General features: G+C 39.6%; 101 protein-coding genes, 4 tRNA genes and 3 pseudogenes. 35 read left to right on the top strand and 73 right to left on the bottom strand.

All coding sequences use genetic code 11. The annotated features are described in order from the left end of the window. Window positions 1-133: 133 nt before the first annotated feature. The 3 genes and pseudogenes from MKL51_RS03885 to MKL51_RS03875 all read right to left on the bottom strand — a co-directional run bounded on the left by MKL51_RS03885 (window position 134) and on the right by MKL51_RS03875 (window position 2970). Window positions 134-1220, bottom strand: a pseudogene (locus MKL51_RS03885) (DUF6670 family protein). A gap of 17 nt (window positions 1221-1237) precedes the next feature. Beyond that, window positions 1238-2071 carry a CDP-diacylglycerol--serine O-phosphatidyltransferase gene (gene pssA / locus MKL51_RS03880; RefSeq protein ID WP_002119541.1) on the bottom strand — a complete coding sequence of 278 codons (834 nt, stop codon included), beginning with the start codon at window positions 2069-2071 and terminating at the stop codon, window positions 1238-1240. A gap of 41 nt (window positions 2072-2112) precedes the next feature. Next, window positions 2113-2970 carry a 23S rRNA (adenine(2030)-N(6))-methyltransferase RlmJ gene (locus tag MKL51_RS03875; protein ID WP_002119552.1) on the bottom strand — a complete coding sequence of 286 codons (858 nt, stop codon included), beginning with the start codon at window positions 2968-2970 and terminating at the stop codon, window positions 2113-2115. Window positions 2971-3087: 117 nt separating this feature from the next. Between MKL51_RS03875 and MKL51_RS03870 the strand changes: the two genes are divergently transcribed. Further along, the gene (locus MKL51_RS03870; RefSeq protein WP_017481652.1) at window positions 3088-3693 is read left to right on the top strand and encodes a 2OG-Fe(II) oxygenase; all 606 of its coding nucleotides are present in this window, start codon (window positions 3088-3090) and stop codon (window positions 3691-3693) included. Between the two features lie 67 nt (window positions 3694-3760). Beyond that, entirely contained in the window at window positions 3761-4288 is a 528-nt protein-coding gene (locus tag MKL51_RS03865; RefSeq protein WP_017481653.1) for a hypothetical protein, read from the top strand. A gap of 62 nt (window positions 4289-4350) precedes the next feature. Here the strand turns inward: MKL51_RS03865 and MKL51_RS03860 are convergent, their stop codons facing one another. The 4 genes from MKL51_RS03860 to MKL51_RS03845 all read right to left on the bottom strand — a co-directional run bounded on the left by MKL51_RS03860 (window position 4351) and on the right by MKL51_RS03845 (window position 8629). Further along, window positions 4351-4596 carry a DUF2789 family protein gene (locus MKL51_RS03860; protein WP_002119522.1) on the bottom strand — a complete coding sequence of 82 codons (246 nt, stop codon included), beginning with the start codon at window positions 4594-4596 and terminating at the stop codon, window positions 4351-4353. 171 nt (window positions 4597-4767) lie between these two features. After that, window positions 4768-5754: a malate dehydrogenase gene (locus tag MKL51_RS03855; RefSeq protein WP_002119517.1), complete on the bottom strand. Its 987-nt coding sequence runs from the start codon at window positions 5752-5754 to the stop codon at window positions 4768-4770. Between the two features lie 211 nt (window positions 5755-5965). Next, on the bottom strand, window positions 5966-6628 hold the full coding sequence (locus MKL51_RS03850) for a ribonuclease T2 family protein (RefSeq protein WP_017481654.1): 663 nt from the start codon (window positions 6626-6628) through the stop codon (window positions 5966-5968). A gap of 57 nt (window positions 6629-6685) precedes the next feature. Beyond that, complete coding sequence (locus tag MKL51_RS03845) at window positions 6686-8629, bottom strand: lytic transglycosylase domain-containing protein (protein ID WP_017481655.1); 1944 nt, start codon at window positions 8627-8629, stop codon at window positions 6686-6688. A 285-nt stretch (window positions 8630-8914) separates the two neighbouring features. Here MKL51_RS03845 and miaB point away from each other — a divergent pair, with 285 nt between their 5' ends. The 3 genes from miaB to ybeY are packed head-to-tail and all read left to right on the top strand — an operon-like array spanning window position 8915 to window position 11978. Further along, window positions 8915-10366: a tRNA (N6-isopentenyl adenosine(37)-C2)-methylthiotransferase MiaB gene (gene miaB, locus MKL51_RS03840; protein ID WP_002119558.1), complete on the top strand. Its 1452-nt coding sequence runs from the start codon at window positions 8915-8917 to the stop codon at window positions 10364-10366. Between the two features lie 37 nt (window positions 10367-10403). Next, the gene (locus tag MKL51_RS03835) at window positions 10404-11492 is read left to right on the top strand and encodes a PhoH family protein (protein ID WP_002119513.1); all 1089 of its coding nucleotides are present in this window, start codon (window positions 10404-10406) and stop codon (window positions 11490-11492) included. A 9-nt stretch (window positions 11493-11501) separates the two neighbouring features. After that, a complete protein-coding gene (gene ybeY / locus MKL51_RS03830) occupies window positions 11502-11978 on the top strand; it encodes an rRNA maturation RNase YbeY (protein WP_017481656.1) in 477 nt (158 codons plus the stop codon). Window positions 11979-12029: 51 nt separating this feature from the next. On the opposite strand, the gene MKL51_RS03825 is transcribed toward ybeY, so the two are convergent. Further along, window positions 12030-12914: an energy transducer TonB gene (locus MKL51_RS03825; RefSeq protein WP_017481657.1), complete on the bottom strand. Its 885-nt coding sequence runs from the start codon at window positions 12912-12914 to the stop codon at window positions 12030-12032. A gap of 232 nt (window positions 12915-13146) precedes the next feature. Between MKL51_RS03825 and MKL51_RS03820 the strand changes: the two genes are divergently transcribed. The 3 genes from MKL51_RS03820 (at window position 13147) to MKL51_RS03810 (ending at window position 15338) form a co-directional block, all read left to right on the top strand. Further along, window positions 13147-13818 (top strand): hypothetical protein, encoded by a 672-nt coding sequence (locus MKL51_RS03820; protein ID WP_014207723.1) that lies wholly within the window; start codon window positions 13147-13149, stop codon window positions 13816-13818. 158 nt (window positions 13819-13976) lie between these two features. Beyond that, on the top strand, window positions 13977-14690 hold the full coding sequence (locus tag MKL51_RS03815; RefSeq protein WP_017481658.1) for a DUF3108 domain-containing protein: 714 nt from the start codon (window positions 13977-13979) through the stop codon (window positions 14688-14690). A 72-nt stretch (window positions 14691-14762) separates the two neighbouring features. After that, on the top strand, window positions 14763-15338 hold the full coding sequence (locus MKL51_RS03810; RefSeq protein ID WP_002119547.1) for a xanthine phosphoribosyltransferase: 576 nt from the start codon (window positions 14763-14765) through the stop codon (window positions 15336-15338). A gap of 51 nt (window positions 15339-15389) precedes the next feature. Here the strand turns inward: MKL51_RS03810 and wrbA are convergent, their stop codons facing one another. Next, complete coding sequence (gene wrbA / locus MKL51_RS03805; protein ID WP_005078299.1) at window positions 15390-15992, bottom strand: NAD(P)H:quinone oxidoreductase; 603 nt, start codon at window positions 15990-15992, stop codon at window positions 15390-15392. A gap of 360 nt (window positions 15993-16352) precedes the next feature. Between wrbA and MKL51_RS03800 the strand changes: the two genes are divergently transcribed. After that, entirely contained in the window at window positions 16353-17600 is a 1248-nt protein-coding gene (locus tag MKL51_RS03800; RefSeq protein WP_002119535.1) for a YihY family inner membrane protein, read from the top strand. Between the two features lie 103 nt (window positions 17601-17703). Here the strand turns inward: MKL51_RS03800 and MKL51_RS03795 are convergent, their stop codons facing one another. Continuing rightward, entirely contained in the window at window positions 17704-18345 is a 642-nt protein-coding gene (locus tag MKL51_RS03795) for a fumarylacetoacetate hydrolase family protein (RefSeq protein ID WP_017481659.1), read from the bottom strand. 39 nt (window positions 18346-18384) lie between these two features. Then, on the bottom strand, window positions 18385-18882 hold the full coding sequence (locus MKL51_RS03790) for a YcxB family protein (protein ID WP_005804627.1): 498 nt from the start codon (window positions 18880-18882) through the stop codon (window positions 18385-18387). Between the two features lie 223 nt (window positions 18883-19105). On the opposite strand from MKL51_RS03790, the gene MKL51_RS03785 reads away from it, so the two are divergent. Continuing rightward, a complete protein-coding gene (locus MKL51_RS03785) occupies window positions 19106-19798 on the top strand; it encodes a nitroreductase family protein (protein WP_017481660.1) in 693 nt (230 codons plus the stop codon). A 115-nt stretch (window positions 19799-19913) separates the two neighbouring features. On the opposite strand, the gene MKL51_RS03780 is transcribed toward MKL51_RS03785, so the two are convergent. Together MKL51_RS03780 and MKL51_RS03775 are read right to left on the bottom strand one after the other, a co-directional pair. Beyond that, a tRNA-Arg gene (locus tag MKL51_RS03780) sits at window positions 19914-19990 on the bottom strand. Between the two features lie 88 nt (window positions 19991-20078). Further along, on the bottom strand, window positions 20079-20198 hold the full coding sequence (locus MKL51_RS03775; RefSeq protein WP_228129605.1) for a hypothetical protein: 120 nt from the start codon (window positions 20196-20198) through the stop codon (window positions 20079-20081). Window positions 20199-20570: 372 nt separating this feature from the next. Here MKL51_RS03775 and MKL51_RS03770 point away from each other — a divergent pair, with 372 nt between their 5' ends. Continuing rightward, window positions 20571-22802 carry a beta strand repeat-containing protein gene (locus MKL51_RS03770; protein ID WP_032006493.1) on the top strand — a complete coding sequence of 744 codons (2232 nt, stop codon included), beginning with the start codon at window positions 20571-20573 and terminating at the stop codon, window positions 22800-22802. A gap of 64 nt (window positions 22803-22866) precedes the next feature. Here the strand turns inward: MKL51_RS03770 and MKL51_RS03765 are convergent, their stop codons facing one another. The 4 genes from MKL51_RS03765 to MKL51_RS03750 form a co-directional block, all read right to left on the bottom strand. Next, window positions 22867-23460, bottom strand: coding sequence for an HAD-IB family hydrolase (locus tag MKL51_RS03765; RefSeq protein ID WP_017481663.1), 594 nt, complete (start codon window positions 23458-23460; stop codon window positions 22867-22869). A 106-nt stretch (window positions 23461-23566) separates the two neighbouring features. Beyond that, window positions 23567-23643 (bottom strand) — tRNA-Arg (locus MKL51_RS03760). Between the two features lie 39 nt (window positions 23644-23682). Then, window positions 23683-23759, bottom strand: a tRNA-Arg gene (locus tag MKL51_RS03755). A 10-nt stretch (window positions 23760-23769) separates the two neighbouring features. Then, window positions 23770-23860: transfer RNA gene (locus MKL51_RS03750), tRNA-Ser, on the bottom strand. Between the two features lie 261 nt (window positions 23861-24121). Between MKL51_RS03750 and rnr the strand changes: the two genes are divergently transcribed. From rnr to MKL51_RS03730, 4 genes are all read left to right on the top strand, one after another. Continuing rightward, entirely contained in the window at window positions 24122-26539 is a 2418-nt protein-coding gene (gene rnr / locus MKL51_RS03745) for a ribonuclease R (protein ID WP_017481664.1), read from the top strand. A 135-nt stretch (window positions 26540-26674) separates the two neighbouring features. Next, window positions 26675-28729 (top strand): M3 family metallopeptidase, encoded by a 2055-nt coding sequence (locus MKL51_RS03740; protein ID WP_017481665.1) that lies wholly within the window; start codon window positions 26675-26677, stop codon window positions 28727-28729. Between the two features lie 40 nt (window positions 28730-28769). Beyond that, entirely contained in the window at window positions 28770-28979 is a 210-nt protein-coding gene (locus MKL51_RS03735; protein WP_005067296.1) for a YheV family putative zinc ribbon protein, read from the top strand. Window positions 28980-28990: 11 nt separating this feature from the next. Next, on the top strand, window positions 28991-29422 hold the full coding sequence (locus MKL51_RS03730; RefSeq protein WP_005067294.1) for a hypothetical protein: 432 nt from the start codon (window positions 28991-28993) through the stop codon (window positions 29420-29422). 164 nt (window positions 29423-29586) lie between these two features. Here MKL51_RS03730 and MKL51_RS03725 read toward each other — a convergent pair whose 3' ends face one another. The 5 genes from MKL51_RS03725 to MKL51_RS03705 all read right to left on the bottom strand — a co-directional run bounded on the left by MKL51_RS03725 (window position 29587) and on the right by MKL51_RS03705 (window position 35133). Next, window positions 29587-31782 carry a TRAP transporter large permease subunit gene (locus tag MKL51_RS03725; protein ID WP_005067292.1) on the bottom strand — a complete coding sequence of 732 codons (2196 nt, stop codon included), beginning with the start codon at window positions 31780-31782 and terminating at the stop codon, window positions 29587-29589. Between the two features lie 179 nt (window positions 31783-31961). Then, entirely contained in the window at window positions 31962-32537 is a 576-nt protein-coding gene (gene rrtA / locus MKL51_RS03720) for a rhombosortase (RefSeq protein ID WP_005067290.1), read from the bottom strand. A gap of 83 nt (window positions 32538-32620) precedes the next feature. Further along, window positions 32621-33709 carry a hypothetical protein gene (locus MKL51_RS03715; RefSeq protein ID WP_005067288.1) on the bottom strand — a complete coding sequence of 363 codons (1089 nt, stop codon included), beginning with the start codon at window positions 33707-33709 and terminating at the stop codon, window positions 32621-32623. A 770-nt stretch (window positions 33710-34479) separates the two neighbouring features. Next, window positions 34480-34869, bottom strand: a complete 390-nt coding sequence (locus tag MKL51_RS03710) for a hypothetical protein (protein ID WP_017481666.1) — start codon at window positions 34867-34869, stop codon at window positions 34480-34482. 6 nt (window positions 34870-34875) lie between these two features. Continuing rightward, entirely contained in the window at window positions 34876-35133 is a 258-nt protein-coding gene (locus tag MKL51_RS03705; RefSeq protein ID WP_002117064.1) for an FAD assembly factor SdhE, read from the bottom strand. A 188-nt stretch (window positions 35134-35321) separates the two neighbouring features. On the opposite strand from MKL51_RS03705, the gene MKL51_RS03700 reads away from it, so the two are divergent. Continuing rightward, the gene (locus MKL51_RS03700) at window positions 35322-36494 is read left to right on the top strand and encodes an acyl-CoA dehydrogenase family protein (protein WP_017481668.1); all 1173 of its coding nucleotides are present in this window, start codon (window positions 35322-35324) and stop codon (window positions 36492-36494) included. A 50-nt stretch (window positions 36495-36544) separates the two neighbouring features. Here MKL51_RS03700 and MKL51_RS03695 read toward each other — a convergent pair whose 3' ends face one another. The 30 genes and pseudogenes from MKL51_RS03695 to MKL51_RS03550 form a co-directional block, all read right to left on the bottom strand. Further along, window positions 36545-38035: a flavin-containing monooxygenase gene (locus MKL51_RS03695; RefSeq protein ID WP_002116796.1), complete on the bottom strand. Its 1491-nt coding sequence runs from the start codon at window positions 38033-38035 to the stop codon at window positions 36545-36547. 181 nt (window positions 38036-38216) lie between these two features. After that, complete coding sequence (gene rplQ, locus MKL51_RS03690; RefSeq protein ID WP_002049717.1) at window positions 38217-38594, bottom strand: 50S ribosomal protein L17; 378 nt, start codon at window positions 38592-38594, stop codon at window positions 38217-38219. 18 nt (window positions 38595-38612) lie between these two features. Then, window positions 38613-39620, bottom strand: coding sequence for a DNA-directed RNA polymerase subunit alpha (locus MKL51_RS03685; RefSeq protein WP_002116730.1), 1008 nt, complete (start codon window positions 39618-39620; stop codon window positions 38613-38615). 17 nt (window positions 39621-39637) lie between these two features. Then, window positions 39638-40264, bottom strand: coding sequence for a 30S ribosomal protein S4 (gene rpsD, locus MKL51_RS03680; RefSeq protein WP_000135204.1), 627 nt, complete (start codon window positions 40262-40264; stop codon window positions 39638-39640). Between the two features lie 12 nt (window positions 40265-40276). Beyond that, window positions 40277-40663, bottom strand: coding sequence for a 30S ribosomal protein S11 (gene rpsK / locus MKL51_RS03675; protein ID WP_001040166.1), 387 nt, complete (start codon window positions 40661-40663; stop codon window positions 40277-40279). Window positions 40664-40682: 19 nt separating this feature from the next. Continuing rightward, window positions 40683-41039 carry a 30S ribosomal protein S13 gene (gene rpsM, locus MKL51_RS03670; protein ID WP_000090815.1) on the bottom strand — a complete coding sequence of 119 codons (357 nt, stop codon included), beginning with the start codon at window positions 41037-41039 and terminating at the stop codon, window positions 40683-40685. Window positions 41040-41145: 106 nt separating this feature from the next. Beyond that, the gene (gene rpmJ / locus MKL51_RS03665; RefSeq protein WP_000867907.1) at window positions 41146-41262 is read right to left on the bottom strand and encodes a 50S ribosomal protein L36; all 117 of its coding nucleotides are present in this window, start codon (window positions 41260-41262) and stop codon (window positions 41146-41148) included. 20 nt (window positions 41263-41282) lie between these two features. Further along, window positions 41283-42602 (bottom strand): preprotein translocase subunit SecY, encoded by a 1320-nt coding sequence (gene secY / locus MKL51_RS03660; RefSeq protein WP_014207743.1) that lies wholly within the window; start codon window positions 42600-42602, stop codon window positions 41283-41285. A 45-nt stretch (window positions 42603-42647) separates the two neighbouring features. After that, complete coding sequence (gene rplO, locus MKL51_RS03655) at window positions 42648-43088, bottom strand: 50S ribosomal protein L15 (protein ID WP_002116985.1); 441 nt, start codon at window positions 43086-43088, stop codon at window positions 42648-42650. Between the two features lie 3 nt (window positions 43089-43091). Then, complete coding sequence (gene rpmD, locus MKL51_RS03650; protein WP_000849088.1) at window positions 43092-43268, bottom strand: 50S ribosomal protein L30; 177 nt, start codon at window positions 43266-43268, stop codon at window positions 43092-43094. Window positions 43269-43274: 6 nt separating this feature from the next. Next, window positions 43275-43772 carry a 30S ribosomal protein S5 gene (gene rpsE, locus MKL51_RS03645; protein WP_001141025.1) on the bottom strand — a complete coding sequence of 166 codons (498 nt, stop codon included), beginning with the start codon at window positions 43770-43772 and terminating at the stop codon, window positions 43275-43277. A 2-nt stretch (window positions 43773-43774) separates the two neighbouring features. Continuing rightward, entirely contained in the window at window positions 43775-44125 is a 351-nt protein-coding gene (gene rplR / locus MKL51_RS03640; RefSeq protein ID WP_002049741.1) for a 50S ribosomal protein L18, read from the bottom strand. Window positions 44126-44139: 14 nt separating this feature from the next. Further along, window positions 44140-44673, bottom strand: coding sequence for a 50S ribosomal protein L6 (rplF, locus tag MKL51_RS03635; RefSeq protein ID WP_002116801.1), 534 nt, complete (start codon window positions 44671-44673; stop codon window positions 44140-44142). A gap of 13 nt (window positions 44674-44686) precedes the next feature. Beyond that, window positions 44687-45082, bottom strand: coding sequence for a 30S ribosomal protein S8 (rpsH, locus tag MKL51_RS03630; RefSeq protein ID WP_002049732.1), 396 nt, complete (start codon window positions 45080-45082; stop codon window positions 44687-44689). An 11-nt stretch (window positions 45083-45093) separates the two neighbouring features. After that, a complete protein-coding gene (gene rpsN / locus MKL51_RS03625; RefSeq protein ID WP_002049689.1) occupies window positions 45094-45399 on the bottom strand; it encodes a 30S ribosomal protein S14 in 306 nt (101 codons plus the stop codon). Window positions 45400-45408: 9 nt separating this feature from the next. Then, window positions 45409-45945, bottom strand: a complete 537-nt coding sequence (gene rplE, locus MKL51_RS03620) for a 50S ribosomal protein L5 (protein ID WP_002116961.1) — start codon at window positions 45943-45945, stop codon at window positions 45409-45411. Window positions 45946-45960: 15 nt separating this feature from the next. Further along, the gene (rplX, locus tag MKL51_RS03615; RefSeq protein ID WP_002116820.1) at window positions 45961-46278 is read right to left on the bottom strand and encodes a 50S ribosomal protein L24; all 318 of its coding nucleotides are present in this window, start codon (window positions 46276-46278) and stop codon (window positions 45961-45963) included. A 9-nt stretch (window positions 46279-46287) separates the two neighbouring features. Continuing rightward, window positions 46288-46656, bottom strand: a complete 369-nt coding sequence (gene rplN / locus MKL51_RS03610) for a 50S ribosomal protein L14 (protein WP_001982634.1) — start codon at window positions 46654-46656, stop codon at window positions 46288-46290. Window positions 46657-46748: 92 nt separating this feature from the next. After that, window positions 46749-47006, bottom strand: a complete 258-nt coding sequence (rpsQ, locus tag MKL51_RS03605) for a 30S ribosomal protein S17 (protein ID WP_002116661.1) — start codon at window positions 47004-47006, stop codon at window positions 46749-46751. Beyond that, the gene (rpmC, locus tag MKL51_RS03600; RefSeq protein WP_000849928.1) at window positions 47003-47200 is read right to left on the bottom strand and encodes a 50S ribosomal protein L29; all 198 of its coding nucleotides are present in this window, start codon (window positions 47198-47200) and stop codon (window positions 47003-47005) included. The genes rpsQ and rpmC overlap by 4 nt, the downstream gene beginning before the upstream one ends. Continuing rightward, a complete protein-coding gene (rplP, locus tag MKL51_RS03595) occupies window positions 47200-47613 on the bottom strand; it encodes a 50S ribosomal protein L16 (RefSeq protein ID WP_002049688.1) in 414 nt (137 codons plus the stop codon). Before rplP ends, rpmC begins: the two co-directional genes overlap by 1 nt. Then, window positions 47553-48369: pseudogene (gene rpsC, locus MKL51_RS03590) on the bottom strand (30S ribosomal protein S3). Before rpsC ends, rplP begins: the two are co-directional and overlap by 61 nt. A gap of 1 nt (window position 48370) precedes the next feature. Continuing rightward, window positions 48371-48700 (bottom strand): 50S ribosomal protein L22, encoded by a 330-nt coding sequence (gene rplV, locus MKL51_RS03585; RefSeq protein ID WP_001982638.1) that lies wholly within the window; start codon window positions 48698-48700, stop codon window positions 48371-48373. 11 nt (window positions 48701-48711) lie between these two features. After that, complete coding sequence (rpsS, locus tag MKL51_RS03580) at window positions 48712-48987, bottom strand: 30S ribosomal protein S19 (RefSeq protein ID WP_001138119.1); 276 nt, start codon at window positions 48985-48987, stop codon at window positions 48712-48714. 13 nt (window positions 48988-49000) lie between these two features. Continuing rightward, window positions 49001-49825: a 50S ribosomal protein L2 gene (rplB, locus tag MKL51_RS03575; protein WP_002049686.1), complete on the bottom strand. Its 825-nt coding sequence runs from the start codon at window positions 49823-49825 to the stop codon at window positions 49001-49003. A gap of 11 nt (window positions 49826-49836) precedes the next feature. Next, window positions 49837-50157, bottom strand: coding sequence for a 50S ribosomal protein L23 (rplW, locus tag MKL51_RS03570; protein ID WP_002049693.1), 321 nt, complete (start codon window positions 50155-50157; stop codon window positions 49837-49839). Next, entirely contained in the window at window positions 50154-50756 is a 603-nt protein-coding gene (gene rplD / locus MKL51_RS03565; protein WP_002049755.1) for a 50S ribosomal protein L4, read from the bottom strand. The genes rplW and rplD overlap by 4 nt, the downstream gene beginning before the upstream one ends. A gap of 11 nt (window positions 50757-50767) precedes the next feature. Next, a complete protein-coding gene (rplC, locus tag MKL51_RS03560; RefSeq protein WP_014207747.1) occupies window positions 50768-51406 on the bottom strand; it encodes a 50S ribosomal protein L3 in 639 nt (212 codons plus the stop codon). A 58-nt stretch (window positions 51407-51464) separates the two neighbouring features. Further along, complete coding sequence (gene rpsJ, locus MKL51_RS03555) at window positions 51465-51776, bottom strand: 30S ribosomal protein S10 (protein WP_000070912.1); 312 nt, start codon at window positions 51774-51776, stop codon at window positions 51465-51467. Window positions 51777-52029: 253 nt separating this feature from the next. Beyond that, on the bottom strand, window positions 52030-52758 hold the full coding sequence (locus MKL51_RS03550) for a type 1 glutamine amidotransferase (protein ID WP_002116949.1): 729 nt from the start codon (window positions 52756-52758) through the stop codon (window positions 52030-52032). A 168-nt stretch (window positions 52759-52926) separates the two neighbouring features. Here MKL51_RS03550 and MKL51_RS03545 point away from each other — a divergent pair, with 168 nt between their 5' ends. The 7 genes and pseudogenes from MKL51_RS03545 to MKL51_RS03515 all read left to right on the top strand — a co-directional run bounded on the left by MKL51_RS03545 (window position 52927) and on the right by MKL51_RS03515 (window position 59093). Next, complete coding sequence (locus tag MKL51_RS03545) at window positions 52927-54117, top strand: PLP-dependent transferase (RefSeq protein ID WP_017481669.1); 1191 nt, start codon at window positions 52927-52929, stop codon at window positions 54115-54117. A 42-nt stretch (window positions 54118-54159) separates the two neighbouring features. Continuing rightward, window positions 54160-55707 (top strand): helicase HerA-like domain-containing protein, encoded by a 1548-nt coding sequence (locus tag MKL51_RS03540; protein ID WP_005804609.1) that lies wholly within the window; start codon window positions 54160-54162, stop codon window positions 55705-55707. Continuing rightward, a pseudogene (locus tag MKL51_RS03535) lies at window positions 55697-55849 on the top strand (hypothetical protein). Before MKL51_RS03540 ends, MKL51_RS03535 begins: the two are co-directional and overlap by 11 nt. 2 nt (window positions 55850-55851) lie before the next feature. Further along, complete coding sequence (locus tag MKL51_RS03530) at window positions 55852-56616, top strand: globin domain-containing protein (RefSeq protein WP_014207751.1); 765 nt, start codon at window positions 55852-55854, stop codon at window positions 56614-56616. A gap of 87 nt (window positions 56617-56703) precedes the next feature. Next, window positions 56704-57141 carry an RrF2 family transcriptional regulator gene (locus tag MKL51_RS03525; RefSeq protein ID WP_002116968.1) on the top strand — a complete coding sequence of 146 codons (438 nt, stop codon included), beginning with the start codon at window positions 56704-56706 and terminating at the stop codon, window positions 57139-57141. A 100-nt stretch (window positions 57142-57241) separates the two neighbouring features. After that, window positions 57242-58018, top strand: coding sequence for a ribosome biogenesis GTP-binding protein YihA/YsxC (gene yihA / locus MKL51_RS03520; protein ID WP_002116788.1), 777 nt, complete (start codon window positions 57242-57244; stop codon window positions 58016-58018). Window positions 58019-58142: 124 nt separating this feature from the next. Next, a complete protein-coding gene (locus MKL51_RS03515; protein ID WP_075384066.1) occupies window positions 58143-59093 on the top strand; it encodes a metal-dependent hydrolase in 951 nt (316 codons plus the stop codon). A gap of 45 nt (window positions 59094-59138) precedes the next feature. Here MKL51_RS03515 and MKL51_RS03510 read toward each other — a convergent pair whose 3' ends face one another. Both MKL51_RS03510 and MKL51_RS03505 read right to left on the bottom strand, forming a co-directional pair. Further along, window positions 59139-60404 carry a dicarboxylate/amino acid:cation symporter gene (locus MKL51_RS03510; protein WP_031945061.1) on the bottom strand — a complete coding sequence of 422 codons (1266 nt, stop codon included), beginning with the start codon at window positions 60402-60404 and terminating at the stop codon, window positions 59139-59141. 110 nt (window positions 60405-60514) lie between these two features. Continuing rightward, entirely contained in the window at window positions 60515-61387 is an 873-nt protein-coding gene (locus MKL51_RS03505) for an acyl-CoA thioesterase (protein ID WP_017481671.1), read from the bottom strand. Window positions 61388-61662: 275 nt separating this feature from the next. Between MKL51_RS03505 and plsB the strand changes: the two genes are divergently transcribed. Further along, window positions 61663-64236, top strand: coding sequence for a glycerol-3-phosphate 1-O-acyltransferase PlsB (gene plsB, locus MKL51_RS03500; RefSeq protein WP_005067259.1), 2574 nt, complete (start codon window positions 61663-61665; stop codon window positions 64234-64236). Window positions 64237-64282: 46 nt separating this feature from the next. On the opposite strand, the gene MKL51_RS03495 is transcribed toward plsB, so the two are convergent. Next, window positions 64283-65266 carry a putative solute-binding protein gene (locus MKL51_RS03495; RefSeq protein WP_025468463.1) on the bottom strand — a complete coding sequence of 328 codons (984 nt, stop codon included), beginning with the start codon at window positions 65264-65266 and terminating at the stop codon, window positions 64283-64285. Between the two features lie 79 nt (window positions 65267-65345). Next, complete coding sequence (locus MKL51_RS03490) at window positions 65346-66161, bottom strand: NAD-dependent epimerase/dehydratase family protein (RefSeq protein WP_017481674.1); 816 nt, start codon at window positions 66159-66161, stop codon at window positions 65346-65348. A gap of 20 nt (window positions 66162-66181) precedes the next feature. Here MKL51_RS03490 and recG point away from each other — a divergent pair, with 20 nt between their 5' ends. Together recG and MKL51_RS03480 are read left to right on the top strand one after the other, a co-directional pair. Beyond that, window positions 66182-68227: an ATP-dependent DNA helicase RecG gene (gene recG, locus MKL51_RS03485; RefSeq protein ID WP_017481675.1), complete on the top strand. Its 2046-nt coding sequence runs from the start codon at window positions 66182-66184 to the stop codon at window positions 68225-68227. After that, window positions 68220-68849: a ComF family protein gene (locus MKL51_RS03480; RefSeq protein WP_017481676.1), complete on the top strand. Its 630-nt coding sequence runs from the start codon at window positions 68220-68222 to the stop codon at window positions 68847-68849. Before recG ends, MKL51_RS03480 begins: the two co-directional genes overlap by 8 nt. A 1-nt stretch (window position 68850) precedes the next feature. Here the strand turns inward: MKL51_RS03480 and MKL51_RS03475 are convergent, their stop codons facing one another. Both MKL51_RS03475 and MKL51_RS03470 read right to left on the bottom strand, forming a co-directional pair. Beyond that, on the bottom strand, window positions 68851-69252 hold the full coding sequence (locus MKL51_RS03475; protein ID WP_002116701.1) for an NUDIX hydrolase: 402 nt from the start codon (window positions 69250-69252) through the stop codon (window positions 68851-68853). Window positions 69253-69266: 14 nt separating this feature from the next. Beyond that, window positions 69267-69848, bottom strand: a complete 582-nt coding sequence (locus MKL51_RS03470) for a TIGR00730 family Rossman fold protein (RefSeq protein WP_005804599.1) — start codon at window positions 69846-69848, stop codon at window positions 69267-69269. 158 nt (window positions 69849-70006) lie between these two features. Here MKL51_RS03470 and MKL51_RS03465 point away from each other — a divergent pair, with 158 nt between their 5' ends. Then, entirely contained in the window at window positions 70007-71020 is a 1014-nt protein-coding gene (locus MKL51_RS03465) for a magnesium and cobalt transport protein CorA (protein WP_002116978.1), read from the top strand. Window positions 71021-71092: 72 nt separating this feature from the next. Here MKL51_RS03465 and MKL51_RS03460 read toward each other — a convergent pair whose 3' ends face one another. The 9 genes from MKL51_RS03460 to dxs all read right to left on the bottom strand — a co-directional run bounded on the left by MKL51_RS03460 (window position 71093) and on the right by dxs (window position 79862). After that, window positions 71093-71380 (bottom strand): STAS domain-containing protein, encoded by a 288-nt coding sequence (locus tag MKL51_RS03460; RefSeq protein WP_005078357.1) that lies wholly within the window; start codon window positions 71378-71380, stop codon window positions 71093-71095. 11 nt (window positions 71381-71391) lie between these two features. Beyond that, on the bottom strand, window positions 71392-72033 hold the full coding sequence (locus tag MKL51_RS03455; protein ID WP_002116826.1) for an MlaC/ttg2D family ABC transporter substrate-binding protein: 642 nt from the start codon (window positions 72031-72033) through the stop codon (window positions 71392-71394). Between the two features lie 26 nt (window positions 72034-72059). Next, entirely contained in the window at window positions 72060-72740 is a 681-nt protein-coding gene (mlaD, locus tag MKL51_RS03450; RefSeq protein WP_005067241.1) for an outer membrane lipid asymmetry maintenance protein MlaD, read from the bottom strand. Beyond that, window positions 72740-73516, bottom strand: coding sequence for a lipid asymmetry maintenance ABC transporter permease subunit MlaE (gene mlaE / locus MKL51_RS03445; protein WP_002117010.1), 777 nt, complete (start codon window positions 73514-73516; stop codon window positions 72740-72742). The genes mlaD and mlaE overlap by 1 nt, the downstream gene beginning before the upstream one ends. Next, the gene (locus MKL51_RS03440) at window positions 73513-74331 is read right to left on the bottom strand and encodes an ABC transporter ATP-binding protein (RefSeq protein ID WP_002116999.1); all 819 of its coding nucleotides are present in this window, start codon (window positions 74329-74331) and stop codon (window positions 73513-73515) included. Before MKL51_RS03440 ends, mlaE begins: the two co-directional genes overlap by 4 nt. Before the next feature lie 90 nt (window positions 74332-74421). After that, the gene (locus MKL51_RS03435; RefSeq protein WP_025468464.1) at window positions 74422-74631 is read right to left on the bottom strand and encodes a hypothetical protein; all 210 of its coding nucleotides are present in this window, start codon (window positions 74629-74631) and stop codon (window positions 74422-74424) included. A 106-nt stretch (window positions 74632-74737) separates the two neighbouring features. Beyond that, on the bottom strand, window positions 74738-76600 hold the full coding sequence (locus MKL51_RS03430) for a DEAD/DEAH box helicase (protein ID WP_016143582.1): 1863 nt from the start codon (window positions 76598-76600) through the stop codon (window positions 74738-74740). 405 nt (window positions 76601-77005) lie between these two features. Continuing rightward, entirely contained in the window at window positions 77006-77836 is an 831-nt protein-coding gene (locus tag MKL51_RS03425; protein WP_002117045.1) for an inositol monophosphatase family protein, read from the bottom strand. A gap of 121 nt (window positions 77837-77957) precedes the next feature. Beyond that, window positions 77958-79862: a 1-deoxy-D-xylulose-5-phosphate synthase gene (gene dxs, locus MKL51_RS03420; protein ID WP_002117085.1), complete on the bottom strand. Its 1905-nt coding sequence runs from the start codon at window positions 79860-79862 to the stop codon at window positions 77958-77960. 303 nt (window positions 79863-80165) lie between these two features. Here dxs and ribA point away from each other — a divergent pair, with 303 nt between their 5' ends. The 3 genes from ribA to aroE all read left to right on the top strand — a co-directional run bounded on the left by ribA (window position 80166) and on the right by aroE (window position 82815). After that, the gene (ribA, locus tag MKL51_RS03415; RefSeq protein WP_002116908.1) at window positions 80166-80768 is read left to right on the top strand and encodes a GTP cyclohydrolase II; all 603 of its coding nucleotides are present in this window, start codon (window positions 80166-80168) and stop codon (window positions 80766-80768) included. A 128-nt stretch (window positions 80769-80896) separates the two neighbouring features. Next, a complete protein-coding gene (gene hemF, locus MKL51_RS03410) occupies window positions 80897-81847 on the top strand; it encodes an oxygen-dependent coproporphyrinogen oxidase (protein ID WP_017481679.1) in 951 nt (316 codons plus the stop codon). A 179-nt stretch (window positions 81848-82026) separates the two neighbouring features. Then, on the top strand, window positions 82027-82815 hold the full coding sequence (gene aroE / locus MKL51_RS03405; RefSeq protein ID WP_017481680.1) for a shikimate dehydrogenase: 789 nt from the start codon (window positions 82027-82029) through the stop codon (window positions 82813-82815). 47 nt (window positions 82816-82862) lie between these two features. On the opposite strand, the gene MKL51_RS03400 is transcribed toward aroE, so the two are convergent. Further along, window positions 82863-85202: a hypothetical protein gene (locus MKL51_RS03400; RefSeq protein ID WP_017481681.1), complete on the bottom strand. Its 2340-nt coding sequence runs from the start codon at window positions 85200-85202 to the stop codon at window positions 82863-82865. Window positions 85203-85459: 257 nt separating this feature from the next. Here MKL51_RS03400 and MKL51_RS03395 point away from each other — a divergent pair, with 257 nt between their 5' ends. After that, window positions 85460-87283: an acyl-CoA dehydrogenase C-terminal domain-containing protein gene (locus MKL51_RS03395; protein WP_002116803.1), complete on the top strand. Its 1824-nt coding sequence runs from the start codon at window positions 85460-85462 to the stop codon at window positions 87281-87283. Between the two features lie 69 nt (window positions 87284-87352). Here MKL51_RS03395 and MKL51_RS03390 read toward each other — a convergent pair whose 3' ends face one another. Then, window positions 87353-88000 (bottom strand): hypothetical protein, encoded by a 648-nt coding sequence (locus tag MKL51_RS03390; protein WP_081032081.1) that lies wholly within the window; start codon window positions 87998-88000, stop codon window positions 87353-87355. A gap of 248 nt (window positions 88001-88248) precedes the next feature. Here MKL51_RS03390 and MKL51_RS03385 point away from each other — a divergent pair, with 248 nt between their 5' ends. Continuing rightward, on the top strand, window positions 88249-88503 hold the full coding sequence (locus MKL51_RS03385; RefSeq protein ID WP_270904177.1) for a PspC domain-containing protein: 255 nt from the start codon (window positions 88249-88251) through the stop codon (window positions 88501-88503). A 63-nt stretch (window positions 88504-88566) separates the two neighbouring features. Here the strand turns inward: MKL51_RS03385 and MKL51_RS03380 are convergent, their stop codons facing one another. The 4 genes from MKL51_RS03380 to MKL51_RS03365 all read right to left on the bottom strand — a co-directional run bounded on the left by MKL51_RS03380 (window position 88567) and on the right by MKL51_RS03365 (window position 92388). After that, entirely contained in the window at window positions 88567-89667 is a 1101-nt protein-coding gene (locus tag MKL51_RS03380) for an HPP family protein (RefSeq protein ID WP_017481683.1), read from the bottom strand. Between the two features lie 132 nt (window positions 89668-89799). Then, window positions 89800-90597, bottom strand: coding sequence for a TIGR03915 family putative DNA repair protein (locus MKL51_RS03375; RefSeq protein ID WP_270904176.1), 798 nt, complete (start codon window positions 90595-90597; stop codon window positions 89800-89802). Window positions 90598-90599: 2 nt separating this feature from the next. Then, window positions 90600-91862 (bottom strand): putative DNA modification/repair radical SAM protein, encoded by a 1263-nt coding sequence (locus MKL51_RS03370; protein WP_014207773.1) that lies wholly within the window; start codon window positions 91860-91862, stop codon window positions 90600-90602. A gap of 109 nt (window positions 91863-91971) precedes the next feature. Beyond that, window positions 91972-92388, bottom strand: a complete 417-nt coding sequence (locus tag MKL51_RS03365) for a lysozyme inhibitor LprI family protein (protein WP_017481685.1) — start codon at window positions 92386-92388, stop codon at window positions 91972-91974. A gap of 29 nt (window positions 92389-92417) precedes the next feature. Between MKL51_RS03365 and MKL51_RS03360 the strand changes: the two genes are divergently transcribed. The 3 genes from MKL51_RS03360 (at window position 92418) to glyS (ending at window position 95979) form a co-directional block, all read left to right on the top strand. Further along, window positions 92418-92843, top strand: coding sequence for a hypothetical protein (locus MKL51_RS03360; RefSeq protein ID WP_017481686.1), 426 nt, complete (start codon window positions 92418-92420; stop codon window positions 92841-92843). 89 nt (window positions 92844-92932) lie between these two features. Beyond that, window positions 92933-93910: a glycine--tRNA ligase subunit alpha gene (gene glyQ / locus MKL51_RS03355; RefSeq protein WP_002044989.1), complete on the top strand. Its 978-nt coding sequence runs from the start codon at window positions 92933-92935 to the stop codon at window positions 93908-93910. Continuing rightward, window positions 93910-95979 carry a glycine--tRNA ligase subunit beta gene (gene glyS, locus MKL51_RS03350; RefSeq protein WP_017481687.1) on the top strand — a complete coding sequence of 690 codons (2070 nt, stop codon included), beginning with the start codon at window positions 93910-93912 and terminating at the stop codon, window positions 95977-95979. The genes glyQ and glyS overlap by 1 nt, the downstream gene beginning before the upstream one ends. Window positions 95980-96171 lie beyond the last annotated feature (192 nt).

Here is a 96171-nt window from a genome sequence, read left to right as displayed (position 1 = left end):
CAATCTAATCACAAGTAACTGTTTTTCAACAAGTTTCTATCTGCATCACCGCCGATGGATGTGCATTATAGACCATCTCATCCCCTTTGCAACCCCTTTTTTAATATTAGTACAACAACAGTTCGCTTTTTAATCAAAAATGATAAAAATAGTCATTTTTTATATAAACATGGTTGTAAAAGCATCAATTTATCTAAAATTTTCTCGTCCTGATTCTTTTCTTGCCATCTAAGTGGACGACAATCAATATATTCACAGTATCCACCCTCTCCTTGCAGACACTGTTCATTCCAGCTTAATTGATATTGAAAGCTTCCCACATATCCAGCCGCCAACCCAAACTTATAATCACCACGACTTTGTGCATAAAGTTCAAAAATTATTTTTCCATTTTTCTCACATTGCCAAGAAAACTCCCTAGGCAAGTACATCTCTTTACCATTCGGTGTTTTAACCTTTGGATAAACTCGGTGGATATGTAAATTTACGTCTTCTGTAAAACTTTCAACAGGCTTCCCAAATTCTTGAATATCTAATCTTGAACATAAGATGATATTCCACTGATTTCTTATTTGTAAGAATGTAAGCTGCGTCGTTTCATTTAAGTTTATAATTTGGCATGTATAGAAACATAAAGACAAGAACGGCAAATGCAAAGCTCGCGCGTGTTTAAATCGCCCCAACCCTTCAATTTGATATTTCTGTCCTTTATAAAAAATTTCACCTTCACATATACATAATGTTGACCAATAGTCAGAAACACCCCACTGCAAAGCAGAGGCATTAGATATATTTTCTGGAATCTGAATTTTAAGATCACACCCCATTTCTGGGTCTAATCGCTGAAGGCGAATCATAGGAATTTGCCATTGAATCAGGTCGGTTTTATCAAATTGATATAGCGCCGAATCAAACTGGCATTGGCGTCGAATAGAATATGTTTTTAAATGTCCCACACTATGTTGGCTATTACTTACAAGCACTGTTGCAGTGTCGATAGCTGAAGTTGTAATGCTGTGGGCGTTATAACACAGAGGAATACGTGGCTGTCCCACTAAACTAATGTAATTAAAATAACGAAGTGGGGTAGGTAAATTTGGAAGGATCAAGCCTTGATAAACAATTTTAAAAAAGCCACGAGAAGGTTGATAAACAACCCCCTCTTTAGCATTAGGGCCCAGCTGCTGTAATTGATTAATTTCATTTATCAACTTAGGCATACTGAACCTCTTCTATTTTATGTTTTTAGTGTTTCATTACTCTTGCGTGCAAATAAAGTCGTAACAAAACCAGATAGAGCATAGATAATTGAAACTGTCAAAATGCCCATTGGAATATTATAAGTGATTGCCGCAAAAATCAGTACTACTGGCAACATAACTACAAAAGGAACGCGTTTACGATCCATCTGCTTGAAAGAATAATATTTAATATTGGAAATCATGAGTAATCCCACAATTACCATAAGAACAGCATTAATAGTTTGAATCGCAATATCACGTAAATCAAAAATGAAAGGATAATCGCGAGCAACCCAGACGAGTGAAATAATAATAATAGCAGCGAGTGGACTTGCAATGCCGATAAAATAACGCTTATCAACAACGCCAATTTGCACATTAAAACGCGCTAGTCGGAAGGCTGCGCAGGCTGTATAAACAAAACAACAAGCCAAACCAATACGACCTAAATCATGCAAACTCCAGCTATACATCAGCATTGCTGGAGCCACACCAAAAGCTAACAAGTCTGAGAGAGAATCATATTGCTCGCCAAAAGCACTTTGTGCGCCAATTGCTCGAGCAACTCGACCATCTAAGCCATCCAATAGCGCTGCAATAAAAATGGCATAGATCGCTTGGTTAAAATCCCCATTCATACTCGCAATGATGGAATAGAAACCGGACAACAGAGCAGCGGTTGTAATTAAGTTAGGCCAAAGATAAATACCTCGGCGCTTCACTTTTTGTCCTTCCGGATTATCTTCTTCTTCAACCACTTCAAATGTAATCCCATCAAATGAATGTTCATTATGAGTTAAATCTTGCTCTGGTTTAGGCGCATTTGTCATTATTTTCTATTCCAAACATGTGCATTGATTTAAGTTAACTGTTACTCACCTACCAACCAGCGAACAGCAGCATGACCACCAGTTTCTTGCATGCGAAGATGCGGGAATAACCATTGTAGTGCTTGGTCTGCTTGCTCAGAGAACTGCCAAGGTGGGTTAATCACTAATAGACCACAACCATTTAGACCTACAGGGGTGTCATCTGGCCATACACAAATTTCACAAACTAACTGACGGCGGATGCCCGTTTTAAACATTTTCTTTTCAAAACGTTCAATCATCGCTCGGTCTTTGATTGGATACCAAACTGCAAAAACGCCTGTTGGCCATTTTTTATAAGCTTGTTGTAAAAGTTCAACTAATTGCGGAAAGTCTTTACGTTCTAATTCGTAAGGAGGGTCGATCATAACCAGACCGCGCTTTTCTTTTGGCGGAATTACGCCGAGCAAGCCCTCATATGCATCACGCTCATGTAAACCTGCACGTTTATCACGAATGTTATGACGTAATTGCTGAAATACATCGCGCTGCATTTCAAATATAGTCGCCTTGTCGATTTCACGCATGCCTTGCAGAGCGAACCAAGGAGAACCTGGATAGCTTCCCTTACCTTCTTCAGAACGCAATTGTTCGACTAACTTCAAATATTGTTGGATTGCTTCAGGTGCCTGACGCTTTTCCATTTCAGATAGTTGAACTAGACGATGAATGCCTGTGAGAAATTCTCCAGACTTTTGTGCAGGTGCCAGAGATAAATCATATTTGCCGGCCCCTCCATGCGTATCGATATAACGATAAGGTTTATCTTTAGCATTTAAACGGTTGAGAAGCTGTAGCAAAAGCACATGCTTCATAACATCTGCAAAGTTGCCCGCATGGAAATGGTGACGGTAATTCATGTTGACTTTAATTCCTCAATTCAACAAATAGTTTAACATGAAAAAAATATTCTTTCGTAAGGTTGTGATCATCTAAAATAGAGCTGCTTGATATTTTTACGATCTACTCGAGGTTATATGCGTTCTCACTCACTTCCTGATTCATGGAATTTGGATCAAATTTTAGATGATTTAAATGCGCATGGCTTTGCCATTATAAATCAAGCATATCCAGATCAATATCGCGCACAGGTTTCTCAAGAATGTAGCCATCATATGGATGAATTTAGAGAAGCAGGCATTCAAAACGGCGTTGTAAGCAATATTCGTAGCGACCATATTCTCTGGATTAATGACCGGCTCCCTATTGCTCAGCAACATATTGAAACCTTAACTTTATTTTCACAAAGTCTAAATCAAGCATTCTATTTAGGGATTAAAGAGGTTGAAGCTCATTTTGCTCGTTATAATTTGGGTGAATTTTATGCTTTACACCGAGACAATCCTCAACAAAAAAATGATCGTATTATCTCAACTGTCTATTATCTACATCCAGAATGGCAAGAAGATTGGGGGGGACAATTGCGACTACAAGATAAAAATGAGAAATGGCATATTGTTAATCCCAAACCCAATCGGCTAGTTATATTCCAAAGCGATTTACTACATGAAGTATTAATTTCAAAACAACAAAGACTCTCTATTACAGCTTGGCTTCGTAGTGGAAATTCTATTTGGGTTTAAAGGTTACTCTTTAAATTTGATAAATGAACCCGATATAAGAGCTATTGATTAAAAAAGGTGATGGCGTATGTCTATTGAAAGTAAAACAATTGTGAACCGAATTGGTGAAACAGACCAACTTTATTTGACTAAAAATACGCCTGAGCTTGCTTTAGAGCGTGCTGAGTTACGCATGCAACTTGTAGTATTAAGTCGTGTTCGCCAAGAACAACTTCATTTCTTACAAGAAGCTATTGTCTTGCTTGAACAAGCTCGTATGGAATATGAAGAAATGCCATTGAGCTTATACCTTAATTTGTCTCTACACTTAGCCAAAGCCTATATGCTTTATTTTGAACTCAATAAAGAAAAACGTTTTGCGCTGATTACTCAACAAATTTTGAAGCCATTAGCACATCATGAACATGCAGATATCTATTTCTTTCTGGCATATGCGTCAGCAGCACGACAAGAGTCAGCATTAACACGACATTGGTTAACTAAATATTTATCAACGTCTACATGTGATCTTGAATTGCTTCATGGCCAACCCGTATTTGACCTTGTACGTCATGAGCCATGGTATAAAGATAAATTAAAAGTAAAAACACATTAAACTTTTAATGTAATAAAGCCTGTTTTACATATTACTTGTAAAACAGGCTTTATTTTTTGAACTTATTTTTTCACACTGTCTTCATGCAGTTGTTCATTAAGCTCATCAATAACCACAATCCACTCATCATCTTTTTCCCAATGACTCTTCAAAAAATCGCTTTGACCTTTTGACCAAAAAGATGCTTCATGTAATTTTTGCTCGGCTGGCAATTGATGTGTTTTGATAAAGTTTTCAATACTTGCTTCATCAGAATCTAAACCCAACTGATCAAATAAAAGCTCTAAAGTCGGTTGCTGTTCAAACATTGTTATTCTCCTATAACTTCTTTTAAATCATCTATTAACTAATCTAACAATAAAACGTTTTTACTTGCATGATAGTGTCTATATTTTCTTGTTGCTTTTTGTGTTTGCTTTTTCAGTATTTAATAAAAAAGCACTCTAAAAGAGTGCTTTTTAACTCATCAAGCTGATGAATTATTTTACCATGTCAGCAATTGCTGCACGTTCTTCTTCAAGCTCGTTTAGAGTGAAGTTGATACGCTCACGGCTGAATTCATCGATTTCTAAACCTTGAACGATTTTGTATTCACCGTTTTCAGTTGTAACAGGGAAACCGAACATAACGCCTTCAGGAATACCATAAGAACCATCAGATGGAATACCCATAGTTACCCATTTGCCGTTTGTACCAAGCGCCCAGTCACGCATATGGTCAATTGCAGCGTTAGCAGCAGAAGCAGCAGAAGACAAACCACGCGCTTCGATGATCGCAGCACCACGTTTACCAACAGTTGGAAGGAATACGTCTTTGTTCCAAGCTGGATCGTTGATTTTGTCTTTTAAGCTTTCGCCATTTGCAGTTGCAAAACGGTAATCAGCATACATTGTTGGAGAGTGGTTGCCCCAAACTGTTAAGTTTTCGATATCAGCAACTGCAACACCAGCTTTTTGAGCAACTTGAGTCAACGCACGGTTGTGGTCAAGACGCAACATCGCTGTGAAGTTTTTCGCTGGAAGATCTGGAGCAGATTTCATTGCGATGTAAGCGTTAGTGTTTGCAGGGTTACCTACAACTAATACTTTAACGTTACGGCTAGCAACTTCGTTTAATGCTTGACCTTGGCCGATGAAAATTTCACCGTTAACTTTTAACAAGTCAGCACGTTCCATACCAGGACCACGTGGACGAGAACCTACCAATAATGCGTAGTCAGCATCTTTAAATGCAACTTTCGGATCATCAGTCCCGATCATGCCAGCCAATAAAGGGAAAGCACAGTCATCAAGTTCCATCATTACGCCTTTAAGCGCTTGTTGTGCTTTTTCAACTGGAACTTCAAGCAATTGTAAAATAACAGGTTGATCTTTACCTAACATTTCACCGCTTGCGATACGGAATAATAAGCTGTAACCAATTTGACCTGCAGCGCCAGTCACGGCAACACGAACGGGTTGCTTCATGTAATTGTCTCCAATGAGTGTCCTTAATCGGGCTAAATAGGAATTCCATCTAACCAAATCATCATAAACGGCAAAGATTGTACTCTAAAGATTTGGCAGATGCATGTAAAAGCCACTCGTTTTCACCAAAAGTCTGATAGAAAATACAAATTAATCTTTACAAATAGATTCAATGTATGGTGAGCATTTCCTTACGAAATGTCTGTAATCTTTAATAACTACCTTTAATCATGATTTCACCAGGGCAATTCGATACCACATGATTTGCACACTGTTTATATTGGCCCTTTACCGTGTAACAAACTTTCACTTCCGTTAAGACCACATCCGAACGTGATAATTGACAACTAAAACGGATACCATTTTGAGGTAAGCTCGGATTAAGACGTACAAACTGCTGTCTTAACGCAGATTGCTGCATTTCAACATTTGTTGAACTTGTGAGACTGGCCGGAATTTTTAAACGTTCAGCGAAATTAATAACCGTACGGAAATATTGGCTTGCATTCATAGGAACGCATCCACCTACACTTTTCCATAGCTGTACACGAGCATTATTATCAGGCATAACCCGAGCTACGACTTTGGCTTGCAATGGAGATAAGGTTGCAGAACTGTCTGTTGAGCAGTTACCTTGGTTTGTTTCCGGCATAAGGCCTGTAATTGTCAGTGAATATCCTTCAAGACATTTACGTTGTTTTTGTTTAGAGGGATCTAATGCACATGCGGCAGGTGTCATTTGCACATGCATAACATACCCCTGTAAATTAACAGGTTCGGCATATAAAACGGAACTCATCAATCCTACTCCCGCACAGATGAGCCACCATGCAAGTTGCAAAATTGAACGAAGTTCCAAATATCTATATTTCATTTAATTAAAACTTGAATATGCCAATTAAAAGAAGATCCATCATCAACCACCTTAAAGTTAAGGCGACGTACGCATTGGAATGACTTTCATACGCTGCGATAACGACTGGGCCCCTTGACCCAATATTACGCCGTAATGTGTTGCATTCGTCATAACGTGCTTGACATAGTCTCTGGTTTCTAACAATGGAATTGTCTCAGTATATTGGTCAGCCGAAATTGATTGATAGTCCGGCTGCCAACGTCTAGCCCGATTAGGCCCCGCATTATAACCTGCTGTCGCCAAAACAGGGTTATTGCTTAATTGTCCCTGAATCATCGACAAATAAAATGTTCCATATCGAATATTGGTATTCATTTCATTTAATGCAGCCGGATTATAAGTTTCACCCATTTGACGTGCAATCAACTTCGCTGTATCAGGCATAATTTGCATAAGACCGCCCGCCCCAACGTGAGAACGCGCAGAAGTAACAAACCGACTTTCTTGACGCATTAAACCATAAGCCCATGCGGGGTCAATTCCTGCATTGTAACTATGGCTTACGACATTAGTCTTATGAGGAGTCACATAGCGATAAGTATCATTATGCTTATTTGTTGTACGATCTGCTGCATAAATTGCACGATCATACCAGCCCATGTCATGAGCACGCTTTGCCGCAGCTAAAAGTAAACCATCATCGTGCTGAAGATACGCTTGACGAACTGCCCAATTCCACTCTCGATTCGTATAAGTTGGATTTGCATTAATACGTCTTAAAGTAAAAGCACGATTAAAGTGAATATTCTGATCTAAACGTCTTAAATCACTTGCTGTCGGCTGATCATCATAAGGTTGATGGTTATAACGTTCACCTAAGCGATCTTTTGCTAAAAGGTTATGATAGTCATCACCAGCCTGAGCTAGTTTTCTATAAATTTGTTGTGCTGTTGCTTTAGAAGCACTATCACCACGCTGCTCTGACGCACGAGCAAGCCAATATTGCCAGCGATCTTCTTGCTTTTGGGTTACCGTCATACTATCAATAGCGCGAATTAAACTTTCCCACGCCCCAAAACGAATCGCCTGACGCGCATAAATTTCGGCTTCTTCTGGACTTAATGGATAACCATAACTTGCATCAAAATATTGAAGAACTTCACGATTAAAATTATTTTTCATTACCGTGGTGCCACCAATATAGGCTACCGTACGATATAAATATTTTTGAACATTTTGTGGCGTACCTTGGGCAACACGCTGCACATTTGAAAAAGCATTACTTAAGTCATTATTAGCTAAACGCCCTAACGCGAAAATTAAATAAGCATAATCTGCATCATTTGTTTTAGGCGCACTCCATAAATAATTGAGTGGGTTGGCCTGAATTTGGTTAAGCTGAGCCAAAGACAAATTCAAACCCAGAGTCTGTGCTGTAGCAAGCGCCTGCCCAGACAAACCTGAACGCAACTGCACCCACAGACGTTGTTGTTTATCTTGTGCGCTCATTAAAGGGCTAGATAACATCATGCGCCCTAAACCTAAGCAAGATTCTGGTTGTGACTCAGTTGCTAACCAAACATCTTTATATTCAGCAAAAACTAATGCATCACCGCTTTTCGCCCGCACCTGTGCCAAAGCACAATTTTCGGCTTGGTCAGGGTTGGTGACATAAGATAAGACGGGTTGTGCAGATGCAAAGTCAGCTTGTTTAACTTTTTCTTCAACATAATCGGCTGCTAATTTTTCAGCCATTGCTGATTGTGGATAGCGTTGAGCAAAGCTTACGATAGAGGCAGTAGGTTGAAAGCCAAGGTTTGTATTAAGTTTCCAATATTCTGGATAGTATCCCAACACATCATTTTGCATAGCAAGCTGATATTGGTCTAATAACACGGTATTACCACTATTTGCAGCATTTAGTGCATCATTAAACTGCTCTTCGGCAGCATAGGTAAATGAACAACCAAGTAAACACATAGCTCCTAACCAGCTACGATGCATATATTTATCTTTCATTACACGACTATGGATTGATGAGCTCTTTCTACTTGGTCTCATATATATGCTAAACCCTGACTATTCACCTTCAACGCATAGTTTAATTATTCTTCGTGCTTTCTTTTGTTGTGTTATGTAACTCTATGATTCAACATCATTAAAATTCACCTAATTTACTTCACAAAAACTGTCATGTTCTGAAAGTTTACTGTTATCGGTTCAGCTCAAATACTGCTATAATAGATGGTTTGACCCATTTTGGGCCAATTTATTCTTTTTTAGATCGATCTGTTAGGAGCCTGCATGACGGTTCAAACCTTCATTCCCAATGGTGCCAAAGCTGCCTCAGAAAACACTGTTACCCAGCCAACGCACACCACTGATGTTTCAATAAAAAAACTTTATATTGAAACTCAAGGGTGTCAGATGAATGAGTATGACAGTCACCGTATGGCAGATCTTTTAGGGGATTCTCACGGCTACGTTTTAACGACCAACCCTAATGAAGCAGACATTCTGCTCATGAATACGTGTTCTATTCGCGAAAAAGCGCAGGAAAAAGTATTTAGTGAATTAGGTCGCTGGCGCAAACTCAAAGACAAAAATCCTGATCTTGTGATTGGTGTCGGTGGATGTGTTGCGTCTCAAGAAGGTGACAACATTCAAAAACGTGCGCCTTATGTAGACATGATTTTTGGTCCACAAACATTACACCGTTTACCGCAAATGCTTGATCAACATAATGCTCAAGTAGAAAAACCTAAAAAAGATAAAATCAAACTGGTTGATATTTCTTTCCCAGATATTGAAAAATTCGACTTCTTGCCCGAACCACGTGTAGAAGGCTTTAAAGCATTCGTTTCTATTATGGAAGGCTGCTCTAAATACTGTTCTTTCTGTGTAGTTCCTTACACACGAGGTGAAGAAGTTTCTCGTCCATTAGATGATGTACTTGCAGAAATTGCAGGTCTTGCGGAAAAAGGTGTCCGTGAAATTTCACTTCTGGGTCAGAATGTAAATGGATATCGCGGAGAAACCTTTGAAGGTGGCATCTGTACCTTCCCTGAATTGTTACGACTCGTTGCAGAAATTCCAGGTATTGGACGTTTACGTTATACAACATCGCACCCACTTGAGTTCTCTGACGAGCTAATTCAGTGTTATGAAGATTTACCTCAAATGGTGTCGCATTTACACTTACCTGTTCAAAGTGGATCAAATGATGTTTTACAGGCAATGAAGCGAAATCATACGATTGATGTTTATATCGACAAGATTGCCAAGTTAAGAAAAATACGTCCAGATATGCATTTATCGAGTGACTTTATTATTGGTTTCCCTGGTGAAACTGATGAAAACTTCGCCGAAACACTTCAATTTATCAAAGACTTAGATTTTGATCATTCATATAGCTTTGTTTATTCAAAACGTCCAGGAACACCTGCATCAGACTTGCCTGATACTACGCCTGAGCACGTTAAGAAAGAGCGTTTAGCCCAAGTTCAGAAAGTGATTAAACAGTCTAGCATTGAAAAAACTGATGCAATGCTTGGCAAAATTGAACGTGTTCTTATTGAAAAAGTTTCGGACCAAGACCCTAATATTTTACTAGGTACAGCCGATAATACACGTCTAGTCACTTTTGTAGGTGATGCTTCTTGGGTAGGTCGTTTTGCAGAGATCGAGATTACTGAAATTAAAACTTTAAATTTAGTTTACGGTGAGCTCTTGAATCTTGAGCCTGACGTGGCGTAATGTAGAGGTATTCTAAAGTCTACTGAAAGGTTTTCTCTTGACTGCAGCGATTCGACGTACCGTAACATTTCCTGAAATTTCAATGGAACGTTTAAAGAGCATCTTGGGTGCCTATAATGGGCACCTTAAGCAAATTGAACAGCGTTTAGATGTCAAAATTACTCATCGTGGAGATGTTTTTCATATCGATGGTGAGATAGATGCTGTTGGGAGAGCCGAAGCATTATTGCAACGACTCTACGAAGAGTCTGAGGTATCCCAGCAAATCAGTGCAGATCTGTTGCATCTGTTAATTCAATCTTCTCAAACCGAACGTAATTTCGAGTTAGTTGGAGAAGAAATGGATGAACATGATGCACCAATGGATGTCTATTTCCAAACTCGAAAAGGCCGTATTAACCCACGTGGTGCCAATCAAAAACGCTACGTACAACGTATTTTGCAAAGCGATATTTCTTTTGGTGTTGGCCCTGCGGGTACAGGTAAAACCTATTTAGCAGTTGCCGCAGCAGTAGATATGCTCGAACGTAATGAAATCCAACGGATTTTACTTGTACGTCCTGCTGTAGAAGCTGGAGAAAAGCTAGGTTTCTTACCGGGTGATTTAACTCAGAAAATCGACCCATACCTACGCCCTCTTTACGATGCTCTTTACGAAATGCTTGGCTTTGAAAAAGTTGCCAAGTTAATCGAGCGTCAAGTGATTGAAGTTGCACCTCTTGCATATATGCGTGGTCGCACACTTAACCATTCATTTGTAATTTTGGATGAAGCTCAAAACACAACGCCTGAACAAATGAAAATGTTCTTGACCCGTTTAGGTTTTGGTTCTCGTGCAGTGATTACAGGTGATATTACCCAAGTAGATTTACCTCGAGGCCAACAATCTGGTTTGGCACATGCACTACGTGTACTCGAGAACATTAAAGAAATTCATATTACCCGTTTCCATTCCCGTGACGTTGTACGTCATCAACTTGTTCAAAAAATTGTTGAAGCGTATGAAGGTTGGGATGGTGAACAACAGCGTCTTAATGCTGAAGCACGTGCTGAACGTAAAGCACGTCAAGAAGCATTAGTTGCTGAAAACGATACAGCAGCAGACTTGCAACATCAGGATGCTTAAGGATTCATTTTGAAAATCAGTTTAAGTTTACAACAAGACTTTCAATCACCTGAGTTAGAGCTCAAACGAGCTCAACTCAAAAAAATTATTGAGACAACTTTACGCCACGTTGGTTATAAAGAAGATTGTGAAATTGGGGTTGCTTGCGTTGATCTGGAAGAAAGCCAGCAACTCAATTTGCAATACCGAGAAAAAGATAAACCAACTAATGTTTTATCTTTCCCAAGTGATATTCCAGAAGAAGTTTTACCAATGCTAGATGCCTTACCTCTAGGTGATTTAGTTATTTGTATTCCAGTGGTATTACAAGAAGCATTAGAACAGAAAAAAACTGCCCAAAATCATTTTGCACATCTATTAGTACATGGTGTTTTACATTTGCTTGGCTATGACCATGAAACTAGTGATGAAGATGCAGAAGAAATGGAAGGCTTAGAAATTGAAATTTTAGCAAAACTCAATATTGCTAACCCTTATCAGGAATAATGTGATTATTAGTAAAATGTGGATATCCTAAAAGTTATCCACATTTTTTAATTAGTGAACCTCAAATTCAGCTTCAGCTGGGTCAAAACGCCAAGTACGTACAATACGCAACTCCGAAATATCTTTCATATTCGCATCAAAATGCCCAAATGGTGCACCGCGACGTACTGAAGACTTAGCTGCTTCATCTAGTATTGAATGCCCTGAGCTTTCAAGCAGTCGGATTGCACGAATTCCGCCTTGAGCATTCAAAATAACCATTAAACGCACTTCACCTCTTAGCTGTTGCTGTTTGGCTTCTTCAGGGTAATAGCGATTACCGTAAAGCTCTACTTTTTCACGAAATTTATCTAAATAAATAGCTGAAGCCTCTTTCTTCGCTTGAATTCCGTCTACTGTCTTTATTTTTTGCTGACGGCTGAAATCTTGTTGGCGTTGCAAATATTGTGCTTCAAGGCTTGCAACCATGGCAGCTTTTGCTTGAAATTGACTTTGTAGTTGTTCTAGTTCTTTTTTTCTTTGGCTTGCATCCGCTTGTTTCTGCCAACTCAAAACCGTCATTAAAACTTTTTCTTCAAATTTAAGCTCTCTTTGTTGCTGTATCTTTTGCAAACTTTCTAACTCAGTATTTCCAGTTGAAGCATCATTGAGCATCGGATTTGGAGTATCACTAGAAGTCCGATGAGCTTCACGAAATGCGCCCGCACCTTGCTGATCTGCTTGCGCTAAAAAATCTGCTTGGTGAACTGGCTCATTGCTTGGCCGAATTGAAATTGCAATTTCTTTAGTAGATTGCTCTAAGGGGCTAGGCATGGCAAAGTGAATGAGCAATACAAAAATATGCAGTAAGATTGCCAATATTGTTGCGGCAATAAAGACTCGGTCTTGCCACCAATGATGAAAAGGCTCTATGGATAAACTTCTTTTGTTCAACATAATCTTAAAAGCATATAAATGCCTTTTCCCCACGGTTTAATACCGAATAAAATACAAACTGATATTCAAATATGGATAAAAGTGTGATTCACTTCAAATATAGGGTTTTATCCATTTTCATTTTGTCAAAATGTATCAAGTAAATTTGCTACACTGCAATATCAAAACCCGTTTTTTATCATAATAAAGATTGTGTGGGCTCTTTAGTAAATTATCTTCTGGAAGTTCTTTTATGCAAACGCTATTTTCCTCATTAGTCAGACGCCTTCAAAAAGTCTATAAAAAAGCAGAAGCATTCATTGAGGAAGAAAGAGATTTTACATTATCACAAACCTTTCTGAATGCTACTTTGCAACGTTACGTGACAAATAATGTTGAGTTTTTAGATGACCTACATGCAGATCTTTATCATGACTGGTTAAGATTATATGCAACCATGCATGTAAAAGGTTTAGAAACCACACTATCGGTTGATTTAAAACTGATCCAGATGGAATTTAATAAAGAACAACAACTTTTAGTTTTTGAACAAATTAGCAATACACAAATTATTGAAGCGAAATATAAAAACTTTTGGCAAAAGATCGCCGTAAAAGCCGCAGTTTTTTATTACCATAAAATTTTGAAAAAAGACCCTTTGGGGATGATTCTTGAACGTTTTAATGTAGCAGAAGAACGCGATGAACTCATTTTTCTTGATCTCAACCGTTGGTTTGGCAAAAAAGCCAGCATCATCGAAACATTAGGCAAAGTACATATAAATTACGCACGAGTGCGTGAAGCTGAGTTAGTTGTATTTGGAAATGTGAATTTAGCAGCCTTACTTTCTCGTGATCAGGACGACGATTTTGAAGAAGAATTCACAGATTCTGAAATAACGCCAATTCAGCAAAAAGATGAGTAAACGGTTTATAAATGAAGATGAATTAACTGCCAAAAAACACAAATAGATTACACATTTAGCATAAATCCTGATTTTTTCTCCATGATCAACAGGCATAATATGCTTAAGTTACAGATGCATCAGCACTGACTTTTTAGTCTGTACAAGGATATTTACTTATGGCAACAAAATTTCTGAAATCGTTTGGCATCGCAACAGGTATTTCAACAACTTTGCTTTTTGCAGGCTTCTCAAGCCATGCACTTGCCATGAGCCCATTTCAGGCAAATTATCAGTTTACTTACAATAATAAAGGCATGGGGTCGGCTACACGTGCCTTAAGCCAACAAGGTAATAACTGGACTTATAAATTCACTGCAAAAGCAGGCGGAATTGCGTCCGCAAGTGAAACAAGTAAATTTAGTTTCACCAATGGTAAAATTGGGTCTCAAAGTTTTAGCCGTACCAGCAAAATTTTGATTCATAACAACACCATGAGTATTAACTTTAATCCAAATAGCAAAACTATCTCTACCAAGAAAGATGATAAAGCTCGTTCATTTGCTTGGCATGCAGGCGTTCTTGATGAGTTAAACGCAGAGTTACAACTGCGTGAAGACTTAAAAAATGGTTCACTGAAGTCCTCTTATCCACTTGCAGATGCAAAAGAAGTTGAAAATCGTCGATTTGTAAAACAAGGTAATGAGAAAATTAAAACCTCTTATGGAACATTCGATACCATTAAAGTGGTTTTACAACACAACAAACCTGAACGCAGTACAATCTTTTGGTTAGCTCCGAAATTAGATTATTTACCAGTTAAAGTCAGTCATATTGATGGTAAAACTTCTTATGGATTGTTATTAACAAGTTATACAGGTAAGACGAATTAAAGCTTGCATTTTTTTGGATGCTTTTTAAAATACGCATTTGCTTTAAAAAGCATCCGTCTAGAGGATTCTCCCGTGCACGCACTAGAACAGAAAATCTTAACAGAAGGTATCGTTCTATCTGATCAAGTCTTGAAAGTCGACGCTTTCTTAAACCACCAAATTGATCCTGTATTAATGCAGCAGATTGGTAAAGAATTTGCCGCTCGCTTTAAAGATGCAGGGATTACCAAGATTATTACCATTGAAGCATCAGGTATTGCACCTGCAATCATGGCAGGTTTAGAACTTGGTGTACCTGTAATTTTTGCTCGCAAATATCAGTCATTGACCTTAAAAGATGACTTATATCGCTCTAAAGTATTTAGTTTTACTAAACAAACTGAAAGCACGATTGCGATTTCAAATAAACATCTTCATTCAACTGATAAAGCATTAGTTATTGATGACTTCTTGGCAAATGGTCAAGCAGCATTAGGCCTGATTGATTTAATTCACCAAGCAAATGCAGAAGTTGTAGGTGTGGGTATTGTGATTGAGAAATCATTCCAACCAGGTCGTGATTTATTGCTTGAGAAAGGCTACCGCGTTGAATCATTAGCACGTGTACACTCTCTTACAGATGGCAAAGTTACTTTTGTAAAAGAATAAGATGTACACCTAAAAAAGAGCGGATATCCGCTCTTTTTTATTTGCTCAAAACTAAACTAAAAGCTTTTTGGCAACCTCTCCTAAACGTTTGCCTTGAGCTTCACACAAAATCTTTTCATCCTGACTTAAGTTTTGGTCATGACGCGGTCCACTTACATGGCTTGCGCCATAAGGTGTTCCCCCTGTTTTAGTATTAGATAAGGCTGGAATTGCATTAGGTAATCCCAAAATCATCATGCCATGATGAAATAACGGCGGTAGCATAGTGAGTAAAGTACTTTCTTGCCCACCATGCATTGAACCAGAAGAAGTGAAAACACAAGCGGGTTTATTATGTAATGCCCCATTGAGCCAAAGACTGGTTGTTTGATCCCAAAAATATTTCATTTCACTTGCCATATTGCCAAAACGGGTTGGAGAACCTAACGCTAAACCTGAACAATTCGCTAGATCATCTAACGTACAATAGATATCACCTTCTTCCGGAATACTTGGCTCGGCTATTGTGACAGCTGGAGCAATATTTGGTACTGTCCGAATTTTCACTGACATACCCGCAGACTCAACACCGTTGGCAATTAAATGAGCCATTTCTTTAGTAGAACCATATTTGCTGTAATAGAGTACAAGAATGTAAGGTTGCATCGGTTTCATAAATTTTGTTAAAAAGACACTATACGGGATTTTTTATTTTTTTGGCGCAACCAATTTTATGAAATTCTAGAGGTGATTGATGAGGTAGCACAAAAGATAATGCGAGCAAATTTCTCGGACTCATCGAGTAAAAAGTTTATCTACTTTTGGTAAACCCTTGCTTAGACAACAGAAAGCCTACTTTGTTGAAAAAAGTTTATGGCTACAATTCTTTCTATAGCACATAGTAAACTTACAGAACGACTTTAATTCTATAAGTTATTATTTTGCTTTAATCTACGATTTGAGTACTTAAGCTCATACTTTCATAAGCTATCAATCGCCCAACATGATGATTAAAAAAATCGGGATAGACGACGCATGTTACAACGTTTTTTAAGTAAACTTCCTTTTTATAATAAAACCTGGTTTCAGTTCGTTTTATATGTATTTAAGCGTTTTGAAGCTGATCGGTGCCGTGAACAAGCTGGCTCTCTCACCTATACAACGCTATTCGCAGTTGTGCCGATGTTAACGGTTTTTTTAGTAATTATTTCTTCAATCAAAGCGTTAGAACCCGCAAGACAACAGCTGCAACATTTAATTTATAGTAATTTTTTACCGAAAAGTACGATTGCATTTGATAAAGCGCTAAATGCTTTTACAGAAAAATCTAGCAACTTAACCGTTATTGGTGTGCTGTTTTTATTCGTTACTACTGTCTTAATGCTGACCTCAATTGAAACCGTCTTTAACCGTATTTGGCGTGTAAAAGAAACTCGTAGTGGCATTATGGGCTTTATGCGCTATTGGACAATCATCTCTTTAGGTCCGATTATTTTAGGCAGTGCATTTGTTATTTCATCAACAGTTGCATCGATGAACTTATTAAGCAATAACTTCACAGGTTATCAACTTGATGGCGCATTTCTACTCTGGCTAATTTCTTTTGTACTCACTATTTTGGGTTTCTTCATTTTATATTGGACCATTCCCAATCGTACAGTCCCAGTTTATGCAGCAGGAATAGCGGCTTGTTTAAGTGCGGTACTGTTCGAAATACTCAAAAATTTCTTTAGCTTTGTGATGTCAAATTTCACTAGTTATGAAATTATTTATGGTGCATTTGCAGCAGTGCCAATTTTTCTTCTATGGATCTTCCTGTCATGGAACATTATTTTACTTGGTGTAGAAGTAAGTTTTGCTCTAACTGCTTTTCACTCGGGTAAAGAGCAAAAACGTCATCCTGTTTTAATGCTATTAGATATTCTTGAGCTGTTTTATAAAAAACAGAAACTCGGTGAAAGTGTAAGTGACAAAGAAGCTTTAGAAATTTTAGGTCGCGGAGAAATTGGCCGCTGGCCAGCTTATGTACTTTTACTTGAAGAGCAAAATTTGGTTAAACGTACCGATAAAGATGAATATGTGCTTGCGCGCAATTTATCCCAAGTTGACTTCTGGAGCTTTTTCACTGCTCTTCCATACCCTTTACCATTACGTGAAGATGTTTTGAATGTACATGATGACGATGAATGGATGGAAAAAATAGGACCCGCCTTGGTCGAATCTAATGATTATTTAGCAGCAAAACTTTCTATTCCGCTCTCAACAATTTTTGAAGAGAAATAAGAAAGTAGAACTCTTCAATAGTATAGACACTCTTTCCTACCCAATAAAAAACCCTATTATTAAAAAAATAATAGGGTTAAAAATTGGCAATTTTAGGAGTGGGTTATGCTTTTACAAAAGTTTGCCATGCAAAATCTTGCGTTGCACCTTTTAATGTTATTTTCAACTGATCACCTGCATGTAATGGTCCAACCCCAGCAGGTGAACCTGTCATAATCACATCACCTGGCTCTAGTGAAAAAACCTGATTAATATCAGTTAAAAGTTCACCAATAGTAAACATTAACAGTGCAGTATTACCATCTTGACGCAATTCATCATTAATATGGAAAGTGAATTTGGTCTCTTGCCAATTTGTAATTTCTTTTGTATCAACCCAATCTGCCAAAACACAAGCACCATCAAAAGCTTTAGCTCGCTCCCATGGGTGGCCTTTACTTTTCAGATCATTCTGTAAATCACGCATTGTTAAATCAAGACCTAAAGTTACTGCTCCAATCGCTTTTAAAGCTTTTTCAGGATCTGTTTCACCTTTCAAAGGTTGATCAATACGTAACACCAACTCACATTCAAAATGGCAACTGCCCCACGCTGGATTCCAAGAAATACCGTCATTTAAACCAATCAAACTACTCGGTGGTTTAATAAATAATATAGGGCTGTCAGGCATAGCATTATTTAATTCTTTGACATGATCGGCGTAACTTCTGCCCACGCAAACGATTTTTGAAGGACGTGTATTCATGAGGCTTCCTTTGTTGTTGCGGCTAATAATTCCAATAATTTATTTCTTAAATGTATTTTCAAATATGGTTTGATCTGAAACCTGTGCAAATGCGCGCTTTGGTACAATAATTACAGTTTTATTCTTTAGCTCAAGCATGTAGGTCAATTTACCTTTAGCAAAAGTTTGCACATCCGTATATTGCATCACCTGCTTACGACCATTGGCATAAAGCTCAAAGTAATCTTGATATAAGTCGATTCCCTGCTCACTCTTTCCAAACTGGTAACGAACAAATTGACGCTTAAATAACATAGGTAAAAGCCAGTAACGCATCAGGCCTTGCATCACCAGAAAAAATACGCCTAACCCGACATAATATCGTCCAACCCCAGAGAGACCTAAATAAAATCCCCAAATAATAATTGCGATACTAATTGCAGGTGTAAGAAAACGGGTAAATTGCTTTTTCCCAAATGTCACTAATGAAAATCCATCTTGTGACTCTTCTAAATTCAAATAGTAACGTAAAGATAAAGCTGTTTTTTGCTCAGTCATTGCACTGCATCAATACTCAATAAATCGAAACTATTAGAGCATATTCATTTCAGCTTTAAAATGAATCAAAGGCTATTTTTTATTTTGTTTAAAAGTAGAGCTTATTATGAGATTCGAAGATCAACTACGTTGCATATATAGAACGTAGATTCATATTTTTTGAACTTATTTCAGTTTTTAAAATTTCTACAATAAGAGCATTACCTTCTTAGTGGAATGTCTCATGTCTTTCTTTGCAAAATTATTTGGCTTAAATCAAAAAACAACAGTCTCAAAAGATGTGGTTACTCAAGCCACTCAAGAGTCCCCTCTTTTCAATCAGCCAAGCTTTTTAGAATTAATTAAAAAACGTCGTTCTATTTATTCGATCGGGAAAAACTTACAACATACTCCTTCGGAGATTGAAGGGTTAATTCAAGAAGCGGTCAAACATAGCCCTTCAGCATTTAACTCTCAGTCATCTCGCATTGTAATTTTATTTAATGAGTCTCATCAAAATTTCTGGAATATTGTTTTAGATGTATTAAAAACGATTATTCCTGCCGAAGCACTGGCTGGAACTGAACAAAAAATTCAAAGTTTTGCAGCGGGTGCTGGTACAGTTTTATTTTTTGAAGACCAAGATGTGATTAAAGGTCTACAAGAGCAATTTGAATTATATGCTGATAATTTCCCAGTTTGGTCTGAACACTCAACAGCAATTGCACAATTTGCAGTATGGAATGTATTGGCTGAGCAAGGTATTGGAGCTTCTTTACAACATTACAACCCAATTATCGATGAGAAAATTAATGCTGCTTTTGATCTTCCTGCGCAATGGAAACTAAGAGCCCAATTAGTATTTGGTTCAATTGAAGGCGAAGCAGGTGAAAAAGCTTTTATTGAAGACGAAAGCCGTTTTAAAACATTTGGCTAATTTTTTTCAACTTCAAATCATTTAAGAGCTGGTTGCCATGAGCACCAGCTTTTAAATCGAACTAATAAAAAACAGGTACAAAAAAACCGCTATATATAGCGGTTAATTCTTCAAGTGGTGCGCTCAGAGAGATTCGAACTCCCGACCCCTTAGTTCGTAGCCAAGTGCTCTATCCAGCTGAGCTATGAGCGCGTACTTGATGTTGCGCATTATACGCATTTTTTAAGGCTTAGGAAGCCTTTTTTCATCTTTCTGTCATCAAACGTCTAGTTCTTAGCCATCACTCAAGTTTACATAGCTTTGTAGCTAAAGTTATTGAAACTTTGCTCACCAAAGATGTATCTGAAATATTTTTTTTCAAATAAGTTTTATCGAATTTTTGAAGCTTTTTGCCATCTATCTAGAAGATAAAGGCTACTGTTTTAGTCAACATTATATAAATAATATATTTCTGGTTGAACCTAACCATTATAAGACTGTTTGAAATTTGACTAAGATAATGCCTCAAATAAGTGAGAATATGATTAAAAAAATAATTAGTTAAAATTATATAATATAAAAATTATTATTATTTTTATGTCTAAATTAAATAAATTATTATTTCTTTAAATATTATTTAATAACAAAAAATGTGACTAAAAATACACATTGACAGCTTTTGAGATCTAACCAATACTAAATCGCAATTATTGAGATACACATCTCATTAATTATAAAGCGCAATAAATAATACTTACTTAAAAATACAAAATTATATAGGAAATAGACCAACATGTTCTTACTAACAAACCTCGTATCTTCGATATCAAAAATTACTCAAGATTTGGGTAATATTGTATCGGTGAACACTACTGTAACTGGTAGTTCTTCTATTGAAGGCCAGATATCAACTTCTGGTTTACTTTCAGATACTCTATCTACAGTAACAAATACTCTTACAACAACCACAACAGGCCTTGTTTCTGATGCCGTTGGTACTGTTACTGGCAGTATCGGTTCTACAAGTCCTGTAGACACAGTAACTAATATTATTGGCGGAGTAACTGGCGGTATTGATCTTGGAACTTCTCCAATTGCTCCAGTTATTGACGTTGTTCAAGGTGGTATCGACATTCTTCAGGGTGTTGAAAGCCTAAAAACTGAAATCATCAACACAGGTATCGACACTGTTGCTGATACTATCATTGGTGTCCTTCCTCAAACTGAACACCCTGTTTCTGAAATTGCTGATCTTGGCACTTTAACTTTCGAAACTTCTCGTGACACGGTAAATGGCACGCTTGAAGTCATTTCTGATCTAGTGGGTGGAGACATTCAAGGCGCAACTGAGTCTGCTACTGGTGTCGTTGAAACATTAATCACTAATGGTACAACTGCGACAGGTATTGTTACTGACGTTGTCGGAAGCATTACAGATGTCGTTGGTGGTGTAACTGGTGGCGTTGATGGCAACCCGCTTGAAGTAATTACTGACATCATCGGTGGCGTAACTGGTGGCGTTGATGGTAATCCGCTTGAAGTAATTACTGATATTATCGGTGGTGTAACTGGTGGTGTTGACGGTAATCCGCTTGAAGTAATTACTGATATTATCGGCGGCGTAACTGGCGGTATCGGTGATGGCACATCTCCAATCGCTCCAGTGATTGATGTCGTTCAAGGCGGTATTGATATTCTACAAGGTGTAGAGAGCCTAAAAACTGAGATCATCAATACTGGTATCGACGCTGTTGCTGATACTATTATTGGTATTCTTCCACAAACTGAATATCCTGTTTCAGACCTAGCAGATCTTGGCACTTTAACTTTCGAAACTTCTCGTGACACAGTAAACGGTGCACTTGAAGTTGTTTCTGATTTAGTTGGTGGTGATATTCAAGGTGCTACTGAATCTGCTACCGGTATTCTCGATACACTGATTACAAATGGCTCAACTGCTACTGGAATTATTAATAACATTATCGGCGGCGCAACAAGTGGTGATAGCCCACTTGGCGTGGTAACCGACATTATTGGTGGTGTAACTGGCGGTGTTAGTGGTAATCCTCTTGAAGTCGTGACTGACATTATCGGCGGTGTAACTGGTGGTGTTGACGGTAACCCGCTTGAAGTAATTACTGACATCATCGGTGGCGTAACTGGTGGTGTTGATGGCAACCCACTTGAAGTAATTACTGACATTATTGGCGGTGTAACTGGTGGCGTTGACGGTAACCCACTTGAAGTAATTACTGACATTATTGGCGGTGTAACTGGTGGTATCGGTGATGGAACCTCTCCAATCTCTCCAGTGATTGATGTTGTTCAAGGCGGTATTGATATCCTTCAGGGCGTAGAAAGCTTAAAAACTGAAATTATCAACACTGGCATTGATACAGTTGCAGATACAATTATCAGCATTCTTCCACAAGCAGAACATCCTGTTTCTGAACTTGCAGACCTCGGCACATTAACTTTCGAAACTTCTCGTGACACAGTAAATGGCACGCTTGAAGTCATTTCTGATCTAGTGGGTGGAGACATTCAAGGTGCTACTGAATCTGCTACCGGTATTCTCGATACGCTGATTACAAATGGCACAACTGCTACTGGCTTAGTAACAGAAATCATTGGTGGATTGACAGGAACTATTGGTGGGGTTACTGGTGGAGATAGCTCACTAGGCTTAGTCACTGATTTACTTGGCGGTTTAACTGGTAGCGTAGATGGTGATAGTCCTCTTGGCTTAGTGACCGACCTTCTAGGCGGCTTAACTGGTGGCGTTACTGGCGGTACAGACAACCCTATCGGCATCGTAACAGATATCGTGGGTAGCTTAACGGGCGGTGTGACTGGTGAAGGCGGATTAGATGTTATTTCTAATTTACTAGGTGGATTAACTGGTGGTAGCTTACTCGGTGGAGTAACGTCGACAGTATCAAGCGTAACTAATACAACGCATACTATCGTACCTACATCATTACTTACCGATAACTTCTTAGAAAACTCTTTCAATACTGTTTAATATAAGTCATTAAAATAAAGCCACTTATTACAAGTGGCTTTATTTATTAATATATCTTTAAATATTAATTCACTTCTTCCCATCTATAATATTTCTTATGCGCTAGCTCTAACATTGCATAATCATTAGGTGTATCACCATAAGCATAAATTGTAGAATACTGAGTTAAATCATATTTGTTTTTTATTCTATTTACTTTTTCTAAATAACCACAATCACCATTAATAAAATCACCTGTCAAAATACCATCACGTATTTCAAGTTGATTACATATAACTTCTAAATCTAAAGATTGGCACCAGCTTTCTAAATAAACACCTAATGATGCAGATACAACAACAATCCGATCACCTTGTTTTTTATGCCAAAGAATACGTTCCAAAGCATTTTGACGCACACAGGTAGGAAGGATATTTTTAGCAAACTCTTCCCCCATATATTTTAGGGAAGCCGCATCATAGCCCACGTATCCCACCTGACAGAGTTTAGTTCGAATAGTTTTATCGGTTACCCATCCAAGCTTATAACCCGCTATATAAGGTGCAAGTCGAATACCACCTAGTATTTGAGTTTTTTTATTTAAAGAAAATTTAAGGAATAGACTGAATGTATCGTTATGAGTGATCGTGCCATCAAAGTCAAATAAAGCTAAGTTCATTTATGATTATCTCTAATATAATTAAAAAGTTATAAATTTAGATTTTTTTAAAGTACTAAAAAACAGGCACAAAAAAACCGCTATAAAAGCGGTTAATTCTTCAAGTTGGTGCGCTCAGAGAGATTCGAACTCCCGACCCCTTAGTTCGTAGCCAAGTGCTCTATCCAGCTGAGCTATGAGCGCGTAACTTGTGTGCCTTTCAGCGATTCGTTCTATTTTACTTGGTGCGCTCAGAGAGATTCGAACTCCCGACCCCTTAGTTCGTAGCCAAGTGCTCTATCCAGCTGAGCTATGAGCGCATTAAGTAAATGGCGGTGAGAGAGGGATTCGAACCCTCGATACCAGTAATAGGTATGCTTCCTTAGCAGGGAAGTGATTTCAGCCACTCATCCACCTCACCGGAACGAGCCGCCATAATACAAACTAAAACCCTATTGTTCAAGTCATCATAGTGAAATTTTCTTATTTTTTAGTTCAATGAATTATTTTTTAAGCAATTTTCTCATTATTTTCGTCTTTTTCGATCAAACGCTTGTTAAGATAGATATTATTTCTTCATCAAAATACTGTAGTGCATAACACATTATTGCAAACCTAAACGTGCAGTTCGGGTCTGCATGACTTATGCTAAACTTATCTGCCAAGCGTGAAACCAAACGACATGACAAAAAACTGGGCTGACCCCGAAGCGAAAGCTGAAGCTGAACGTTATGACAATCCTATTCCAAGCCGTACTCTTATTTTAGATACATTGGAACAATTGCAGACACCGCAATCTCATGCAGAACTTGTCGATCATTTTAATATTCATGACCAAAAAAGTATTGAAGCACTCAGTCATCGCTTAAGTGCTATGGTTCGTGATGGTCAAATCATGAAAGACGGGTTTAAATTTCAGTTGGTGGCAGATCAACCGACCTATGAAGCAACTGTTTATATCAATAGTAAAGGTTTAGGCACAGCGCATATTGATGGTCAAAGTGACCTTTTACTTCCTGAACGTGAATTACGTTTAGTCTTTAACGGTGACCGAGTTAGAGTGCGACAGACTTCAGTTGATCGTAAAGGCAAACCTTGGGGATTTATCACAGAAGTTTTACAACATCGTGTTAAACAATTAATTGGTAAATTGTCGGTTCACGATGGTGAATATTTTATTCAGCCCAACAATCCAAATCAGCACCAACCTATTCCTTTAGAAAAAGAACTGGTAACGCATGCTGAAGCAAATGTTGGCGATATGCTACGTGTCGCAATAGATAGTTATCCGACTCGTGAAGAATTTGCGACGGCGCATATTATTCAGTCTATGGCCGACAAAGCTGATACAGAAATTATTATTCCGCAGACTATTCTTGAGTTTGGCTTACCTTACGAATTTCCAGATGAAGTTATAAAAGAAGCTGAAAGCTTTAAAGAACCATCTGCTCAAGACCGTGAAGGCCGCATTGATTTACGAGATTTAGCATTAGTTACGATCGATGGTGAAGATGCTCGAGATTTTGATGATGCGGTTTATGCAGAAAAACGTCCAGGTGGCGGTTATCGTGTAGTGGTCGCAATTGCTGATGTTAGCCATTATGTACGCTTAGACTCAGCCCTCAATGAAGAAGCTGAGGAACGTGGTACTTCGGTATACTTCCCGCATTTCGTATTACCGATGCTACCAGAGGCATTGTCAAATGGCTTATGCTCTCTAAACCCTCATGTAGACCGTTTATGTATGGTCTGTGACTTGAAACTCTCTCGTACAGGCCGTGTAACTGGTTACGATTTTTATCCATCAGTGATGCATTCAAAAGCGCGTTTGACCTATACACAGGTAGCACAATATTTTGACGGCGCAACAGATGCAATTCCAAAAGACCGTGATGTTCATAAATCGTTAAATACGCTTTTCCAGCTTTATCAGATTTTGAAAAATTTACGTGCTGATCGTCATGCAATGGAATTTGAAACCATTGAAACTTACATGACTTTTGATGAGCTAGGCGGGATTAAAGAAATTTTGCCACGTACACGTAATGAAGCACATAAACTTATTGAAGAGTGCATGTTACTTGCTAACGTTGCTGCGGCTGAATATGCATTAGAACATGATGTTCCAATGTTGTATCGCGTGCATGAAGCTCCAGAGTTTTCACGTATTCAGAAAGTAAAAGACTTTGTGAAATTACTGGGTCTACCCTTCCCTGACCAACCAACTCAAGCAGACTATCAAAGAGTAATTGAAGCAACTAAAGATCGTATTGATGCTCCTAGTATTCATGCCGTCTTATTACGCTCAATGATGCAAGCTTATTATGGCGCAAAAAATGCAGGGCACTATGGTTTGGCTTATGAAGCTTATACGCATTTCACTTCGCCAATTCGTCGTTACCCAGATTTATTATTACACCGTGCCATTAAAGCACATCTCAAACAAAAGCCTTATCCACTCTCTGGTGCTGCACTAGATGATGCAGGTGAACATTTCTCTCAAACAGAGCGCCGTGCTGATGAAGCTTCTCGTAGCGTAACAACTTGGTTGAAATGTCACTACATGCAGCAGCATCTAGGTGATGAATTCATTGGTATTGTAAGTGCGGTGACCGAATTCGGTTTATTCGTGACACTGAAAGATCTATATGTCGATGGCATGATTCATATTAGCCAACTCGGCGATGACTTCTTTATTTATGACCAAGCGAGCCAAAATCTAGTAGGTCAAAATCGTGGACAAGTCTTTGGTTTGGGCGATGAAGTTAAAATTCAGGTCGCTGGTGTCAATCTGGAAGAACGTAAAATTGACTTCAAGCTCATTAAGCAAGTTACCCATGCAGGCCGAGTAGTTCGTAGCCGTGCGCCGCGTACGACTAAAACTACTACGCAGGCGACTGAAGAAGTTTTCAGTAAACCAACTGTCAGTAGTGATGGTGAGCGACCTGTTCACAAAAAGAAAGAAAAAAGTAAGCCAAGTTCTTACACCAAAAAATCTGGTAAAAAAACCTCAGCAAAAGCCGAGACTAAATCAGAAAAGGTGAAGAAAAAATCTAAGCCTAAAAAGAAAAAGTCGAATGCAAAATCAAAGGCTGAATAGTGAGTAAATAATTATCACGTTTCAAAAATAAGTCTCCAATAGGAGGCTTATTTGTTTTTAAAAGGGGTTATTTTACACATTAAGCTTGATTTCCGACTTGAGAGGACCTACATCTAATACCATGTTTAAAAAATAATGTGGCTATTAGCAATGACTTTACAGCAAGCGACTTTACCAACTCCGCGTTTTGACCAAATTGAATTAGAAAATTTAAAACAAGACATTCAACAAGCGATCCAAGCAGGTCAGGAATTTTTAAATACTCTTACGGCTGCACCTACAGATGCAGCTCAGCAACTTGCCGTACTTGGGCAAGTCGATACGCTTGAAAATAATCTAAGTGAATCATGGGGCGTTTTATCGCATTTAAACGCTGTAATGAGCAATGCAGAAACGAGAGAAGTCTATCAATCTTTATTACCAGCATTAAGTGAATATTACACTCAGCTTGGTCAACACACGGCGCTTTATCAAACCTATCAACACATCCATGATGGTCAAGGTTATAGCTCTCTTAGCCCTGCACAGCAAAGTGCTATCCGTCTAGCTTTACGTGACTTTAAACTTTCAGGTGTAGCCTTAGAGGGTGAAGAGAAAAAACGTTATGCAGAGATTTCTGCGCGTCTTTCACAGCTTTCTTCTGATTTTTCAAACCACGTACTTGATGCAACACAAGCTTACTTTAAACCACTTACCGAAGATCAGCTAAAAGGTCTTCCAGAAAGTAATATTGAGTTATTAAAACAGTACGGCAAACAACGTGAACTTGACCAAGCTGTAGCAACCCTAGATTTCCCAGCATATTTTGCAATCATGACTTATGCAGATGACCGTGCATTGCGTGAAGAGCTTTATAGAGCTTATGTGACTCGCGCATCTGATCAGTCTGAACCAACTGAATTTGATAACAGCAAAATTATGGAAGAAATTTTGAGTCTTCGTCAGGAAATGGCGAAACTACTTGGTTTCAATAACTATGCTGAATATTCTCTTGCAAGCAAAATGGCACCGGACGTAAAAACAGTACATGAGTTTTTGGTTGACCTAGCAGAGCATGCGCGTGCTCCTGCGCTTCAAGAAGTTGCCGAACTTCAAGAAATTGCTAAACAAGATGGTGTTGATGAGCTTAAACCTTGGGATACAACTTACTATTCTGAAAAACTTAAACAACAACAATTCAACTTATCTCAAGAAGCATTAAAACCTTATTTCCCTGCACCTAAAGTTATTCAGGGATTATTCCAGATTGTGCAGCGTCTATACGGCATTAACATTATTGAAAGACAAGCACCTGTCTGGCATCCAGATGCACGTTATTTTGAATTAGAAGACCAAGGTCAAGTGATTGGTGGCTTCTTCTTTGACATCTATGCACGTACAGGCAAACGTGGTGGCGCATGGATGAATGGCTTCCGCTCGCGCATGCAAACACTTCATGGCTTACAAAAACCAATTTGCTATATGGTGTGTAACTTTACTCCTCCAGTAGGTGACCAACCTGCTTTATTGACTCATGACGAAGTGATTACTTTGTTCCATGAGTTCGGACATGGTTTACATCATATGTTGACCGAAGTAGATAATATCTCGGTTGCAGGAACTCATGGTGTTGCTTGGGATGCAGTAGAATTACCAAGCCAGTTTATGGAATTCTGGTCATGGGATAAAGAAAGCCTAGATGTATTAAGTGAACACATCGATAGTAAACAGACTTTGCCACAAGAATTACTAGATGCTTTATTAAATGCTCGATTCTTCCAATCTGGTATGCAAACTTTACGTCAGCTTGAATTTGCATTATTTGACTTGACCATTCACACAAAAACGCCAGCCCTTAACAGTGAGCAAATTCAGCAAACCTTAGACGATATTCGTAAGCAATATGCGGTCGTTCCTACTGTCGACTACAACCGTTTCCAACATAGTTTTAGTCATATTTTTGCTGGCGGTTATGCCGCAGGTTATTACTCTTACAAATGGGCAGAAGTCTTAGCGAGCGATGCATTTGATCGTTTTGAAAATGAAGGCATTTTTAACACTCAAACGGGTAAAGAATTCCGTCAGGCAATTCTAGCTGTGGGTGGAAAAGACACTGCGCTTGAGGCATTTGTGAATTTCCGTGGACGCGAGCCTAAAATTGACGCATTGTTACGTCATCAAGGTTGGACGAATGACAACAAAACCGCTTAAACTATGGGCCTAAATTGATCGTGTGGTTAGGGTGATAAAGATGAAAAAACGTTTCATTGCTGGGGCAAAATGTCCAAAATGTGAAGCCATAGATCGGATTATCATGCTAACCACCGCAGAAGACGAATGGATTGAATGTATCGAATGCGGTTATAGCGAAAATCGTCCGACTCATGTTGATGAGCCTGAAACACCTGCTGAACCGGATGAAATTGGGGTAATACAGTTCAAGCCACGTCGTCCCGACTAAAGGTCTTAAACATGCCACTACAAAGAAAACAAAACTCAAAATTATTATGGATTTTAATTGGGGGCTTAAGCATTCTCGTAGTGCTTTTTTTTGCAGCGCAATGGTTTTTTAAAAAAACCGAGTCGTCAGCACCACTGGTTGATCCACAACCTGTCTCGACTCCTGCTCCTGCTAAACCGAAACCAGCTGAGCCATTACCAAGTTCTGAACCCTTAGCTGAAAATGCAAGCTCTCAGCAACTTGTCAGTGAAAATGTGCTTAAAGAGCCTGTCCCAGCACAAGAGTCTTTAGCAAAAGAAGAAGTATCTAAACTTGAAGATATTCATCGGCAGCTAAAAGATCAGGAAGCCACCTTAAAAGCTCAGCATGCAGATGCGGATCAACTAACTAAACTCAAAGAAGAACAAGTTAAATTGCTTGAAGCTCAGCTTAAACAGCAATAGTTTTTCAATGAACTCTTAAAAAAAGCTAAAGCTGTACATCTTTAGCTTTTTTGGCCGGATTTAAATAATTCTAATCATCTTGTTCTAAATTTACTCAATCTACTTATTAAAAAAGCCCTCCATTTAGGAAGGCTTTTTTTGTATAACCAATACTTTGATTTAAGTTATTTATACCAATCGAATAACTTAAATACATATGGCACATAAGTCACTAATACCAATGATGAGAACAAGACAATAATTGGTAGCAACCAGCGCTCATAACGGAAGTAGAAGCTTGTATATTTCTCTTTCGCTTCAGCATCAGCAGCATTCACTTCATCATCTCCGACGGACAACCGCGTAAGTAGATGGTTCAAGGCAACTGGTGGTGTTACGTAACCAAATTCGAATGCAACCAACACAATCATCCAGAAATGAATTGGATGGATACCATTTTCGTATGCTACAGGTGCAATAGTTGCAGCAACTAAAATTACAGCACCAAATGGATCTGTACACATACCAATAATGGCAAGTAATAGCGCAATACATGCAAGTGAAATGTAAATACTGCCCAAATGAGTCGGTAATAATTCGACCACTTCAGAGCGTTCAATTAAACCACCTACACTTGCAGACAATGCCATCAAGATAATTAAAGCACCGATATGACCTACAGTTTCTGAGGTCGCAAATCGAAGTGCTCCACCAAAACCAAGACGGTATTGAGAGCTATGCGGATCATGTGCACGCAAGAATGGTGATTTTTGTTCGTGTTCACGAACAATCGCTTCATGAATATTGATTGCAGGCGCTTCTTTGGTCGCAACCAATTTGTCGTACAAGATCATTGCGATCAGAACTAATGGCAAAATTACTGGTGCAGTAAACTCGTTCATTCCTGTATCTAATGCATATTTATAGATCGCAAGAACAACAGCAGTGATCAGAATGTATGGAATTACAGGTACAAAGGCACGCATCATGCCCGGAATCGCAACTTTTGGTGAATTCACACGGAATTTTTCTTCAGCTAAAAGTAGTGAAACACCCAAGAAAATAAATGCAGTTAACCAAAATACATAAATACCATGCCCAAATAGCTCATCCGACGTAACATGACGGCTATCAAGCATTGCAATTAAAACGACCAGTAGACATGGACGTACAACTACCCCTAAAGAACCTGACATTGCAGACACAGCCAAAGCATATTGACGGCGAGCACCCGCATTCCAGACTTCTTTATAAATAATTGCACCTGCTGCGATAACGAAAATACCTGATGCACCTGTATAAGCTGTTGGTACAGCAGCAGCAATTAGAATTAACCAAGTTAAGGTTTCTGGTGCCAAGTTCCATGGACGAAGCACATTAAGGAACAAGTCCATAACGCGTGTTTGAGTTAAAAGCATACCTGCCCAAATAAACAAGGCAAGGTTTAAGAAGATACCCGAGAACTCAACCAATAAACCAAGGTAAATACCTTGCCCCATTGGGTAATCCATAAAGAACGTAAATACGATGCCTGTAATTAACGCCATGTAAGCATATAGAGGCACCGATAGTAAGGCTAAACCTATATTACCGCCTTCACGTTTTGGTGGAGGTGAAACAAATAATTGATACAAACTAATTAAAGTCAGAACAACAAATAGAATCATCCACATCCAGTAAATCGTTACTGTTTCATAGGTAGGTGTTACCCCAGAATTTATGACGGAACGATACTGACTAATGACAGAGGTACTAAGTAGTGCATTACCAATCAACATAAACAGGGAATATACTTTGTAATCTATTTTTGTTGCCGGATTACGCAAACCAATATGGTGATATTTCAACGATGCAGTAATCGCAGAAATCAAAACCATAAAGACCAGTAAAATGGCACGGTTCTCTGTACCAAATTTAAAAATACCGAAGAAACCTGTCTCGATAGCACGGTAAGTACGTACCCCTGGGTTAGCTTCGATATATTTAATAGTTTTATCATACGCCTGATATTTTTCATCACATTGTTGCTTTGCTGCGAGTAGTGATGCACGGACATCACTTTCCGATGCTGCACCAAAGAAACTCGCGAAATCATCAGACGCGTTCGCTTTCATTTGTTCTTTTACTTGAGCCTCGATATTTGGATGTCGATCACAAGTTGGCTTTTCAGGCTCAGCACGCAAAAAAGAATATTGCATACCTGTAGCAGGGTCGCCATAAAGACGTTCCCCGATACGTAATAATTGTCCGTGGATCATTTCCCCGGTACCAATAATTAGCGTCATTAATAGCAGAATGAGGATGACGAATGTTGAGATCCATTCGTTCCAGATATAACCCAGCAGACCTAATCCAGATCTTTTTTCTTGATGTTCTTGCATAAATATTCCAATTTTGTTCTCTCAAATCCCTAAAAAATAAGGACTTGAGTCATGCAATTTTTCTTGGTCAGGGGTTAAATCCATCCCCCTTCTACCAATCCCTTTATTCAACGATCAAATTTGCATCAAACTTTGTTAATAAAGAATGACTAAAATCTCTTTTTTAACAGTTTGTATTGTCAATGTTTCTTTTTTAATCTCTGGAAAATCCAATAACATCCTCCAAAGATTGCTCCACCAATTGCCCCATATAGATGAGCTTCAGTTAAAACTGGACTCCCTATTAGTTGAGCAGTTCCTGTTTGTCCAAAAGTGTTTTCCCATATGAGTTTGGCAATAATTAACCCTAAAACCAGCAAAGCAAAATTTCGCTCTTTACGATATTGCAGATAGACCAAAGCAACCGCTGTATATAGTCCATGTAAGACACCAGACAGACCTGCGTAAGCTTCGATATAAGGTAAATAAAAGTAGAACACCAAACTAATAAAGGGTGGCAACAGCAAAAGTAGACTTAGAAGATGCCATGCTTTTGTATGTGGAAAAATAAAGGGTAAACAAGCGAATGCCATCATATTTAAAAGGAAATGAACCCATCCAACATGTACCCAATGTGCAGTCCACAAACGCCAGAATTCGCCAAGTAAACTTTCGCGCCAATAAATAAAAGTATCAGGAAACACCTGTAGACATGCAGATATGGAAATGCACACTGCGACCAAAAGCACTTTACTATTCAGTACATGATCCTTCATGGCACACTCCTTGAAATTAAACTTCTTACAATTATTGTAGAACTTAACAATAGACTCGCAAGAAGTTAGTCTTTCAAATATTCTTACTGCGCTGCTGGTGGAGCAGATGAATCCGCAGGAACCTCTGAAGCGGCGCCCCCATCAAACAACTCATCTAGCTCTGCTGCACCTTCATTTTTATCATCCCAGAAATGAGACATACCATCATCTCCGGTACGTACACCAGTATGCTCAGTCCAGTAACGGTCAGAGATACCACGTACAATAAGACCAGCCATACTATCGATTAACTTAAAGTTCGGATTGACAGGTTTGTCATCAGCTTGTGATGCTGCATAGGTTCTTAATGCATCACGGATTTTTGCATCATCGCCGCTTGCTTGAGCAGCTACAGCATATAAGGCATGAGATAGGCGAACACCTTTTTTCTCACCAATCTGAATTGACTGTTTTAAAGTTTGGTACGGATCAGGTTTCCCTTCATCAGCACCTGGCAATAAAGTCCAGATAACAGCACGCGTTGCGTTAGGTGCGCCCCAGAATTTTTCATTATCTAGACAAACCATGCCACGCTCTACAATAGCAGCGATATCTTTAGGAACATTGACTGCGCCGCCTGAGTTAATATCGTTGGTCACAGCCTGAAGACCACTGATCATGCCAAGTAAATAAACGGTTTGATCAGTGTCATTACGCATCGTTGGGCAAGAGTCACCTAAGTGATATTTATATTTAGATTCCCAACGATCGGCAAATAACTTATAGCCTGTATACTGACGTTCAGCTGCAATTGCTGCCCAACGCTTCTGTGCAATACGTGCATCTTGGGCTTCTGTTACCTGCCCTGCTTTTGAAGCACGTAAATAACGAAGTTCTTGTTCTAAAGCTTGATTTTCCGCACATACACCTGATGCTGCATACATTAATACTGCAACACGTGTCGGATCTGCACCCATCCCTTTGGTAGACATGATTGCAGGCGTTAACGCACTACCGGTATTACATACCATTTCAGCATCTTGCATTGCCAAAATAGGTGGAACGACGTGCTTTTCCGTAAAACCTAGAGCAACATTTGCTCCGGTTTTCACGACGTATGAACAACCTGATAAAACTGAAGCTGCAAGAAAACTTACCGCCAAACCTTGGCTTATTTTTTGGACTTTAGACATCTTCCTGTCCTCTATGTAATTTGTTTTTTCCTTTTCAGATGTACATTAGCAGATGCATATCTTGAATAAAAGAGTAATTACTCTAATTGTAGCGCTTATACTTTGACACACTTCACAGCAGATAAAATTGACAGTTTTTCGAGGAAACACAAATTTTAGGCAAAAAAAAGTAGCATTGCGACGGTTCAGCACATGCTACTTATTAACTGGGATAAGCTTTTAACGGCTTATATTATTTTTGTTCTATATAATCCTTAAGTAAAGTTCCTGCTCTTCCTACTACTACAGCCATAACGACTGCAATTAACAGAAACATCCACATTGAAATCTCCATGAGAGACCTCCTTACTACAATCGCACCCAGTTATAAACTGGACACTTGATGAAATTAATCGATTAACCAATTTTAATAATTGACTGATCGACGACCTTGCATCCTCTGTCTCTTAACCTTGTTAAAACTAACTTTGTTAAGATGTTCCCTGAGTAAAGTTCCTGCTCTTCCTATCACCACTGCCAGAATTATGGCAATGACCAAGAACGACCATGTTGGCATCTCCATTTTGAGACCTCCGACACACTTTACGTTGGTGTTTGTACTTTAACCGATCAAATAGCTACCCATAGGTGAAATTGTCAGACAATTGGCTTTCATTGGCTTTTTTCTATATTTTAATTAGACAATCCGACGTTTAATGAAGAAAAAAATTATTAAGTTTTTGTTTTTTATAATTTTTAAATAAATATACAATTGTAGAATTGTCTAACAATTAATAGATCTTTTCAAAGACTTTTAATCTTTTCCACTGCTGAATAGGAAGCTGATCGAACCAAACAATAGCTATGTTCGTAGGAGTTTCTTCAAGATAAATAACTACAAATAACTGATAATCAATTATTTTAGTAATTTCCGCGCGGTAAATTTCTTTTTTCGAGAAATATGCAACCGACCATAATTTTTGATCTAAATATTCAATTTGAGATATTTGTGCTTGCTTTAAAAAGAAAATAAAACCAATAAATAGAAGAATGACAGCACATAGCCACCATATCGGCGTTAATAACTGATAAAGCAAAATTGCTAAACCCAAACCAACAAAAAGCTGAAATATTACCGAGACACGGCTATATTTCAGCTCAAAATTTAATTCTTTTATCAAAACAGTTTAGCCATGCACATACTGTTTTAGTTTATAAATAAATTCACGTAACTCAGTACGTGGAGGTTCAGAAACTTCCATGAACCAATCTAATAAATCTGGATCTTCTTGATCAACCAACTCTGCAAATAATGCTTTTTCAGCCGGATCAGCTTTTAAATAATAATTTTTTACATACGGGTCAAAATAGACGTCAATTTCTTTTAAGCCGCGGCGTGCTCGATAAATTACTTTACGTTCTTCCAAGGTCATTTCGTCAGACATTTAGGTCCCCATCTGCGTTGATAGTGCGCCTAGTTTACCTGATCACATCCTAAAGATCGCTAAAAATATCAAATTGACCAAATTTATCATCTTGTCTGCATAATTGAGCATTCATCACATTGTGAGGCATGAAATGCTTACGTATGTTTAGGGTATAACATCACACCTGAACCAAGGAAGAAATACAAATGCAATCTGGTGCCATCCGTCCTATTCCAAATATGTTACCAAGACAATTATTCAATGAAGAACACGAAGCCTTCCGTGAGACAGTGCGTAAATTCTATGAAAAGGAAGTCGTTCCCAATATAGAGAAATATGAAAAACAGCAACATGTTGACCGAGATCTTTGGAATAAAGCTGGAGAACTGGGTCTTCTTTGCACCACAATGCCCGAGGAATATGGTGGCTCTGGGGTAGATCGCCTATACAGTATGATTCTTATTGAAGAACAAGCGTATGCGATGGACTCAAGTACTGGTTTTTCTCTACATTCCGATATTGTTGCTAATTACGTTAATAATTTTGGTAATGAAGATCAAAAACAAAAATGGTTACCCAAAATGGCAACTGGAGAAGTTGTTACTGCTATTGCAATGACGGAACCAGGCACTGGTTCAGATTTACAAGCGGTAAGAACAACCGCCGTACTTGATGGTGATGAATATGTCATTAATGGCTCTAAAATTTTTATTACGAATGGCTACTTATGCGACATGGCAGTAGTCGTTTGTAAGACTGGTAATAGTGACAAAGGTTCTGCGAACTTATCCTTAATTATTGTAGAAGCAAATCGTGCTGGTTTTAGTAAAGGTAAACCTCTAAACAAAATTGGTATGAAAGGCCAAGATACCTGCGAACTCTTCTTTGATAACGTTCGTGTTCCTAAAGAAAATCTTTTAGGCATGGAAGGTATGGGTTTTATCATGCTCATGAAAGAATTAGCATGGGAACGAATGTTAGTTGCTATTATTTGTCAGGCAGGTGCTGAAGCAGCATTTGCACATACTGTTCAATATACAAAAGATCGTAAAGCATTTGGTAAACCTATTGGCGCATTTCAAAATACGCGCTTCAAACTTGCGGAACTCAGAACAGAAATCGATTTCTGCCGGACATATTTAGATCGTTGTATGGAATTACAACTTGAAGAAAAATTGAGTGTAGAAGCTGCCGCAGCTGCTAAATATAAAATTTCTGATATGTTCTCGAAGATTGTAGATGAATGTCTTCAATTACATGGTGGTTATGGCTATATGCTTGAATATCCAATTGCACGTGCATACATTGATCATCGAGCAAATCGAATTTATGCAGGTACAAATGAAATCATGAAAGAATTAATTTCAAGAACACTTTAATAGTTTCATAAAAAAAGGGGCATTACGCCCCTTTTCTTATTTCATACGAATTAAGATACTAATTTTGGTTTACGCTCATTTGCTTCAGAACGCTTATGGAAATGAAGAATGCCATCTTCAAATTTTGCATTTTTCAAAGACTTTCTATCTTCTAAATAGTTATTAGTCACCTGCCATGGAGCACGCTTACCTTGTTTAGGAAGTTCATGTGCTGCACGGTTAATATAACCTGAAGATAATTTACCCATTACAGTATCTTCTTCCATCACAGTCTTATCACCCGATGGAATCACTTCATCATAACTATTTTTGTCCATATAGTTTAATAAGCGACAAATATATTCGGCAGCGATATCTACTTTGAGTGTCCATGAGGCATTCACATAGCCAATAATCATAGCCATATTCGGCACATCACTTAGCATTATGCCGTTATAAAGCATATGTTCAGATGAGTTGATTGGTTTCCCATCAAGAGTAGCCTGAACTCCCCCCATAATCTGAACTTGTAGTCCTGTTGCAGAAACAACTATATCAGCATCAAGATGTTTACCAGATTTAAGTAAAATACCTTTTTCAGTAAATTTCTCGATCTGATCAGTTTCTACACTTGCTTTGCCTTCACGTAAAATCTTAAACAAGTCCCCATCTGGCACTACACATAAACGCTGATCCCAAGGATTGTATGAAGGTGTAAAATGCTTCATATCAACCTTACCTTTAAGCTGTACTTCAATTGCTTTTAAAAGTAAACGACGTACAGTTTTAGGATGTTTCTGAGAAAGCGCATAAATAGCGCGCTGCATACCAATGTTGCGGGCACGGGTAAATTTATAAGCTGCCTCTTCAGACATAAATTTACGCGTTTTTTCATAGATGAAATCGATAGAAGGAACGCTAGCAATATACGTTGGTGAACGCTGCAACATGGTCACATGACCTGCCCCACCTTTAGCCATTGCTGGTACTAAAGTAATCGCTGTTGCACCACTACCAATAATAACCACCTTCTTACCTGTGTAATCTAAGTTTTCAGGCCAATGCTGTGGATGAATGAGTTGCCCTTTAAATGCTTCTTGATTTGGGAAAGAAGGCGCATAACCCTGATCATAATTATAGTAACCTGTACAACCTACAACAAAGTTGGCAATCCAAGTCTGCTGCTTTTTATTGCTATCTTCGACTACAACCTGCCATTTTTTTGAAGCCGAATCATAATTAGCAGAAAGTACGCGATGACCAAAATGAATTTTTTCTTTTAATTTAAATTCATTAATTACTTCACCTAAATATCCTTTAATAGAAGCACCATCAGCTAATACATTCGCTTTACACCATGGCTTAAAGTTGAAACCAAAAGTAGACATATCTGAATCTGAACGGATACCAGGATAACGGAAAAGATCCCATGTTCCACCAAAAGACTCACGACGTTCTAAAATCTCGAATTGTCTTTGAGGTGAATTTTTTGACAAATGGGCAGCGATTCCGATTCCTGAAATACCTGCGCCAATGATTAAAATATCAACTTGCTTTTCCATTTTATTTTTATACCCATTGTTGAGAATATAAGTTTATTAAAACACAATTTTGACAATACACAATGTCAAGTTTGACCGTTTATCTGCTTTTTTATGTCACTTGAGGACATTTTTATAATTTATTTTGTGACTAGAAATAAAAAAGACCGGTATAAAACCGGTCTTTTTTGAATAAAATCAATTATTCAGCTGAAGTGTTTACTTCACGATCTACAAGCTCAACGTAAGCCATCGGTGCTGCATCACCAGCACGGAAGCCCGCTTTAAGAACACGTAGATAACCGCCGTTACGTTCTTTGTAACGAGGGCCGAGTACGGTAAATAATTTACCAACAGTTGCAGCATTACGAGTACGAGCAAATGCTAAACGACGATTTGCTACAGTATCGTTTTTTGCTAGAGTGATTAAAGGCTCAGCAACACGACGTAATTCTTTAGCTTTAGGCACAGTTGTTTTGATCAACTCGTGTTCAAATAAAGAATTAGCCAAGTTTTGGAACATCGCTTTACGATGGCTGCTTGTACGGCCTAATTTCACACCACTATTACGATGACGCATGGTGATAGTCCTACTTAATTAACGGCTACGATAGGCAAAACGGTCGTCCATACGAAGACTAGCTGGTGGCCAGTTTTCAAGACGCATACCGAGTTGTAAGCCTTTCGATGCCAAAACATCTTTGATCTCTGTTAACGATTTTTTACCAAGGTTAGGAGTTTTTAACAACTCAACTTCAGTACGTTGAACAAGATCACCAATGTAGTAAATATTTTCTGCTTTCAAACAGTTAGCAGAACGAACAGTAAGCTCTAGATCATCTACTGGGCGAAGCAAGATTGGGTCAACTTCTTCACGAGGCTCTTGAGCAACTGGAGTTTGGTCTTTCTGAAGATCAACAAAAATTGCAATTTGTTGTTGCAAGATTGTTGCCGCTTTACGGATTGCTTCTTCAGGATCAACCGTTCCATTTGTTTCGAGGTCGATTACCAGTTTATCTAAATCGGTACGTTGTTCTACACGCGCATTTTCAACGGTGTAAGAAACACGTTTAATCGGGCTATAAGAAGCATCTAATTGCAAACGACCCACAGGACGTGTTTCACCTTCAGGGAAACGAGAATCAGATGTTTCATAACCACGACCTTGAGCAACTTTCAAGCGCATTTTTAATGAGCCTGAAGCACTTAAAGTACCGATTAAATGTTCTGGGTTAACCACTTCAACATTATGAGGTAAACGAAGGTCAGCAGCAGTAATATCGCCAGGACCTTGTTTTTCTAATGTTAAATATGCTTCATTTTGATCGAACAGCTTAATAGACAATCCTTTTAGGTTCAGCAAGAGCTCGACGATGTCCTGCTGCAAGCCTTCTAAAGTACTGTACTCGTGCTCGACACCTTCTATTTCTACTTCAACCACAGCAGCGCCAGGTAAAGAAGACAATAGAATGCGACGTAAAGCATTACCTAGAGTGTGGCCAAAACCACGCTCTAAAGGTTCTAGAATCACTTTTGCCGAGGTCCCGCTTACCGCTTCGACCTTGATCGCTTGCGGAGTTAGAAACTCGTTTGCAGTACGCGTCATTATTGCTACCTCAAGGATTATTTAGAATACAATTCTACAATCAAGCTTTCGTTGATTTCAGCAGGTAAATCAGAACGATCTGGTGCAGCTTTAAACGTACCTTCAAGCTTAGAATGATCAACTTCGATCCAAGCTGGAATACCACGTTGTGCAGCTAACTCAATCGCGTTTTTAATACGCAATTGTTGTTTAGCACCTTCGTGAACCGCAATTACATCACCAGCTTTAACTTGAATAGATGCGATGTTTACACGACGACCATTCAAAGTAATGCTACGGTGACTTACTAACTGACGAGCTTCTGCACGTGTAGAACCAAAACCCATGCGATAAACAACGTTATCAAGACGGCTTTCAAGCAATTTCAACAAGTTCTCACCTGTTGCGCCTTTAACACGAGCTGCTTCTTTATAGTAGTTACTAAATTGACGTTCTAACACACCGTAAATACGACGGACTTTTTGTTTTTCACGTAATTGTAGCGAATACTCAGATTGCTTACCACCGCGTGCCTGACCATGTTGACCAGGTGCTTTGTTAGCTTTTTTAGTTTTGACGTCAAATGGTTTAACGCCAGATTTAAGTTGCAGGTCTGTCCCTTCGCGGCGAGAGAGTTTGCATTTTGGACCAATATAACGAGCCATGAATGTTTCTCCTTACACGCGACGTTTTTTAGGTGGACGGCAACCGTTGTGAGGAATTGGAGTCACATCGGTAATGCTGTTAATCTTATAACCCACTGCGCCTAATGCACGAACCGCAGACTCACGACCTGGACCAGGACCTTTTACAAGGACGTCCAGATTTTTCAAACCGTAATCTAAAGCTGCTTTACCAGCAACTTCAGCAGCTACCTGAGCAGCAAACGGAGTTGATTTACGTGAACCACGGAAGCCTTGTCCACCAGAGGTGGCCCAAGCCAATGCATTACCTTGACGATCAGTAATCGTAACAATGGTGTTATTAAAAGACGCGTGAATGTGTGCAACACCTTCAGAGACGGTACGAGTGACCTTCTTGCGTGTGCGAGTATCTTTAGCCATCTTTTAGCTTCCAGAAATCTTACTTTTTAATCGGTTTGCGCGGACCTTTACGGGTACGTGCGTTAGTTTTGGTGCGTTGACCACGGACAGGCAAGCTGCGACGATGGCGAAGGCCGCGGTAGCAACCCAAATCCATTAAACGTTTAATGTTCATGGAAATTTCGCGACGTAAGTCACCTTCGGTAGGAACCTTAGCAACTTCTGCACGAATCGCATCAAGCTGAGCATCGTCCAACTCACGGATCTTAGTAGTTTCAGTAATACCAACTGCAGCTAAGATATTCTTAGCAGTGTGGCGACCGATACCAAAGATGTAAGTGAGGGAGATAACAGCATGCTTGTTATCCGGAATGTTTACACCGGCAATACGAGCCATTCACTTTCTCCAAAAAGGCAGTAGAGATAATCAACCGCCCCACAAAAATCTTGAGGGGCGGATATTAACCCAATTCGCCTACTGAAATCAACAGGTCTTGATTAGATTAACCTTGACGCTGCTTATGACGAGGTTCTGCGCTACAAATTACGCGAATAACCCCATTACGACGGATAACTTTACAGCTACCACAAATTTTCTTTACAGAAGCTTGTACTTTCATGATGAAACCTCTAAGTGCGCTTATCCCTTAGGATGAGCAGTCGTTTTTCTCATTAATGTTTGATTGTCATATTGATGAGATGTTAAATGCGCTTGTAGCTGAGCCATAAAGTCCATAACCACGACAACTACGATCAATAATGAGGTACCACCCAAATAGAATGGAATCCCAAAAGAGCTTTGTAGAATCATTGGCATTAAACAAATGACCGTAATATAAATCGCACCAATAAACGTCAAACGATTAAGAATATGATCTAAGTAACGAGCAGTTTGCTCACCTGGGCGAATACCAGGCACATAAGCTCCGCTGCGTTTTAGATTTTCTGATACTTCCTTAGGGCTAAATACTAAAGCCGTATAAAAGTAACAGAAAAAGATAATTAACGCACCAAAGAGCACCAAATACAAAGGCTGTCCAGGCGACAATACTAAAGCTAAATCTTGTAAGCTGCTTTTAATAAAACCAGCATTTGGATCTGCACTTCCCACCCATTGACCAAGACTTGCTGGGAACAAGAGTAAAGAACTTGCAAAAATCGCAGGAATAACACCAGCCATATTGATTTTTAATGGCAAATGCGTCTGCTGTGCTGTAAATATACGACGTCCTTGTTGCTTTTGCGCATAGTTTACTGGAATGCGACGTTGTGCTTTCTCAATAAACACAATAGCTGCCAATACACCTAAAGACAAAAGACCAAAGATTACAAGACCAATTAAACTTGTCTGACCATTATCTACAGAAGAAACTGATTGCATAATTAGTTTAGGCAAACCAGCAACAATACCTGCAAAAATAATCATTGAGATACCGTTACCAATACCTCTTTCAGTGATTTGCTCACCTAGCCACATTAAGAACATAGTTCCAGCGACAAGGGAAGTTACTGCTGGGATATAAAATGCAAGACCAACTGACAGAGTAATACCCTGTCCAATCAAACCTGCACACATACCAACTGCTTGAACCACTGCAAGCAACAATGTGCCCTGACGCGTATACTGATTAATTTTACGCTTACCTTGCTCACCTTCCTTTTTCAAGGCTTCAAGTGATGGAATTACAGTAGACATTAACTGCACAATAATTGACGCAGAAATGTACGGCATAATCCCTAAAGCAAGAATAGACATTCGCTCTAAAGCACCGCCAGAAAACATATTGAATAGCCCAAGAATAGTTCCTTGGTTCGCATGAAATAAATTTTCTAACGCAGCATTATTAATGCCTGGTACTGGAATATGCGCTCCTAGTCGAAAGACCAGCAATGCACCGATTAGAAAACTCATCCGGCGAATAATTTCACGGTATTTCACATGAAATGGCTGACCTTTCATCATGTTGACATGACCTGAAGAACTAGGAGACATAGACACTCGAGATTACTCCTCGACTTTACCGCCAGCTGCTTCAATCGCAGCTTTAGCGCCTTTAGTCAATGCAACACCTTGAACAGTGAATGCACGAGTGATTTCACCAGAAAGTACGATACGAGCACGAATTTGGTCACGACGAACAACATTCGCAGCTTTCAAAGTTTCTAGGCTAACGATGTCGCCTTCAACTTTGCTTAACTCAGATAAACGTACTTCAGCAGTTTTTAAAGCGATTTGGCTAGTGAAACCGAATTTAGGTAAACGACGATAAATCGCAGTTTGACCGCCTTCAAAGCCTGGACGAACGCCACCACTTTTACGTGATTTTTGACCTTTGACACCACGGCCACCAGTCTTACCAACGCCAGAACCGATACCACGGCCTAAACGACGGTGTTCACGTTTTGCACCTTCTGCAGGCGCAAGTTCATTTAAACGCAGAGTCATGGCTTATTCCTCTACACTAACCATATAGTAGACTTTGTTGATCATACCGCGGTTAGAAGGCGTATCTTGCACTTCTACAGTATGACCAATACGACGCAGACCTAAACCTTGTAAGCAAAGCTTGTGATTTTTCAAGCGATGTGAAGAAGATTTAGTCTGGGTAACTTTAATCGTTTTCATGATTGATTACCCTTGAATTTCTTCTACTGATTTACCACGTTTCGCAGCGACTTTCTCAGGAGAAGTCATATCACGCAAACCTTTAAAAGTTGCGTTTACTACGTTTGCAGCATTAGTAGAACCATAACATTTAGCAAGTACGTTATGTACACCTGCAGCTTCTAGAACGGCACGCATTGCGCCACCAGCGATTACGCCAGTACCTTCAGAAGCAGGTTGCATATATACACGGCTTGCACCATGACGAGCATTCACAGGGTGTTGTAAAGTAGTACCTGCAAGGTCTACAGTAATCATGTTGCGACGTGCAGCTTCAAGTGCTTTAGAAATAGCAGCTGGAACTTCACGAGCTTTACCACGACCAAAACCAACACGACCATTACCATCACCCACAACAGTTAATGCTGTGAAAGAGAAGATACGACCACCCTTAACAACTTTGGCTACACGATCAACGGCAACCAGCTTTTCAACAAGACCTTCGTTTTGTTCAACTTTAGCCATGATTAGAACTCCAAGCCGTTTTCACGAGCAGCATCAGCCAAGGCTTTGATACGACCATGATATTTAAAACCAGAACGGTCAAATGCAACTTTAGTTACACCAGCTGCTTTCGCACGCTCTGCGATTAAAGCGCCTACTTTAGTAGCCGCGTCTACATTACCTGTAGTACCGCTACGTAAAGATGCATCCAAAGTTGAAGCTTGCGCTAAAACTTTGCCACCATCTGCTGAAATAACTTGAGCATAGATGTGACGCGGAGTGCGGTTTACACACAAACGAGTCGCACCCAATGCACGAATGTGCAAGCGTGTGCTTTTCGCACGACGCAAACGGGATTGTTTCTTTTCGTTCATAAGAACCTCGCGCCTTATTTCTTCTTAGCTTCTTTACGAAGAATGACTTCATCCGAATAACGAACACCTTTACCTTTATATGGTTCAGGAGAACGATATGCACGGATTTCTGCCGCTACTTGACCTAACAACTGCTTGTTTGCTGATTTCAAAATGATTTCAGTAGCAGTTGGAGTTTCCGCTGTTACACCTTCAGGTAAAGCGTAGTCAATTGGGTGTGAAAAACCAAGGTTAAGGTTTACAACAGTACCTTTAACCGCAGCTTTATAACCAACACCAACTAGCTGCAACTTACGTTCGAAGCCTTCACTAACCCCTTTCACAAGGTTATTCAATACAGCGCGAGCAGTACCAGCTTGCATCCAAGCATCTTTCGATTCTTTAACTGGAGCAAGTTGAAGTTTACCTTCTTCCTGTTTTAGCTCGACCAGCGCATGCAGGTTGAAAGACAATGTACCTTTGCTGCCTTTCACTTCGACCTGCCGGCCGTTCTGAGTAACTGCTACACCATTAGGTACAGTTACTGGGGCTTTAGCCACACGAGACATGAGGAATCACCTATTAAGAAACAAAAGCAATAACTTCACCACCAACGCCCGCAGCACGTGCAGCGCGATCAGTCATGATGCCTTTGCTTGTAGAAACAATTGCAATACCTAAACCTTGCTTAACGCTTGGAAGTTTATCTTTACCACGGTATTGGCGAAGACCTGGACGGCTTACGCGTTTAACCATTTCGATAACTGGTTTGCCTTCGAAATATTTTAAAGTAATTGTCAAAGTAGATTTTGTCTCTTCTTGAGCAACTTCTACATTTGAAATATAACCTTCTTGTTGAAGTACGTTTGCAATTGCAACTTTCAACTTAGAAGAAGGCATAGAAACAGTTTGTTTCTTAGCCATTTGTGCGTTACGAACACGTGTTAGCATGTCGGCAACGGTATCTTGCATACTCATTTAGTCGCTCCTTACCAGCTTGCCTTAACAACGCCTGGTACATCACCCTGCATTACTGTGTCACGTAATTTGTTACGGCTTAAACCGAACTTACGGAAGTAACCATGAGGACGACCAGTTAAACCACAACGGTTACGAAGACGTACCGGAGATGCATTACGTGGCAATGCTTGTAACTTTAACATCGCTTCGAAACGCTCTTCTTCACTTGCATTTACGTTTGCAATCGTAGCTTTTAATTCAGCACGTTTTGCAGCGTATTTAGCAACTGTTTTTTCGCGTTTCAATTCGCGATTAATCATACCTTTCTTAGCCATATCGACCTCTTATTTGAACGGGAAGCCGAATGCACGCATAAGCGCACGGCCTTCGTCATCGGTGCGAGCAGTCGTAGTAATAGTAATATCCATACCACGAATACGATCAATCTTATCGAAATCGATTTCAGGGAAAACGATTTGCTCTTTCAAACCCATTGAGTAGTTACCACGACCATCAAATGATTTCGAAGAGAAACCACGGAAGTCACGGATACGAGGGATTGCGATTGAGATCAAACGGTCCAAGAATTCGTACATTTGGTCGCCACGTAAAGTAACTTTACAACCAATCGGCCAACCATCACGGATTTTGAAACCAGCGATAGATTTACGAGCAAGTGTAATTACTGGTTTTTGACCAGCAATTAATTGCATGTCGACTACAGCGCCATCTAATAATTTCTTATCAGTTGCAGCTGCGCCTACACCCATGTTTAGGGTAATTTTTGTGATGCGTGGAATTTCCATCACGTTCTTAATGCTAAGTTCTTCTTGTAACTTCGCTTTAAGTTCTTCGTTGTAACGTGCTTTAAGTCTGGCCATTGCCTTTTCAACCTATTACTTCGCTACCGCCACTGATTCACCATTTGATTTATAAACGCGAGTTTTCACGCCATCAATCACTTGGTAACCAACACGGTCAGCCTTCTGGGTTGTAGCATTTAAAATTGCCACGTTTGAAATATGAAGCGAAGCTTCTTGAGTAACGATACCGCCTTCAGCGCCAGTTACACGATTCGGCTTTTGATGCTTCTTCACTAAGTTAAGGCCTTCAACCTTAACGCGGTCTTCAGAAACAGACAATACAGTACCCTGTTTGCCTTTTTCTTTACCTGCGATCACGATAACTTGATCGCCTTTTTTAATCTTAGCCATGATTGCCTCTTATAGAACTTCAGGAGCCAATGAAATGATTTTCATGAACTGTTCAGTACGAAGTTCACGAGTCACTGGTCCGAAGATACGAGTAGCAATCGGAGCTTTGTTGTTGTTCAGGATAACTGCAGCATTATCATCAAAACGGATCACAGAACCATCTGGACGACGAATGCCGAATTTAGTACGAACTACAACCGCATTCATCACGTCACCTTTTTTAACACGTGCGCGTGGGATTGCTTCTTTTACAGTAACTTTAATAATGTCGCCAACAGAAGCATAACGACGATGTGAACCACCAAGTACTTTAATACATTGTACGCGGCGAGCACCACTGTTGTCTGCTACGTCGAGCATAGTTTCGGTTTGAATCATTGCCCTACTCCAAAACCGAGCATCACCGGTCACAATTTCGAAAGGCTCAAAGAGTACTCGAAATTGACCGATGATGCAACAAGAACGTCGAATTACTCAGCAGCTGCTTCAACTACTTCCACTAAAGTCCAAGCTTTAGTTTTAGAAATTGGGCGGCTTTCTTTAATGGTCACAACATCGCCAAGTTTAGCAACATTGTTCTCATCATGAGCGTGTAACTTAGTTGAACGGCGAATTGATTTGCCATACAACGGGTGTTGAACGCGGCGTTCGATAAGAACAACAATAGACTTGTCCATTTTGTCGCTTACTACTTTGCCGGTTAACGTGCGGACTGTTTTTTCACTCATTGTCCGTTCCCCTGTTTTTCGGTAAGGAGTGTCTTAATACGAGCAATTGTCTTACGAGCAACTTGCACTTCATGCGATTTACCCAACTGACCAGTTGCTTTCGCCATACGAAGACGGAATTGATTAAGCTGTTGCTCATCAAGCAAAGCTTTCAACTCTTCTACCGATTTTTCACGTAGATCTTTAGTTTTCATTACATTACCGTCCGAGTCACGATAGTGGTTTTAAACGGAAGTTTAGCAGCAGCTAAAGCAAATGCTTCACGCGCTAATTCTTCGTTCACACCTTCAATTTCGTACAGGATCTTACCTGGTTGGATCTGGCAAACCCAGTACTCCACGCTACCCTTACCTTTACCCATACGCACTTCAAGAGGCTTTTGAGTAATTGGTTTATCCGGGAATACGCGAATAAAGATTTTACCACCACGCTTAATACGGCGGCTAATAGTACGACGTGCAGCTTCAATCTGACGAGCAGTCATACGACCACGTTCAGTTGCTTTGATTGCAATCGAACCAAATGATACTGTACTACCACGATGCGCTAGACCAGTATTACGGCCTTTGTGCACCTTACGGAATTTGGTACGTTTAGGTTGCAACATGGATTATTCTCCCTTGTCAGCAGCACGGTCACCGCGACGACCACGACGCTCTTGACCTTCACCACGACCACGACCACGTTTAGCTGGACGATCTTCAGCAGGAGCAGGGTTCATGACTTGTTTCATGCCACCTAAAATCTCGCCACGGAAAATCCAAACTTTAACACCAATCGTACCGTAAGTTGTTTCTGCACGCATAGTTGCATAGTCAATGTCTGCACGTAGCGTATGTAAAGGTACACGACCTTCACGATACCATTCTGTACGAGCAATCTCTGCACCACCTAAACGGCCAGACACTTCAACTTTGATACCTTTAGCACCAGCACGCATAGTGTTTTGAACCGCACGCTTCATAGCACGACGGAACATTACACGCTTTTCTAATTGAGAAGCGATTGCTTCAGCAACTAAACGCGCATCTAAGTCTGGGCGATCAATTTCGTTGATACTTACTTGCGCTGGAACACCCATAATGCTGGTAAGTTCGCGCTGTAATTTCTCAATATCTTCGCCTTTTTTACCGATTACGATACCAGGACGAGCTGTGCTAATAGTTACTTTAGCAGCGCCTGACGGACGTTCGATAAGAATGTTGCTTACCATCGCATTCTTAAGTTTTTTAGTTAAAAACTCACGAACTTGAAGATCTTTAAGCAAGTATTCAGCGTATTGTTTCGGATTCGCATACCAGTTAGCGTTATGACGTTTCACAACACCTAGGCGGATACCGATTGGATGAACCTTCTGACCCATATCAAACCCCTACCTTAACGGTGATGTGACAAGTACGCTTAGTAATACGATCTGCACGGCCTTTAGCACGTGGCATAATACGTTTAAGGCTCATGCCTTCGTCAACGTAAATCGTAGATACTTTAAGATCGTCAACATCTAAACTGTTATTGTGTTCAGCGTTTGCAATCGCAGATTCCAATGCTTTTTTTACTAAAACAGCAGCTTTTTTATTGCTGAAGTTTAAGATATTTAAAGCATGCGCAACAGATTTGCCGCGAATAAGATCTGCAACCAAACGTGCTTTCTGTGCCGAGATAGCGGCACCGCGTAATTTAGCAGTTACTTCCATCATGACACCTATTAACGTTTAGATTTCTTGTCAACACCGTGACCACGATAGGTACGAGTTGGCGCGAATTCACCGAGTTTATGACCAACCATATGCTCAGTAACAATTACTGGAACGTGGTTACGACCATTATGAACAGAAATTGTTAAACCAACAAAATCTGGAAGGATCATCGAACGACGAGACCAAGTTTTAATCGGCTTGCGAGAGTTACTAGCAACAGCCGCTTCAACCTTAGCGAACAAGTGCGCATCGACGAATGGGCCTTTTTTCAGAGAACGAGGCATTAGTCAGATTCCTTTACTTGACGCGACGGTCGCGAATAATCATCTTAGTCGTACGCTTATTGGTACGTGTCTTGTACCCTTTAGCTTTTTGACCCCATGGGCTTACAGGTTGAATACCTTTATTACGCCCTTCACCACCACCGTGCGGGTGATCAATCGGGTTCATCGCCATACCACGTACGGTAGGACGAACACCACGCCAGCGCGAAGCACCAGCTTTACCCAATGAACGAAGGTTGTTTTCTTGGTTAGAAACTTCACCAATTACAGCGCGGCATTCAACATGTACTTTACGCATTTCGCCTGAACGAAGACGAATAATTGCGTAAGAACCATCACGACCCAACAACTGAACAGAAGCACCAGCAGAACGCGCTAATTGCGCACCCTTACCAATTTTAAGTTCAACGTTATGAAGTGTAGAACCGATCGGCATATTACGAAGTGGCAAGCAGTTACCTGGACGAATTGGAGCATCGTTACCAGATTGTACTTTATCGCCAGCACGTAAGCCTTTAGGTGCGATGATATAACGACGCTCACCATCAGCATATTTCAACAAAGCAATATGTGCTGTACGGTTTGGATCGTATTCAATACGCTCTACAACAGCTGGGATGCTGTCTTTGTTACGTTTGAAGTCAACGATACGGTAGTGTTGTTTATGACCACCACCAACGTGACGAGTAGTAATGTGACCGTTGTTATTACGACCACCAGTACGTTTTTTAGCTTCAACCAACGGTGCGTAAGGAGCGCCTTTGTGAAGATGGTCATGAACCACTTTCTCTACAAAGCGACGTCCTGGAGACGTTGGCTTACATTTTTGAATCGGCATAATTTTCGTCCTTATTCCGCTGCGCTTTCAGCGGTATCGCCCAAGTCAGCCATTTCAACATCTTGGCCAGCTTTCAGGGTGACGTATGCTTTTTTAACATCAGAACGGCGTCCCAATGTACGACCAAAGCGCTTAGTCTTACCTTTAGTAATAGTTGTGTTAACTTTAACAACTTCTACACCAAAAAGTTTTTCAACTGCTTTTTTGATTTCAAGTTTAGTAGCATTGATGTCTACTTTAAATACTTGAACACCAACAGTATCACCTAATACTTGTGCCTTTTCTGAGAAGACTGGTCCTTTTAGGACTTGATAGATACGTTCGTTGTTCATCCGAGTTCTACCTCAATTTTCTTAGCAGCAGCTACAGACATCACAACTTTATCAAACGCGATCAAGCTTACAGGATCGATTGCAGTTGCATCTACCACATCTACATGCGGAAGGTTGCGTGCTGCAAGATATAAGTTCTCATCTACAGCGTCAGTAACGATTAATGCACGAGCAGCATTTAAGTCGTTAAGCTTTGCAAGCAATTCTTTAGTTTTTGGAGCTGCAACTGCAAACTCTTCAACTAATACAAGACGATCTTGGCGAACAAGTTCAGCTAAGATACATTGCATTGCACCGCGGTACATCTTACGGTTTACTTTTTGAGACCAATCTTGTGGACGAGCAGCAAAAGTTTTACCACCGCCAACCCAGATAGGGCTACGAATAGAACCCGCACGAGCACGACCAGTACCTTTTTGACGGAATGGCTTTTTACCACCGCCAGAAACGTCTGCACGTGATTTCTGAGCACGAGTACCTTGACGACCACCTGCTAAGTAAGCAGTAACAACTTGGTGTACAAGAGCTTCGTTAAATTCACGTCCGAAAGCAACTTCAGACAATTCAACAGCAGAGCCGGAAACAGTTTTCAAATTCACGGTATTTCCCCTCAGGCCTTGATGGTAGGACGTACAATCACGTCACCGCCAGTTGCACCAGGAATTGCACCTTTAACAACTAAAACAGAACGTTCAGCGTCAATAGATACGATTTCAAGACCTTGTACTGTTACGCGTTCATCACCTAAGTGACCAGCCATTTTCTTGCCTTTGAACACGCGACCAGGAGTCTGGTTTTGACCTGTAGAACCTAATACACGGTGAGAAACTGAGTTACCGTGAGTAGCGTCTTGAGTACGGAAGTTCCAACGTTTAACACCACCTTGGAAACCCTTACCTTTTGATTGACCAGTTACGTCAACAATTTGACCAACTGCGAACAAATCAACGCCAATAGTACCGCCAACTTCACGGCCTTCAAGCTCAGCTTCAGTAACACGGAACTCTTTAACTAAACGACCAGCAGCAACACCAGCTTTCGCGAAGTGACCTTTCTGAGCGTTAGTTACGCGAGATTCGCGACGTTCACCAGTAGTTACCTGAACAGCTTGATAACCATCAGTTTCAAGTGTTTTGATTTGCGTAATGCGGTTTGGATCGACTTCGATGACTGTAACAGGTACAGAAACACCTGCATCTGTAAAGATGCGAGTCATACCACATTTGCGACCGACTAAACCAATAGCCATGTGCATAAACCTCTAAAAAAGCGGCCTAATTAACTTAGAAGTTAATCAACCGAAAGCCTTAACCCAAAGCGATCTGAACATCAACACCAGCCGCAAGATCTAATTTCATCAATGCATCAACAGTTTTATCTGTAGGTTGAACGATGTCGATCAAACGTTTATAGGTGCGGATTTCGTACTGGTCACGCGCATCTTTGTTAACGTGCGGTGAAGTAAGAACGTTGAAGCGTTCGATGCGAGTAGGCATCGGAATTGGACCACAAACTTGTGCGCCAGTACGCTTAGCGGTTTCTACGATCTCTTGAGCAGATTGATCAATCAGACGATGATCAAAAGACTTCAAACGGATACGAATTCTCTGGTTAGACATACCAGTAAACTCCAAGCCAAACATATAAAGAATCACCCTTGACGCATCTCACCCATTGGTAAGTGTCAAAGGCAGTGAAAATCACTAAGGTCATGATCGATGCCACGACTGTAATGCACATTTACTACTTTCTTCGCAGTAAATGCCCCTCCTTTTGAGGGTCGCCCATTATAACGATTGTTTAAGTCTTATGCAATTCTCTTTTTCTATTTTTTGTTCAAAACGCACTTTAACCTAGTATTCTCAACTAACTCTAGGCATTTATGACAAATTCAATCGCTTTATTTAAGAGTTGATTACCTTGTTCAAATTTTTGTGCTTCTGAATATTGCAGTTCACTCACAGGCTGAACATATTCCCCATTAAAAATAGATAGCTCTTCTTCATTTTCAAGCAAGAGTTCTAACGTTGCTGGTGTCATTTCTGGATGAAATTGAAAACCAAGCACATTTTTTCCAATTTGATACATCTGATTACGACAAGCTATATTCTCGGCTAAGTGTATAGCACCTTTGGGTATTTCAAATGTTTCGCTATGCCACTGCATCACCTTTATCTTTTCAGGCAATGGAAAGCTGTCTTGAGGTAAATTTGCTACCCTTTGAACTGTCGACCAGCCAAGTTCCTGATAGCGGTTTCGACTGACTGCGGCGCCTAGTGCATTAGCAATTAGCTGCCCACCCAAACAGAGACCTATAGCAGGCTTTCCTGCTGCTAAATAACGACGCAACCATCTTTTCTCTATCTTAAGCCATGGATAATTCGCCTCATCATTTACACTCATGGTGCCACCCATGACTAATAATAAGTCAACCTCATCAATTTGTGGTAAAGCTTCTATTTCAAGTGACCGATCAACCGGAAGTGCAAAAAACTCCGTAGAACTAATAGTCGCGTGGTGAGCTTTTAAAAATGAATAACAACTCCCAAACCCCTCACCCGCGATATGTTGAAAATAATGAACTCTTAAATGCGACTTCATGCGCTTAAACCTATTGTTGTTAGAATGTTGTAGTGGTCTTTGCAAAAATAAAGCCAAGTTTTTGTTTTATAGGTCTACTGTAACGAAACGTCTTACAAAACTTTATAAATCTGGCGAAGAATTTAAATTTCTCTTAATCTAACTTTATCATTTAAAACATAACGCACTATGAAAAAGCATAACGATTTCCAGACTCGTCTCATTCATGCCCCAAGAAAGGCTCCGCAATTCATTGAAACAGTGCAACCTCCCTTATTTCGCGCATCAACTATTATTTTCAAATCAACTTTGCACCTTTTTGATCGTCATTGGACTGATAAGTATGACTATAGCTATGGAACACATGGCACCCCTACCACATTCACCTTAGGCGACAATATTGCGCAAATTGAAGGTGGCTTGCATTGTTTACTTGCACCGAGTGGCCTATCCGCAATTAATATTGTGAACTCAGCATTTTTAAGCACTAATGACGAAGTATGGGTTCCAGACAATATTTACGGTCCAAATCTAGAGCATTTAACTTATCTACAAAGTCAATATGGCATTATTGTTAAAGTATATAACCCCATTGACGCTGCAAGTTTTCAACCCACCGAAAGAAGTAAACTATTATGGTTAGAAGCTGCAGGTTCAGTTACTTTAGAATTCCCTGATCTTAAAAATCTAGTCAAAAAAGCTAAAAAAAATGGTGTATTGACTGCTCTAGATAACACCTGGGGAGCGGGGCTTGCGTTTAATGCTTTCAATTTTTCTGATGAACACCTATCTGTTGATTTAACCGTTCACGCACTAACCAAATATCCAAGTGGTGGTGGTGACATTTTAATGGGTAGCATTGTAACTCGTGATGAGAAACTTCATCACCGCTTATTCCGTACGCATGCTATTTTGGGCATCGCAATCTCTGGAGATGATGCAGCTCAAGTTCAACGCAGCCTTGCTCATATGTCTTTACGCTATGAACAACAGTCAGCCAATGCTCACACTCTACTTAAATGGCTAAAGAACCAGCCTCAATTTGCACAAGTTCTACACCCAAGTGATGAATCCTCACCAGGCCATCAATATTGGCAAGAAATCTGCATAGACGGTCAAAGTGCTGGCTTAGTGAGTGTTATTTTTAAACCTGAATATGACATTACAGCAGTACGTCGTTTCTGCGATGCATTAGAGTTATTTAAGCTCGGCTTTAGCTGGGGTGGACCCGTTAGCCTGATTATGCTTTATGATTTAAAAATGATGAGAAAACTTGAGAATACACATTTACAACAAGGATTATTGGTTCGATTCTGTATAGGACTAGAAGATCCGCAAGATTTGATACAAGATATCGAAAATGCACTGAAACAACTGTAAAACGACAAGATTATAGTGACTCAAACCATAGGATAAAAATATATGGGTACACCGATTGTTATTGCTAAAAATATTAAGGACACATCAAAAGAAATTGTTTTACTTCCCCAGTTTGCTAACCGTCATGGACTTATTGCAGGCGCGACAGGTACAGGTAAAACAGTTACGTTAAAAGTTCTAGCAGAGAGTTTCTCTCGAATCGGTGTGCCGGTATTTCTTGCCGATGCTAAAGGCGATGTTTCGAGTCTTGCAAAAGCTGGTGAAGCTTCGGATAAATTTAATGAACGCTTAAAACTTTTACAAATTGATAGTGTTCCATTTGCAGCAAACCCAGTTGTTTTTTGGGATTTATTTGGTCAGCAAGGCCATCCTATCCGAACCACTATTTCTGAAATTGGGCCAATTTTATTGGCTCGCATACTAAACTTAAATGATACCCAAGAAGGTGTTTTATCTGCTGTATTCCGTATTGCAGATGACCAAGGTCTACTATTAGTCGATTTTAAAGATTTAAAAGCCATGATTACTTTTGTGAGTGAACATGCAGCTGAATTTAAAGCTGAATATGGCAATTTATCTCCAGCAAGCCTAGGCGCTATTCAGCGCAATTTATTAGCACTTGCCGACCAAGGTGGAGAACAGTTCTTTGGGGAACCAGCTTTAAATATTCTGGATTTTATCCAAACTGATGCAAACGGACACGGCTATATCAATATTCTTGCTGCCGACAAGCTCATGAATACACCTAAGTTATATGCCACTTTCCTCTTATGGATGCTTTCAGAGCTATTTGAACAGCTACCAGAAGTCGGTGACATGGATAAACCTAAACTCGTGTTTTTCTTTGATGAAGCTCACTTATTATTTGATAATGCCAGTCAAGCACTCCAAGACAAGATTGAACAAGTTGTACGTTTAATCCGCTCCAAAGGGGTGGGTATCTACTTTATTACTCAAAACCCACTCGATTTACCCGAAAGCGTTCTTGGTCAACTTGGTAATCGCGTTCAACATGCATTACGTGCATTCACCCCTAAAGATCAAAAAGCTGTAAAAACCGCAGCAGACACTTTCCGTGCTAATCCAGAGTTTAAAGTTGATGAAGCTATTACCCAACTTGGTGTTGGTGAGGCACTCATTAGCTGTCTAGATGAACAAGGTACGCCACAGATTGTAGAACGTGGTTGGGTTATGCCTCCGTACTCTGCATTTACACCGATCACTCCAGAAGAACGTCAGACTTTAATCTCGCAAAGTATTATTGCTGGGGTTTATGAACAAGCTGTAGATCGTGATAGTGCCTATGAAATGCTACAGAATAAAGTTGCTGAACGCGAACAACAGCAGCAAGACGCCGAACTTGCAAAACAACAAGCTAAAGAACAAGAAACTTTAGCAAAACAGCAAGCTAAAGAGCAGGAACGTTTGGCACGTGAGCAATTAAAAGAGGAAGAAAGAGCAGCCCGTGAACGAGCTAAACTCACACAAGACATTGTTGGAACTTTTGCCAAGAGTGCTGCACGCAGCTTAGGAGGAAGTACGGGACAAAAACTCGTAAGAGGCTTGCTCGGCTCTTTATTTGGTAAATAAAAATATTAAAAAAATTGCGTTAATTTTAGGGGATTTCATATCCCCTAATTTTTTTATGGTTTTTTAGGAAAAAGTTATTGCCATTAATTTCTTAAAGATGTATTTTAAATACATCTTATATAGCCAGATAAATAAGGTCTAGCCATGACTCCACAACAAATTGAACTTGTTAAATCTACTGTACCGGTTTTACGTGAACACGGCGTTACGCTGACTACATACTTTTATAAGCGCATGCTTAATAACAATCCCGAGTTAAAAAATGTTTTTAATTTAGATGACCAAACCAGCTTACGTCAGCCACGTGCTCTTGCAGCTGCTGTGCTTGCTTATGCAGAAAATATTGAGAACCCTACTGTTCTAGCTAAAGCGGTAGAACGCATCACCACTAAACACGTGAGCTTAGATATTCAACCAGACCAATATGCAATTGTTGGGGACAACTTGCTTCATTCAATTAGTGAAGTACTTAACGTGCCATTCGAATCAGAGCTTATTGAAGCGTGGAAACAAGCATACTTACAGTTGGCTGATATCTTGATTGGTGTTGAAAAACAAAAATATGAACAACTTGAAAGCTTAAAAGGTGGATGGGCTGGCTGGCGTTCATTTGAAATTACTCAAATTGATCCTTTGGAATCTGGCAAACGCTTCACTTTAAAAGCAACTGACCATGAAGACGTACTGACTAGCCCAGCAAATGCCTTTATTTCAGTTAAAGTACAAGTTCCCGAACAACAGCTTGAACAACCGAAAGCTTTTAAATTTACTGAAGCTCAAGAAGATAACTCGTATCACTTTGAAGTGCAGCCTGAAGAAAATCATACTGAGTTTTCAGTTGCTAATATTCTACTTGAGCATTATAGAGTCGGTGATCAAGTACAGGTTTCAGCCCCTTTAACGCTGTAATGTAAAAACCCCTTGCCTGAAAGTTTTCTTATTTAGACTTTCAGGCTAAGATGATCATCCTTTTTATCTCTTCCATTTTTGGTGATCATGCAGCTTAATAAATTTACCGATTATGCATTACGACTCTTAATGTATGTTGCACGCCCAAGTGATGCACCCTACACGATTGCAGAAATCGCGAAAGATTTGCATGTTTCACAAAACCATCTAGTTAAAGTTGTTCACTTCATGGGCAAGCAAGAATGGATCATTACCATTCGTGGAAAAGGCGGGGGAATTCGCTTAAATCCAGATGCACTTAACTCAAATTTAGGCTCAATCGTTCGAATATTACAGGGCGACAATCAAATCGTTGAATGTAATACACCACCTTGTGTATTACGCAGTCACTGTGGTTTAAAAGGTATTTTAGATCAGGCTTTAGAGAGTTTTTATCAAAGTCTAGACCAATACACACTCGGAGAAGTTTTGCAGCAATCAAAATCTGCTCCTGCCAACTCCCCTATTGCATTTTTACAAATCTAAGCTCTACTGATTTTGATAAGTCGACTTATTGAAAATTAGCAAGAATACCCAAGCTCCTTTATACTAGGCGCGAGCCCTCTCATTTAAAAAGTTATTTTTTATGCGTCGTAGTGAAAAATCGAAAGACACCAAAGCCAGACTCGCACCCAAGCAAAAGATCAGCTATGAAAAGAAACCAGATCCAGCGATCACGGCATATGCTGTGCAATCACTCAACTGGTTACGCCAAGCTGAGTTTCTAATGAGTGCACCTAAATTGGCACTTTGTGTTGAAGATAGTGGCTACGAGATCGCTTTTGCAGGACGCTCAAATGCCGGTAAGTCTAGTGCTATCAATGCATTAACCAATAAAAAACAGCTAGCACGTGCCTCTAAAAAACCTGGCCGTACTCAAATGATTAACTTCTTTAGTCTAGGCAACCCCGATCAACGTTTAGTCGATCTTCCTGGCTATGGCTATGCAGCCGTACCTGAAGATATGAAACGAGTATGGCAAAAAGAATTAGAGAACTATTTAATCCATCGTAAAAGCTTACAAGGCTTAGTATTACTAATGGATATTCGCCATCCTCTACAGCATTTCGACATGATGATGCTAGAGTGGGCTTATTCACGTCATCTCTTTGTTCATATTCTCTTAACGAAAGCAGACAAACTTAATCGTGGCCCTGCAAACAAAGTGCTATTAGAAGTTAAGCAACAACTGAAAAAAATGAAGCTTGATTTCTCGATTCAACTTTTCTCATCACTTAATAAATTAGGTTTAGAAGAGCTAGCAAGTGTTATGGCTGGACGCCTGCATTTTACGCTTGATCAAGAGCCGGAATTTGACGTTGACGCGATCCCTGAAGCATCAGATGAGGATACTGAAGAGTAAATCGTCAAAACAGATACAATTTCTTTATTAAATTTATTTTCAAATTGGCCCCTATTGCTAAACACAAATGTAGGGGCTTTTTTTATACTCGTTATAACTTCATCGAGTTAAAAATCAGGACTAAATGATGAAATTGTTATCTTTTTTGAAGAACAAGGCTTTAGGTTCTTCTATTGACTATAAAATTCTTCCACGTAAAGTAAAATTTGACTGGAAAGATACCCCTGTTGACTGGATTCCAAATCAGCCTTTCGCAAGTTATTTTATTAATGAAATTAATAACATCTTACCTGCCGGAGAATTTTGGTTTTGCCGTTTGTACAATAAAGTTTTACCGCAAATTAAAGATGAAAAACTTAAACAGGATGTGCAAGCATTTATCCGCCAAGAAGCTATGCATGCCAATGCGCATACTTCTGCCAATAAAGAATATTTAAGCGCACGTAATATTGATATCCAGCGAAATCTGGACATTATGAATTATCTATTTACCACTGCCTTAGCAGATAAACCATTTGATAAAGAAGTCCCTCAATTTCTACAAGGGCAATGGGATCTTTTCCGTTTAGGCGTTATTGCAACTGTTGAGCATATGACCTGTGTATTAGGGAAATATGCACTCTATAACGAGCGTTGGGAAGAATTAGGCGCTGACCCTGAAATGGTCGATCTGGTTAAATGGCATGGTTCAGAAGAAATTGAACACCGTACCGTTGCTTTTGATTTATACCGCCATTTGGGTGGTGGATATATTCCACGCTACTATTTAAGTCTTGCAGTGATTGTACTGGTGCTTGGATTATGGGTAGATGGCGCTGCACATATTATGAAACAAGATCCACGTTTTGCTGATGCTGCTAAATCTAGATTTTTCCCAGTATGGGTTGCTGTAGAGTGGTATAAAATTAGCAGAAAAGATAATCAGGTTTTACCAAACCCAATCTGGCTTATTGCTCAACAAATTGATTACCTCATGCCTTGGTATGATCCAGTCAAGGAAGGCAGCACTGAAGATGCGGTAAGTTATTTATCGCAATCTCCAGCAGCAAAAAGAGCCGAGTTACAAGCGGCTTAAAAATAAAAAAGCAGGATTTAAAATCCTGCTTTTTTATTTAGGAGATTAGACACTGATATCTTTATCTTTTGTATAACGATCTACAACCACGCTAATCATCATATCACCCTGCACATTTACCACTGTTCTTACCGTATCCAATAGACGATCAATCGGAAGTAAAATTGCAATTGCTTCAGCCGGTAAACCTACAGACTGTAAAACCATAATCATGGTAACCATACCAGCACTTGGAATACCAGGGGCTCCTAGTGATGCAATCATTGCTGTTAAACACACAATAATTTGTTGTGTCAGGTTTAAGTCTAGCCCCACCAAATTTGCGACAAACAATGCAGCGGCTGCTTCATATAGTGCTGTGCCATCCATATTAAGCTGTGTACCTAAAGGAATTACAAAACCAGCTGTTTGCGGACGAACACCTAAGTTTTCCTGTGCGCATTTCATACTAAGGGGCATTGTGGCAGAACTAGAGCTGGTTGCAAATGCTGTAATTAGCGCTGTACGTGTTCCTTTGAAAAAAGCCCAAGGACTCATGCGGCCAAAAATCCAAAGTAGTAACGGTAAAACAACAGCACCATGAAAAATGGTAGTCCCTGTCACTACAACAGCAAACTCAGCCAAACGACTTAATACTGAAATATCTTCGGTTGCCATTAATTTTGCTAATAAAGCAAAAATACCCAAAGGTGCTAGCTTCATTACCCAGCCGACTAGCATCATCATCATTTCAAAAAATTGATGACTTAATAAGCGAATACTTTTAAAACGCTCACCGCCATGGACTAAAGCAACACCAACAAATAGTGCAAACACCACAACAGCTAAAACGTTACCATCGCTGAATGCTTTAAATGGGTTGATTAATGTATTTTGAATAAAATTAGTGAAAAAACTTGCAGGATTTAAACTATCTGGTGCCTGATAGTTTTGCATAGACGTTTGGAAAATAGAAATATCTATACCGCGCCCTACTTCAAATAGATGAGCACAACTTATACCTAGAATTAAAGCTAGTGTTGTTGTGGTCAAACAACATAAAAAGGTAATTTTCCAGACTGGACCTAACTGCCCTCCCGCCTTCAAATTAGAGACACCCACAACAATCGAGCTAAAAATCAAAGGCACCAACAACATTTTAAGCAGCCCAATAAAGACACTACTTAATATACCTAACCCATATAAACTATGTTTTACAAACGCAGTATCGGGATACAACGTTAATATAAAACCAAAGGCTAAGCCTAAAATGGCCGCAATAAGAATTTGTGTGTTTAAGTTCATATCAGCATTATTTTTTTCAGTTGGCAATCCTTTTGCAAATATGACATGAGCTTGCTTTTCATACGAGCAATTTTTTGTCACATCGTTTCAATTAAAAATAAAAAAAGCCATCTGATGAGATGGCTTTATAAATAAGCTTATTGCGTTTCAATTTCCCGCAAACGAATTAAACCCTCTTGCACGGTACTGCATACAAGTTGGCCATTTTGCCACATACGGCCAAAGTTCAAGCCGCGAGAAGCTGCGCTAACGGTTGCTTCCATATCGTAAAGCATCCATTCATCAGCACGCAGCGGGCGATGGAAATAGATGGCATGATCAATACTCGCACACTGCAAACTTGGAGAAATATAGCTAAGCCCATGCGGTCTCAAAGCAGTTGTCATTAAGGTAAAGTCTGAATAAAACGCAACAATTGCTTGATGCAAAGCAATGTCATCTAATTGTTTTGGAATACGGTCATGTGTGCAGATATAGTGCGCATTATAAGGAGCTTCAGGTTGAGGCTGAAACGGATTTACCGGATCAATTGGGCGAATTTCTACATGGCGCTCACGCATGAAACTAGCACGAACATTTTCAGGTACGAAATTTAAAATACCTTCTTTGAGCTCATTTTCAGATTTAAGAGTCTCTGGTGCAGGATACTCTGGTTCTTGATGTTGATAGTTCAAGCCTTCTTCGGGGTTAGCAAAAGAAACCATCGCCGAAAAGATAACGCGCCCATGCTGAATTGCACGAACCTGACGGCTTACGAAACTCTTCCCATCACGTAAACGGTCTACTTCATAGATAATTGGGGCATTAATATCGCCGCCATATAAAAAATATGCATGCAAAGAATGCGCTGGACGATCGGTTGTATAAGATGCTGCACGTAAAGCCTGACCCAAAACCTGCCCACCAAAGACACGTTTACCGACGAGATTACGGCTTATGCCACGGTAAATATTTTCTTCTAGCTTTTCTAAAGTAAGAAGATCGACAAGTTCTTGGGTTAACGCATTCATGAGAGATACCTTCATATTTCAGGTAAAAAATCGTATTAAAGTACAGATGTGTAGAATCTATTGTGCCATAAAAAACTATTTGAACATGGAACAATCAGTCAACTTCTGACGAACATTGCTCATATAACAGCTAAAAATACGATTTTTAACGATAAAATATGCCAAAAGCATTATAATTTATAAGAAAGTAGCATATTGTTTTTTTAATAAATGCCGCAAAATAATTACCCTCTGCATTTGGTGCTGGGATTTGTCTTTAAGAAGTAGGAGTTCTTATGTCCAAGAGTGGGTTTGGTCAAATGTATCGTCGGCTTTCGAGTAAACTACTTGACCTCGTGGTAACACCACATGTTCTTGGGGAAGTTCCTACTGAACCAGTATCAGAAACAACAGAAACAGAAGCAAAAACTGACCGCCAAAAAGTGGTTTGTTACGTCTTACAAAACCACTCTCGAAGCAATGCTCTAGTGGTTGATGGAGAAACGCGTCGTTTAAATTTAAAACCTGCGTTAGACCCACTCATTGTGGGTACTCATCAGGAAAAAGCATCAGTTTTATTTTTACAGCACAATGATGAAAATAATTTACTGAATCCGCCTCCTCATGCTTTTCCACCGCGTTTAATAAAACTTATTGAAGTTTTACAAGAAAACCCTGAACTTGATATAGAGCTTGTTCCGGTTACAGTTTTATGGGGCCGTTCGCCAGATAAAGAAGATTCTTGGTTTAAATTATTATTTTCCGACACATGGGCAACACCAAGCACAGTTAAGCAGCTGGTTAATATTGGTTTGCATGGCCGTCAGTCTTATTTAGAATTTCATGAACCACAATCGCTACGTGAATTGGTTGAATATGCACAGCAGCATTATCCAAATCTTTCACCAGCAACTTATATTGTAAGTACGTTAAATGATTATTTAGACCGTCAGCGTGAAGTCGTGTTAGGCCCCGATTTGTCGGATCGCCGCAATGTCATGCAATCGGTTGTTAAATCTCGTGATGTGCAAGAAGCAATCCGCCGTGAAAGTATTCGCGGAAAAGTGAGCATGCTTGAAGCTGAACGCCGTGCGATCGGCTATGTGAATGAAATCGTATCGGATTATTCACACTCAGCAGTGCGCTTTGCCGATCTTGCCTTAACACGCCTATGGACCCAGCTTTATGACGGCGTAGAAGTACATAACTTTAGTACGGTTCGTGAACTAGCGAAAGATTATGAAGTTGTCTATACACCGTGCCATCGCAGTCACATTGACTATTTACTATTGTCATATGTGATCTATAAACGTGGCTTAATGGTTCCGTATATTGCTGCGGGCGATAACTTAAACTTACCTTTTGTTGGACAGCTTCTACGTGGTGGCGGTGCATTCTTCATTCGCCGCTCTTTCCGTGGAAATGGACTCTACACTACTGTATTTAAAGAATATCTATATAGTATTTTGTCACGCAACACGCCTCTTGAATACTTTATTGAAGGTGGACGTTCACGTACTGGACGTTTATTACCGCCTAAAACCGGTATGCTTGCCATGACAGTTCACAGCCATTTACGTGGCCGTGCTAAACCTATCGTTTTCTTACCAACTTATATTGGTTATGAACGACTTATGGAAGGCTCAACTTACGTAGGCGAAATGCAAGGTAAGCCAAAAGAAGCCGAATCTATTTTTGGTATTGTGAAAACCTTACGAAAAATTGAACGTATCTTTGGTAAAGTCCACGTGAACTTTGGAGAACCTGTTTTCCTTGATGATCTGCTTAAGCAACATAATGCTGAAAATGTTTACATCGAGAAAAATGACGACCCAATTCCTCAAGCTGTTTCAGATGCAGTAAATAGCTCTGCACATGCAATTTTAGAAAATATTAACCGAGCTGTGGTGATAAACCCTGTTTCTTTACTTTCTATTATTTTGCTTGCAACTCCAAAGCATACGCTTGATGAAGAAATCTGTATTAAACAACTTGAAGCTTATCGTAACTTGGCATCGAACTTCCCATATGACCAACGTATGGAAGTAACGCCACTTTCTGGTAAAGAAATTATTGCGTATGGTTTAAAGCTTAAACTCATTAAACGCGTTCAGCATGCACTGGGCGATATTATTGCGATTGAAGATAACCAAGCTGTTCTTCTGACTTACTTCCGTAATAACATCTTGCACGCCTTTGTTTTACCTTCATTAGTGGCATCACTTGTTGAACATAATGGAAAAATCAGTCGTTCAGATTTAACCAATGTCATCTATACGCTCTATCCATTCTTGAAAGCTGAGTTATTCCTTAAATGGAAGAGCAGCGAGCTTAAGGCACAAGTTGAGCAATATGCAGATGCTCTAGTTCAATCTAACCTTATTCAACAAGATGATGAAGGTAACTTGATTAGCTCTGCGCCAAATACAGAAGAGCATAATCAGCTTGTTGTTTTAGCAACGCCAGTTAAGCAAAGTCTTGAGCGCTACTACATGACACTTGCGCTCATTACTCAACGTGGTTCAGGTAATATCTCTGCTAAACAAGTTGAAGAATTAAGTCATTTATTAGGACAACGTTTATCAGTTCTCTATGAATTTAATTCGCCAGAGTTCTTCGATAAAGCTTTATTCCAAAGCTTCTTAAAAGTACTTACTCAGCAAAATTACATTCGTACCAATGACCAAGGCCAAATTGAGTTTGATGACAACTTCCGTCAAATGGCTGCTGGCGCACAGTTGGTGCTTGATGAAGTAACCTTGCAAATGTTGCAGCACATCACCACCTTTACTGACGAAGAATTGAAAGATGCTCTTGAAGCAATGGCATCTCAACAAGCTAAACGCCGTTTAAAACGCAAAAAAGCTTAAAGTCTTCAGTCAAAATAAAAGGCAACTTCGGTTGCCTTTTATTTTATTAGCGAATTGGACATTCAAAATAACGTGGATCGTCCATACAACGTAAGCGCTTCATAAGCTGAACGAAATAAGCATCGTAATAACCTGAAAGAACGTACTGATTACGTATTTTGGCAACCATTACGTCATAACTTTGCTTCTCATAAAAAGAGACATCTACCCAATAATAAGCAGGTAAATGATTTTCCCATTGTGTCGCACGATTCGTCAGCAATTGGCTATTTTGAACAAACCATCCTCTAATTTTCCGGCCAAAATTAGCAGGATAAGCTTGCGGCTTAATAATTAAGTTGACACCGAAATATGCCAAAGGAAAATTAATGACTTGAGTATCTGGTCCAAATTCTTTTTGTAAGTTATACGGTAATAACCCATACACTGGGGCAGCAATAATATCGATTTTATTTTGCTTAAACTGCGCAATCGCGTTAGATAAATCGACATAAACTGGCTGAGCACCTACACTTCGTACCAGTGCTTGTTGTGGTGGATTGTTGGGTAGCACCCCAATACGCTGATTTCTTAATTGAGCGACTCTAGAGAGGTTCTTATTTTTTAGAACCATGTAAGCAGTTCCAATCGGAATCATTCCTATAGCTTCATAATTCTTAGAAACTAACCTTTTCTCGATTGTAGGATGATTTAAAAGCTGCAAAAAGCTTTTGGCCGTACGGTTATTAGGAATAAGCCCTATACCCGCGGTACTTCCCATAAATTGGTTATAACGATAAGTATTGAAATTGGATGCAGCTAAACCTGAACATTTTCCATCATCAAAAGCTTGTATGGCCTGCTGTTCTTTTTGATAGGTAACCACTTTAAATTTGACTTGATATTGCTGGGCATAAAGCCGAATGTCATTTAAACGGCGAGTAATATCCCCTTGGGACCCGATAGGATCATAGGCACACCACACCTGATCCTCAGCCCAACTCGCAACAGCTGTTACGCTCAAGATAAGAGCTAAACAAATTTTTTTCACTTTCAACCTTTTTATCTTTATCGGCAATTTGACTGCCTCATCAGGTATTTATGTTCTTATTTAAAGTTTAATCAAAATTTCATTTAGTGCTATGAACATTTAAACATAATAAATAGTCATTAAAGCAAATCGGATGCTCTAATTGAAAACCCGTTGCTGGCAAATGTTTTGCATAAATTCTTTTACCTGAAATTTGACTTGATTCTAACGTTAACTCTGGTAAACCCAATTGTTCTTGAAACCACACAATAACTTCATGCAAAGGTAATGGTTGATTATTAGTCACAATATAGCTTGCTTGATGACTTTCATAATCAGCCATAAAAGCCAAAAATCTTGCTAAATCATCAATATGTATTCGATTGCTATAATGTATATTTGGATAACTTTGATGATTTTCAGCCATTTTTTTTAAACGGGCAATGGAAGTTCCATAAATACCTGTAGGGCGAACAATTACAGATTGAGTTGGATAATATTTTTGCCAAAGTAGCTCCATATTACGCAATATATGGCCTTGAGCATCATTTGGATGAATTTCACTAAAATCATCAATGATCTCCCCTGCATTTTCACCATACACCCGCGTAGAAGAGGCAACGATTATTTTTTTTACTGGATGTATTTTTAATGCATCTCGAATCGGTTCAATACTATCTACATAAGTATGTTGGTAGCCCTCAACCGTACTCTCGTTTGGAGAAAGTAAAATATATACGACATCCACAGGTTCAATTTTACTTAAATCAAGTTTAAAGATATCTTGAACCAGATGTGTTGCGTAACTATCCGTTTTTACACTACGGCTGATTGTGGTAATTTGATGTTCTTTCTCAAATAGTTGTTTAGCAACACGCTGAGATGTTTTACCATAACCGATAAATAATATATGCATAGAAAACTCGTTGAGGGGACATGACTTCAGTCCATCAGTTACAAGGCGTTGGATCGGCTTCAGCAGCCCTACTCGAAAAACTAAATATTTTTACCACAGATGATTTACTGTTTCATCTGCCACGTGATTATGAAGACCGCAGTACGATTATTCCAATGAATCAACTTGTGGTTGGGCGGAGCTATTTACTCGAAGGAGAAGTCAAATCAATTGATTTCCCTCCGGGAAAGCGAAAATCTATGGCAGCCTTGGTGCAAGATGAATTCGGTAAAGTCACCTTACGCTTTTATCATATTTATAAAAACCTGACTGATAAAATAAAACCCGGTCATCGCTTACGTATTTTTGGTGAAGTCCGTGTAGGTGCTCGCGGCCTTGAGATGTATCATCCTGAAATTCAACTCATTCATGAACATACACCTCTACCAAAAACTCAGCTGACAGCAATTTATCCAAGTACGGATGGATTAACTCAACCCAAATTACGCGAATACGTTAAACAAGCTTTAAAGCATCATAGCGACGCCTTACCAGAGCTACTCCCAAAGCAATATACCAATGGCTATGCGCTTAAAGAGGCTTTGTATTACATTCATGAGCCTCCTGTGGATGCCAACATGCTGCAATTGGCTCAAGGCTCGCACCCTGCACAGCAACGGCTTATTTTTGAAGAGTTGGTTGCGCACCAAATTAGTTTACTTAATCGCCGTGCTTATATTCGACAAATTGCGTCACCTGCATTTTCAAGCAGTAAAGTATTAGCTAAAAAACTATTAGAAGCTTTACCATTTCAAATGACCAATGCACAAAAACGTGTATCTAAAGAAATTTTAAATGACTTAAAACAACACCAACCTATGCTACGTTTAGTACAAGGCGACGTAGGTGCTGGAAAAACCCTTGTTGCCGCTATAGCTGCTTGCCATGCTTTAGAAGCAGATTGGCAGGTTGCATTAATGGCTCCTACTGAAATTCTTGCAGAACAACATTATTTAAACTTTAAACGTTGGTTTGAACCATTAGGTATTACCGTGGCATGGTTATCTGGCAAACAAAAAGGTAAAGCCCGTGCCCAAGCAGAACAACAGATTAAAGAAGGCCACGCGGAACTTATTGTCGGTACCCATGCCTTATTTCAAGATAATGTTGGCTTCGCTAAATTAGGGCTAGTGATTATTGATGAACAACATCGTTTTGGTGTAGACCAACGTTTAGCTTTACGCAATAAAGGTGCTGAGCAGTTCACTCCACATCAACTCGTGATGACAGCCACTCCGATTCCAAGAACTCTAGCAATGAGTGCTTATGGTGATTTAGACACATCTATAATTGATGAGTTACCTCCAGGCCGTACCCCAATTCAAACAGTTACGATTCCTCTTGATCGTCGAGAGGAAGTGCTTCAACGTATTGCTTCAAATTGCAGAGATGGGAAACAGGCCTATTGGGTATGCACATTGGTTGAGCAGTCTGAGACTTTAGATGCTCAAGCAGCAGAAGCAACTTACCAAGAGATGAAAGAACGCTTTCCTGAACTCAATATTGGTTTGGTACACGGCAAAATGAAAGCTGATGAAAAGCAAGCCGTCATGCAAGCATTTAAAAATAATGAATTACAACTTCTTATCGCAACAACAGTGATTGAAGTTGGAGTAGATGTTCCTAACTCTTCCATTATGGTGATTGAAAATGCCGAGCGTTTAGGGCTTTCTCAGCTACACCAATTACGAGGTCGCGTAGGTCGAGGTGCTCAAGCTAGTTTTTGCGTACTTTTATATAAAACGCCTCTCTCTCAAAATGGACAAGAGAGACTTTCTATTTTAAGAGAAAGTAATGATGGCTTTGTGATTGCGGAAAAAGATCTGGAATTACGTGGGCCGGGTGAATTACTAGGAACTAAACAAACTGGGGATATGGGATTTAGGGTGGCCCGATTAGAGCGAGATGATCACCTACTGAGTCAAGCCCACTATGTGGCACAGCAAGTTTTAAAAGATTATCCAGAACAGGCAGATGCTCTATTAAAACGTTGGCTTCCTGAGGCGCCTCGCTACGCCTATGTTTAATTTTTTAAACTTCCAACATCTTATTCAGTTATTTTCACCTTGCTCATTGTGCGAGTTAGGCACGCGAGAAAAATACTCGCTCTGTAAAGACTGTTGGGAACAGCTACCTTGGCTTAAACAAACGATTCAACGTAATAATCACTCTGTTCTTGTGGCTTGTAATTATGCTTATCCGGTTAACCGGATTATTCAGCAGTTTAAATATGAACAAAAATTACATTATCAGATCTTATTAGGTGAAATTTTAAAACAATTAAAATTTCCCAAGGTACAAGCGATCGTACCTATGCCAATTTCCAATCAACGTTTAATCGAGCGTGGTTTCAATCAATCCTTAGTACTCGCCAATATATTAAGCAAACACTTAAAAATACCTGTTTGGCAACCAATTCAACGCTTAAACGAGCACTCTCAAAAAGGACTTACTCGGCTAGAACGCTTTGAAAATATAGAACAACAATTTTTACCTCATCATCAAGAGAAACGACGTTATCGCCGCGTTCTCATTATTGATGACGTGATAACCACGGGAAGCTCTGTTCATGCGCTCAGTCAGGCACTTAAACAATTAGGCTGCACATCCATTCATACGGCGTGCCTAGCAGCAACGCCGAAGAGTTAAGCTATTGCACTGTAGATAAATACTCTTCACACCAAGGAATGACAATTTCTCGGGTCAATGGTGCAAGTTGAGTTTCCGAATCATTTAAATCTATCCACTTCATTTCTGCAATTTCGGCTGCAATTTTAGGGGCCTGATCAAGCTGAACAAGATATAAATGACTCACCAGAATATGATCTGGCTCATTGGCAGCTGCTGTTTCGAAATGACCAATAAATTGCTCAATCACACAAGAGCTTCCGACTTCTTCTAAAATTTCTCGCTGCATGGTGATCTCTGGTGCCTCATTAGGTTCCAGCTTGCCACCCACTTGCATAAAAGCGTGTGTATTACGCTTTCTTACAAGCAACAACTGATTTTGCTCATTTAAGATCACTGCGGCAGCGACCGTAATTGTTTTCACCTATTTAACCTCGTTTATGGTTGGACGTCTGCGTTTGTCCATTTTGGAGCAGGAGCCTGATATTGCTCAAATTGTTGAAGAATATCTTCAATTTTGTCTGATGCGATCAATTTATCAACGAACCGTGCTTGGCTGAATCCATTATCCACCGTTCCTTGAATCATTTTAAGTAAATCTTCATAAAAGCCCGCTACATTTAAGAAAGCACAAGGCTTTTGATGAATCCCTAATTGCGCCCACGTCCATTGTTCAAAGATTTCTTCCAATGTACCAGCGCCACCCGGCAAAGCAATAAAGCCATCTGAAAGATCCGCCATCTTGGTTTTACGCTCATGCATATTTTCAACCACATATAATCTGGTTAGACCCGGATGAGCTAACTCACGATCAACTAAAGCACGAGGGATCACGCCAATGACTTGTCCACCTGCTTGTAAGGCGCTATCGGCCACCACACCCATTAGGCCTGAGCGACCACCACCATAAACCAAGGTCTTCCCTTGTTTTGCAATAGCCTCGCCTGTAGCTTGGGCAATTTGTTGGAAAATTGGATTTGAACCAAGAGATGAACCACAGAAAATACAAATTGATTTCATAGTGTAAAAAACCGTTTTATTGAACTGTCATGCTGACAAACTAAACTATTGATAGAGTTTTTTTTTGCAAAATAGCGTATTGGCAAGTGTTTTTCGGCAAATCCTTGTCTAAAATACACCCATCCATTTCCATCAGACTGCGTGAGGAAAAAAGACACATGCTTGAAGCCTTTTATGCCACAGAACGCGGAAGTCTGGAAGATGCCACCATCAATGGTGGATTTGATCTACATCCCGAATTAGTCTGGCTTGATCTTATTGCACCCTCGCAAGAAGAGCAACAATGGGTATTAGATGCCTATGACCAAAATTTACCAACACTAAAGTCGCTTGAAGACATTTCATCTTCTGCACGATTTTACCGTGATGATGACGGTATTTTGCACATCAGTACTTATTTTTTAACGAAAAATAAAAATTATCAGGTGGATGGCGACGCTGAAGAGTCATCACATATGCTTGCCATGGTGCAAACCGTAGCTTTCATTTTACATAAAGACCGCCTCTTTACGATGCGTGGAGAAAAACTAGTTGCGTTTCGTGCCTTTCGTGCCCGTGCTCGCCGAAATGACTATGACATGGACTATAAAGATCCTACCTGGATCTTATTAGGCCTTCTTGAAGCAAAACTCGATGAGCTTGCGGATATCTTAGAAGATATCCACAAAGATTTAGAAAAATACTCCACCGAGGTTCTTAATAACCACCAACGTGAAAAAATTCTAGATCTCGATGACATGATTACACGCCTAGCTCAACAAGAAGACATGCTAGGAAAAGCACAGCTTTGTCTCATTGATTTACGACGTGTACTTACTTTCTTATCGCGTCCACGTGCATTAGGCAGTCATATTTATGATGCAGACATTCGAGAGCTCAGTGAAGATGTACGCTCACTGGTAGAACATGATGCGTTCTTATTCCAAAAAGTACGATTCTTACTTGATACGACGTCTGGATTCATTAACACAGAACAGAATGATACGATTCGTCGATTCTCGATCTTACCAAGTATGTTAGCTCCTCCGATGCTTATTGCCAGTATTTACGGTATGAACACAGACGTATTACCTTTTGCACATGGTACGACCAGTTTCTTCGTTGTTTTGCTGATTATTATGGGTTTCTTTATTGGGCCGATCATTTATTTCCGCTGGAAAAAATGGATCTAAGCTTTGTAATAAAATGCTAATTTCGAGCATAAAAAAGCACCTAAATATAGGTGCTTTTTTACATCAACAACATCAGATCATTTGCAGATCATCCTGCAAATGACAGGCTTGAATGATCTTCAGCATTTTTTCAGGGACATTTTTAAAATGCAAACCAGTATTTTTTGGAGTCTCTCGTAACCATTGAACTAAAACAGCCAAGGCCAAGGTACTACCATGCTCAAGCTCAGTTAAATCCACCACAAGTGGGAAGCTTTGTTGCTTCTTTATGATAGCTAAACCTGCTTGATACTGTTGTTCCGCATTTTCAAAATCAATTTTTCCCGAAACAACCAATTGTTGGTTGAGATACTGAACCACACGTCACCTACTTATTTCTTTTTGTTTTGATTAACAGCTGCGTCTGCATCAGGTTGGAACGTAGCAATTGCTTTATTTAAATCACCGCCATTGCGTTTCACTGTTGCAGCAAACTGATTACGGAACTGTAATCCTAGATCAATACCAGAAACATTGATATTACGGATTTTCCATTGAGTACCTTTGTCAGCCAACTGGAAAGAAACAGGAATTTTTTCACCATTGTGATTAAAGTCCAATGTCACTACAGGGTTTTTACCCGCAGTTGCCTTGTAAGGACGCATGGTATAGCTTTGATTTGTATATTTAGCAAATGCGCTACCGTAATTTTCAATTAATGTATTACGGAAGTTTGTTTCAAACTGAGCACGCTGTGCAGCTGTACTATACTGATTCGTCGCATAAGTACCCATCACAATACGAGTGAACGCTTGTGAATCAACATATGGGTCTAAGTTCTGACGTACAATTGATTTTACTAAAGCAGGATTGTTCTGCAACTTAGCATGATCTGCTTTTAAACGAGCGATCAAGCCATCAGCAACGCGCTTAATAAAATCAGGCGGTGCTTCTGAAGGTGCAGCAAAAGCTGTACCTGCAATCATAGTAGACAAAAGACTTGCTGTCAGGGTTTGTTTAAACAACGTATTCACCTGGAACCACTCCTTCAAATAAACTCTTACTCAACAAATGACGGCTGTGCACTGCTGTCGGTACTTGCAGGAGCTTTTTCTTCTGCTGAGGATGAACCAGCGGCAACTTTACCTGCGCCACCACCAGTAATAAATTTACTAATTAAATCTTCTAAATCCATGGTTCCTTGGGTATTTGAAATTGTATCGCCACGTTTAAGATAGTTTAAACCACCACCTGGAACGACTTTCAAATATTTCTCACCCAACAAACCATTAGTTGCAACCATTATATAAGCATCTTCATCAATACTGGTGATGGAGGACATGTTACTGATCAGTTGCTGTTCCATTGCTTTTTGTTGCTCTGGAGAAGCCTGCGTATAATCAGAACTATAACGTAGTTCATCTAAAGCATTTTTTTGAACTTCTTTTAGCTGCTCAGCATTAAAGCTTGTCAATTTTCCATCTAAACCAAAGGTTACCGTAGCCAAACGCGTAACTGGATCAAGGGTAATTGAATCAACACGACCAATTGTGACACCGCTCATCGTTACTTTAGCACGAGGCTTTAAACCATTGACGTTATCAAACTGAGCCTTCATGGTATAACTATCATTTAAATTAGTACCAACAAGGCCACTAACTTTCATGGCTAAAAAGAACAAGGCAATACCGAAGATAATAACAAAGATACCTACGGCCAGCTCACTACTACGTGATTTCATTAAATCCCTCCGAACATGACCGCAGTCAACACGAAATCAAAACCTAAAACACATAATGAAGAATATACAACTGTTCTCGTCATTGCAGTTGCGATTCCTTCTGGAGTCGGATCACACGCATATCCTTGATATACCGCAATCCATGTACATAACAAAGCAAACACAATACTTTTGATAATGCCATTTACGACATCATGCCCAAATTGCACGTTGTTTTGCATACCGCTCCAGAATGAGCCTTCATCGACGCCAAGAAAATCGACACCTACCATTTTACCGCCCACAATACCAATCGCAGCAAAAATGACAGTTAGCATCGGTAAACTGACCACTCCCGCCCAAAGACGTGGTGATACGATTTGTTTTAATGGGTCAACCCCGATCATTTCCATGCTGGCAAGTTGTTCACTTTGCTTCATTGAACCAATTTCTGCTGTTAATGCAGAACCTGCTCGACCAGCAAATAATAACGCAGCAACCACAGGTGCCAATTCACGCAGCAATGTTAAAGACACCATGGTGCCTAGCATTGATTCACTGCCGACGTTCACTAAAATTGAATATCCTTGTAAACCCAGTACCAAACCAATAAATAGGCCCGACACAGTGATAATTAACAAAGACATCACCCCTACCCGATGCATTTGGTAAATAAATCGTCCAAACCCACCAGATGAAGGAAAAGAAAAAACAATTTGTAAGAGCATTAGTGCCGCAACACCAATCCCTCGAATCCGCTCAATAACGAGTCTACCTAACCAGGCAATCGTATTCATGGACGAACCTCGTTATCTAAATAGGCTTGATGGCTAAATTGGTATTCAACTGGTCCTTCTGCCGAACCTGTTAAGAATTGGCGCACAAATGGAGAAGCATATGCCTGTAATTCTTCTGGTGTTCCTTCTCCCTGAATTTTTCCTTCTGCTACAACATAAATGTAGTCAGCAATAGAAAGGGTTTCGGGAACGTCATGCGAAACAATAATTGTGGTTAAATCTAAAGCTTCTCGCAATGAACGTATTAAACGTGTCAATACACCTTTTACAATGGGGTCTTGCCCCGCAAAAGGTTCATCGTACATGATTAAATCAGGGTCAAGCGCGATCGCACGTGCTAAAGCAACACGACGGTTCATACCACCTGAGAGTTCTGTAGGCATTAATTGTTCAGAACCACGCAAGCCTACTGATTCCAGTTTTAATGCAACCAGTTCAGCAATTAGATTTTCAGGAAGCTTGGTATGTGCTCGAATTGGAAATGCCACATTTTCATAGACAGACATATCCGTAAATAAAGCACCGCTCTGAAATAACATTCCCATACGCGCACGGGCTGAAAAAAGTTCCTGACGAGACATTTTTGCAATATCTTTACCGTCGAGCAAAACTTCGCCCTGATCAGGAACTAACTGTCCACCAATCAGACGTAATAATGTTGTTTTACCTGTACCAGAAGGTCCCATAATAGCCGTAATCTGGCCACGACGTATATTTAAACTAATATTGTCATAAATGACGCGTTCCCCTCGATTAAAACTCAAATTTTTCACTTCAATAAGTGGTTGAGTCGAGAGAGGAGTTTTATTATTCATAATGGCAATCGTTCCTGCACTTTTATGCACGCATACTATAACACTGAAAATTGGCAAACTTGTTGTTATTTTGACAAATGCAAAGCTAACTTAGTTGATAGAAATAGAAGAGGTATGTTCGTAAAAAGAGGTTAATTCAGAAATTTGAAACTGCTCAATAGAACTTCCAGTTATAAAAGCATAGGCAAAATAAACCCCATTACACAAAACAAGTGCAATAAAAAGATAAGGCAAGCCGTGCTGAACTAATAAGTTCTTCAACTGTGCCATTATTGTTTCTTTTCGTTTACTTTTACTCATTATTTAATAAAAAATTGAACCAATTCACACTTTGTTATTTTATAACAAAACTGAAAAATAAAAAAGGCCAGTATTTCTACTGGCCTTTCTTTAAACGAACTTTTGATTAACGGTCGAATTTACGACGCGGTTTATCATCAAAACTACGACGTGGACGGTCTTCACCACCGAAGCTACGTTTTGGACGATCTTCACCACCAAACGCTGGACGCTCACCACGTGGTTTATCATCAAAGCTACGACGCGGTTTATCGTTAAAACCACCTTCGCGACGTGGACGATCTGAGTTGAACTCACGACGTGGACGATCTTCGCCACCAAATGATGGACGCTCGCCACGAGGCTTATCATCAAAGCTACGACGTGGACGATCTTCACCACCGAAACTACGTTTTGGACGATCACCAAAACCATTTTCACGACGTGGTTTGTAATCTACACGGTTACCACGGTTGTCATCATTTGAGTCAAAACGCGGTTTATCGTTGAAACCACCTTCACGACGCGGACGATCTGAATTGAACTCACGACGTGGACGATCTTCAAAACCACCTTCACGACGTGGGCGATCTGAATTGAACTCGCGACGTGGACGATCTTCACCACCGAATGGACGTTCACCACGTGGTTTGTCATCAAAGCTACGACGTGGACGGTCATCACGACCACCTTCACGGCGCTTGAAGTTGCTTTCGCCTTCAAAACGACGACCACCGCCAAAACCGCCACCACGACGACCATCACGACCACCGTTGCCGCCACGACCACGACCACCGCCATCACGACCTGAACGAGCAGGAGGTGGAGATGGCTCTAAGCCTTCAATTTCAGAAACACTTAAACGTGCATCTAAATAGTCTTCAAGCGCACGGATTTTACCGCGTTCACGATAAGTCGCTAAAGTAATTGCTTGACCTGTACGCCCAGCACGACCTGTACGACCAATACGGTGTACATAGTCTTCGTGTTTCATTGGTAAACCGAAGTTAATTACGTGAGAAATTGTCGGTACATCAAGACCACGTGCAGCAACGTCTGTCGCTACCAAGATTTTTGCACGACCTTCACGAATACTACGTAAACGACGGTTACGAACTGTTTGTGGCATTGCACCGTGAAGTGCAACTACAGAGTGACCTGCTTCTGCAAGTTCTTCAGCCAACATATCTGTATCTTCTTGAGTGCTCGCGAATACAACCGCTTGATCAAGAGTTTCATCAGCCAACCAGTGAGTCAGAAGTTTCTTCTTGTGTTCGAAACCATCTGTCCAGTGTAAAGTTTGGGTGATGTCAGTGTTTGTACTGTGACCTGTTTCAATTGCAATACGCTCAGGTTCATTCATCATGCGCTCAGCAAGACGAATAATACGGTCAGCGAAAGTTGCAGAGAACATTAATGTTTGACGACGGTTACCAGCTAAATCGCTGATCGCTTCTAAATCTTCAGAGAAGCCGAGGTCTAACATGCGGTCAGCTTCGTCAACGATTAAAGCTTCAACTTTATCTAACTTTAATTGACGACGGTTAACTAAGTCTAATAAACGGCCAGGAGTCGCAACAATAACTTGCGCGCCTTTAAGTTGTTGGATTTGCTTACCAAAAGGCATACCACCCATGATTGCAGCAATACGAACACCTTTCATGTGACGTACGAAAGCAATCGCATCCTGGCTAACTTGTTGAGCCAATTCACGTGTTGGGCATAAAACTAAAATGTTAGGTTGGGTCACAGCTTTCATGCGTTCTTTGAACGGAACAAAAGTTTCTTGACCAGCTAAATTATGTAATGTCGGTAATAAAAATGCCGCAGTTTTACCAGAACCAGTCTGGCTAGATACTAGAAGGTCTTTACCTTCTAAAGCTGCAGGAATAGATTGTTCTTGCACAGGAGTCGGGGTAGTAAAACCTAAACCTTCAAGCGCTTGTTGTAAGGTTTCATGCAAAGAAAATTCGGCAAAAGTTTTGCTCATAGAGAGTTTCACCCTAGTGGGTGCTCCATTTTTAATAAATACAAAATAGACATCGGCACAAAGCGGCAAAGCAAAGTTAGCTGAAACGTTTTTTCAGCAGCAATCCGAGTAACGACGATGTGGACTAAACGCACGCTTGATTACGGCCGAACCTGAAGAATCGCTGAGCGATCGGGGCGCAAGAAATGGTCCTCTCTATGGACAGCGTGCGCTTACAATGAATAGAACAGAATGTTCAGGTAATGAACGGAAATTTAAGTGCGTGGGCGGATTATAGCAGAAAGAAATTAAAAGTCATGTGTTTTAATCAACTTTCTTCATATTTATTGAACTAACTAAAATTTACCGATTACTTAAAAAATAAAACCCTCTGATAATAGAGGGCTTTATTTATAAATAATTAAATTATTTTGCAGCTTGACCCCAAGCTGGAACTACAGTTTGCATTAAAGGTTTTAGCATTTTGAGTGAACTTGCAAGCACTTGACCGTTTTCAAGAGACTCATTACCACCACGTGCGTCAACCACTACACCGCCCGCTTCTTTAATAATAAGCTCACCGGCAGCGATATCCCATGGTTTTAAACCAAGTTCAAAGAAACCATCAAAACGACCAGCAGCAACATATGCTAAATCTAGAGCAGCTGAACCACCACGACGAATTTGTGCGCCAGCTTGAGTAACAGCTAATAACGAAGCAAAGTGTTGTTCTGCGTAAGATACAATCTCACCAGCACGTTTAGCACGGTAAGGATGGCCTACTGCCAAGAATGTATTTTCTAAAGTATCTTTTACATTTACACGGATACGGCGTTGGTTCATCACCGCACCGCGACCGCGGCTTGCAGAGAATAATTCGTCACGTACTGGGTCGTAGATTACGCCGTGTTGAGTAACGCCTTTATGCTGAACTGCAATAGAAATACAGAAATGAGGGAAACCATTAATAAAGTTTTGGGTGCCATCAAGCGGGTCGATTACCCAGCACCAGTCTGCATCATGGCCTTTGCCTTCTTGCAAACCGAACTCTTCACCTAAGAAGCTATGGTTTTTATAACTTTTACGTAATGTATCAATCGTCAATTGTTCCAAATAACGATCTACACGTGTTACTGGGCCATCAATGCCTTTCTCTTCAACTTGCAAATCGAGTTTATGACGATTTTGATGCGCTTTTAAAAGCTCTTGACCAACTGTTTGAGCCGCACGCGCAGCCATAACCACCATAGGTTCCATTGAACACCCACTACAATACAAATTTGAAGATTTTGACAAAGAATAATGCATAAAAGCGCATACATTTTAGCAAATGAATGCGCTTTATGGGAAAAAATGTTTCAAAAATTTTATTAAAGGCTTAAACCACCTGATTTAGCTTAAGCCAAGCTCGTTCAATTGAGCTCAAAATACCTTTAGCATCTAGCCCACAATCTTGTAGCATTTGACCATGTGACGCTTGCTGCAAAAACAAATCTGGCAGACCTAAATTAATGATAGGTTTAACAATTTGTTCTTGTGCCATGAACTCATTTACTGCACTGCCTGCACCACCCATAATTGCGTGTTCTTCAACAGTTACAAATAATTGTGTATGTTCAGCCAAATCACGAATAATTTTTTCATCCAGTGGTTTCACAAAACGCATATTTACAACACGCACGCCAACATCATGTTTTTGTGCAAACTGCTCAGCAGCTTCTATGGCAACCATAACGCGACTACCAAACGCTAAAATCGTAATCTGCTCATCACAAGCAGATTTAATTTCAGCAACTACTTCTGCCTTACCTAACTCAATAGCAGTTAGCTCTTGCTGAATTTCAACGCCTACCCCAGCACCACGTGGATAACGTACTGCTGCTGGTCCATTATAAGCATAGGCAGTGTGCAACATTTGGCGGCATTCATTTTCATCTTTTGGTGCCATGATGACCATGTTCGGAACTGTACGCATATATGCATAGTCATATGCACCAGCATGAGTTGGACCATCTTCACCAACCAAGCCTGCACGGTCAATTCCAAAAGTCACATCAAGATTTTGTAATGCGACATCATGAATAAGCTGGTCGTAACCACGCTGTAAGAATGTTGAATAGATCGCAACAACAGGTTTTAACCCTTCACAAGCCATGCCTGCTGCAAGTGTTACTGCATGCTGTTCGGCAATTGCAACATCGAAGAAACGTTTTGGAAATTCTTTAGCAAACTTAACCATGCCCGAACCTTCACACATGGCTGGGGTAATCGCTAATAAACGTTCATCTTGTGCAGCTTCGTCACACAACCATTGACCAAATACATCAGAATATTTTGGTGGTGTTTTACCTGCAGAAGTTGCATTAATTTTGCCAATTGCATGATAGGTAATTGGGTCAGCTTCTGCCGGAGTAAAGCCTTTACCTTTTTTAGTATAGACGTGGACTAAGCGTGGACCTTTACGTTTTTTCAAAGCATTAAATACTTGAACAAGTTGATTTACATCATGTCCATCGAAAGGACCGAAGTAATCAAAACCAATCGCTTTAAATAAATTATCGGCCGCATCTGTTGCCGATTGATGTAAACGAGAGTTGTACGTCCATTTCGGATGTGGCTGTACATACGCCTCGCCATGTTCATCGACATTAACTAAATGGCCTTTTTCCCAAATTGCAGCTAAATGCTTAGCAAAACCACCTGTACTGCAAGAAATCGACATGTCATTGTCATTAAGTACAACAATTAAATCGGCATCGTGTGCCACAGCATCGTTCATGGCTTCAAATGCCATACCTGCTGTCATTGCGCCATCACCCACAATACAAACGACTTCACATGGGTCATTTTGATAGCGACGTGCTAAAGACATTCCTAAACCGGCTGAAATTGCAGTTGATGAATGCCCTACGCCAAAAGTATCAAAAACTGATTCTTCTCTAGCTGGAAATGCTGCTAAACCGTTCTTAGCACGGATTGTTGTCATTTGCTCACGGCGACCAGTCAAGACTTTGTGTGGATACGCCTGATGTCCTACATCCCAAACTAATCGGTCATTTGGAGTATTAAAGCAATAATGCAGCGCAACCGTCAGCTCAACCACGCCGAGGTTAGCACCGAAATGGCCACCACTCTGGCCTGCTGCATATAAAATATATTGACGCAACTCATCAGCCACTTGAACCAATTGGCTATGCTCGAGCTGACGTAATTGTTGAGGATGATCAATTGCATCTAACAATGGCGTAACAGGGCGTTGAGTTGGAATTTCGGTATACAACATATGTGGCAAAGCCTTTATAAGCCTGGCAAATCCTAAGCTGGGTCAAAATGGGTCGATCATACAATCGAATGAAGTCACCTTCAATCAGCCACATTTGCGAACGAGGTCATGCAAAGCAGTCTCTCATACAGTATGGGTATGGTTGGCAGATTATCCTGAATAATCTGACTATTTATCAACTATTATCGTCTTCTTTATACAAAAAAGAAAACCTTAGTGCTCAAAATGATTATGACAATTCGACCAATCTCCCAGCATTACGCTATACTTTAAACCGTTTTCGGTTAAAAGATGAGTTAATCTGTGCCTATAGAGTTCATTGCAACATCAAAACTCCCGACCGCTTTTGGTGAATTCAATATTTCTGTGTTTCAAGATCCAGTATCAGGTGAAGAACATGTGGCACTTTCTAAAGGGTTAGAAAATCCACCCACAGGCCCTGTTTTAGTACGTGTTCATTCAGAATGCTTAACAGGTGATGCTTTTGCGTCATTAAAATGTGACTGCGGCCCTCAATTACAGGCAACTCAAAAGCTCATTAACGAAGCAGGTCAAGGCGTTATTTTATATTTACGCCAAGAAGGCCGTGGTATTGGGCTTACAAATAAAATTCGTGCGTATGCCTTACAAGATCAAGGTCATGACACGGTAGATGCAAATTTACTTTTAAATTTGCCAGCTGATGCACGCCGTTATGACATGTGTAGCATTATGCTTGACCATTTAAAAGTAAAAGAAGTTAAGTTAATTACTAACAATCCTTTGAAAATTCAGGCACTCAAGGATCAAGGTATAAATGTGGTTGGTCGTGTTCCGTTAACGGTTGGACGTAATCCTTTTAATGAACAATATTTAAAAACTAAACGTGAACGCATGGATCACCTTTATCAAAAAGATGACTTCTAAAATAAAATTATAAATTTAAAAATAATTGGAAGGGATTTTTAAGACATTTCTTAAAAATCCCTTACTTTTTTTATGGTTTTGTGTTTTGATGTATCTATCTCCTATCTCAATCATCTTTGAGGGTCACTATGCAGCATCCGACTTCAACAGATATTCAACGTGTCCGCGAATTTCTCCTCGATTTACAAGCCCGTATTTGTGCTGGTTTAGAACAACAAGAAAAAGCTGGCGGTGGTACGAGTGAATTTATTATTGATGATTGGGAACGTCCAGAAGGTGGTGGCGGTCGTTCACGAGTTTTACAAAATGGCACCGTGATTGAAAAAGGTGGTGTGATGTTTTCTCACATCAACATTAGTAAACTGCCCGCTTCTGCTACAGAAAGACATCCTCAAATTGCTGGTGCTAAAGCACAAGCGCTTGGTGTGTCATTAGTGATTCACCCTAAAAACCCAAATATTCCAACTTCTCATGCCAATGTACGTTTATTCGTTGCAGAACGTGAAGGACAAGACCCAATTTGGTGGTTTGGTGGTGGTTTTGACTTAACACCGTTCTATCCAGATGAACAAGATGTTATCGATTGGCATCAAGCCGCACATGACCTATGCCAGCCTTTTGGTGACAATGTCTATGCTGAACATAAAAAATGGTGTGATGACTATTTCTATCTAAAGCATCGAGATGAACAGCGTGGTGTCGGTGGTTTATTCTTTGATGATTTAAATTGCTGGGATTTCGAAACCTGCTTTAAATATATTCAAGCTGTAGGTAATGGTTATTTAAATGCCATTCTCCCAATTTTTGAAAAACATCGTGAACAGCCTTATACCGAAGCTCAACGAGAGTTCCAGCTTTACCGTCGTGGTCGCTATGTCGAATATAATTTAGTCTATGACCGCGGAACATTGTTTGGCTTACAAACAGGTGGACGTATTGAGTCGATTTTAGTTAGCTTACCTAATCTAGCTGCATGGTCATATCGTCCAGAATGGGATGAAGACTCACCAGAGAAACGTTTAACCGACTATTACTTAAAACCACGTGATTGGTTAAACCTAAAAGAAAAAGTTGCTTAATTTTTTGCTTTTTGGAGATTCTTTGGCTTCCACCCTAAAGAATCTCCTTTTTTATTTTCACATTTCTGAATCTCATTCAAATATTTTTTCTTATTAAAATTTGGCTTATAGTGAGGCCTGCTGAAAATTCAGTACAGACTTTATCTGCCTCATGCCATTTTAAAATTTTGGATATAAGAATGACCAAACAGTTTGCAGTAATTGGCAACCCCATCGAACAATCACGCTCTCCTGAATTGCATCATGCTTTCGCTCAAAAAACAGGTGTTGACCTAGACTACCAAAAACGTCTTGCCCCTCTTGATGGTTTTGAGCCAAGTATGCGTAGTTTCTTTGAAAATGGCGGGAGTGGCATGAACGTTACCGTGCCGTTTAAAGAACAGGCATTTGCTTTGTGTGATGTGCTGACTGAACGCGCTCAAATTGCTAAAGCTGTAAATACACTTTGGATGGAAGATGGTAAATTGTATGGTGACAATACAGATGGCCAAGGCTTAGTTGCCGCAATTCAAGCTTTAGATTGGAACTTAGAAAATACAACTGTTTTAATTTTAGGCGCTGGTGGTGCAACTCGTGGTGTTATTTACCCGCTTGTGCAGGCTGGCGCTAAAAAGATTGTGATTGCAAACCGGACTCTTGCTCGTGCTGAACAACTTGTAAATGACCTAAAAGCAGCAGTTCCGCAAGCTCAATTGCAAGCAGTTTCTCTAAATGAGCTAGAAGGGAAATTTGATATTGTAATTAATGCAACTTCTGCAAGCCTGTCTGGTGATGCATTACAACTACCAGAAAGTCTAGAGTTCAAATATGCCTATGAGATGGCCTATGGCAAGCCATCTAGCTTTCTTGATCAAGCTAAACAACGCAATGTGCCTTATGCAGAAGGTTTTGGCATGCTAGTTGGCCAAGCCATTGAAGCCTTCTATATCTGGAATGGCGTAAAGCCAGAATTAAAAGATTTTCTATAAGTCAAAAAAAGAACCTACACGAAGTAGGTTCTTTTTTATTTCATCTATTATTTTTTAGCTGTAACCATCTGCTTATAAACATCTCGGAAAATCTCATAATCAATAAATTCATTATGTTCAGGTTTTAACTTCTGAATTGTTTTTTCCGTAAGTTGCTGTTTGCGAGCAGCGACATAAACCTTACCTAAAATATCAGCTGTTTCTGACAACAAGTGTTTTTCTTCATCAGAACTACCATTTTGTTTTTCAAACTCTAATTGATACTGTTTTGAGAAAAGCTGTTCAGGTTGCTTATATTGTTTCTGTAGTTTTTGCCATGCTTCACGCCCAGCTTCACCTTGTATTGTTGTGATCACAATATGGTCCACAGCTCGACCCAAGTCATTATCAAACTGATCTTCTTGTTCAAGATGATGCTTTTTCTGCAATGCCTCAATACGTTCTAAAGCTTTGTCTTGAGGGTTATAAGTTTCCTCTTCAGAGAACCAATAAGCATAGACCTCGGCAATTTCTTGCAACTGTTGAACTGAATAATAATTAATATATGACGGTTTTTCGGCAGTCAATTTTGCAATAAACACAGCCTTATACGTTTTGTCATAAGCACGTGTTGCATCATAAGTTTGGTTAGCCAACAGCGCTAGAGTCGAGTCTAAATCTTGTACATCGCTATGTGCACCAACTGGATGCTCAGAAACATCACCCTGTCCAAGTTTTTCACTAAATCCTTTTACGAAGTTTTCAAATAAAGAACCTTTGCTTGCCTCTGCAACTGATTTAGCCTGTTTAAGCTGCTGCTGATTAATTGGGGTCGCTTTACCATAATTGAGAATTTGCATGTCTGCTTTAATATTAAAGCGATGGTTAAATTCAGCTGGTGTATACGCAATATCATAATCCGCGTTGACTAAACGGCCCTTTTCATCCAGTCCGACATCAATCGCAACCGGATTTCTTTGTTTTGGTAAAGCTTGTTCAATTTCTGCCTTATGCTTGTTCCATAGAGCTTTGAATGCTTCATCATCAACAAACTGGTTTTGATCATAAGCAGCAAAAGTTTGTTTCAACGCAGCTTGACGAGCTTTAATCTGAGTTTTTTCGGTATTTCCAGCGCTCTGATCAAGCACATCAATACCGTAAATTTGACAGTAATTAATATCACCTAAGGCAACGGGACTTTTTTGAGACTGTAATTCAACACACTGATCTTCTGTAAGTGAAGCCACTTCTTCATCTTGTGTGACTTCTTCAGCATCTGCTACAGCAACATCTTCGGCTTGAGCCGTATCAGAAGCTTCCTCTTCGGCTGCACCAGCTTGAACTGCACTTGATTGGTCTTCATCATACTCAGAATCTAAAGCATTACCGAAATGAGCATTAATCAGTGAGTAAAGTTGTTGGCTAACTGCTGCTGCATCTTCTGAAGAAACTTTCTGCTCTTCAGCACCACTTACCTTTCTCTTCGCTTCCGAAGCAGCTAATTCAGTTGCTATAGATTCGGCAATTTTTTCTTCATCAAAACCGAAAACATTTTTTTGCAGATATTTAGCATTGACCTGACTATAGAGCTCCGATTGTAGCAATAACGCTTCAACCGTATCTTTTAAACGAATTTTTTCTACAATTCCCGCTTTACGCTCAGCGTCACTAACTGATAAACGCTGTAAATTTTGTGGTTCAGCCAAACGATAAGATACAGCGCCAGAAGCTTTCGCATATTCAACGAATTTCTTCATATCGACATTCGTAAACAGATTTTTATACTTTGAAAAATCGACATACGCTAAATTATTTTGATTATCTTTATTGACCAGATAAGGCATTAATCCAAAATAATTAACGTAAAATTTATAATCTTTCAGATCAAGTACCATTGGCAATTTTGCCTGTACCAAAAGTGTCGGTTTTTCATACCTTGCTGTAAGGTTTAAAGACCCCATTTTTTGACGATAATGAACCGAACCATCGTAACTAAATTGAAGATCATTTAATAAATTAATTAATACGGCGTTTACTTTTTCTGAGCGTGATTCACCGGAAATGCCTGAATCCGCTTGCTCATTTGCAATTGCGGCATACAGCGCCTGCTTCTGTTTTTTATTCAAATTAATTTTTTGTTCACGTAAATATTGATCTACTTTTTTTTGCACTGCAGCATCTAGCTGCACTGTTTTTTCTACATTATTTATTTTTTTTGACTGATTTGGATCAACACTAACTTTAAAATGCCCACGATAGTCATAGCTTGGGTATTCATATATTGCATTCATACCCTGAATGACTTTTTGATCTAACTGAGTAGATGCTACCGATGGACGTAGGTTATGCTGCGCACAAGCGGTCAAACCCAAACTAAATAAACATAAACTGAGATATTTTAAATGCATAACCTTTTTTAAAACCTTATCGCTTTATCTTTTTAACAAAACTTGCTAAAAATAAGAAAATTAGTTGTTTTTTCACATAAAAGTATAAGTCCTGAATGTAGCAGAAATTATAATTTCAGGTGTATTTATTTTCGACAAAATTCGCTTTTCTGACATTTCTTTCGGGTGCGATTAACATTGTATTTTTATCATGCGAGTGAATAATCAAATCATCGATACAGATAATCCCACAATGATTCAAAATTAGGATTAAAGCCATGCCAGCATATAAAGCTCCGCTACACGATATCCGCTTCTTAATGAATGAAGTACTAGATTACCCTGCTCACTATAAAACTTTATCAAATGGTGAAAATGCTGATCCAGATACTGTTGATATGATTCTTGAAGGTGCGGCAGATTATTGTGAAAACGTATTGTCGCCACTTAACCAATCTGGTGATGAAGAAGGTTGCCATTTTGACAACGGCGAAGTAACTACTCCTAAAGGCTTTAAAGAAGCTTATGACCAATTCGTAATGGGCGGTTGGCAAGGTCTTTCTTACCCAGAAGAATTTGGTGGTCAAGGCCTTCCAATGTCTTTAAACCTGATTAAATCAGAGATGATGGGTACTGCAAACTGGTCATTTACCATGTACCCAGGTTTAAGTTCTGGTTGTATGAACACTATTTTGCAATTCGGTACTGATGAGCAAAAACAAACATACATGCCTAAGCTTGTTGAAGGCACTTGGAGCGGCACAATGTGCTTAACCGAACCTCAATGTGGTACAGACTTAGGGCAGGTAAAAACTAAAGCTGAACCTCAAGCAGACGGTAGTTACAAAATCACCGGTACAAAAATCTTCATTTCTGCTGGTGAACATGATTTAACTGAAAACATCATTCACATCGTACTTGCACGCCTTCCGGATGCACCTGCTGGTACGCGCGGTATCTCATTATTCATCGTACCAAAATTCATGCCTACAGCTGATGGCGGTGTTGGTGAACGTAATACAGTCGCTTGTGGTTCAATCGAACACAAGATGGGTATCCGTGCATCTGCAACTGCGGTACTCAACTTTGATAATGCAACTGGTTATTTAATCGGTGAAGTGAACAAAGGCCTACATGCAATGTTTACCTTCATGAATACAGCACGTATTGGTACTGCTGTTCAAGGTATTGCACACGCTGAGTTATCTTTCCAAGGCGCATTACCATATGCCAAAGATCGTATGTCAATGCGTGCGCTTTCTGGTAAAAAAGATCCAGATAAAGTTGCTGATGCAATCATTCACCATGCAGACGTACGCCGTATGTTGTTAACTCAAAAAGCAATCGCTGAAGGCGGTCGTTCTATGATTTACTACGCTGCTCAAATCGCTGACAAAATGACAGATGCTTTAGCACGTGGTGATCAAGCTGCTTTTGAAGACTACGATGATAAACTTGGTTTCTATACACCAATTTTAAAAGGTTTCTTAACTGAACTTGGTTTAGAAGCTGCTAACCATGGTATGCAAGTTTACGGTGGCCATGGCTACATTAAAGAATGGGGTATGGAGCAAATCGCACGTGATGCACGTATTGCGACTTTGTATGAAGGAACAACTGGTGTTCAAGCACTCGACTTAATTGGTCGTAAAGTGTTGTTAAGTTCAAAAGGTAAAGTAGTTCGTGAATACACTGCTGAAATCTTAAAATTCTGTGCTGCACATGCACGTAATAAATATTTACGTCGTTTTGCTTGGGACTTAACTAAGCTTTGTGCTCAGTGGAACACTTTAACAGTTCGTATCATGCTTGCTGCACGTAAAGACCGCGACATCGTATCTTCTGCTTCTGTAGATTTCTTGATGTTCTCAGGCTACGTGATGATGGCTTATTTCTGGGCTCAACAAGCTGTGGTTGCTTCTGAAAAATTAGAAGCAGGTAACGGCCAAGAAACTGCTGAGTTCTATAAAGCAAAAATCAAAGTTGCTGATTTCTACTTTGACCGTTTATTGCCACGCGCTCAAGGTCATGCAGAATCAATGGTGACTACATCTCGCACATTAACATCATTACCAGTTGAACACTTTAGCTTCGACTACTAATGATTTTTAAGTCATAAAATAAAAAGAGCGCAATTTAATATTGCGCTCTTTTTTATATTTATCGGATATCTATTCTTTAGTTAAAACATAAGCCCGATTTGGAACAAAATAGTTTTGCTCTAAAAATTCACGATTTTTTCCATAGTCGCTATAAAGTAATTTTTCTAAATTTGTGACCAATCTTTTATTTGAATCAATATTAAAATAAAAATTAACTTTAGATAATGGACATTGAATCGTTAACTCACGCTCTTTTTCATCCACTTTCCAATTTAGAGTAGGACATAATTGATTTACAGCGGCACTTTTAGCCCCGTCTTTACTTCCCACACGACCAAAATGAACAACATTCCAATAAGCCGACCCATTTGGTAATAAATTTAAAATGTACTCTGCTTCGCCTGATTCACAATCAGCAAAAGCATCCTCGCATGAAATACGAGTATGATATCGCCCTACATATTGCAATGAGGCTGCGTTTAATTTATGGGTTTGATCTGAGGTATCTTCAGGTAAGAAAGTTCGTCCAGCGACATAATCCAATGTTTTTATAGATGTACTACTTTTTATTAAGTTTTCTTCATGATTAGAACTAGAACTTGTAGTCGAGTGATCTTTTGAATTGGTATGGTTTATATCGCAAGCACTCAGTGTCATGCACATCGCAGCCACTACAACCACATGCTTAACTGAAAAACGAGACCACTTCAAAGACATATACATTATTCACAGATAACAGCAACAGCTCTATTTACACTTCAAATCAAGTATTAGCTGATTGCCGCTTTAAACTCTTAAGCCCTGAAAAGGTGCATTTTAGTAGATGTTGGTTTCGTTCCTTTCAATCCTTTACATATTTTAACTATTTTACTTTTTAAAGGACTTTAAACCCGTTATTTCATCTCCATATTTTTATTAAGCAAGAGCAATAGCTTCTTGTAACTTTTATCTTTAAGGAGAATTAGATGGCCAGTTCTGGTTTATATCGCTCGAACCGACACAGCATGATCGCCGGTGTAATGGGTGGTATTGCTGAACGTTTTGGTTGGAACGTAACTTTACTACGTGTCATTTTTGTTTTGATCTCAATTATGAGTGCTGCCTTTCCAGGAATTTTAGTTTATCTGGTTTTAGGGTTAGTGATTCCGAAAAAACAGCCAGAACATATTGAAGGCTATCGACAATCCGTCCGAACAGTAAATGAAGAACAAGTACGTTAATTCATAACTTTGGTCGCTACGGTTGCATCCCCTAATCAACCGTAGCTTTTTTTATTCTAAAAATTATAACTTTCGATTTAACTGTTGCTGTAATGCAGCAATCATATCTGCACGGCTAATCATTCCTATAAGCTTACGATCTTCAACAACAGGAATGTAATTAAAAGACTTTTCAACAAAGTATGGCACTAAATCTTGAATAGGTTGAGTTGGCAGTACGGTAACCACTCGACGGCTCATAATTTGTTTTACATAATGCTGCCAAGAATTCCTCGGGTCGGCTGCACCTTTAAACCACTCTACGACTTCATATAACGCTAAAGTTCCGACCAAATGGTTTTCTGCATTTACTACAGGTAGGCTCATTAAGTTCACTTGTTTAAACTTATCGAGTGCCTGATGAATATCATCATCTTCATGTAGTTTAATCACATCACGGCTCATAATATCCTGACAGATATATTGATTTACCATACGCTCATTGGCATGTTCCTGAGCTTCTAAAATGATTTTTTCTAAGTCGTATTGGCTAATATCTAAAAGTTCAGTGTGATGGCCTAATGCATACTCAATATCTTTCGGCTGAATTGATACTTTTTGAGTTGGCGTTGGGTCTTTACTTCGCTCATTTAAATGCGCGGTAACCGGATAATGTCGCCCAATCAATCGATTAAAGAAAACAGCGAACCCAAGTAGAAGTAACGAATTGAGTAAAACTGGATAAAAAATAAAGTAAAAGCCCAACTTATGAATTGCTGCACCACCCAACACAGCCGTAATTGCGACAGCACCACTCGGCGGGTGCAAAGAGTCGGTGGTCATCATTAAAAATATGGCAAAACCTACCGCGACACTAAAAGCTGTGGTTAAATCAGGAATCCACTGCGCACAAGCAACCCCAATAATTCCGGCTAATGTATTACCGACAATAACATTCCATGGTTGAGCCAAGGGACTGGTCGGCACAGCAAAAAGAAGAACAGATGAGGCGCCCATTGGGGCGATGTACCAAGCATTAATTCCACCGAGAACATACCAGCTAATTAAGGAGGAAATTGCTAAACCACACAACGCTCCAATACCGCAAAGTAACCGTTCTTTTAAGGGTAAAATCTTAAAATTTGGCTTTAAAATCTGTAACCATTCTCGCTGTATAACACTCACAGTACACCTTAGGGGATATGCCGTCATTTATAACGGGCAAAAGTATACGCCCAAAGCCACATAAAGTGCATTTAAATTATACCTTTCAACAGTAAGAAAACTGGCTGAACTATTTTTTATGATTTTAAAACTTTAATATTCCATCAATTTTTCATTTAAATAACGCCAGTAACGCTTTGGCAAATATTGCACATGAAGTTTTATATTCTGGCGTTCTGTAATATTTACGCTGTTAAAATAATCCTTCCAAAGCTGATCATATAAAACTTCCTGCTCATCAAGCTCAAGCTGAAAGCTTTGGCTCATTCCATTTTTTAAATTGCGGTCAACTTCAGAGGCTTCGAGTGAAACTTCATGTATTTCACGTAAATCATAATAAAGCCCGAACTTGCGTTGCTCGTCATAAATAAGCCAACGCTGATCTTGATAGCGCCGTTTAAAATGCGGCTGAATAAGCGGTAAAACATTAAAATCAGGACGTACTAAACTTAAAAAAAGCTCATCTTTAGTTTTCTTAAACCGAATAAAAGCTTCCATCCGATGCTTCTCTCGCCCGACCTTTTTCGTCCATTGTGCAATCGCTAAAACACTAGGATTTGAATAATCTTTTTCTATGGAAACATGACTAGTAAACACATAGAAACAGTAATTAAATAAGTGCTGATAGGCATCTAAAGATTCAGATAAAGAGGCAAAATAAAATTGTTTTAATGAAGAAGATGAAAGCTTTTTTTGTAGCGCTGACCAAACACGCTCGGCATGTTGCTCATTATTTGAAACCTCAATTTTATCAGCAAATAAGCCATGTTGAGCTGCATCATTCAAGCAAAGCCTAACCTGTAATTCTTTAAATTGAAATGCACGAAAAACACAGCTCAGCAGCCCAACCATCGAACCATCAAAATAGTAAGCTACTTCATCATTAAACATGACTAAAACCCAAGGCTTAATTGTGGCGAGAGTTGCTGCACATATTTCGAAGATCCCTGCGTTAAAATCTGCTGCCGAATAAAACTTGAGGATAATTCTTTTTGGAATTTAGGACTGTCTTCACAGCGAATAAAGAATTTTGCACGTTGGTAAGCCACGCCTAGTTTTTTAAGTAAATCGATATGAATTTTTCCAAAACGACGAGCCTGCACAATTTTCTTAGCCGATTTCACGCCAATGCCCGGTACACGCAAAATCATTTGATAATCAGCACGATTTAAATCTACTGGAAACTGTTCAGGATGCCTTAAAGCCCAGCTTAATTTCGGGTCTACATCAAGGTCTAAGTTTGGGTGTTTTTCATTGACGATTTCATTAACCTCAAAACCATAAAAACGCATCAACCAATCGCTTTGATAGAGTCGGTTTTCCCGTAGTAATGGCGGTGCAGAACCCACTGCTGGCAAGTAATTATTTTCGGTATTAATTGGGATATAACCAGAAAAATAGACGCGTTTGAGTTTAAATTCTTTGTAATGCTTGTCTGCCATAAACAAGACATCTTGGTCTGACTCTTGATGGGCCCCCACTACCATTTGTGTGGTCTGCCCTGCTGGTACATATTTCGGCACATGCTTAATGATTTGTCGCTCATCTTTAAGCTGAATGAGCCTGTCACGGACCAAACCTAAATCTTTTTGCACTTCCTGATGTGATTTTTCGGGTGCAAAAGTTTTTAGCCCAACCTCGGTCGGCATCTCTAAATTAATACTCATCCGGTCAGCATATAAACCTGCTTCATGAATCAGTTCAGGCGATGCTCCCGGAATCGTTTTTAGATGAATATAACCATTAAAGTTTTCTTCAAGGCGCAACTTCTTTACGACTTGAAGCATACGCTCCATCGTATGATCTGCCGATTTAAAAATGCCAGAGCTTAAAAATAAGCCTTCGATATAATTACGACGGTAAAAATTAATGGTTAAGTCTACAACCTCTTGCACCGTAAATGCTGCACGCTGGACATCATTAGAACGGCGTGAAACACAGTAGGCGCAGTCAAAAATACATACATTACTAAATAGAATTTTTAAGAGAGATACACAGCGGCCATCTTCGGTATAGCTATGGCAAATTCCTGAATGGCTGGCATCTCCTAAACCTTTATCTTTATTTTTACGGTCACTGCCACTTGATGAACAAGACACATCATATTTAGCAGCATCAGCAAGAATCTGTAGTTTTTCCCGAATGCGATCAGACATATCAAACGACTCATTTATGGCATCGTTTAAAAAATATCATTTTGCATTCTTAAATTTAATCCAGTGAAGTACGCTATGCGTCATGAGGTGACGTTTAAAATAATCCGTCTTAATTAACGTATTCTTCTAGTTGCTTTACACGCTCGGCATACTCTTGCATTGGGCAATATGAATACATCGGTGAACCAATGTATGAGCCTGCATTACTACATTCCTGATCTACATAAGCTTTCCAAAGTCGCTGAGATTTTAAAATATCTTGGTAACGTTCTGGCTGTTTGTATTCTTCGCTTTGTGTACGAATTTGATCAATCAGAGCAACTATTTTTTCTTCATAAGTCTTTTTAGCTTGTTCAGAACAGCTATGCACGACCATGTTATTAATACTTTCAAGCTTCATTTCTTTAATGGTCTGGTCTACGCATTGGTTGTATTCATCTTGCTCATCAGTTTCGGTCTGCGCATATAGCCATGTACTACAAAAAAGGCTGGATAAAACAATAAGTTTGCAGCAAAATTTCAGCATAATTTATTCTCGATTCTATAATTTTTAATATGCTTGAATATAACAAAAAAATGATTATTCGCGCACTTGCGCTAGCTCCCATCCCTTTGTTGAGTATATCTGCCTTAGGAATAATCATCTTCAATACGGAATTTAATCTTTATTCGGTTGCAGTTATTTTTCTAGCCCATTTCTTATTTTATTTACTTTTTTATGGCCTTCTGGTTATTCCTTTCGCATATATCACTTCATATTTTCTCGCGCGTAAAAATCGTTTAAATCTGATAAGTATTTTTATCTGTGCAACTGTCATCTGGATTTTGATTAGCCCTATTACGCGCTTAATTTTTGTCGGTTCATTCCCTTCTCCTTGGTGGCATATTTATAAGATCTATAGTTTTTATCTTATGATTTTATTTACCAGCTTTTGTTACTGGTTAGGCTTGGAATGGCTGAGGCGAAAACAAATCGGCTAAACACATATTCCTGTGATTAAGCCTTTGCCACTCCCCCACAAAATCCTTATACTTAGGGGCAATTTTTCTCATAAATTCGTGGATGCTACATGAGTCGCGCCATCTCGCACATTGATACATTTCAGGGCTTAATTCTTGCCCTACAAAACTATTGGGCCGAACAAGGCTGCGTCGTACTACAACCTTACGACATGGAAATGGGCGCTGGAACATTCCACACCGCAACATTCTTACGTGCTTTAGGGCCTGAAACTTGGAATGCTGCATACGTTCAACCTTCACGTCGTCCAAAAGATGGTCGCTATGGTGAAAACCCAAACCGTTTGCAACACTACTACCAATTCCAAGTGGTGCTTAAGCCAAATCCAGATAACATCCAACAGCTTTATCTTGATTCTTTAAAAGCAATTGGGATTGATACGCTTACTCACGATATTCGCTTCGTAGAAGACAACTGGGAATCTCCAACGCTAGGTGCTTGGGGCTTAGGTTGGGAAGTTTGGCTTAACGGTATGGAAGTAACTCAGTTCACTTACTTCCAACAAGTTGGTGGTGTTGAATGTTACCCAGTAACAGGTGAAATCACTTACGGTTTAGAACGTCTTGCAATGTACCTTCAAGGTGTTGACTCGGTTTATGACCTTGTTTGGACCAAAGGCCAATTTGGTACTGTGACTTACGGCGACGTATTCCATCAAAATGAAGTTGAGCAATCGACTTATAACTTTGAATACGCTCCAGTTGAGAAACTATTTGAACTGTTTGATTTTTACGAATCAGAAGCAAACCGTTTAATTGAAGCAAAACTTTCTCTTCCTGCTTATGAGCAAGTTGTTAAAGCATCTCATACCTTTAACTTGCTAGATGCACGTGGCGCAATTTCTGTGACTGAGCGTCAACGTTACATTTTACGTGTACGTACTTTAGCGCGTGCTATTGCACAAAGTTATGTACAAGCACGTGCAGAGCTTGGCTTCCCAATGGCAGAACCACACTTGCGTGATGAAGTATTGGCACAGCTAAAAGCACAAGCTGAAAGTGAAGCAGCAAAGGCGGAGAAAAACTAATGAGCAAACATACTGTTTTATTCGAACTTGGCTGTGAAGAACTTCCACCAAAAAGCTTAAAAACTTTACGTGATGCATTACAGGCAGAAACGGTAAAAGGCTTAAAAGATGCGGGCTTAAACTTCGCCTCAATCGAAGCTTATGCAGCTCCACGTCGTTTAGCGCTTAAAATTGTTGATATCGATGCTGCTCAAGCGGACACTCAAAAACGTTTTGACGGCCCTGCTGTTCAAGCGGCTTACGATGCAGAAGGTAAACCGACTAAAGCACTTGAAGGCTTTATGCGTGGTCAAGGCATTACAGTTGATCAGCTTTCTACTTTCCAAGCAGGTAAAGTTGAAAAAGTTTGCTATTTAAAAGATGTGAAAGGTCAAAGCCTTGATGCTTTACTTCCACAGATTTTACAAACTGCATTAGACAATTTACCAATTGCTAAGCGTATGCGTTCTGCTGCAAGCCGTACCGAATTTGTACGTCCAGTGAAATGGGTTCTCTTACTTAAAGATGACCAAATTGTTGACGCCACTATTCAAGATCACAAAGCTGGCAATGTGACTTATGGTCACCGTTTCCATGCACCTGAAGCTGTGACTTTAGCGCATGCAAATGACTATTTAGCTGCTTTAGAGAAAGCTTACGTTGTTGCGAACTTTGAAAAACGTCAAGCAACCATTCAAGAACAAGTTAAAAAGTTAGCTGATGAAGTTAACGCAACCGCTATTGTTCCAAGTGACTTACTTGATGAAGTCACAAGTTTGGTTGAATGGCCTGTGGCTTTACGTGCAACTTTTGAAGAACGCTACTTAGCTGTTCCTCAAGAAGCTCTTATTACGACAATGCAAGACAACCAGAAGTATTTCTGTTTGATCAATAGCGAAGGTAAATTACAGCCTTACTTCATTACTGTTTCAAATATTGAGTCTAAAGATCCGACTCAAATTATTGAAGGTAACGAAAAAGTTGTTCGTCCTCGTTTGTCTGATGCTGAATTCTTCTTCTTACAAGATCAAAAGCAACCGCTTGCATCTCGTAAAGAAAAATTAGCAAACATGGTATTCCAAGCACAGCTTGGTACGCTTTGGGACAAATCAACACGTATTGCAAAACTTGCAGTTGCATTATCTTCAATCACTGGTGCAAACCCAGCAGATGCTGAAAAAGCTGCATTACTTGCTAAATGCGACTTAACTTCCGAGCTTGTTGGTGAATTCCCAGAACTTCAAGGTATTGCGGGTACTTACTACGCACGTATTGAAGGTGAAAACACTGAAGTTTCAGAAGCTTTAGGTGAGCAATATTTACCAAAATTTGCGGGTGATGTTTTACCTAAAACTAAAACAGGTACAACGATTGCTCTTGCTGACCGTTTAGATACACTTGTTGGTATTTTTGGTATTGGACAAGCACCTACAGGTTCTAAAGACCCGTTTGCTCTTCGCCGTTCAGCAATTGGTATCTTACGTTTAATCATTGAAAATGAATTAGATGTAACGATTGAAGAATTAGTTAATCTTGCCCTGCAAGGTTATGGCGATATCGTTAAAGACCACGACAAAACCCGTGCTGATGCTGTTACGTTCTTGGAAGGTCGTTACCGTGCTAAGTACGAAGACCAAGGCGTTGCTGTTGACGTACTTCAAGCCGTTCAAGCACTCGCACCGAAATCTCCACTTGATTTTGATAAGCGTGTAAATGCTGTTAACCACTTCCGCACATTACCTGAAGCTGCTGCGCTTGCTGCTGCAAACAAACGTGTTGCGAACATTCTTGCCAAAGAAGCAACACCTGAAGGTTCTGTAGTTGAAGCAAACTTGGTTGAAGCTGCTGAAAAAGCATTATTTGCTGAGCTTCAAGCAGTGACACCTGTGGTTGAGCCATTACTTGCAGCAAAAGATTACACTGCTGCCCTTTCTAAGCTTGCAGCACTTCGCGCGCCGATTGATGCATTCTTTGATGGCGTAATGGTAATGGCAGATGATGCTGACCTAAAAGCAAACCGTTTACGTTTATTAGCTCAGTTGCGTAACTTGTTTACTGCTGTAGCTGATGTGAGTGTCTTGCAGGGTTAAAATTATATAAAAATTAATTTTTGTATAATTAGACTTTAATAAAAACCATGTTTTCACTCTAGTTGGAAACATGGTTTTTTATTGAAGAATTTCATTCAATATAATTATAAATGATTATTTTACATTCAATTAATAAATAAGAATTATTTACTTCCTTCACTTTTTATCCACAATTCAATAAACTAAAACAAA

The sequence above is a fragment of the Acinetobacter sp. AOR18_HL genome (assembly GCF_027855145.1).
GTDB classification, from domain to species: Bacteria; Pseudomonadota; Gammaproteobacteria; order Pseudomonadales; family Moraxellaceae; genus Acinetobacter; species Acinetobacter pittii.
This window is presented reverse-complemented; position numbering and strand designations above follow the sequence as displayed.

What these genes read in the sequence shown, in the direction of transcription:
- MKL51_RS03725 (WP_005067292.1), bottom strand. Translation starts at nt 31,782, where the DNA reads ATGCAAGAACATCAAGAAAAAAGATCTGGATTAGGTCTGCTGGGTTAT.
- pssA (WP_002119541.1), bottom strand. Translation starts at nt 2,071, where the DNA reads ATGACAAATGCGCCTAAACCAGAGCAAGATTTAACTCATAATGAACAT.
- MKL51_RS03820 (WP_014207723.1), top strand. Translation starts at nt 13,147, where the DNA reads ATGCAAACGCTATTTTCCTCATTAGTCAGACGCCTTCAAAAAGTCTAT.
- rrtA (WP_005067290.1), bottom strand. Translation starts at nt 32,537, where the DNA reads ATGAAGGATCATGTACTGAATAGTAAAGTGCTTTTGGTCGCAGTGTGC.
- MKL51_RS03695 (WP_002116796.1), bottom strand. Translation starts at nt 38,035, where the DNA reads ATGGAAAAGCAAGTTGATATTTTAATCATTGGCGCAGGTATTTCAGGA.
- MKL51_RS03735 (WP_005067296.1), top strand. Translation starts at nt 28,770, where the DNA reads ATGAAAAAACGTTTCATTGCTGGGGCAAAATGTCCAAAATGTGAAGCC.
- MKL51_RS03865 (WP_017481653.1), top strand. Translation starts at nt 3,761, where the DNA reads ATGTCTATTGAAAGTAAAACAATTGTGAACCGAATTGGTGAAACAGAC.
- MKL51_RS03785 (WP_017481660.1), top strand. Translation starts at nt 19,106, where the DNA reads ATGTCTTTCTTTGCAAAATTATTTGGCTTAAATCAAAAAACAACAGTC.
- aroE (WP_017481680.1), top strand. Translation starts at nt 82,027, where the DNA reads ATGACCAAACAGTTTGCAGTAATTGGCAACCCCATCGAACAATCACGC.
- rplF (WP_002116801.1), bottom strand. Translation starts at nt 44,673, where the DNA reads ATGTCTCGTGTGGCTAAAGCCCCAGTAACTGTACCTAATGGTGTAGCA.
- MKL51_RS03550 (WP_002116949.1), bottom strand. Translation starts at nt 52,758, where the DNA reads ATGAAGTCGCATTTAAGAGTTCATTATTTTCAACATATCGCGGGTGAG.
- MKL51_RS03685 (WP_002116730.1), bottom strand. Translation starts at nt 39,620, where the DNA reads ATGACGCGTACTGCAAACGAGTTTCTAACTCCGCAAGCGATCAAGGTC.
- recG (WP_017481675.1), top strand. Translation starts at nt 66,182, where the DNA reads ATGACTTCAGTCCATCAGTTACAAGGCGTTGGATCGGCTTCAGCAGCC.
- hemF (WP_017481679.1), top strand. Translation starts at nt 80,897, where the DNA reads ATGCAGCATCCGACTTCAACAGATATTCAACGTGTCCGCGAATTTCTC.
- MKL51_RS03540 (WP_005804609.1), top strand. Translation starts at nt 54,160, where the DNA reads ATGGGTACACCGATTGTTATTGCTAAAAATATTAAGGACACATCAAAA.
- MKL51_RS03470 (WP_005804599.1), bottom strand. Translation starts at nt 69,848, where the DNA reads ATGAAATCAATTTGTATTTTCTGTGGTTCATCTCTTGGTTCAAATCCA.
- miaB (WP_002119558.1), top strand. Translation starts at nt 8,915, where the DNA reads ATGACGGTTCAAACCTTCATTCCCAATGGTGCCAAAGCTGCCTCAGAA.
- MKL51_RS03385 (WP_270904177.1), top strand. Translation starts at nt 88,249, where the DNA reads ATGGCCAGTTCTGGTTTATATCGCTCGAACCGACACAGCATGATCGCC.
- MKL51_RS03825 (WP_017481657.1), bottom strand. Translation starts at nt 12,914, where the DNA reads ATGTTGAACAAAAGAAGTTTATCCATAGAGCCTTTTCATCATTGGTGG.
- MKL51_RS03425 (WP_002117045.1), bottom strand. Translation starts at nt 77,836, where the DNA reads ATGGAACCTATGGTGGTTATGGCTGCGCGTGCGGCTCAAACAGTTGGT.
- rplB (WP_002049686.1), bottom strand. Translation starts at nt 49,825, where the DNA reads ATGCCGATTCAAAAATGTAAGCCAACGTCTCCAGGACGTCGCTTTGTA.
- MKL51_RS03850 (WP_017481654.1), bottom strand. Translation starts at nt 6,628, where the DNA reads ATGAAATATAGATATTTGGAACTTCGTTCAATTTTGCAACTTGCATGG.
- MKL51_RS03375 (WP_270904176.1), bottom strand. Translation starts at nt 90,597, where the DNA reads ATGTTTAATGATGAAGTAGCTTACTATTTTGATGGTTCGATGGTTGGG.
- MKL51_RS03815 (WP_017481658.1), top strand. Translation starts at nt 13,977, where the DNA reads ATGGCAACAAAATTTCTGAAATCGTTTGGCATCGCAACAGGTATTTCA.
- rplN (WP_001982634.1), bottom strand. Translation starts at nt 46,656, where the DNA reads ATGATTCAAACCGAAACTATGCTCGACGTAGCAGACAACAGTGGTGCT.
- rplW (WP_002049693.1), bottom strand. Translation starts at nt 50,157, where the DNA reads ATGAACAACGAACGTATCTATCAAGTCCTAAAAGGACCAGTCTTCTCA.
- MKL51_RS03515 (WP_075384066.1), top strand. Translation starts at nt 58,143, where the DNA reads ATGATGAAATTGTTATCTTTTTTGAAGAACAAGGCTTTAGGTTCTTCT.
- rpsH (WP_002049732.1), bottom strand. Translation starts at nt 45,082, where the DNA reads ATGAGTATGCAAGATACCGTTGCCGACATGCTAACACGTGTTCGTAAC.
- MKL51_RS03770 (WP_032006493.1), top strand. Translation starts at nt 20,571, where the DNA reads ATGTTCTTACTAACAAACCTCGTATCTTCGATATCAAAAATTACTCAA.
- MKL51_RS03700 (WP_017481668.1), top strand. Translation starts at nt 35,322, where the DNA reads ATGCAATCTGGTGCCATCCGTCCTATTCCAAATATGTTACCAAGACAA.
- MKL51_RS03705 (WP_002117064.1), bottom strand. Translation starts at nt 35,133, where the DNA reads ATGTCTGACGAAATGACCTTGGAAGAACGTAAAGTAATTTATCGAGCA.
- MKL51_RS03390 (WP_081032081.1), bottom strand. Translation starts at nt 88,000, where the DNA reads ATGTCTTTGAAGTGGTCTCGTTTTTCAGTTAAGCATGTGGTTGTAGTG.
- rpmD (WP_000849088.1), bottom strand. Translation starts at nt 43,268, where the DNA reads ATGAAAACGATTAAAGTTACCCAGACTAAATCTTCTTCACATCGCTTG.
- MKL51_RS03400 (WP_017481681.1), bottom strand. Translation starts at nt 85,202, where the DNA reads ATGCATTTAAAATATCTCAGTTTATGTTTATTTAGTTTGGGTTTGACC.
- MKL51_RS03545 (WP_017481669.1), top strand. Translation starts at nt 52,927, where the DNA reads ATGAAAAAGCATAACGATTTCCAGACTCGTCTCATTCATGCCCCAAGA.
- rpsJ (WP_000070912.1), bottom strand. Translation starts at nt 51,776, where the DNA reads ATGTCTAACCAGAGAATTCGTATCCGTTTGAAGTCTTTTGATCATCGT.
- MKL51_RS03395 (WP_002116803.1), top strand. Translation starts at nt 85,460, where the DNA reads ATGCCAGCATATAAAGCTCCGCTACACGATATCCGCTTCTTAATGAAT.
- MKL51_RS03790 (WP_005804627.1), bottom strand. Translation starts at nt 18,882, where the DNA reads ATGACTGAGCAAAAAACAGCTTTATCTTTACGTTACTATTTGAATTTA.
- rpsE (WP_001141025.1), bottom strand. Translation starts at nt 43,772, where the DNA reads ATGGCTAAAGTTGAACAAAACGAAGGTCTTGTTGAAAAGCTGGTTGCC.
- MKL51_RS03480 (WP_017481676.1), top strand. Translation starts at nt 68,220, where the DNA reads ATGTTTAATTTTTTAAACTTCCAACATCTTATTCAGTTATTTTCACCT.
- MKL51_RS03795 (WP_017481659.1), bottom strand. Translation starts at nt 18,345, where the DNA reads ATGAATACACGTCCTTCAAAAATCGTTTGCGTGGGCAGAAGTTACGCC.
- rplR (WP_002049741.1), bottom strand. Translation starts at nt 44,125, where the DNA reads ATGAACGAAAAGAAACAATCCCGTTTGCGTCGTGCGAAAAGCACACGC.
- rplO (WP_002116985.1), bottom strand. Translation starts at nt 43,088, where the DNA reads ATGACTCTGCGTTTAAATGAACTTGCGCCTGCAGAAGGTGCAAAACGT.
- glyS (WP_017481687.1), top strand. Translation starts at nt 93,910, where the DNA reads ATGAGCAAACATACTGTTTTATTCGAACTTGGCTGTGAAGAACTTCCA.
- mlaD (WP_005067241.1), bottom strand. Translation starts at nt 72,740, where the DNA reads ATGAAATCACGTAGTAGTGAGCTGGCCGTAGGTATCTTTGTTATTATC.
- MKL51_RS03860 (WP_002119522.1), bottom strand. Translation starts at nt 4,596, where the DNA reads ATGTTTGAACAGCAACCGACTTTAGAGCTTTTATTTGATCAGTTGGGT.
- MKL51_RS03430 (WP_016143582.1), bottom strand. Translation starts at nt 76,600, where the DNA reads ATGAGCAAAACTTTTGCCGAATTTTCTTTGCATGAAACCTTACAACAA.
- rplV (WP_001982638.1), bottom strand. Translation starts at nt 48,700, where the DNA reads ATGGAAGTAACTGCTAAATTACGCGGTGCCGCTATCTCGGCACAGAAA.
- MKL51_RS03465 (WP_002116978.1), top strand. Translation starts at nt 70,007, where the DNA reads ATGCTTGAAGCCTTTTATGCCACAGAACGCGGAAGTCTGGAAGATGCC.
- MKL51_RS03870 (WP_017481652.1), top strand. Translation starts at nt 3,088, where the DNA reads ATGCGTTCTCACTCACTTCCTGATTCATGGAATTTGGATCAAATTTTA.
- MKL51_RS03800 (WP_002119535.1), top strand. Translation starts at nt 16,353, where the DNA reads ATGTTACAACGTTTTTTAAGTAAACTTCCTTTTTATAATAAAACCTGG.
- MKL51_RS03845 (WP_017481655.1), bottom strand. Translation starts at nt 8,629, where the DNA reads ATGAAAGATAAATATATGCATCGTAGCTGGTTAGGAGCTATGTGTTTA.
- rnr (WP_017481664.1), top strand. Translation starts at nt 24,122, where the DNA reads ATGACAAAAAACTGGGCTGACCCCGAAGCGAAAGCTGAAGCTGAACGT.
- rpmJ (WP_000867907.1), bottom strand. Translation starts at nt 41,262, where the DNA reads ATGAAAGTACAAGCTTCTGTAAAGAAAATTTGTGGTAGCTGTAAAGTT.
- rpmC (WP_000849928.1), bottom strand. Translation starts at nt 47,200, where the DNA reads ATGAAAACTAAAGATCTACGTGAAAAATCGGTAGAAGAGTTGAAAGCT.
- MKL51_RS03765 (WP_017481663.1), bottom strand. Translation starts at nt 23,460, where the DNA reads ATGAACTTAGCTTTATTTGACTTTGATGGCACGATCACTCATAACGAT.
- rplP (WP_002049688.1), bottom strand. Translation starts at nt 47,613, where the DNA reads ATGTTGCAACCTAAACGTACCAAATTCCGTAAGGTGCACAAAGGCCGT.
- rpsK (WP_001040166.1), bottom strand. Translation starts at nt 40,663, where the DNA reads ATGGCTAAAGATACTCGCACACGCAAGAAGGTCACTCGTACCGTCTCT.
- glyQ (WP_002044989.1), top strand. Translation starts at nt 92,933, where the DNA reads ATGAGTCGCGCCATCTCGCACATTGATACATTTCAGGGCTTAATTCTT.
- MKL51_RS03440 (WP_002116999.1), bottom strand. Translation starts at nt 74,331, where the DNA reads ATGAATAATAAAACTCCTCTCTCGACTCAACCACTTATTGAAGTGAAA.
- rplC (WP_014207747.1), bottom strand. Translation starts at nt 51,406, where the DNA reads ATGGCTATTGGTTTAGTCGGTCGCAAATGTGGTATGACTCGCATCTTT.
- rplQ (WP_002049717.1), bottom strand. Translation starts at nt 38,594, where the DNA reads ATGCGTCATCGTAATAGTGGTGTGAAATTAGGCCGTACAAGCAGCCAT.
- secY (WP_014207743.1), bottom strand. Translation starts at nt 42,602, where the DNA reads ATGAAAGGTCAGCCATTTCATGTGAAATACCGTGAAATTATTCGCCGG.
- MKL51_RS03740 (WP_017481665.1), top strand. Translation starts at nt 26,675, where the DNA reads ATGTGGCTATTAGCAATGACTTTACAGCAAGCGACTTTACCAACTCCG.
- rplE (WP_002116961.1), bottom strand. Translation starts at nt 45,945, where the DNA reads ATGGCCAGACTTAAAGCACGTTACAACGAAGAACTTAAAGCGAAGTTA.
- MKL51_RS03730 (WP_005067294.1), top strand. Translation starts at nt 28,991, where the DNA reads ATGCCACTACAAAGAAAACAAAACTCAAAATTATTATGGATTTTAATT.
- rplX (WP_002116820.1), bottom strand. Translation starts at nt 46,278, where the DNA reads ATGGCTAAGATTAAAAAAGGCGATCAAGTTATCGTGATCGCAGGTAAA.
- rpsQ (WP_002116661.1), bottom strand. Translation starts at nt 47,006, where the DNA reads ATGAGTGAAAAAACAGTCCGCACGTTAACCGGCAAAGTAGTAAGCGAC.
- MKL51_RS03360 (WP_017481686.1), top strand. Translation starts at nt 92,418, where the DNA reads ATGCTTGAATATAACAAAAAAATGATTATTCGCGCACTTGCGCTAGCT.
- MKL51_RS03505 (WP_017481671.1), bottom strand. Translation starts at nt 61,387, where the DNA reads ATGAATGCGTTAACCCAAGAACTTGTCGATCTTCTTACTTTAGAAAAG.
- MKL51_RS03715 (WP_005067288.1), bottom strand. Translation starts at nt 33,709, where the DNA reads ATGTCTAAAGTCCAAAAAATAAGCCAAGGTTTGGCGGTAAGTTTTCTT.
- MKL51_RS03875 (WP_002119552.1), bottom strand. Translation starts at nt 2,970, where the DNA reads ATGAATTACCGTCACCATTTCCATGCGGGCAACTTTGCAGATGTTATG.
- plsB (WP_005067259.1), top strand. Translation starts at nt 61,663, where the DNA reads ATGTCCAAGAGTGGGTTTGGTCAAATGTATCGTCGGCTTTCGAGTAAA.
- rpsD (WP_000135204.1), bottom strand. Translation starts at nt 40,264, where the DNA reads ATGGCTCGTTATATTGGTCCAAAATGCAAACTCTCTCGCCGCGAAGGG.
- MKL51_RS03525 (WP_002116968.1), top strand. Translation starts at nt 56,704, where the DNA reads ATGCAGCTTAATAAATTTACCGATTATGCATTACGACTCTTAATGTAT.
- rpsS (WP_001138119.1), bottom strand. Translation starts at nt 48,987, where the DNA reads ATGCCTCGTTCTCTGAAAAAAGGCCCATTCGTCGATGCGCACTTGTTC.
- MKL51_RS03370 (WP_014207773.1), bottom strand. Translation starts at nt 91,862, where the DNA reads ATGTCTGATCGCATTCGGGAAAAACTACAGATTCTTGCTGATGCTGCT.
- yihA (WP_002116788.1), top strand. Translation starts at nt 57,242, where the DNA reads ATGCGTCGTAGTGAAAAATCGAAAGACACCAAAGCCAGACTCGCACCC.
- rpsN (WP_002049689.1), bottom strand. Translation starts at nt 45,399, where the DNA reads ATGGCTAAGAAAGGTATGATTAATCGCGAATTGAAACGCGAAAAAACA.
- mlaE (WP_002117010.1), bottom strand. Translation starts at nt 73,516, where the DNA reads ATGAATACGATTGCCTGGTTAGGTAGACTCGTTATTGAGCGGATTCGA.
- dxs (WP_002117085.1), bottom strand. Translation starts at nt 79,862, where the DNA reads ATGTTGTATACCGAAATTCCAACTCAACGCCCTGTTACGCCATTGTTA.
- wrbA (WP_005078299.1), bottom strand. Translation starts at nt 15,992, where the DNA reads ATGAAACCGATGCAACCTTACATTCTTGTACTCTATTACAGCAAATAT.
- MKL51_RS03530 (WP_014207751.1), top strand. Translation starts at nt 55,852, where the DNA reads ATGACTCCACAACAAATTGAACTTGTTAAATCTACTGTACCGGTTTTA.
- rpsM (WP_000090815.1), bottom strand. Translation starts at nt 41,039, where the DNA reads ATGGCTCGTATTGCCGGTGTAAACATTCCGGATAACAAGCATGCTGTT.
- MKL51_RS03365 (WP_017481685.1), bottom strand. Translation starts at nt 92,388, where the DNA reads ATGCTGAAATTTTGCTGCAAACTTATTGTTTTATCCAGCCTTTTTTGT.
- MKL51_RS03490 (WP_017481674.1), bottom strand. Translation starts at nt 66,161, where the DNA reads ATGCATATATTATTTATCGGTTATGGTAAAACATCTCAGCGTGTTGCT.
- MKL51_RS03855 (WP_002119517.1), bottom strand. Translation starts at nt 5,754, where the DNA reads ATGAAGCAACCCGTTCGTGTTGCCGTGACTGGCGCTGCAGGTCAAATT.
- MKL51_RS03435 (WP_025468464.1), bottom strand. Translation starts at nt 74,631, where the DNA reads ATGAGTAAAAGTAAACGAAAAGAAACAATAATGGCACAGTTGAAGAAC.